The sequence below is a fragment of the Paenibacillus sp. Paensp38 genome (genome assembly GCF_059491915.1).
On record NZ_CP168516.1, the window covers coordinates 3,826,553 to 3,910,000 of the forward strand.

At 48.5% G+C, this 83,448-nt stretch carries 60 protein-coding genes, 12 tRNA genes, 2 rRNA genes and 3 pseudogenes (2 of these 77 only partly in view); 12 read left to right on the forward strand and 65 right to left on the reverse strand.

Going from position 1 to position 83,448, the window contains the following annotated elements:
* From ACEN8J_RS16925 to ACEN8J_RS16935, 3 genes are all read right to left on the reverse strand, one after another.
* On the reverse strand, positions 1 to 469 hold the 5' portion of the coding sequence (locus ACEN8J_RS16925; RefSeq protein WP_165144455.1) for a nucleoside hydrolase. The gene continues 467 nt to the left of window position 1, outside the view; only the first 469 of its 936 coding nucleotides appear in the window; the start codon lies at positions 467 to 469; the stop codon falls past the left edge of the window.
* A 175-nt stretch (positions 470 to 644) separates the two neighbouring features.
* Positions 645 to 2,789, reverse strand: a complete 2,145-nt coding sequence (locus ACEN8J_RS16930) for a glycoside hydrolase family 6 protein (protein ID WP_165144453.1) — start codon at positions 2,787 to 2,789, stop codon at positions 645 to 647.
* A 549-nt stretch (positions 2,790 to 3,338) separates the two neighbouring features.
* Positions 3,339 to 4,838, reverse strand: coding sequence for an alpha-glucosidase/alpha-galactosidase (locus ACEN8J_RS16935; protein ID WP_495594554.1), 1,500 nt, complete (start codon positions 4,836 to 4,838; stop codon positions 3,339 to 3,341).
* Between the two features lie 264 nt (positions 4,839 to 5,102).
* On the opposite strand from ACEN8J_RS16935, the gene ACEN8J_RS16940 reads away from it, so the two are divergent.
* The 5 genes from ACEN8J_RS16940 to ACEN8J_RS16960 all read left to right on the forward strand — a co-directional run bounded on the left by ACEN8J_RS16940 (position 5,103) and on the right by ACEN8J_RS16960 (position 11,558).
* Positions 5,103 to 5,948, forward strand: coding sequence for a Cof-type HAD-IIB family hydrolase (locus ACEN8J_RS16940; protein WP_029516082.1), 846 nt, complete (start codon positions 5,103 to 5,105; stop codon positions 5,946 to 5,948).
* Between the two features lie 229 nt (positions 5,949 to 6,177).
* On the forward strand, positions 6,178 to 7,176 hold the full coding sequence (locus tag ACEN8J_RS16945; RefSeq protein WP_318627037.1) for a substrate-binding domain-containing protein: 999 nt from the start codon (positions 6,178 to 6,180) through the stop codon (positions 7,174 to 7,176).
* A complete protein-coding gene (locus ACEN8J_RS16950) occupies positions 7,173 to 8,588 on the forward strand; it encodes a sensor histidine kinase (protein ID WP_495593758.1) in 1,416 nt (471 codons plus the stop codon). The genes ACEN8J_RS16945 and ACEN8J_RS16950 overlap by 4 nt, the downstream gene beginning before the upstream one ends.
* A 4-nt stretch (positions 8,589 to 8,592) precedes the next feature.
* Positions 8,593 to 9,930 (forward strand): response regulator transcription factor, encoded by a 1,338-nt coding sequence (locus ACEN8J_RS16955; protein ID WP_495593760.1) that lies wholly within the window; start codon positions 8,593 to 8,595, stop codon positions 9,928 to 9,930.
* A gap of 227 nt (positions 9,931 to 10,157) precedes the next feature.
* A complete protein-coding gene (locus ACEN8J_RS16960; RefSeq protein ID WP_029516079.1) occupies positions 10,158 to 11,558 on the forward strand; it encodes a sugar porter family MFS transporter in 1,401 nt (466 codons plus the stop codon).
* 138 nt (positions 11,559 to 11,696) lie between these two features.
* Here the strand turns inward: ACEN8J_RS16960 and ACEN8J_RS16965 are convergent, their stop codons facing one another.
* The 3 genes from ACEN8J_RS16965 to ACEN8J_RS16975 form a co-directional block, all read right to left on the reverse strand.
* The gene (locus tag ACEN8J_RS16965; RefSeq protein ID WP_495593761.1) at positions 11,697 to 11,951 is read right to left on the reverse strand and encodes a hypothetical protein; all 255 of its coding nucleotides are present in this window, start codon (positions 11,949 to 11,951) and stop codon (positions 11,697 to 11,699) included.
* A gap of 512 nt (positions 11,952 to 12,463) precedes the next feature.
* Entirely contained in the window at positions 12,464 to 12,691 is a 228-nt protein-coding gene (locus ACEN8J_RS16970) for a hypothetical protein (protein WP_318627042.1), read from the reverse strand.
* A 16-nt stretch (positions 12,692 to 12,707) separates the two neighbouring features.
* On the reverse strand, positions 12,708 to 13,085 hold the full coding sequence (locus ACEN8J_RS16975) for a hypothetical protein (protein ID WP_342425742.1): 378 nt from the start codon (positions 13,083 to 13,085) through the stop codon (positions 12,708 to 12,710).
* A 524-nt stretch (positions 13,086 to 13,609) separates the two neighbouring features.
* Here ACEN8J_RS16975 and ACEN8J_RS16980 point away from each other — a divergent pair.
* Positions 13,610 to 13,945 carry an HAD hydrolase family protein gene (locus ACEN8J_RS16980; protein WP_342425741.1) on the forward strand — a complete coding sequence of 112 codons (336 nt, stop codon included), beginning with the start codon at positions 13,610 to 13,612 and terminating at the stop codon, positions 13,943 to 13,945.
* A gap of 368 nt (positions 13,946 to 14,313) precedes the next feature.
* Here ACEN8J_RS16980 and ACEN8J_RS16985 read toward each other — a convergent pair.
* The 41 genes and pseudogenes from ACEN8J_RS16985 to ACEN8J_RS17185 all read right to left on the reverse strand — a co-directional run.
* Positions 14,314 to 14,445, reverse strand: a pseudogene (locus tag ACEN8J_RS16985) (transposase); the annotation flags it as partial.
* A 266-nt stretch (positions 14,446 to 14,711) separates the two neighbouring features.
* A complete protein-coding gene (locus ACEN8J_RS16990; protein WP_264454097.1) occupies positions 14,712 to 15,110 on the reverse strand; it encodes a hypothetical protein in 399 nt (132 codons plus the stop codon).
* A gap of 15 nt (positions 15,111 to 15,125) precedes the next feature.
* Positions 15,126 to 18,593, reverse strand: a complete 3,468-nt coding sequence (locus tag ACEN8J_RS16995; RefSeq protein WP_495593763.1) for a phage baseplate assembly protein V — start codon at positions 18,591 to 18,593, stop codon at positions 15,126 to 15,128.
* A 20-nt stretch (positions 18,594 to 18,613) separates the two neighbouring features.
* Entirely contained in the window at positions 18,614 to 19,042 is a 429-nt protein-coding gene (locus tag ACEN8J_RS17000; protein WP_029516076.1) for a DUF4280 domain-containing protein, read from the reverse strand.
* Between the two features lie 15 nt (positions 19,043 to 19,057).
* Positions 19,058 to 20,482, reverse strand: a complete 1,425-nt coding sequence (locus ACEN8J_RS17005; protein WP_039269399.1) for a hypothetical protein — start codon at positions 20,480 to 20,482, stop codon at positions 19,058 to 19,060.
* Positions 20,470 to 21,129, reverse strand: coding sequence for a hypothetical protein (locus ACEN8J_RS17010; protein WP_029516074.1), 660 nt, complete (start codon positions 21,127 to 21,129; stop codon positions 20,470 to 20,472). Before ACEN8J_RS17010 ends, ACEN8J_RS17005 begins: the two co-directional genes overlap by 13 nt.
* A 459-nt stretch (positions 21,130 to 21,588) precedes the next feature.
* Positions 21,589 to 22,500 carry a helix-turn-helix domain-containing protein gene (locus ACEN8J_RS17015; RefSeq protein ID WP_495593764.1) on the reverse strand — a complete coding sequence of 304 codons (912 nt, stop codon included), beginning with the start codon at positions 22,498 to 22,500 and terminating at the stop codon, positions 21,589 to 21,591.
* A gap of 148 nt (positions 22,501 to 22,648) precedes the next feature.
* Positions 22,649 to 23,308, reverse strand: coding sequence for a TetR/AcrR family transcriptional regulator (locus ACEN8J_RS17020; protein WP_069010342.1), 660 nt, complete (start codon positions 23,306 to 23,308; stop codon positions 22,649 to 22,651).
* Positions 23,301 to 24,500, reverse strand: a complete 1,200-nt coding sequence (locus ACEN8J_RS17025; RefSeq protein WP_495593765.1) for an MFS transporter — start codon at positions 24,498 to 24,500, stop codon at positions 23,301 to 23,303. The genes ACEN8J_RS17020 and ACEN8J_RS17025 overlap by 8 nt, the downstream gene beginning before the upstream one ends.
* Before the next feature lie 143 nt (positions 24,501 to 24,643).
* Positions 24,644 to 25,300, reverse strand: coding sequence for a DJ-1/PfpI family protein (locus ACEN8J_RS17030; protein WP_039269397.1), 657 nt, complete (start codon positions 25,298 to 25,300; stop codon positions 24,644 to 24,646).
* Between the two features lie 331 nt (positions 25,301 to 25,631).
* On the reverse strand, positions 25,632 to 27,458 hold the full coding sequence (locus ACEN8J_RS17035; RefSeq protein ID WP_495593767.1) for an ABC transporter ATP-binding protein: 1,827 nt from the start codon (positions 27,456 to 27,458) through the stop codon (positions 25,632 to 25,634).
* The gene (locus ACEN8J_RS17040) at positions 27,439 to 29,175 is read right to left on the reverse strand and encodes an ABC transporter ATP-binding protein (RefSeq protein WP_495594555.1); all 1,737 of its coding nucleotides are present in this window, start codon (positions 29,173 to 29,175) and stop codon (positions 27,439 to 27,441) included. Before ACEN8J_RS17040 ends, ACEN8J_RS17035 begins: the two co-directional genes overlap by 20 nt.
* Positions 29,176 to 29,421: 246 nt before the next feature.
* Positions 29,422 to 30,558 carry a hydroxymethylglutaryl-CoA lyase-like TIM-barrel protein gene (locus ACEN8J_RS17045; protein WP_495593768.1) on the reverse strand — a complete coding sequence of 379 codons (1,137 nt, stop codon included), beginning with the start codon at positions 30,556 to 30,558 and terminating at the stop codon, positions 29,422 to 29,424.
* Positions 30,536 to 31,300 (reverse strand): HesA/MoeB/ThiF family protein, encoded by a 765-nt coding sequence (locus ACEN8J_RS17050; protein ID WP_340884545.1) that lies wholly within the window; start codon positions 31,298 to 31,300, stop codon positions 30,536 to 30,538. The genes ACEN8J_RS17045 and ACEN8J_RS17050 overlap by 23 nt, the downstream gene beginning before the upstream one ends.
* Positions 31,301 to 31,394: 94 nt before the next feature.
* Positions 31,395 to 31,784, reverse strand: a complete 390-nt coding sequence (locus ACEN8J_RS17055) for a NifB/NifX family molybdenum-iron cluster-binding protein (RefSeq protein ID WP_069010336.1) — start codon at positions 31,782 to 31,784, stop codon at positions 31,395 to 31,397.
* The gene (gene nifN, locus ACEN8J_RS17060; RefSeq protein ID WP_495593769.1) at positions 31,781 to 33,088 is read right to left on the reverse strand and encodes a nitrogenase iron-molybdenum cofactor biosynthesis protein NifN; all 1,308 of its coding nucleotides are present in this window, start codon (positions 33,086 to 33,088) and stop codon (positions 31,781 to 31,783) included. The genes ACEN8J_RS17055 and nifN overlap by 4 nt, the downstream gene beginning before the upstream one ends.
* Positions 33,078 to 34,439: a nitrogenase iron-molybdenum cofactor biosynthesis protein NifE gene (gene nifE, locus ACEN8J_RS17065; protein WP_495593770.1), complete on the reverse strand. Its 1,362-nt coding sequence runs from the start codon at positions 34,437 to 34,439 to the stop codon at positions 33,078 to 33,080. The genes nifN and nifE overlap by 11 nt, the downstream gene beginning before the upstream one ends.
* Before the next feature lie 79 nt (positions 34,440 to 34,518).
* A complete protein-coding gene (gene nifK / locus ACEN8J_RS17070; protein ID WP_069010333.1) occupies positions 34,519 to 36,048 on the reverse strand; it encodes a nitrogenase molybdenum-iron protein subunit beta in 1,530 nt (509 codons plus the stop codon).
* Positions 36,045 to 37,493 carry a nitrogenase molybdenum-iron protein alpha chain gene (gene nifD / locus ACEN8J_RS17075; RefSeq protein ID WP_495593771.1) on the reverse strand — a complete coding sequence of 483 codons (1,449 nt, stop codon included), beginning with the start codon at positions 37,491 to 37,493 and terminating at the stop codon, positions 36,045 to 36,047. The genes nifK and nifD overlap by 4 nt, the downstream gene beginning before the upstream one ends.
* 88 nt (positions 37,494 to 37,581) lie before the next feature.
* A complete protein-coding gene (gene nifH, locus ACEN8J_RS17080; RefSeq protein ID WP_069010331.1) occupies positions 37,582 to 38,448 on the reverse strand; it encodes a nitrogenase iron protein in 867 nt (288 codons plus the stop codon).
* 6 nt (positions 38,449 to 38,454) lie between these two features.
* Positions 38,455 to 39,954, reverse strand: a complete 1,500-nt coding sequence (gene nifB / locus ACEN8J_RS17085) for a nitrogenase cofactor biosynthesis protein NifB (protein ID WP_495593772.1) — start codon at positions 39,952 to 39,954, stop codon at positions 38,455 to 38,457.
* Between the two features lie 312 nt (positions 39,955 to 40,266).
* Complete coding sequence (locus ACEN8J_RS17090; RefSeq protein ID WP_495593773.1) at positions 40,267 to 42,714, reverse strand: rhamnogalacturonan lyase; 2,448 nt, start codon at positions 42,712 to 42,714, stop codon at positions 40,267 to 40,269.
* Positions 42,715 to 43,088: 374 nt separating this feature from the next.
* Positions 43,089 to 46,382, reverse strand: coding sequence for a DUF5704 domain-containing protein (locus ACEN8J_RS17095; protein ID WP_495593774.1), 3,294 nt, complete (start codon positions 46,380 to 46,382; stop codon positions 43,089 to 43,091).
* A gap of 4 nt (positions 46,383 to 46,386) precedes the next feature.
* Positions 46,387 to 47,337, reverse strand: a complete 951-nt coding sequence (locus ACEN8J_RS17100; RefSeq protein WP_342434903.1) for a stalk domain-containing protein — start codon at positions 47,335 to 47,337, stop codon at positions 46,387 to 46,389.
* A gap of 434 nt (positions 47,338 to 47,771) precedes the next feature.
* Positions 47,772 to 50,072: a glycoside hydrolase family 127 protein gene (locus ACEN8J_RS17105; protein WP_495594556.1), complete on the reverse strand. Its 2,301-nt coding sequence runs from the start codon at positions 50,070 to 50,072 to the stop codon at positions 47,772 to 47,774.
* A gap of 86 nt (positions 50,073 to 50,158) precedes the next feature.
* Entirely contained in the window at positions 50,159 to 51,382 is a 1,224-nt protein-coding gene (locus tag ACEN8J_RS17110; RefSeq protein WP_495593775.1) for an NAD(P)/FAD-dependent oxidoreductase, read from the reverse strand.
* Entirely contained in the window at positions 51,379 to 51,714 is a 336-nt protein-coding gene (locus ACEN8J_RS17115; RefSeq protein ID WP_029516055.1) for a (2Fe-2S)-binding protein, read from the reverse strand. The genes ACEN8J_RS17110 and ACEN8J_RS17115 overlap by 4 nt, the downstream gene beginning before the upstream one ends.
* A complete protein-coding gene (locus ACEN8J_RS17120) occupies positions 51,711 to 52,013 on the reverse strand; it encodes a (2Fe-2S)-binding protein (RefSeq protein WP_069010326.1) in 303 nt (100 codons plus the stop codon). Before ACEN8J_RS17120 ends, ACEN8J_RS17115 begins: the two co-directional genes overlap by 4 nt.
* Positions 52,014 to 52,017: 4 nt before the next feature.
* Positions 52,018 to 53,454: an aldehyde dehydrogenase family protein gene (locus ACEN8J_RS17125; protein ID WP_069010325.1), complete on the reverse strand. Its 1,437-nt coding sequence runs from the start codon at positions 53,452 to 53,454 to the stop codon at positions 52,018 to 52,020.
* Positions 53,455 to 53,469: 15 nt separating this feature from the next.
* Entirely contained in the window at positions 53,470 to 54,357 is an 888-nt protein-coding gene (locus ACEN8J_RS17130) for a dihydrodipicolinate synthase family protein (RefSeq protein ID WP_495593776.1), read from the reverse strand.
* Positions 54,358 to 54,420: 63 nt separating this feature from the next.
* Positions 54,421 to 55,422, reverse strand: a complete 1,002-nt coding sequence (locus ACEN8J_RS17135) for a proline racemase family protein (protein WP_341071723.1) — start codon at positions 55,420 to 55,422, stop codon at positions 54,421 to 54,423.
* On the reverse strand, positions 55,419 to 56,627 hold the full coding sequence (locus tag ACEN8J_RS17140) for an NAD(P)/FAD-dependent oxidoreductase (RefSeq protein WP_495593777.1): 1,209 nt from the start codon (positions 56,625 to 56,627) through the stop codon (positions 55,419 to 55,421). The genes ACEN8J_RS17135 and ACEN8J_RS17140 overlap by 4 nt, the downstream gene beginning before the upstream one ends.
* 46 nt (positions 56,628 to 56,673) lie before the next feature.
* A complete protein-coding gene (locus ACEN8J_RS17145) occupies positions 56,674 to 58,197 on the reverse strand; it encodes an Ig domain-containing protein (RefSeq protein WP_209950064.1) in 1,524 nt (507 codons plus the stop codon).
* Positions 58,198 to 58,265: 68 nt separating this feature from the next.
* The gene (locus tag ACEN8J_RS17150; protein WP_049816916.1) at positions 58,266 to 59,369 is read right to left on the reverse strand and encodes a M24 family metallopeptidase; all 1,104 of its coding nucleotides are present in this window, start codon (positions 59,367 to 59,369) and stop codon (positions 58,266 to 58,268) included.
* Between the two features lie 79 nt (positions 59,370 to 59,448).
* Positions 59,449 to 60,375, reverse strand: a complete 927-nt coding sequence (locus ACEN8J_RS17155; protein WP_209950065.1) for a carbohydrate ABC transporter permease — start codon at positions 60,373 to 60,375, stop codon at positions 59,449 to 59,451.
* On the reverse strand, positions 60,372 to 61,277 hold the full coding sequence (locus ACEN8J_RS17160) for a carbohydrate ABC transporter permease (protein WP_318627067.1): 906 nt from the start codon (positions 61,275 to 61,277) through the stop codon (positions 60,372 to 60,374). Before ACEN8J_RS17160 ends, ACEN8J_RS17155 begins: the two co-directional genes overlap by 4 nt.
* A gap of 33 nt (positions 61,278 to 61,310) precedes the next feature.
* Positions 61,311 to 62,666: an ABC transporter substrate-binding protein gene (locus tag ACEN8J_RS17165; RefSeq protein WP_230584935.1), complete on the reverse strand. Its 1,356-nt coding sequence runs from the start codon at positions 62,664 to 62,666 to the stop codon at positions 61,311 to 61,313.
* A 123-nt stretch (positions 62,667 to 62,789) separates the two neighbouring features.
* Positions 62,790 to 64,379, reverse strand: a complete 1,590-nt coding sequence (locus tag ACEN8J_RS17170; RefSeq protein WP_340931471.1) for a response regulator — start codon at positions 64,377 to 64,379, stop codon at positions 62,790 to 62,792.
* A 16-nt stretch (positions 64,380 to 64,395) separates the two neighbouring features.
* Entirely contained in the window at positions 64,396 to 66,222 is a 1,827-nt protein-coding gene (locus ACEN8J_RS17175; RefSeq protein ID WP_029514792.1) for a sensor histidine kinase, read from the reverse strand.
* A gap of 13 nt (positions 66,223 to 66,235) precedes the next feature.
* Positions 66,236 to 67,534 (reverse strand): alpha-glucosidase/alpha-galactosidase, encoded by a 1,299-nt coding sequence (locus ACEN8J_RS17180; RefSeq protein ID WP_029514790.1) that lies wholly within the window; start codon positions 67,532 to 67,534, stop codon positions 66,236 to 66,238.
* A 134-nt stretch (positions 67,535 to 67,668) separates the two neighbouring features.
* The gene (locus tag ACEN8J_RS17185; protein ID WP_495593778.1) at positions 67,669 to 71,694 is read right to left on the reverse strand and encodes a DUF5695 domain-containing protein; all 4,026 of its coding nucleotides are present in this window, start codon (positions 71,692 to 71,694) and stop codon (positions 67,669 to 67,671) included.
* A gap of 525 nt (positions 71,695 to 72,219) precedes the next feature.
* Between ACEN8J_RS17185 and ACEN8J_RS17190 the strand changes: the two genes are divergently transcribed.
* Together ACEN8J_RS17190 and ACEN8J_RS17195 are read left to right on the forward strand one after the other, a co-directional pair.
* On the forward strand, positions 72,220 to 72,621 hold the full coding sequence (locus ACEN8J_RS17190; protein WP_029514787.1) for a VOC family protein: 402 nt from the start codon (positions 72,220 to 72,222) through the stop codon (positions 72,619 to 72,621).
* Between the two features lie 483 nt (positions 72,622 to 73,104).
* Positions 73,105 to 74,175 (forward strand): SDR family oxidoreductase, encoded by a 1,071-nt coding sequence (locus tag ACEN8J_RS17195; RefSeq protein WP_495593779.1) that lies wholly within the window; start codon positions 73,105 to 73,107, stop codon positions 74,173 to 74,175.
* 46 nt (positions 74,176 to 74,221) lie between these two features.
* Here the strand turns inward: ACEN8J_RS17195 and ACEN8J_RS17200 are convergent, their stop codons facing one another.
* The gene (locus ACEN8J_RS17200) at positions 74,222 to 74,602 is read right to left on the reverse strand and encodes a winged helix-turn-helix transcriptional regulator (RefSeq protein WP_025685981.1); all 381 of its coding nucleotides are present in this window, start codon (positions 74,600 to 74,602) and stop codon (positions 74,222 to 74,224) included.
* Between the two features lie 195 nt (positions 74,603 to 74,797).
* On the opposite strand from ACEN8J_RS17200, the gene ACEN8J_RS17205 reads away from it, so the two are divergent.
* Positions 74,798 to 75,649 carry an aldo/keto reductase gene (locus ACEN8J_RS17205; RefSeq protein ID WP_449292663.1) on the forward strand — a complete coding sequence of 284 codons (852 nt, stop codon included), beginning with the start codon at positions 74,798 to 74,800 and terminating at the stop codon, positions 75,647 to 75,649.
* A gap of 117 nt (positions 75,650 to 75,766) precedes the next feature.
* Here the strand turns inward: ACEN8J_RS17205 and ACEN8J_RS17210 are convergent, their stop codons facing one another.
* Positions 75,767 to 76,453, reverse strand: a complete 687-nt coding sequence (locus ACEN8J_RS17210; protein ID WP_069010312.1) for a TetR/AcrR family transcriptional regulator — start codon at positions 76,451 to 76,453, stop codon at positions 75,767 to 75,769.
* 137 nt (positions 76,454 to 76,590) lie between these two features.
* Here ACEN8J_RS17210 and ACEN8J_RS17215 point away from each other — a divergent pair, with 137 nt between their 5' ends.
* Complete coding sequence (locus ACEN8J_RS17215; RefSeq protein WP_029514780.1) at positions 76,591 to 77,943, forward strand: MATE family efflux transporter; 1,353 nt, start codon at positions 76,591 to 76,593, stop codon at positions 77,941 to 77,943.
* A gap of 90 nt (positions 77,944 to 78,033) precedes the next feature.
* Here ACEN8J_RS17215 and ACEN8J_RS17220 read toward each other — a convergent pair whose 3' ends face one another.
* Together ACEN8J_RS17220 and ACEN8J_RS17225 are read right to left on the reverse strand one after the other, a co-directional pair.
* A complete protein-coding gene (locus tag ACEN8J_RS17220; protein WP_495593780.1) occupies positions 78,034 to 78,156 on the reverse strand; it encodes a hypothetical protein in 123 nt (40 codons plus the stop codon).
* A gap of 703 nt (positions 78,157 to 78,859) precedes the next feature.
* On the reverse strand, positions 78,860 to 79,324 hold the full coding sequence (locus ACEN8J_RS17225; protein ID WP_029514777.1) for a DUF8821 family protein: 465 nt from the start codon (positions 79,322 to 79,324) through the stop codon (positions 78,860 to 78,862).
* Between the two features lie 927 nt (positions 79,325 to 80,251).
* Here ACEN8J_RS17225 and ACEN8J_RS17230 point away from each other — a divergent pair.
* Together ACEN8J_RS17230 and ACEN8J_RS17235 are read left to right on the forward strand one after the other, a co-directional pair.
* A pseudogene (locus ACEN8J_RS17230) lies at positions 80,252 to 80,417 on the forward strand (IS110 family transposase); the annotation flags it as partial.
* A gap of 14 nt (positions 80,418 to 80,431) precedes the next feature.
* Positions 80,432 to 80,656 (forward strand): annotated as a pseudogene (locus tag ACEN8J_RS17235) (oxidoreductase); the annotation flags it as partial.
* Positions 80,657 to 81,050: 394 nt separating this feature from the next.
* Here ACEN8J_RS17235 and ACEN8J_RS17240 read toward each other — a convergent pair.
* The 14 genes from ACEN8J_RS17240 to ACEN8J_RS17305 all read right to left on the reverse strand — a co-directional run.
* Positions 81,051 to 81,130, reverse strand: a tRNA-Leu gene (locus tag ACEN8J_RS17240).
* 12 nt (positions 81,131 to 81,142) lie between these two features.
* Positions 81,143 to 81,219: transfer RNA gene (locus ACEN8J_RS17245), tRNA-Arg, on the reverse strand.
* A 7-nt stretch (positions 81,220 to 81,226) separates the two neighbouring features.
* Positions 81,227 to 81,301, reverse strand: a tRNA-Gly gene (locus ACEN8J_RS17250).
* Between the two features lie 10 nt (positions 81,302 to 81,311).
* Positions 81,312 to 81,392: transfer RNA gene (locus ACEN8J_RS17255), tRNA-Leu, on the reverse strand.
* Positions 81,393 to 81,404: 12 nt separating this feature from the next.
* Positions 81,405 to 81,480 (reverse strand) — tRNA-Lys (locus ACEN8J_RS17260).
* 7 nt (positions 81,481 to 81,487) lie between these two features.
* Positions 81,488 to 81,573 (reverse strand) — tRNA-Tyr (locus tag ACEN8J_RS17265).
* Between the two features lie 4 nt (positions 81,574 to 81,577).
* A tRNA-Thr gene (locus ACEN8J_RS17270) sits at positions 81,578 to 81,653 on the reverse strand.
* A 13-nt stretch (positions 81,654 to 81,666) separates the two neighbouring features.
* A tRNA-Asp gene (locus ACEN8J_RS17275) sits at positions 81,667 to 81,743 on the reverse strand.
* Positions 81,744 to 81,769: 26 nt separating this feature from the next.
* A tRNA-Met gene (locus ACEN8J_RS17280) sits at positions 81,770 to 81,843 on the reverse strand.
* Positions 81,844 to 81,869: 26 nt separating this feature from the next.
* Positions 81,870 to 81,945, reverse strand: a tRNA-Val gene (locus ACEN8J_RS17285).
* 10 nt (positions 81,946 to 81,955) lie between these two features.
* Positions 81,956 to 82,027: transfer RNA gene (locus tag ACEN8J_RS17290), tRNA-Glu, on the reverse strand.
* 20 nt (positions 82,028 to 82,047) lie between these two features.
* Positions 82,048 to 82,139 (reverse strand) — tRNA-Ser (locus ACEN8J_RS17295).
* A gap of 149 nt (positions 82,140 to 82,288) precedes the next feature.
* Positions 82,289 to 82,405: ribosomal RNA gene (gene rrf / locus ACEN8J_RS17300) — 5S ribosomal RNA — on the reverse strand.
* Between the two features lie 150 nt (positions 82,406 to 82,555).
* Positions 82,556 to 83,448, reverse strand: a 23S ribosomal RNA gene (locus ACEN8J_RS17305); it runs 2,036 nt beyond the window's last position.

Sequence of the window (83,448 nt, forward strand, 5' to 3'; positions counted from 1 at the left end):
CTGTGACCGCGCCGCCCATGATGATCAGGCGCTCAAGCAATTGGGGCAATTCGGGACAGCGATCCAATGCAATCGCAAGATTGGTCAGCGGTCCCACAGCTACCAGGGTAAGTTTGCCCTCATAGCGACGAGCCTGTCCGATTATAAAATCAGCGGCATCCCCAGACGCAGCCTGACGGGAGGGCGCTCCTTTCAACTGATTGCCAATACCGTCTTCACCGTGAATATGCCGAGAATAAGGTTTGAACAGCTCCCGAGCATACGGCTTGTGAGCCCCAGACACGACCGGAGCCTCTACCCCTAGTTTTTCCAGCAGAATCAGTGAGTTACGTGTTGCCTCCTCCACCGAGATATTGCCAAAGGTGGTTGTAATACCGAGTAGCTCCAATTCCGGCGAATGGACCGCGTACGCAATAGCAAGCGCGTCGTCAATGCCCGTATCTACATCTAAGATTAACTTTTTGCTCATGATGACCCTCCACAGTAGAAACAGCATTCTTTTTTTCATTATACACAATTTCAATGCTTATTCCCTTGGTCATCAAATTCTTTATTCGAAGACGTAAAAGAAGGCTACGACAGTTATGCCGTAGCCTTCTTTTACTACTTTTCAATCACTCAAGGGCACATGTTCTGGCCAAATCCTAAGGTTCGATTCCCCACACCAGCTTATCATTGTGGAACAACGTTACTTTGTTCCATTCTGCATAAGAGGTTTTAGTTGGATCAAAGGAATAATCATTGGATTCGTTCAGGTTAGACCAGTCGCTATTGTTCATGCGGATCTGAATATCACCTGTTTGCGCTCCAGCAGCAAGCGTGCCGGCAGCAGCACTGAAACCAATTTCAATATAGTTGTCTGTAATGGTACGCAGCACGTTATCATTGCCTACTTGCGCATAGTCTACTACGGATTGCAGCTCTTGGCTGCCATCCTTTGTAAAATAGTAACGGATTTTCAGCTCACTCAACTTCACGGGTGTTGTGCCTTTATTTTTCAGGTTAAGGAAAGGCTTAACTGCGTTATTCGCTGGGTCGGTGTCCCCGGCCCGGTACATTACAACCAGATCACCCGCTGGTTCTGTTGGATCAGTCGGTGTACCTTTAGGTTCAGCACTTACCGTTGCAGAATCTTTACTTGTTCCTTTCGCATTCGTAGCACTTACAACATAGAAGTAAGTTGTTCCGTTCGTCAGTCCCTTATCTGTGTACTCTCTTTCCGTTACAAGAGGGGCAACGGCTGTAAAAGGACCTGCTTCGCTAGTGGCACGTTTTACCGTGTAGCTATCGGCACCAGTAGACGCACTCCAAGTCAGCGTCACTTGAGCATTACCAGCTACGGCCTTTAAGCCAGACGGTACAGCTGGAGCTGTAGGCGCTGGGTCCACACCACCAGTGGAAGGCACGATTGCAGGGTACGCATTTTGTACCAGCATCACAAACTGATCATGGAACCATGCTCCTGAAATAGGTGCATTCGGCAAAGCATCTGTTAATGTGCCATCCTTGGTTGTATAGGTAGGATCACACATACGGTCAAAGCCTTTGCCCTCATCGTTCGGAATGAGTGAACTGGAACCATCGGAATCCCCTGGAGGTTTCGCCCAGACATAGGCATCGATATGGCCAGCTGGAGCCGTTTGTGGCGGTGTTCCCATCCCTGCTCCGCTGCTATTACACCAGTTACCACGGTGCGAACGTTTGTCCACACGACCTGAGTTTACATAGGAGTTAATATCATTGCCGACTGCGGAAGTCGGACGGTTAGGTCCTCCCCATCCATTACGGCCGGTATCAATTAACATGCCGAGCGAGCTTGGCCAGCCTGCATTGACAAAATCTCTATGCAAGGACTCAGCGAAATCCGATTCATCGAAATTAGGATTCCATTCGTAGAATTTGGATGATTTGATCGGCTGCCCGCCAATATTCAGGTTGGGATCAGGCAGATTCGGTTCTGTCAACGGTGAAGTATTGGCTGTATTCGTGATAAAGCCATCCACACTGGACAAACCTTTGCTAGTATCTTTGAAGATAGTTGTAAACAGAGATACCGTTGCTGTACGGTTGTTATCCCAACCTAACCAACCAGAGTGACCGATATCCACGTATTTGTACACATTCGGAATCTCGTTCAGCTTATTCATTGTGTATTTAACGCCAGCCTCATAAATTCCTGTAGATTTGGCTTGTCCACATTGGGGAGTATCCAGATTGGTTACCAGATTTGGCAAACTGTCCGGTTCAATGATCGCTACGATGCGAATATCCTTATATTTGGGATTCGCAAAAATAGAAGCGATTTTGTCAATATAATCCTTTTTGTACGTTTCCAGACCTGCCTGAGTCAACGGCAATTCACCATTGGAAGCCAAGGCATGACAATCTCGTCCGGGCAGATCATACACAATGAATTCCGCCGTAATCGGCATGTTGCCTTTCTTTTGCGCCAATACTTGGTCCAAATGCGCTTCCAGGCCAAGCTTGCCTCCACCGCCGTTAATAGCAGCGATACGATCAAGCCATACGGCTGTCGGAAACGTTTTGACCGTTTGCATTTTTGCCTTCAGGTTCGCATCTGTAATCTTGGCAATCGATGTGTCGACACTAGCCGCATAATCAGGGTTAACATATTTTGTCGCTCCTTGGTAAGGATTATCGACATGGGATTCTGCATGTATTTTATCCGTAAATCCTGCACCTGGTAGAAAGCTGCTTGCGACGAGTGATAGCGCAAAAGCATACTTCATTCCTTTACGAAGCACTTGCTTTGTTTTCAATTGCTTCACCTATCTTTCCGTGGATTTTGTTGAATCTTCCTATGTCGGCACCTGATTGTTACATGATTAATTGTGAGTTACGCCTACTCTACTCTCTCCAAAAAAAGTGGCGTTCATAGTTGCGAAAGGTAAGCGCTTTCTATTTGTGCATGCGCTCACATTTTCCCCTTTTTGTCACCTCCTATGTTAGATTATAGTGAGCTGGAAATCTGCTGTAAATTGAATAAATTAAGGACTACATTATTAATTAGGCATATGAATTGCCACCCTAGTGGTTCATCACGGCCCCTCTTTTTCTGAAGTCGGTTTCTTCATTTGTTGAACATCCCTGCTATAACAAGCTTTCGGGAGATTTAGGATCGACGGCAAAAGAGCAAATTCATAAAAAGCAAGACCGTATTCTTTAATTTCCGTCAGCCTAAATCGACAATGATAAACTCCAGCACGCCAACTATGCCAAATCGTTATATCTATCGACAGCAAAAGGGTGTTTTCAGGCCCTCATGACCGTGAAAACACCCTTTTATTGTTGTGAAGTCAATCTCTGCCCTTGTTGTTCTACACTTTTTCGCGATCCTTGCCCTTGTCGGATTGTCCTGCATTTTTATTGGCGGCATCCCGATCCAGTTGCATTTCTTCAACCGTCTTCACCTTAAGTCGTGCTGCTCCCTCATAAGGCCGGGTTGGAATCAGATCGCCTGCAGCCAAACGTTGGCGCGCCTCGGCAATCGCTGCTCCGTATTGCGGCAGCCATGCTTCCTGTGCCACTAGCATCTCATCGACCATCTGCCAAATTTCTTTGGGATTACACACCGCGCCCACTAACGGGTCCATCATAAACGCTTGCCGAAGTAGCATGTCGTCACCATGTACAGCTGCTTCGACAGCCAAACGCTGGACGGAAATACTTACATTGCAGACGGCAGCAGGACCGAGCGGAAGGTCTCCTACATGTGGCATGGAGATACCATTCCGATCCACATATCCAGGCGCTTCAATAATCGCATCGTCCGGCAAATTGGAAATCACACCGTTATTAACGACATTAAAATGCCCCCGGTATACACGTCCGGTTTCCAGACCTTCGATAATGTATGAACCATGCTCTTCACCGCGATTTTCCGCCTTGTACTCCAATGGCTCTTCTTTCATCCAGTTAGGGAAATCTGTTTCAAACCAATTACGTCCTTCTGTACATACACGCAGATAGCCGCCTGTTTCTCCGTTGATCCAGCTGCCTAGATCAATCCAGTCCATAATTTCATTCGGACGCTTCCGGTACCAAGGTACATATTCACTTAGATGACCATTCGACTCTGTGCTGTAATAGCCAAAACGGCGAAGCATGTCGATGCGCACCTTTTCGGTACGGCTATATTCGGGATGTTTTTCAAAAGCCTCCAGCAGCCCGGCTGTCAGATCCTTGCCTTCATGTGACGCGTGAATGTACCACGTCTGGTGATTGATTCCGGCGCACACAATGTCCACATCCTGCTTCTCCAGACCATACACCTCGGCAATTTGGTGATGCCCATGCTGTACGCCGTGACATAGACCGATTGTACGCACACCGCTGTATTTATTACAGGCCCACGTCATCATTGCCATGGGGTTCGAGTAGTTCAGCAGCAATACATCCGGTGCACTTAGCTCGCGGATATCCTTGCAGATGGCCAGCATTTCAGCAATACCACGCTGACCGTACATAATCCCTCCTGCACACAGTGTATCGCCCACGCATTGATCCACGCCATATTTCAGTGGAATATCCACATCGGTTGCAAAGCCCTCCAGCCCGCCAACCCGGATCGTACAAATGACGTATTTGGCATCCTTTAAAGCTATCTTACGGTCCGTAGAGGACTGTATTTGTATGGACAAACCATTCTCGCGAATATCCCGCTGGCACAGCTCAGTAACCATATCCAGATTGTGCTGACTGATATCCGTAAAAGCCACTTCAATATCATTAAATTCCGGCACCGATAACAGATCTCGCAAAATTCCACGGGTAAAACCGATGCTTCCTGCTCCAATAAAAGCTACTTTAAATGACACGGCATTCAACCTCCGGTAATTAGAATGGGTATATACCGTCATTGTAGCAATAGGCCTGTGGAAAGCGTTATCAAAATCATGACCAGTTTCGTATTTAGGTGTCAAAAATCCTAACTTTCGCGTGATCAGAGGGTTTCCCATTTCCATTTTGATCCATCCCACTTCTCTCTTTCTATCTAGTGTTTTTTCAGTTCAATATGTACTTTAAGTGCGGTAAATGTAGTAACATAAAAGAAAACATTGGAGAGCAAGGAGCAGCCTAAGATGAACAAAAAGATTATCTTTTTAGATATAGATGGAACGCTAGTGAATGATGATGGTATGATTCCCGAATCTGCAAAAACAGCATGTATCGAAGCGAGAAAGAACGGACATCTGATTTATTTATGCACTGGCCGATCCAAAGCGGAGATTTATGATTTTATCATGGAGGTCGGTTTTGACGGGATCATCGGAGCTGGCGGGGGCTTTGTAGAAATCGAAGGCGAGATGTTATATCACCACAAAGTATCGGATGAAGATGTTAGACATATGGTCGATTACTTTGATGAACATGATTTGGACTTTTATTTGGAATCGAACGGGGGACTGTTTGCGAGTAAAAACTTTCTGCCCCATGTGGAACGGCTTATCTATGGAGATGTGGACAATGATCCCGTAGCCAGAGAAAAAAAAGAACAACGCCCGCATCCTTTTATCACCGGCCTAACTATAGGAGAGGACAACCTGTACCGTAGTGACGTGAACAAAGCATGTTTTTTGGAAAATAAAAATGTTCCTTTTGAACAAATCAAAAAGGAATTCGCAGGGAAATTTGAGGTTATTCAATGTACTGTATCTGCTTTCGGGCAAGACAGTGGTGAGCTAATGGTTCCCGGTATTCATAAAGCCGTAGCTATTGAAAAGCTTATTGAGCATTTGGGAAGATCCCAAGAAGACACCATTGCTATCGGAGACGGGATGAACGATGCTGAAATGATTGAATATTGTGCACTAGGAATTGCCATGGGAAATGCCAAACCGGACCTCAAAGCCATTGCAGATGACATTACGGATGCTGTGGATGAAGATGGACTGTTTCACAGCTTTAAAAAGCATGGTCTGATTTAGTGAGGTTATTTTTATATACTTAAGCCCCTGAAGCAGTTTCTGGACTTAAAAATGTCCTAATCCTACTGGTAGGGGCCTATCTCCAATGCTATCTTTCCACGGAATTCATTTAGTGCCTGCTCGACTTCCATCTCCTCAATAATCGCGCTTATGCTGGCGATAGCTGCCTACGCTTCTTTGGTTACTGTATAATGAGTTAAGTCTCTAAATATTTACAAAGGAGCAAGACATGTCAAACCGTAAATGGACATTTATCCTTATCCCAGTCTTCCTGCTATTTGCCTGGCTGCTCTTTCAGTTCACTCTGTCTTCCTTTCAAATCCACCAATTTGCAGAACAATTGAAGACGGTTTCACCAAACGACGGGGGTTCCGATACAAAAGTGGTATTGATATCGCAAGAGCTAGACAATTATTACTGGCGGTCCATTGAACAAGGAGCCCGAAAAGAAGCGGAACAGTACGGTATGCGGCTCGATTATATCGGTCCAGACCGCATTAATCCGTCCGAGCAGATCAAACTGCTGGATAAAGCGATCGCTGCCAAGGCGGATGCAATTCTGGTTCAAGGGATAAATGATCCGGAGTATCGACGATTAATCGACAAAGCAGCCGGACTTGGCATACCTGTCATCGCGATCGATACGGACGAACCGGACTCCCGAAGGCTGGCTTACGTCGGAACGGATAACGAAGGAGCAGGAAAACAGATGGGCGCGCTGTTAGCGAAAGCCTCTGGAGAGCGTGGCGACATTGGAGTTATGATCAGTAGCGAGCACGTCGAGAATCAGCGACTTAGGCTTGCCGGATTTCGCTCCGTGATCAGCCGCTATCCCAATCTCCACATTGTGGAGATTCGCTCCTCAAATATTTCACGGCTTCAGGCAGCCCAGCAAGCCCAAAACATGCTCACCCGGTATCCGCAGATCCGCTACATGGTCGGATTCAGTGCGCTGGACGGCCTTGGCATTCTGGAAGCCTCGGAGCGGCGCGGCGCGCGGAATTTGCAGATTTTTGCTTTTGACGATATGGCTGAGACGTTGAAAGCAATCAAAGATCGCAAAATCGAACTGACCCTTGTTCAACAGCCAGAGGAAATGGGGGCTAAGGCCATAAAATTGCTGAATGATTATCTAAAGGGGAATGATCCCCAGCAACTAACATACACCAGGATATATGAAGTGCATGCGGACACTCCCGACAACATGTCCGGAGATGACAGACGATGACGATCAGAACGAAGCTGCTTCTGTTCATCCCTCTTCTAGTTGTGTTCGCCAATATCATCGCTTATTTTGTATTCCAAAGCGGAAAGGTCGTACAACAGAGCTACGATGAAATGCTTGGCCGCATTCTCCTCATCGAGCAAACCTCCGAATCGGCGGAGAGCAACTTAAAGCTCCTATATGCCTATCTGCTTAATCCAAGGGACGATAAGGCTATGCAGGGTCCGACAGAATACCAATTAATGCAGTTGAAAGGCAAAATCCAAGAAGTCTCCGACTCGACCGACCCTTCCTTCGCCGAGGAGGACTACGTGAATTTGTTGACCAGATTTCTTGAACAGAAACAAGCCGCAGTTCTGGATGCAAATACACAAGATCCTCAATCGGCTTTTGAACATTATATTGAAGCGGAGAAAACCGTCAGCTATATTCATGAGGAGGGACAGCGACTGATCGATGCTGAACTGGCCTATTACCGGCCGATCATCGAGAACATTCGGAACAAAAATGAGCGAATGAACGTTTTAGGAGTGGCATTGTTCGGCATGAACGCGCTGATGGGGGTTTTGCTTGCAATCTGGATCTCGCGCAGCATTACTGGCCCTGTCGGCAGACTTGTCGGACTGGCGAAGCGAATCGCTACAGGTGATCTGAATATCAAGCCCCCACCGCGACGGGATGACGAGCTAGGCGTACTGTCGGACGCCATTTCGCAAATGTCCGCCGATTTGAGTATCCTCATTGAGAAGGATAAACAGAGTCTGGAAATGCGGCGGCTTGTGAAGGAACTGGAGCTTCTGGCTCTGCAAAATCAAATTAATCCGCACTTTTTATTCAATACCTTAAATGTGCTCTCCAAGCTGGCGATCCTGGAAGGGGCGGAGAAAACCAGCGACCTGATCGTTTCGCTGTCCAATCTACTACGGTACAGTCTGCAAAAGCTGGACAAACCCGTAACTCTCCAGGAGGAACTGGATCATATTCGCGAATACGTGACCATTCAGCAGGCGCGCTTCCGGGACAGAATTCTCTTTAATCTGCACTTTGACGCTTCCGTTCTTCAGCAGCAAATTCCGGCCTTGACGATCCAGCCATTTATTGAAAACGCTTTTCTTCATGGTGTGGCAGATATGGAGGATGGAGCCATTATCACGTTGACGTTGTCGCGAGCGAACGAGGATGTACAAATTGAAATCTCGGACAACGGAAAGGGTATGACGGAGGAAACCCGACTGTCCGTGCTCCGTCTTGAAGGCGAAGTCGAAAGTGGCAGTTCAACAGGACTTGGAATGCAAAATGTGTTTAGGCGGCTGCAGTTGTTCTACGGAAAAGAAGGAATGGTTGAAATCAGTAGCAGTACCGGACGAGGTACTACCATAACCATACGAATTTCAGTCAAGAAGGAGAGTGAGTAGACTGATGTATCGGTTGTTAATCGCGGATGACGAGGCTTTAGAGAGAGAAGGACTGGAATTGACAGTGGAACGGGCGATGCCGGGGATATTCCGGTTTATTCATGCTGGCAACGGTCGCATGGCGATTGAATGTGCGGAAGAGCACCGTCCCCATATTGCGATTCTGGATATCAATATGCCCGGAATCGACGGGCTTGCAGCGCTTCGTGAATTAAAGGAGCGGCTTCCCGATACCCGATTCGTGCTCGTCACTGCCTACGATTATTTTGCCTATGCCCAGAAGGCGCTCTCTTTGGGCGTAAAAGAATATATTCTGAAGCCGGCGAAGCGAGAACTGATCATCGGCACACTGAAACGACTGATTGAAGAAATTGAGTGCGAGAAGCGAGCACGTACGGAAGAATTGGAGCTTAGGCACAAAATCTCACAGCTGATGCCGCTCGCAGAAAATGAGCTGGCTTTAATGCTTATGGTCGACCAGACAGTGGATTCGAGCGCTTCCCAGCTATCAGAATGGCTGGACTTTCCTCTTGATCAGGGAAGCGCCATCATTGCCGCCTTTGACGGATATACGGACGAGCAGGATAAAAAGAAAATTTACGAGCATTTCCGAAGCTATGTAAAAACACATGGCCCGAATGCCATTGTAAGCTCCCTGATCGACCATCATGTAGCCACTTTTTTATGCAAGCCGCCTGCCACCAGCGAAAACGACTGGCGCCAGTTGGTTAAACACCTCGTTCAGCAGCTCTCCGAGCTTGCCCACCAGCAACTTGGCATTAAGACGGCCATTGGAATCGGATCGCTGCATAGCGGCGAGGAAGGACTTCGCAAGTCCTATTTCGAAGCCGTTTTTGCCTCCACCCTACGCAAGCGGGATGGAGGTTACTGCCACTTTGACGAACTGAAGTCGTCAGAGGCTGGAAACGCTTCTGTGCTTGCCGTCAAAGCGGAGAATGGAATGCTTCAGCAGACGTACGTCATGTCAGCACTGCAACGGATACGCGAACAGCGGGAGGTTCAAACACTGACTATGCTGGGCAGAGCGAAAATGTATATCGAGGAACGATTCAACGATGAGCTTTCGCTGGAAGAAGTGGCTGATTTTGTCCATTTGAATCCCCACTACTTCAGTAAAATTTTCAAACAGGAATACGGAGAGACGTTCATCGACTTCGTAACCCGGCTACGGATTGATAAAGCTATTTCTCTGATCAAGGAGGGTAACCTTGCTCTGAAGGAAATCAGCTTTGAAGTGGGTTATAAGGACCCAAACTATTTTAGCCGTGTCTTTAAGAAGATAACGGGCGTTCCTCCCACTGAGTTCAAAAGCCAAAAATAGTAGAAATTCATCCATGCCGGCCATCGGCATGGATTTTTTTAAGCTCGAATGACAAGGTAATGCTAGATTTAGCTCCTCCGTCTCCAATTCGAGAACCGAAGCCAAAATCGTGCGTGAAAAGGTCCGTTTATTGAAGACGATAACCGGCCTTTCTTTTATAAGCGCATGTTATACTTCTCCTCGAAGAACGGAATGAGGTTTTAGGAATCTGGAGGGGAGATGATTATATGGGAGTAATCATTCATAATGAAAGCGCTCAACAGAAAGCGCTTCAATCGGAAAAACCCAATATGCTTTTCGTGACACTAGTATCCATCGTAGCTGCGCTTGGAGGGATACTGTTCGGTTTTGATATCGCGGTCGTTTCGGGAGCAGTTGAATTCCTACAGCAGCGTTTTTCGCTGAGCGAATTTCAGGTTGGTTGGGCGGTGTCGAGTCTGATTGTAGGGAGTATCACGGGAGCGGCTCTCTCTGGCTACATGAGTGAAAGGATCGGTAGAAAAAAGGTATTACTGGCCGCCGGATTTTTATTCGTCGTCGGCTCGATCTGCTCTGCGCTTCAAGACTCGTTCACCGGGTATGTTATCTTTCGCATGATCGGCGGCATTGGCATAGGCATCACTTCCACCGTTTGTCCGGTGTACAATGCGGAGATCGCTCCTGCCAAATACCGCGGCCGTTTGGTTGCTTTAAATCAGCTGGCGATCGTAACGGGCATTTTCCTGGTTTATTTTCAGAATTCGTGGATCGTCAGCCTGGGGGATGAAGCCTGGGGTGTCTCAACAGCCTGGCGCTGGATGTTCGGAGTGGGAGCTGTTCCAGGACTGATCTTTATGCTCTTGATGCTCTTCATACCCGAAAGCCCGAGATGGCTTATTAAACAGAATCGGCCTTATGAAGCGTTGCCGATATTGCTGAAAATTCACGGTGAAGAAGCCGCTAAGCAGGAAGTGCTTGATATCAAGGAATCATTCAAAAATGAGAACAACTCATTGAAACAATTGTTTGCTCCCGGTATTCGGGTCGCTCTCTTTATCGGTGTCATGCTCGCCATTATGCAGCATATTACCGGCATCAATGCCATTTTGTACTACGCGCCGGTTATCTTTAAAGGAATGGGACTCGGTACAGACGCTTCTTTGACCCAGACCATCTGGATCGGGTTGATCAATGTGTTGTTTACCATCGTGTCTGTATGGCTGATCGACAAAGCGGGACGAAAAATCCTGCTGATAATCGGCACCTCGTTGATGACCTGCTGTTTGGTCATTATTGGAGCCGCATTCAAAATGGGTTTGACCACCGGACCGCTCGTACTCATCATGATATTGATCTACGTGGCCTCCTACGCTATATCGCTTGGGCCAATCGTATGGGTCATGATCTCTGAGATCTTTCCGAACCGCATTCGCGGCAAAGCTGTAGCCATCGCTTCGATGGCACTATGGGCCGGTGATTATCTGGTATCGCAGGCATTCCCTCCTCTGCTGAGTTCAGCCGGTCCGTCCAATACCTTCTGGTTATTCGGAGCCATCTCGTTATTCGTCGTAGTCTTTATATGGCGCAAGGTTCCCGAAACCAAGGGGAGATCACTTGAACAGATGGAAAATATGTGGCTTGGGAAATGACCCAACTTTAGCTCTCAAAAAGCCCAGCACTGTTATAATGCATGAAATCACACGGCCTCTGAATTCATACCGACCTAAATCGGTAATGGTTCAGAGGCTTCTTGTTGCTTATGTGTAATTTATCCTCCTGCTTCTCCTTTAATCACTCGAAATTATGATGGGCAGTTTTTGATTAATGGATAGCGACGACGTAGCGTTGACTAACGCCGCCTGATAAGCCTGAATTGACATCAGCGGCGGCTCCGGAACGGGCTCCAGATCTACTACGAAAACAGGGCGTTTCGTAAGTTCATCCAGCTTAACTCGGGATGCACGAATATCCGTCTCGCCATCCATCACCATACTACTGCTGCCTCTTTGCAAATAGATGACCTTGCCTGCCGTAATGTCCAATGTGTTCTCATAGCATTATTTAGAGGATAAAATCCAAGCTTCAGATGTTTGACGCTCTAAATCATCAATCCATTAAAGTCCTTGCTGACCGCATCAGGCCGTCTTTCTGATCTGCTACATCCCTCAAATGTTCCGCCTAATTCAGTAACTGTTTAATTTCAGCTCTTATTTGAAAGTCTATACGTCCTGAGCGCTGCAACTCTGCCGCCTGTTCGGGCAATTCCTTGGCTTGCTGGCAGTAACCGCCAATTTCATTCATAAGCTGTTCATATGTTTTATGTGCCTATGTAAGCAGCCTCATCTGTTGAATGAATTGTTCACGTTTTGTCATATAGTTCAGTACCTCAGCTCATTTTCTGCATGCAAAAAAGCTCATTCCTACTCATGGTTCAAGTTGGAAAGAGCTTTTGAAAGTTTATTAAGTTGTTTGTTGATTGTATTGTACGTTCTTGTTGTTGACAATATTACAATACAATTATAATAAAATATATCTATAACCAAACAATGTGATCCTATTTATTACCCTTGTTCCGTTTTGTTAAACCCAACCTGTCTAATATATCGCTTTTATTAACATTTAATCGCACATGGTAGTCTCCAGATGGACATATAATACTTGGATGCATACCACTTTCTGCTTTTTGATAAAGAAGTATTTTCCCACAATTTGGACAGGGAACTTTTTCACCATTCAAGACCTTTCTATCAATATCATTCTTATCTTTATTATTGTTATCCATATTTTCCTCCTTAAAGTCAACGATACGGTAAATTCGAATAAAGAAGTTTCACTTCTTTGAGGATAGCACGAATTTCACTATATGAAAGATCTTCTTTTATATGCTTTGCTTCTCTTAAAAACGCAATAACCTCTTCGCGTTGAGTATAAGTAGGATTTTTTAATGAATTATGTGTAACTTCATGGATAATTGTTTGAGTAGTCCTAGTAACAGACTCTGTTCCTTTTATATATATTCTTATAGTGTTTGTATTGACATTTGCAAATCCCAAGATTTGATTTCCAAAGTCATCTAAAGGAATTTCACCATAATCCAGTTTGATTTTTATATTATTCCGTTTTATTAAGTCTACTGTTTCTTTTCCTACATTTGACTTATTCAGTTCTCGATACAAATTTTTAGGTGCGATCCTCTGCCCATTTGGGGCAAAGGTATCTTCTTTGAATAGGTCAGTTGGTTTAGCATAACAAGTTCCCTAAGTCCCAATTTTCCCAGACTGTTGTTTCACTGAGACACTATTGGAAGATATTTTCACGGAGATTTGTTGTTTTCCCACCTGTGAGAAATATTGTTTGAATTCTGCTATGCTAGGGCCACCACCTCCGCCCCGTCCATCGAACACACAAGGACCTTCAGTCAGGTTAGTTAATGACATCCACCTTTGCTCTACTTAGATATGCCTTCTTTATTCGATAAAATCAAAAAATCCCCCGGATAGCTATTTTTCTAGTCACATTGACAGGAGCTACTTATCCATCTTCTAATTCCCGATTCCCTCTTTTCCTTGTTATATTTTTCAAATTCAATATATACCTAATATAAACATATTAGTAACATAAGAGAAAACATTCGAGAGCATAGAACACCTGAGATGAACAAAAAGATCATCTTTTTAGATATAGAATAGATGGAACACTGGTGGATGACGACAGCATGATTCCCGAATCTGCGAAAACAGCATGTATCCAGTCCATAAAGAACGAGCAGCTCATTTATTTATACACAGGCCGATCCAAAGCGGAGATTTATGATTTTAACATGGAGGTTGGTTTCGACGGGATCATTGGCGCTGGCGGGGACTTTTTAGAAACGGAAGGCAAAATGCTATATCATCACAAAGTATCGGATGAAGATGTAAAGCATATGATCGACTACTTTGATCTGCATGGAATGGACTTTTATTTGGAATCGAACGGGGGACTCGTTGCGAGTAAAAACTTTTTCCCCCATGTGGAGCGGCTTATCTATGGGTGATGTGGACAATGTTCCCGCAGCCAGATAGAAAGGAAGAGCGTTCGCATCCTTTTATCACTGGCCTAATTGTAGGAGAAGACAATCTGTATCGTAGAGATTTGAACAAGGAGTGTTTTTGGAAATCCTTTTGAACAAAAAAAAGAATTTCAGGGGAATTTTGCAGTTATTCAATATACCATATCTGCTCTCGGCAAGGACAGCGGGTCATGGTTCCCGGTATTCACAAAGCCGTCGCCAGTGAGAAGCTTATTCAGCATCTGGGAATGTCCAGGGAAGATACGATGCGACTATTGTTCTTGTCTATCAGCATGGAACCAGGGCAAAAGGGGGGAGTATTTCCTATGGATGGACCCGAGGCGAACTGCCCCCTAAAATTCGTTGCCCATTGAAATATGCTCTAAAACCCGTTCCCAGATGCCAGCGATTTTCCAGCGGCGGAACCAGGTGTATAACGAGGACCAGGAAGGATAATAGTCTAGCATATTGTGCCATGGCATTCCTGTGCGGGTGACTCACGATATCGCTTTGAGCATCACCCGATTGTCTGTTTCAGGTCGCTCTGTGTTTTTTCATTCCGGTGGTAACGCGTCTTTAATCTTTTCTCACTGATCATCTTAGATTTCGATCGTCTTTTCATATTACTAATTATTCATAAATCAACATTTTTTTCAGTTTGAATATATTTATTCTCATTAGGGGCTTTTGGACACTTTAAACACCTATATAAACCCTATTATTTTATTCGAATTCAAGGAATTCAACTTGTCTAAAATACTGCTTTGAACGGAGGATGACCTGTCTCTTGATTTTGTAATATGCTAGGTTTGCGGAATCTTAAGCTTGTTTGAATTTTAAAAATTGCTACATCATCTTTTATCTCTTCAAAAGAAATATTCAACCAAATCGGTACTAAAGGAATTAAACCAGTAAGTAGTTTTATAACTTCTTCTAATTCTAGATACCTCCCATTAGTATTCTCTTTACTCAGAAGTGTTAATTTGATCCATTCATCTGTTGAATTTAAGTTTTTGCTACGCTCCTCCACAGGTTCAACAATAAACCTAATCTCCTGATTTATTAATTCTTTTTGTATTCTGATTTCATCAACAGTCTTTAATAAGTTTTCTCTAAAAAGTTGCTTATTCATTTGTGTTATATTTTCCAATTTAACATACTCCTATTATTTTATTTTTTTGCTTACCACTTTTTCAGCTTCTGTAAGATAACCCGATTTATTTATCTCAAATTTATATAATTCAATCCATCCTCCTTTTACTTTTACTCCAGCCTTTTCAAAGAGTTCTGGATACTTTGATGCTTCAGCTACTGTCGGCCGATAATGACCTGACTTATTGTCAATTCGTCTTACTTCTCCTTGTCCATTTATTTTCAATTGCCCTGCCGCAAGAACCTCATCTCGATTGCCTAGGGTATGATGCCTTTTCCCAATTACTAATTTCCCATTTTTATCTATAACAAAATCCACTTGCGTCCTGCCGTTAATTCCTTTAATCCTTCCATTCTCTAAAGTATATGTTAGTATTTTCCCGTCTTTGGGTAACCCTTCATCAGGAAATTTATTCTTGATTGTTGAACCAATATCAGTTTCCTCTAGTATCTTAGAATTCCCCTTAATAGCCCCTGTTCCTTTTGACATGCCGCGAGAAACAATACCAAGAGTCGGGCGGGTGCTCTGTCTTGATTGGAAAATAGATGCGGTGGAAATTATGAGTTCGAACTGTGCTTGAGAAATTGCGCTCTCTAATGCTATCTTCCCACGGAATTCACTTAGTGCCTGCTCGGCTTCCATCTTATCACTACTTGTAAGATGGGCAAACCATTCTTCAAAAGTCTGTTGTTGCTTACCCTTGTATAAATTTTGATACCATCGCCTTAGATCAGCTTCAGCTTGTTCTTTTTCCGCTTTTTTGGCTCCTGCATTCATCACAGTTTCTAAACGAACATCTGGCTCTGTTTTTCCTTTTAGCTCGGGATTTACTGGCCTAGGGTACGGATCCTTTTTATTTAAAATCAGCTCTACGAAGGCCCACTGGGCTTTTGTCTCCGAGTTACTTTCTACTTTACTCGTTTGTGTTAGCCTTGCAAACCAAGTTTCAAAATCCCTATTTGGATTAAACTTATAATATCTTTCATACTCATTCCTTAATCTTTCTTTTTCTTCTAAAAAACCTGTTTCTCCTTCACGCATCACCATTACATTCTTAACATATTCCTCAAATTCAAGATTTCTATTTTGGTCATTTTGATTAATGGAACCAAATTTCTCATCAAGAATTTTCTTCGCTCCGGTGGCATCTAAGGGTTGTAACTGTTCAACTTCCTTATTCCGCCAACCTTTTCTCACTTCAAGCGGAATTTTGTGATACTCCGTGTTCAGCTTGTCCATATTATGGGCTAGATTTTTCGCTAGCTCCCCTAATGATCTGGAACTAGCGATGTTGCGGGCTGCCGTCCATACTTTGCCTCTGTAAGCGGCGGCGTAGCGTTGTCCGACACCGCTCTTTTTATAAGCAGCTACCCGGCGGTTAAAGGCTACGGCTTCCCGCGCCAGATTCCTTCCGGCCAGCACAGCCCAGCCTCCTGATGGCACGCCTGCCAGCATGGATAAACCAGCGGCCGCATACTTCAAGGCACGGGTTGATCCTCCCTTGGCAACGTCGCGGCGAATAGAGGCGAGCTTGCTGCTCACTATCCGGGCAGGCGTTCCCAATACGGGAACCGTACCGATGATACTCAGCGCCTTCTGAGCTACGTTCAGCATACCGCCCAGCAGGTTTGCCTTGGGCGATGCAGACGCAGCGGGGGAAACACCTACCTTCCCAGGCTTGCTGCTCCCCGAACCCTGTTCACTCGGAGAACCTCCTCCTGCCCCGCCAGTACTCTTCGGCGCGTGGGCGGCCTGATACGCCTTGATCGACATCAACGGCGGTTCTGGCACGGGCTCCAGATCAGCGACGAAAACCGGACGCTTGATTATCCCATCCAGCTTCACTCGCGACGAACGAATATCCGTCTCTCCGTCTATCACCATACTACTGCTACCTGCTTGCAAATAAATGGCCTCGTTTGCCGTAATGTCCAGTGTGTCCTCCGCGTGGATCGTTAGCCCCCGTTTGGCCGCAATTGAAAGCATATGGTCACTGTGTACCTGTATTCCCTTTGCATCAAGTGAAATATATACGCTATTCGTTTTAGCCGATACCAGCAGCTCTTGCGCGCTTAGCTTAACCAGCTTGTCATGAGGAGTGCCCCAGTATTTAATGTCCGGATTGCCTAACTCGGGTATAGGCTTGCCACTGCGCCTCACAGACCTGGCTGCAAAACTATCCGACTCCTGCAAAGTCGGGAACTGTACCTGCACCATGTCTCCTTTTTCGGGCATCACATACCAGCCGCTATGGCCCTCTGCACTATAGCCTGTTGCATAGGGGAGCCAGCATGCCTTTTCCCGTTCCTGTACAGCATCTATGGTGAGATGTACACGTACCTGATCCCGCTCAACTTCCAGTACCTGGCCCTCTAGGGAGGCCCCTCTCACTGAATGGTTCCAGATCGGCTTTTGCCGAATTTCATCTTCAGAAACCAGTGTATAGGTATGTAAAAACAACCCCCGGTCCATCCGGGACACGATATCCGCAACGAGCAGTTCCTTGCCTTGAAAAGAGAGTACATCTCCCGGGCGGAAATATCGTGCACTCTCCACAGTATAGAACGTACCATAGGGGGTGTTGGCTTCGTTATGGCGCATACCGATTTGAATCCCCGGCTGTCTTTGCCAAAGGTCTGCTCCTCCAGGCAATGCTCTACCCATGAAGCCATCCACGCTGACAGCAGATAGTCGCTCACTGCTGCTTGAATCACTCCAAAAATATTTTATTCCGTCGTCCACATGACCCGATCCTGGAAGAGGGCCGCCAAGGATTGCTGCGGCTTCGTACACCGACGATGCTCCACATGACAAACCGTCCCCGTCAGAAAAAGCCCCATCTGCGCCGACAAAGCTTTTTCTTGAACGATACGGGACCTCATCCAGTGTTGCGGGTCGCCCCTCGGGAATACCGAACCAGAACTTGGGGGCATCTGCGGCAGCCTCAGGCACAAGCACAGCTCCAAATCTGGAAGCCATCCTTTTCAAAAATGCCCAGTCTGTTTCTCTGTACTGCAATGTCAAAGCGCCCAGTTGAGCACCCCCGCTGACCGTATCAATCACATCTGCGCCTGTATAACCAGTAAGTACCTGCTTCAGCAGCTGCCCATACGTCATGGTATGATTTTGAAAAGACCGGGTCACAGGCCTCACATCGAGCCGAATCGTATGTGATATGGCCTCTAACTGTACGTAATGAATACCGTGTACCTGCTTCAGCGTGATACGCGTCATTTGTCCATGAAACAACGTACGCAGCCGCTGGCCATCCTTGTCCTTTTCGATGACTTCAACCGGTTCGGCTTCACTCTCTAACTCCATAAACCGTTCCTGATTTTCCTCCGGCACGATACCACTTACTACCAAACGCACATGGTCGCCCAATCTACGCTCAATACGAATGTCTGTCATGGTTTGCAGCGGAACTTTACTCAGTAATTCCACATGACGGTAACCGGATGTTTCCTGCACCTTGTCCATTTGATGAGAAACCCCCACTATCATTCCAGATTCTGCCCGTCATTTTCAATCGTTATTGCTCCGCAATACAGGCAGGCATTGGTACAATGCTCCAGCAAGGCAGGCTGTCCCTCGACGAGCACATCCTGCTTGCCCCCAATCCAGGGTCGAAGAATGACCGGAATACAAGGCGCCTTCTTCACACCGAAAATGTCCACCATCTCGCTATTTTGAACCGCCGGATTGGCCGAGCTAAAACAGTTACCAAACCCAGATATATGAACTCCCGGTTCGTGATCCCCCACATTCATCTGGGCCTTGTCCTTGATGTAAACACCGTGGCTAAACGGACGCTTGAGCCGGGTGGGTTGTGTACCACGGTTGCATTTCAAAATAGCCCCTGCAACCACATATCCTTTTTTTGCACCTGATCCGGCCTGAATGGTCATGGATGCTTTTTCTTTTGCCATGGTCTGCTTCCTCCGTCAATTCGTTTTGACTTCGCTGCCAACGACCGATGTGTCACCACCGAGTGTAATATGGCTGCTGCGGCTGGACAGGTTGATTTCCTGACCGGCGGAAATAGTCACCTTTTGCCCCGCCTCCATGTGGATGTTACCGCCTGCCGAAAAATGAATATCTTTGTTGCTCACCATATGAATACCGTCGCCCTGATTCAGCTTGATGAAAACAGCGTCATCCTTGCCGGTAATCACCACCTCGTCCGGTGTCAAGCGGATTTCCTTACCATGTGGCGTTCGGAAAATTTTTACGTCGGGATGCTTCAAATGATTGTGGCCGCCATCCCCCCGATCCTGCCGGACCGAGCTACTCGCGATGCCCTCGTCATCATGCTGGTTCGGGAAATAAATACGCACTTTATCCCCCAGCTCAGGCATCACATACCAGCCACTATGCCCCTCTGCACTATACCCTGTTGCATATGGAAACCAGTGGGCTGTATTTTTGTCCTGCTCCGGGTCGATATCCAGATGCACTTTAACCCGATCACGTTCGACAGCGATCACTTTTCCCTCCAGAGACAGACCCGTCAACTGCTCGTTATAATACGCTTTCTGTCGCAACCCCTTATGTGTCGTCAAGGTATATGTGTGCAGCAGTACTCCCTGCGTCATACGAGTTTGTGCCTCGTATACATATAGCGTTTTGCCACGGAATTGGATTTCATTGCCCAGTTCCAGCACCTGCTCTGTTTCAACGGTATAATCGAGAAAATCCTGCTCGTCCACCGAAGCTGTATCATTGCCTGCAAAGTAGCGATATGCCGAGATTCTTTTGCTTACCGTGTAATGATAATTGTCCAGTTGAACGGCTGTTCCACTTTCCTCAATGCCAAAATAGAACTTTGGGGTATCAAATATGGCCGCGGGCATAAGGGAGGTATGGTAATAGGAAGCCAGCCGCTTGAGAAAAGCCCAATCAGTCTCGCGGTACTGCACCCACATCCGCCCGATCGACGCTCCTCCGGTGGCCGAATCCATGATGTCCAAGCTAGGATAAAGAAGCGAAATACGACGCAGCAGTTCATCCACCTTCATATTTTTGTCCTGAAAAGAACGACTTTGGGGGCGTACATCCAGCCTGTAGGTATGCGACACAGCCTCTACCTCCAGGTAGTACACATCTCGTACCGCCTTCACTTCAATCGCCAGCACTGTTCCGCTAAACAAGGGAACCTCCGTGCCATCCTCAGCCAGCTGCGAGATTCCGACAGGTGAGTCAAATTTGGTCATATCCACATAAGTATCTTTTAGTTCCTCAGGCACGACAGCGGTAAAACGCAACCGAGTGTGGTCGTTCAGCTGCTTGACCAGGTAGAGCTCCTGTACATTGATAAGCTGATAAGGCGTGATTTTCAGATTAGAATAGGTGGTGCTTATCTGCTCCATGTTCCTTCTCCTTCAGCCTCACTAGGCAGGATTTTTAGTGTGGTCATCATACGTTGAGCGACCGGACGCCATGTATCCATACGTTCCTCCGTACAGTTAAATGAGCATATAAGCGCATGCCCTTCCAGAGCTGCAAAAAAGGTCAGATTATACAGACGCGTATTCAAAGCCGGAGTCATAAATTCACAGTATCCGACCCGTCGTCCGTACACCTTGCACACACCGTCTGCATACCATTCCGTCAACTTTTGCGTGTGGTGCAAAATGTAGATCATCTCGCTGGTGAACGCCTCTAGCTCCTCATCCGTCAGTTCGCTTGGTGTCAGGTTAAAAGAAAAATTGATCTCCCCTGTTGGATCGGTCAAAATGAGCGGTGGGCGATAACTCGAAGGATATTTAAGTTCAATCTCCCGCTCACCCATCTCGGTGAAAGTCCGGGGCAACCATATCGAAATTTTGTCGTTCAGCAAAGGACGTTCTGCAAAAGCGATTCGTTCTCCGTCCAGCATCTTAAGTGGATAAAGTTCCAAGCCGCTCTCAGATTCTATGTAATTGTGTAAATCCGATTTCGGGAGACCAGATGCACCCTGTTGTTCCTTCCGTGCAGTATTAATCATGTCTGCAATTTGTTCATCCATATGTCCCATCGACGGTAAAACTCCTTTATATGTTCAATCTCAATATTCATTTCATGGAACTTTATAACATAATTGAATCCAAAGAACCATTTGAATTCCAATTTATACCTTACATTATAGGTATCATACGAAGTGTTTTTGTTATTGTCAATTTATAACTCTTATAAAACAATCAAGATATAAGACCTATTATCATGCATAAAAATGAAAGATTTACTATCATTCAGATTCTTTTTACCCAAAGCAAGCATCCATACTTGTGAAAATACGTCTTCATTTTCAAAGAAATAAAGTTAATTCGCCTCTGAACATCTTCGATTTAAAATAATTATATGAATTTCAACTCCCAAAAAATGATTCTTTTGAACCTGAATCCAATTGCCTATTTTCAAAATCAAAAAAAAGCCTACCTTATTTATCAGGTAAGCTCCACGCGAATATGAATAAATCATAAAACTTCCTATATATTCAGTCCCCTTCCTCCTCCGCATAGTTCCTCACATTGCGCTCTACAGCAGAGCGGTATTCTACAGGGGTTTGGCCTGTGTGCTTTTTGAACAGCATATGAAAATACTGCCTGCTGGCTACGCCTACATAATCGGCAATTTCTTGAATGGGAATGTCCGTTTGCTGAAGAAGCATACGGGCCTTGTCCATTCGCAGCATTGTTAAATACGCGGTGAGTGTTAGCCCCGTATGTTTTTTGAAAATACGGTGCAAATAACCTGGGTGCAGATTCACGGCCGCCGCCATGTCCTTGACCACAATCTCTCGATCATAGTTCAGATGGAGAAATTCAATGCATCGTTTGATGTACATATCCGTTTGCTGCGTGTTGCTGCGCTCTGCCTCTTCCCGTAGACGTGCAATTCGTACTAGCAATTGCATAAAAAGCATCTCTGCCATTGCACCCGGCTGTTCTTTTCGTTGGTCCAGCTCCAGCACGAGACTTTTCAGCGCATAATATACCTCTTCCGGGTCCGATAGTACCAGATACGGGAACGGACGTGACATGAGAGTCGTGACCTCCTCCTCCTCCGCTGCTATTTGTTGGATAGACGGTCCTACCCTCACCCCTTCTGTAAAACCAAACTCTACATTTAGCATCCGGCACGGTTGTTCTCCTTCCACCACCAGTCGATGCGGTACACCTGCGTCCAGCATAATAAACTCGCCTTTACGCAGCGTGATGCTTTCTTCCGTGTTCTCTCCCGTTTGTACATCTACCCTGCAAAAGCCGGAAATCATGTACATAATTTCAGTGGAATGATGATCGTGGTAAGACATGGTATAGTCATGCCATTGCTTGTAATAGTAAGCAAAAAAACGGGGAATATAATCCCCGTCACGTAGCCGTGGCTCAAACAGACTTCCGTTCATCCCCGCACCTCCACTAAATAGATAAGGCTAACACGACAACGTATCTGAAATCGCTCTATTTTCACAGTTTAACAGACTGAGCCGTGTACTTCTATTTCACACCATTGGACGATCTATAATCCTTTGGAATGTAGCAGGCGACTTCTACCTAAAAGGTAGGGGATTCATCACTTTCTGGACTTAAATACTGAATCAACATCCCCACAAATCGGTTAGCAATTTCTATATCCTCAAGTTCGTTATTCCGTTCGTCCTTGGACGTCAGACTCATTTTCTGGAGTATACCCATCATAGACGTGAAGATAAAATGAGCGGTCTTCAAGGGCTCCGTGTCGGACTTTAATGATCCATCTTGGAATCCAGCTTCCAGAGCATCCATCAGGAAATGTCGTTCCTTTTCCCGGCTAACAAAATTGTTGTACTGTTCTTTGAGTTCTTGATTTGAATCATAAGCTTCGTAATGCAGATCGAATAAAAGAATAAACTTGATGTATTCCGGATGTTGCCAAGCGTAATTAATCCATGCATCAAGCATCGAAGTAAGCATCTTCTTCCCGCTCATTTCAGCTGAAGGTGCCCTTCTAACAAATTCGGTCATGCTCTCAAGGATTTCCATCTGGACCTCAAAGATCAGTTCGTTCATGGACTGAAAGTGCTTATAGAATGTGACCCGACTTACACCAGCCACGTTGCATACATCCTTAATATTAACTTTGAGAAAGCTTTGCTTCATAAAAAGTTCCTTCGCAGCCGCAATGAGTTCTTCCCGATTTTTGTTTTTTAAATTCTGGTGCCAGTTCTCAGTCATTCACAACCATCCGTTTCTTATTTTTCGATTTTTGTAAGGTTAAGAAAAGGGCAGATGCAAGGATAAGTGCACCAAAAATATAAGGAATATGAATGTGTTTGTCAAACAACAAGCCCGCTAAAATGGGTCCCAATATATTGCCTAGGCTGGTATACGTCGTATTCAATCCAGCGGCATACCCTTGGCGATCACCAGCTGAGTTCGCGATCATTGTACTTACCGTTGGTCTTAGGAAGGCATTAAAAGCAAAAAACAGAGCAGATACCGCCAGCAAATAACCTAGATTAATCTTAATGATCATTAACAGTAAAGCGATGGCTGTCATGATCAAAGAAAGACGTATAAGCTTCATCTCACCAAGTCTCTTGATGAGATAATCAAGTAGCCATATCTGCACAACGATGCCTATAATTGCACCAACCGTAATGATCATTGAGATTTTAGTGGCATCAAAACCATATTTTCGTTCCACAAAAAGAGCATACACTGTTTCGTAATTCATCAAACCTAATGTCATGATCAGAATGAGGAGAAGATAACGAAAATAGGATGTCCGAAATGAATTTAGGATTTGGTTGCGAATGGGTTCCCGGCGGACCCAATGGCTAGCGGGTTTTCGTTTTTCCTTGGGTAATGTCTCTGGCATATACAAGCTAAGCAGCGTAGCAACAAGTCCAAGTCCACCAGCAAAAAAATAGGGCACCCTTATGCCAAACTCAGCGATCATACCGCCTAACCCCGGACCAAGCACCATCCCCAAATTCATGGAAGCACCCAAGTACCCCATTCCTTTAGCGCGAGTTTCAGGAGTGGTAATATCAGCAACGTAGGCCATATTGGAAGGAACCATTAATCCAATACCCATCCCCCCAATAAATCGGGCAATATATAAAAGGGGCATTGTCGTAGATACAGCAAACATGAGATCCGAAATGACCGTTAAAAACAGACCGGTGATGATCATGGATTTTCGACCCCATCTATCCGAAAGCTGCCCACCTAGGGGCGAAAAAATAAACTGTGCTGCTCCAAATGCGGCAATAAGATACCCCGCAGCAGCTCCTGCCGCATTAAATTGTTTCAGATATTCAGGCAGAATGGGAATCACCATGCCTTGACCCAATAAAGCAATAAACAAATTCAGCATCAGAATGAAAAGCGGAAATGTAGCAGACTTAGGTAAGCTGCTCATGTTTGTAACCCCCTCCAACCCTTTACACTATGTAATCCTTTACTATGTGTAAACTATATTAGTTGAAATAGGGGGCATTGTAAATAAAAATACAAACCTATTGAGCCTAGCTAATACCGAAAAGAGATCTTGTTATTCTTGATTTACACATGAGGCTCCCTTTTTGCAAACTCTTGTAACATACCTCTTATTTGTTCTACCAATATAGCAGGTGCTTTCTTGGGTGAACCCGTGTCAAACGGAGGCTGAGGATCGTATTCCAAAATCAGCTGGACTCCTTTACTCATGTCTTCTCCCAATTCCCATGCTATTAGCTGGAGTGCCATATCAATACCAGAGGAGACACCGGCTGCTGTAATGATTTTGCCCTGACGAACCACTCTCTCATCTGTTGGAATGGCTCCAAGAGATTGAAGCAGGTCTAAGGAGCCCCAATGACTGGTGGCTACGGTTCCATTTAACAAGCCTGCGGCGCTCAAAATCAGAGAGCCATTACAAACCGACGTGGTCCATTTCGTAGTTTCATGTATTTGGCGAATCCAGTTTAACGTTTCTTCGTCATTCATTGGAGTTTTATAATTTGGCGGACTGCAGCCTGGAACAACAAGAATATCAGCTGAAGGTACTTCAGAAAAACTGTAATCGGCATGCAAATAACCCATATTTGAGTCCAGTTTGACTAACCCCTTTTTCTTAGCGACAAACTTCACTTCACATTTCAGTGTAGCAGCAAATACATCATATGGACCTATGGCATCTAATGCTGTGATTCCATCGAAAAGCATGATTGCGATTTTCATGATGACTCTCCTTTGAAGTGGGATTTTATTCTTGCACACCCATACTAACATACATATACGGGGTATGGGTATATTTAATTTTGTGAAAACACTGCTCGGCTTTCTTCATAGACGATATTGCCCACAACCAGAACAGTGACCTTTTGAAGTAATAATACGCTTACCAGCGTAAAAGCCTCTGCCCTCAAGGGGGTATGTTAATTTCAAACATCTCTTGTCACCAAAAGGCATACTTAAAAAGGGCTACCCCCAGGGTAGTCCTTTTTAGCATCATAAAGCTTCTACATCTTGCCTACAAATCTGTGAATCGAGAGCCGGCTTAAGAGCTTTGCTAACTCAATTGACCATAATATAAATCACTGTAAAAGCCTTTGTGAGCCAGCAGCTCATCATGAGAACCCTGCTCCTCCAGACGGCCATCCTTCAAGACCAGAATCCGGTCAGCCAGACGAATGGTATTCAGCCGATGTGCGATGACGAAACTTGTTCGACCCTGCATAAGCCGCTCCAGTCCTTCTTGTATCTTCATCTCAGTAATGGTGTCGATGCTGCTGGTTGCCTCGTCGAGTACAAGAATGGAAGGGTTGGCCAAAATAGCACGGGCAATAGCCAGCAGTTGTTTTTGCCCTTGACTGATGCCGCTGCCGTTCGCTTCCAGCACCTTGTCGTATCCGTCCTTCATCCGCATGATAAAGGAATGGGCGTTGGCCAGTTTCGATGCTTGTTCAACCTCCTCATCGGTGGCGTCCAGTCTGCCGAAGCGGATATTTTCACGAATCGTCCCCTGAAACAGGAAGGAGTCCTGTAGCACAAATGCCATGCGGGAGCGCAAGCTTTCACGCTGTATGGTGGTAATATCGCGTCCGTCCAGCGTAATCGTGCCCTTGTCGGGGCTATAGAATCTAGAAAGGAGCTGGATCAGTGTCGTTTTTCCTGCCCCGGTCGGACCGACCAGCGCGATCATTTCACCGGGTTTGGCTTCAAAAGAGATACCTTCCAGCGTAGCGCTTCCCTCATCATAACCGAAGGAAACATCCGTAAACCGCACCGCCCCCTCTACATGCCCTACTTCCACTGCACCGCGTTCATCCTTGGACTCTTCATCTTCATCCAATATTTCAAATACACGCTCAGCTCCGGCAATGGCGGACAGCAGGGTGTTCCACTGGTTAGCCAAATCGTTCAGCGGTCTGGTGAACTGGCGGGCATATTCTACGAATACAATAATTGTACCTATAGTGATGGAGCCGCGAATGGCCAAAATACCACCGATCCCCGCTACAATAGCAAAGCTGAGATTATTCAGTCCATTCATCAGCTTCGGTATAAAGCCTGAAATCGTTTGTGCCCAGAAGCCCGACAGCCGAATACGGTCATTGCGCTCGCCAAAACCATGGATGACTCTCTTTTCCTGCGAAAATGCTTTAATAATCTGCTGCCCGGACAGCGTTTCTTCGATGTATCCGTTCAGTTCGCCCAAATTTTTCTGTCGTTCCTTATATAAGGGCCCGGTACGACGTGTAATCCAGCGCATCCCGGCAGCCATTAACGGCACCACGATAAAGGTCAGCAGGGTCAGCAACGGGCTTAACCACAGCATCACCGTGAGTGTACCGATTAACGTCAATATGCTCGAAAAAATCTGAATGGCGGAGCTGTTCAGCGTAGAACTGACATTTTCGATATCATTGGTCAGACGGCTCATGATCTCTCCCTGCTGACGTTTGCCATAGAAAGGAATCGGTAGTCGATGCAAATGTGAAAACAGATCGAAACGCATACGGTACACCGTCTCTTGGGCAATCTCAATCATCCAGATATTTTGCAGCCAGGAGGTCAGCGAGTTCAGTAGATATACAGCCCCTAATCCGATGAGAAAATAAATCCACGTGCGTCCACCCGGACCTTCGAGAAAATCATCCACCGCTACACCAACCAGATATGGACCCAGCAGAGCCAGCCCGGAGCTGAGCAGCACCATGAACAGTACCAGCATCAGTTTGGCCTTACGACGAGCCAGATAAGCCCATATCCGTCCTAAGGTGTCAGACCAGTTTTTCGCTTTGGCCTTGCGGCGTCCTTCAGCTCCCGCCGGATTTCGCAGCACACCGGACGGCGGTGTAGGCTGACAGAACGGTTCAATGAGTTCCTTGAACATGCGACTCCTCCTTTCCATATTGTGATCCATAGATACGTCGATACAGATCCGAGCTATCCATGAGATGCTTATGACTTCCGCTTGCCATCAGACGACCCTCATCCAGCAGTAAAATCTGATCTGCCGATGCGGTCGAGCTGATTTTCTGCGTAATGAGAAATGTCGTACAGGACAGGCCATCGAGTGCATTCAGTAGTGCTGCCTCCGTCCCTACATCCAGCGCACTTGTGCTGTCGTCCAAAATCAGCACTGCCGGCTGGCGTACCAGCGCGCGGGCAATCGAAAGTCGCTGTTTCTGTCCGCCAGACAGATTGACGCCACGCTGCCCGAGCATCGTATCATAGCCTTGCGGCAAGCGTTCAATCATACTATGGATTTGCGCCATGCGTGCGGCTTCCTTAATTTCCTCCAGGCTGGCATTCTCCAGCCCCCAAGCAATATTATCCCGAATCGAGCCGGTGAATAGCAGTACCTCCTGAGGGACATAGCCAATAGCCTCTCGTAATATGGACGCATCCAGTTCACGAGCGTCCTTTCCGTCAAAGCGCACATGACCTTCATCTTCTTCATACAGACGCGTAATCAACTGCACAAGTGAGGATTTTCCCGAGCCTGTGGCCCCCATAATAGCTATCCGCTCGCCCGGTTGCGCCCTAAAAGATATATCCTTTAGGACAGCCAGATCACTGCCCGGATAACGAAAGCTCACCCGGTCCATTTCCACCTGTCCCTTAATCCGTGTATGATGTGTTGAAGCAGACTCCGGCTCTGACCCATCTTCATTAGATGTGTCCAATACCTCACGAATCCGACCCGTAGATGCAGTTGCCCGGGAAAACACAACAACGATACCTGATAAGGCAGATAAGGCTCCAATCGTCCGCAGTGAATAATTGACGACTGCGACCACCTGTCCTACACTGGCATCCCCAGTGGAAATTTGGCCGCGTCCGAACCAAAGTACTGCAATAATCCCTGCATTCATCGTAAACAAAATGAACGGCATCGTCGTTTCTGTCCAGCGTAGAGCGGACACCGTCCCTTTCATCAATTCGCCTCCGTAATGGGCAAAACGTTCGATTTCATGCCGCATCCGCACAAAAACCCGGATGAGACGGATACCTGTCAGATTCTCCTGAATCACTCCGTTAACGTCATCTAGGCGACGCTGGACCCCCTTAAACAAAGTGACCGTTCGCCGCATCATCACCAACACAAACACGAACAGCACCGGGGCCATAACCGCCAATAATAGTCCAAGCCTGAAATGTACAACCAGTGCCATCACAATACTGCCGATGACTACAAGCGGAACCCTTGTCATAAACCGCAGGCTCATAAACACCGTATCTTGTACTTGCGTGACATCTCCGGTCAGGCGCGTAATCAGCGACGAAGTGGCAAAACGTTTAAACACAGGATACGAAAAGGATTGCACTTTACGGTACAGCTTTTCCCGCAAATCATAGCCGAAGCCCTGACTTGCATGTGAAGCAAAAAAAGAGCTGGATATACCCGCCATAAAGGCGATAACGGCACTCCCCACCAGTACACTGCCCCATAACCAGACGACAGACAAATCCTGCTGCCGGATGCCCTCATCAATGATTTTGGAGATCAGATATGGCTGCGATAGCTCTACCGTCAATTCCAGCAACATCATCACGAGTGCCGCGATGGCTGGAACCCGATATTTTTTTAGAAAAGAGAACATCATCCCCACAAGCATTCCTCCAATTGCCCATAGCCGTTCTTCCAGATCAGCGTGTAATGGTTATAAGATTCGAACCTTCCTGCTGTAAAACCATATATACGCACTTTATACAGCACTATATTTTATTATACCCTTCTGAACGGCTTCGTTTAACCAGCAAATTGGAGACTCCGGTTGCAGGAATTAACAAATATACAAAAAAAGCATTCCAGTCACAGTAACACTTACCGGACGGGAACGCCTTTTCGGTTATTTCGGCAGCTCTGCCGGATAATACTGCAGCCAGCGCCTTAAATCCGCGCTATGGATGACAAGCTTGGGATCTTTACCGACTAGGCGAAGCCGCTCCAGCAGGAACTTGATTTCACCGGAGCCTGCCTCGATTCCTTCCTGCTCCAGCATATATTGAACTGCACTTCTGCCCGAATGCTTGCCGAGTACGAACGAATGGTCAGTGCCCAGCTCGGTCGGATCAAGCGCCTGGTAGGCGGCGCGCTCCTTTAGCAGACCGTTGATATGTATGCCGGATTCATGGGCGAATACCATGTCTCCCACAATGGGCTTGCCTTCGGGAATGATTCGGTTGGAGGCTTGGGACACCAGTGCAGCCAGCGGGTTCAGCAGTTCGGGACGGACGCTGCAGGTTCCTTGATATAGGTCCCTCCACGACATCACCACCTCTTCCAGCGCCGTATTACCTGCCCTTTCCCCAAGTCCCGACACCGTGGTACTGGCCCAGACAGCTCCCGCCTGCAAAGCTGCCAAAGTATTGGCAAGCGCCAGGCCATAATCATTATGACAGTGAATCTCAAGCTCCACATCCTGCGGCACGCGCGATACAAACCTGTCTATACGGGCAGCTATGGCAGCAGGATGGTGAACCGACAGCGTGTCGGCATATCTGAAGCGCCGGATACCATCTCTGTAGAGCTGATTCGCCAACTGCTCGAGGAACAGGTCATCTGCCCTTGAAGCATCCTCAAAGCCTACGGAAATAGTCATTCCTTTACACTGACCGTAATCGACAGACTTGCGGATCAGTTCCGTCACCTGCTCAGGATTCATACCCAGCTTGGCCTTCATCTGCACCATCGACACGGGAACCGAAATATGGGCCCAGCCGACACCTGTCGATTCAGCTGCATCAATATCTGAGAACACCGCGCGATTCCAGGTCATTAGCTTCATCTGAAGTCCAAGAGCAGCAATTCTGGCAATAGACCTGCACTCCGCCTTTCCCATTGCCGGAATTCCGATCTCAGCCTGCTCCACCCCCGCCGAGTCCAGCATGATGGCAATTTCAGTCTTCTCCTCGGCCGAAAAGGCAACGCCCGGAGCCTGTTCTCCGTCACGCAGTGTCGTATCACAAATATGCAACTGACTCATCTGTATCCCCTCCCGTTCCGCAACACAGACAGCGTGGGTTGCGCTTGACCGCTATGGTACAGCTGCTCATATCCAGCACATTCATACGGTACATGCGGTCAGTGAACAGATTACCCGCATCTGTAATCCATTTGACCGCTTCCAGTGCAGCCATGCAGCCAATCAAGCCGGAGGTCGCTCCCAGGACCGGGAATCCCAGAGGTTCCCAAGGCTGTCCGCCTTCCGGGTAAAGACATTCCAGGCATGCCGTCTTACCGGGCTCAATGGTCATCAATGATACTTCATAGGCGTACATGGCCGCTTCTATCATCGGTCTGCCATGTCGAACACATAGTCTGTTCAGCGCATATCTTTCCGGAAAGTCATAACGTGCATCAATCACAATATCGGCCGCTTCTACCCATGATCCAGAGGATTCTTCCGTGATTCTGTGGGCGTGGCCCTCAAGCTCCGTCTCCGGATTGATACGATGCAAATGCTGTAATGCCGTCTCCATCCGTTCCTCCCCGATTCGTCCGCTGTCCATCAGCACCTGCCGGTTCATATCGGGCAGATGGATTATGCCCTCATGGGCCAATATCAGCTTTCCTACTCCGGCAGCGGCCAGGTACATGGCCGCTGTCCCTCCCAATCCTCCGATGCCTGCAACCATAACAGTAGCCTGCTTTAGCCTGTTCTGACCTTCTACTCCCAACAGCTTCAACTGGCGTCCGTATCTACTGTCTTCCAGCAGCTGTACCATTCGTCCACCCCCTCCATGTGCGGCTCCCGCCTTTAAGATATTCGGTCCGCAGGATCTTGATAACTTATAGGGTTGCTCTTCCTTACAGGAGAGCTCATGATTCGGCTTTGCCGCTGCCCTCCTCAGCATGCAGGATTTTGGCAAGCCACATGGGCGGATTGCGAGCCAGCATATTCTGGAGACGCTGGACCTGCTCCTCAATGGTGCTACCGAAGGCCACCTTCACAGGCATAATGGTCCGTTTGGTAACCTGTGCGGCGGCCGAAGCGCCAATCTGTACCAGGAAGATCAAGGTACAATCCTCGATCAAGCCAATTCGGCTGGCAATCTTGCCCGCCTCGTTCTCATCGCTCCCCAGGGCTATCCGCCGATGCTCCAGGAACTGGACGCCTGAGTGCCGGATTTCAAATACAGTGAACATAGGACTCTGCCCAAAATGAGCATTCACTAGCACGCCGTCTTCCGTCGCAAATGCAACCTTCATCCTCCCCTCCCCCTCTCGGCAAGCAATACATTGCCCACCTTATTCACCCACTCCATGGTTCCACGGTATCCGACGCTTACGGATGTGTGGGCGCCTAGCTCGTCATACACCGGCAAGCCTGCCGGTACGAATGAGGCCCCAGCCCGTGCCGCTCCCTTTCTTCCATGTGAATTGCTGATCCACAAATCAACACCCTGCGCGCTCTCCTCTGCATCATCCAGGTCACCGATCCAGACTTCCCGTTCTGTCTTTTGCAGTTCGGGCGTGCTGCAGGGTGTAATTAGCCGCTTCAGTTCCACTCCCATCTCCTCCAGCCAGGCTGCGGTCGACAGCATATGATCCGGTTCTAGCGCCACTACAGCCGAAGCGCCGGAATAATAGAAATGGGCATCCAGCATGCTGTCCAACAGATTTTCACGCTGCCAGCGAAAGCGAACGGGGGCTGGCTCGCGGCTGATCTTCTGCAGAAAATGTATGAACGCATCGCTCGCGGCCAAGCCAGACAGACCAGCGAACAAGTGGTAGGGAATGCCTGCGGCATGAGTCAGCCTGCGCGCCGGCCGCTCCATGCTCGCGCCAATGGCAATGGTACAGGAAGACTCCAGCATCTGGCAGGCTGAATCCAGCGGAGTCCCCCCTCTTGTCAAAGGGGAGAAGCCTGTCAGCAGGTGACCGGACAAGGAAGTGGAGATATCGGGGAGCGTAATAACCTCCAGGCCGAAGGAAGCGATAATATCCTTGATTTCCATGACATCTCCGGCAGTCAGATAAGAAGCCGGCAGCAGATTGACCTGCATCCGGCGCTGTTTTCTGGGGGACTTGCCTCCGGCCAATCCGAGTACAGCATCCATTAGGGACTCTACTGTACTACTGTAGCCCGTCTCCAGAGAGCCGTGAAAATCAGGCAGCGATACAGAAAACAGCAGACTGTCTTTCAAGGCCCGTTCTCGCTTGAACGCCTTTACCCTGGACTGAAAATCAACGCCTGCCACCTCGGTGAGGGCTGTGCTGATGACGCCGATGACATCTGGATGGTGTTTGGACCAGATATGATCCAGTGCCTCCTCCAGATTCCGGTCTGCATCAAATATAACGTCCATCTCTTGCAGCGCAGAGGTCTGAACGGCTATCGGCTCTCGAAAATGGCGAGTCAGCAGCGCCTTGGAGAAGGCCGAGCAGCCCTGAGCGCCGTGCAGCAGAGGCATTGAGCGATACATCCCCTGCAGAGCCAGCACGCCCCCCAAAGGCTGTCCTACCTTGAGCGGGTTGACACTGACAGGCTTCGTGGCGGATTTAATCAGCAAATTCCTTCTCCTCCTCCCATGGAGCCAATTTGGCGGTCAGCTCCCATACCGGATGCTGTAGCGTATGCACAAGCTGTTTCGCCAGGGACAACAGCCCGTCATAGCCCGCATAGGCTTTGTGCCGCTCCTGATTGATGTCCACAAAAGGAATCTGTTCCTTAAGCGCCATATACATATTCCGGCCCCCGGCAATGACCATGTCCGCCTTGCGGCTCCGTACGGTTTTGAGAATCTGCCGGGCACCGCCTTCCGGGATGTATTCCGCATCATCCCCGATACGGTCAGCAATCCGGGATACATCCTCGGCAGTGCTCTTGTTCGTGCCTACACCTACCACCTTTATGCCCAGCTCCTGCAAAGCCGTAATGACAGACCAGCTCTTTACACCCCCGGTATAGAGCACTGCCCGCTTTCCTTTCAACTGCTTGCGATAGGGCTCCAGCTCCAGCGATAGCCTCATTTCCTCCCGTGCGGCCAGCTTATCCACCCGTCGCTCTACATCACGATCTCCGGTCAGATAAGCCATCTGCCGCAAGGAATAACTCGTCTCCTTTGCTCCATAAAATGAACCTTCAAAATAAGGAATGCCGTATTTACGCTCCATTTGGACTGCTAGGTCCAGCAAAGCTCGGCTGCATACGACCATGTTGGCCTTGGCACGATGCGCCCATCCCACCTCACGGAACCGACCGTCCCCGGTAATTCGGGACAGGATAGTCATTCCCGTCTGCTGCATCAGCCGCTCGATATGCCACATCTCGCCCGCAATATTGTATTCCCCGATGAGATTGATATCATGGGAGGTTGTCTGTTCCGGCTCGGTACTGCCGATAATATGCTGGAACAATACATCTCCGGCCAGCCGAGTCCCGAGATTCTTACTGCCCACAAATCCCGGACTGTTCACCGGAATGATCGGCGTCCCCAGCCGCTCCGATTCAGCCTTGCAGACCCCCTCGATATCTTCACCGGTGAGGGCTGTGACGCATGTGGTATAGACGAATACAGCGGGAGGAGCAAAACGGCTGACAATGTAGCGGATCGATTCATGCAGCTTCTGTTCACTACCAAAAATGATATCCTGTTCTCCAAGATCAGTAGTGAAGCCATACGCCGACAGCCCCGGGCCGCTGGACAGGCTGCCTCTGCTCTCCCAGCTATTGCCGAGACACGCAATCGGCCCGTGCACCAGATGAGCCGCATCTGCAATGGGGATCAGTGTAATCTGGGCCCCGTCAAAGGAGCAGCCACCCGAAGCCTCCCCCGGCACAGGCCGGGGACAGGGCGTGCTTTTGGGAATTTTGTTGCCGCAGGATACCTCCAGCCTTCCGTTAGACACAGCCGGCTCCATCCGCACACCCCCTTATTTCAGATAGAATCCATTGAAATCACAAGCCAAGCTGCCAACTTCCATCTACGCGATACAGCAATTAGCGCACCAAATCAAAGCTATGATCCGGAGCCTGCTCTTCCATGACATCCAGTACGGTATTCACGAATTGGGTAAGCAGATTCAGCGTACCCTGGTAGCCGATAATCGGATAACGATGTAGATGATGCCTGTCGAAGATCGGAAAGCCCACACGGAGCAAAGGAATTTTCGCCTCTTTCGCCGCAAACTTCAGATGGGAACTGCCAATAGCCAGGTCCACCTGGTCCTGGAACAGCAGCGAACGCATATGCCACAAATCCTGACCAGAATGAACCGTGGCTTCTGCACCGTAAGGGCTGGACTTCAGCAGAAGCTCTGCTTCCTTCTCAAATTTCCGGTCTCCATTGGAGCAAACAATATGCACCGGCTCCATGCCCAGCTCTAGACAAAAGCCAATCAAGCCGATGAGCATGTCCGGGTCTCCTGCCATAGCCACTCGTTTGCCGTGCAGATAAGCATGCGAATCCATCATGGCATCCACAACTCGAGCACGCTCCTGCTTCAATGCCTCGGGTATTTCTCTTCCGGACAGGCGGCTAATCTCCTCAAGCAAGCGATCTGTAGCCCGGATACCCAGCGGTGTGGAGATGGAGAACATCTGCTGCCCCCAGGTTTGCTTCATATAACCTAATGTTTTACGAAGAGAGTACTGCTGGATCGCCAACGTGCCGGCAGCATCTGCGGCCTTGGGCACATCCTCAAGCGGCGTTCCCCCGTAATAGTAGCTGTACTCTCCAGTAGCTCCTGAATCAAAATTACTGCTGTGGTCACCCAAAATGGTATACGTAGCGCCGAACATCCCCAGTATGCGCCGCATTTCCGCAAAATTTCCCGTATACCCGTCAAACCCGAGCAGTACATTCAGCTTCAATTCATGACCAGGCTGCGGCGTCCGGCCTGACTTGTTATACAGCGTCTCCAGCACAGAGCGCAGCATGGCATCATAGCCTGTAATATGTGAACCGGAGAAGCTGGGGGTATTGGCAAAAGGAACTGGCATATCCTCGGGAAGGGCTCCCTCCTGACGGGCATTAGCCAGGAAGGCAGACAGGTCATCTCCGATCACCTCTGCCATACAGGTCGTGCATACCGCAATCATCTCCGGCTGATACAAGGCAATACAGTTCTCTATACCGTCAATGAGGTTGCGCATGCCGCCGAATACGGCGGCATCCTCGGTCATCGAGGTGGAGACGGCAGGAACAGGCTCCTTGAAGTGGCGGGCAAGATGGCTGCGGAAATAAGCCGTACAGCCCTGTGAGCCATGAATGAACGGGAGCGTTTTTTCAAAGCCCAGTGCAGCCATAACCGCTCCCAGCGGCTGACAAGCCTTGGCCGGGTTCACGACTACGGCTGTGCGGGCAAAATTCTTGTCCTTGTATTCCTTGGTCTTGGTGTACTCCAGGGTGTCGGTAACCTCCTCTGGCGAACAAGGGGCCTCGAAGGCTCGTTTCTCCTCACGCTGGCGCACATATTTATCCTGCCGAAACAGCTGATTGTGATCGACAATATTCAGACGCTCGCTCATACCGACACCTCCGCAGTCTGCCGGGACGGCAGCAGGCTCCAAACTGGACTGTTTATGGTCATATCCATATCACGTGCAAAAATCTGGAAGCCGTCAAAACCATGATAAGGCCCGCTGTAATCCCATGAGTGCATTTGACGGAAGGGAATGCCCATTTTGTGATACACGTATTTCTCCTTGACTCCGGCGCCCATTAAGTCAATATTCAGCCGCTGGGCCAGTTCCTCCAGCTCATAGGCAGTTGGATCATCGTACAGAATAGTGCCTTCCTTTACATCGGGAAATGTCTTCTCGTAATCATCCTTATGGGCAAATTCGTAGCCTGTAGCCACAATTTCCATCCCCAGATCCTCATAGGCACCGATGGTATGCCTTGCCCGCAACCCGCCAATCAGAAGCATCACCTTTTTACCTTCCAGACGTGGGCGGTATTTACGGATGACTGCCTCCATCTGCGGCATATATTGGGCGATGACCTGCTCACATTTTTCCTGAATCGTTTCGTCAAAACGAGCTGCAATCGCCCTTAAGCTCTCCACTGTCTTGGTCGGGCCAAAGAAGTTATATTCCATCCAAGGAATTCCGTATTCCTGCTCCATCGTTGTGCACATATAATTCATGGAACGATGACAATGGATCAGGTTGAGCTTGGATTTGTGCGCAATCCCCAGCTCATTGACCGTACCGTCCCCCGACCACTGCGCTATGACCCGCAGTCCCATTTCCTCCAGCAAAATGCGCGACGCCCAGGCATCACCGCCGATATTGTAGTCTCCGATAATGGAGACATCATAAGGCCCGCACTCCTTTAGCTCCCGGCGCCCCATCAGAAAATCGCGGATAGCATCATTGGCAATGTGATGGCCCAGAGACTGACTCACCCCGCGAAAGCCCTCACAGCGTACGGGAATGACCGGAATGCCCAGCTCCTCTGTCATCTTCTTGGCCACAGCCCCGATATCATCACCAATCAGTCCGACCGGACATTCAGATTGCACGGAGATGCCCTTAGCCAGCGGGAACATCTCCTTAATTTCCCTACAGATCACCTCTAGCTTCTTATCTCCGCCGAACACGATATCCTTTTCCTGAAAATTGCTTGTAATCTGCATGGCGGTAAAATTATCGATTCCCAATATCCCATTCGCATAATTACGTCGAGTACCCCAACTGTATTGCCCGCAGCCGATGGGACCATGGCTAATGTGCACCATGTCTTTAATCGGGCCCCATACCACACCCTTGGACCCTGCATAAGCACAGCCCCTTGCTGTCATGACGCCGGGTCGTGATTTCATGTTGGACTTGATGGAACAGGTCCCGCAGTTCACAAGCTCCTCATCCGCGATCTCAAAATGCTTGGTCCGGTCCTTCTTGGCCTTCTTGGGATATACCTCCAGTATCTCCTCTACGATCTGCTTACCCTTATCCACAATACTGCTCATTTGACCTATTCCTCCCTCCTGCGAGCTGCGCGTTCAGCTCCTCCCATCATCACACGATGATTCCGTCATTAAGCCTTCTGGCTACAGCCTACTGCCCGGACGCCTCAGCTTTGTTAATTGCGGTTTCTTCATCCTCAATAATGCCGAATTCCATCAATAGATCCTCCAGCTCTTCCATGGAAATAGGGGTGGGAACCGTTAGCATGTCATTATTCAAAATTTTACCTGCCAGCTCTTCATACTCCGCAGCCTGCTTATGGTCCGGGTTGTATTGAGTTACAGTCATACGGCGCAGCTCAGCGTGCTGGACAACATTATCACGCGGCAAAAAGTGGATCATCTGCGTGTTCAGTCTTCTTGCAAGCTCTGTAATCAATTCCGCTTCCAGGTCCGTATTCCGGCTGTTGCAGATTAAGCCGCCCAAACGCACCCCACCGCTGTTGGCATACTTCAAGATCCCGCGTGCAATATTGTTGGCAGCGTACATAGCCATCATCTCGCCTGAGCATACGATGTAGATTTCCTGCGCCTTCTTCTCCCGGATCGGCATGGCGAAGCCCCCGCACACGACGTCCCCCAGTACATCGTAGGATACGAAATCCAGCCCTTCGTAGGCCCCCTCTTCCTCCAGAAAATTAATGGCCGTGATAATGCCGCGCCCTGCACAGCCGACACCAGGCTCCGGCCCACCGCATTCCACGTTCAGAATGTCACCGAAGCCCTTCTGGACAACGTCCTCCAATTCCAGGTCCTCCACCGTACCCCTTTCAGCCGCCAGATGCAGCACAGTCTGTTGGGCCTTCGTATTCAAAATAAGACGGGTGGAGTCTGCCTTGGGATCACAGCCTACGATCATAATTTTTTGTTTGAATTTGGTCGCGAGTTGAGCCAGTGTATTCTGCGAGGTTGTCGATTTGCCGATACCGCCTTTACCGTAAAACGCAATTTGTCTCATATTTTCTCAGCCTCCAAAATGTTCAATGGGTAAATCCGAATGACTGCCCTTAACTCCCTTATTACGCTGACTTCCCTTATTACTCTGCACAGGATACATATAACGTAGAAATTTTACATATTCCAGAACGGATTCCTCAATATCCCCGCCGCATACAATAGGCAGCACGCCAGCTTCCTGCAATGCCTCTTTGGGGGCCTCGCCTATGCCGGCCGACAGCAGCAATGCACAGTCATGCACCATGGAAAGGATCTCCTTCATCGTCTCGGCCTTGTCTCCATTGCAATCGGCTTTCCCGTGGCAGTAGGATTGCACCTTACGAATGCCTATGAAATTTACGATAATCCCGTCGCTTTCATAGATCATAAATTCCTTGGCACGGCCGAAATGCTGATTCACCTTCCCTCCGCCACGACTGGCCACAGCGATTAGGACTGGCTTTGAGGTAAAGCTCACTTCAGGCTTATCCCCAGATAACGGGCAGCTACATCCAGCCCCGGTTGACGGTTGTTTGGGGTGCGATTGTCCCTCCTTGCGTTCCATTCTCACTCTCACCTTCTCATCCAGTTCTTTCTGAAATTGTGCCCTTGCCTCTTCATCCATGGGAGGAGCAGCCGCAATGTTCTCCCATGTAAAATCCTGATTGCGATCCTCGCCCAGCAGTCCAATCGCATCCGCCCTGCACTGACGGCAATGGCGCATAATGACAGCTCCCGCTTCAGCACATTTCTCCTGCAGCTGCCGGACCAGGCGGGGACGGGGGGCACGCATCCCTTCCTGCTCATATCGGCTACCAGGTGCGATGATGAGCGGCATAATGTTGTGCAGCACTGCGCCGTGCTCCTTGACCACCCTGGCTACCTCCGGCAGATGGGCATCATTGACTTCGGGAATCAGCACCGAGTTCACCTTGCACAATACGCCTCTCGAAGCCAGCATCTTCAAGCCTGCCAGCTGGCGGTCAATCAACAGCCGTGCGGCCTCCTCTCCTGCATAGCGTTTTCCTTCATCGTAGACCCATCCATAAATACGGCTCCCCACCACTGGATCTACAGCATTGATCGTGATCGTGACATGCGAAATGCCCAGATCTACAATCCTGTCGACATGCCTGATCAAAGTAAGGCCATTCGTGCTGAGACAGAATATGACGTCCTTAACTGTCTCACGGACCCGGCGGAAGGTATCGAAGGTTGCCTCCGCATTGGCCAGCGGATCTCCAGGTCCCGCAATGCCGACAACGGACAGCTGCATCAGCTGTGCCGCTACGCCATAGGTCTTGATCGCCGCCTGCTCCGGCGTAAGCAGTTCACTAACAACGCCGGGACGGCTTTCATTGACGCAATCGAATTTGCGGTTGCAATAATGGCACTGAATATTGCATGCCGGGGCTACTGGAAGATGAATGCGCGCAAAATAGCGATGTGCCTCTTCGTTATAACAGGGATGTCGTCTGAGAGTTTCTAATGCTAAGGGGGTTTCCGAGAGATCAGCTAAAGAGTCCATTCATTCCCTCCTCTCTACGTTATATTCCCTTACATAATTCTCTATTTTGTCTGGAATATAATTACATCTTAGAGACAGGGACAAATACAGTCAATTCACTTCTCCATGAAATCTCTGTTATTTATCCTCATTTCACATATGTGTCAAATTTCACGTTAGGTAAGATATCACAACATTTACATGTGTGCGGTTACATTTTATATTCTCAATAACATCAAGACGTAAAAAAAGAGAGTCCGTAAATACGGCTCTCCTTTTGAGATAAGAAACTTTAATTTTTTATTATATATTTTGGGAAATAGTCTCCGCTTATCATTCCTTCACATCTATTTTCGTCCCATCGACTATCGTTCCATCGACTTCTTTTTCATCTACCTCTGCTGCCTCTACTTCATCCGCTTCGTCACTGCTCTCTTCCTCTATTAAGGCTTTTGGCGTGTAGAGCTTGGGAATCGGCACATTCGCCCAATCCATATCGGATGCAAAATAAAAGCTCGTGTAGGACGGCTGGTTATACCCGGTATTTTGACGCGCCACATCCGTGCGATACTGCGGATCATGCATCAACGTGTACAATTTATGCGTCGTAGGTTCTGTGCTCAGATAGATACGGATGGCTGAGCTATCCGCTGTACGGACGAGCATTTCCTCCCGCCAATCTCCGAAAATGTCGGCTACCAGCGATGGCGTTCCTTTCGTATAGTTGTTCGTTTTGGTTCCAGTGGCGGTCAACAATGTACCTCGTTTCCAATCTTCAATGGTTGGGGTTACATCAATTGCGCCGTTTACGATTTGTGTGGTCATATCGGCTGCCCATTTGATACTCATATTGGTACCCGGTATCTTCGTATCCAGTTGTTTGCCCGCTGCGGTCCACAGGCCTATGGCCCAGGTCTCCAGACCTCGCTGATCCGGGTCTATGTCACCGACCATTCCCCGACCTGTATCCTTGCCGGAATATGCGCCGTAAATGATTTCACCTGTTTTGGCATCCCGCAAAGAATAGCCATATGGAGCGTAAGTGCCACCTTCATGTACCATAAAGATTTCTTTGCCGGGGCGATCCGGGTCAATATCGGTTACATGCAGTGCATCGCCGTGCCCCAATCTGGCGGTTTGACCCGGAGTTGCACTTTCAGGAGGCATGACATCAAATGAGCTGTACAACAGGCTGCCATCATGGTCAATCGTGGCGGAACCGTATACGATTTCGTCCTTGCCGTCACCGTCCACATCCACCACGCTCAAAGAATGCGCTCCCTGTGTGGTCAAGGTGCCAAATTTCGGGTCCGTTCCATCACGCCCGTGCGGACCATCGTTAAATGGATTGGTCATTGGTGTCCAGCCACTGTCCACCATCCAATGTTTTTGGAGATGGCGACCATCCCATGTGTAGGTGGCCAAAGTGGAACGCGTATAATAGCCGCGTGCAAATACGGCATACGGCTTGCGGCCGTCCAGATAGGCCACACCTGCCAGGAAGCGGTCTACACGGTTGGCGGGTTCAATTCGGGCCATGGCGTAGTCGCCCCACATGAGGCCATCGTCATGACGCTCCGGCTCATAGCGGACGGTATCCAGCTCAGCTCCCGTTTTCCCCTTGAAAATTGTCAAATACTCTGGTCCATCGACAATAAAGCCCTCGAACTCTCTCAGCTTGTTTTTGTCGCTCCGTGATGGTGCATATACATCCATAAAGTAGTCTGTCAGGCTTTCCGCATCCTTTCGGGATAACGGATAACTGTACTTCGGAGCGATGCCAAAGCATTCCTCCAGCGTAGCAGGCCATTGTCCCTTGACCACTTCTTCATGCTTCGTCCAGTTCATGAACATGTTCACCACATGCTCATAATAATCCGAACGACTCAAACGGTAATCGTCCTCATGTGTAATCCCTGCTTTGCGATCCTCACGTGGCAGAGTAATATACTTTTCTTTTTTCGCCTTGCCCTTCTTATCAAAAGAAATCGTTTTGGTCCCTGGAGCCGTTTTGAACATCAGCTCGGCTTTACCATCGCCGTCAAAATCGTACACCATCATCTGTGTATAATGCGCACCTGATCGAATATTCACGCCCAGGTCGATCCGATACAGCAGCTTGCCTTCGGCCGTATACGCATCAACATACGTATTTCCGGTATACCCCTTCTGAGATACATCTTTGGAGTTCGACGGGTCCCATTTTACAAAAAATTCATATTGTCCGTCTCCATCCACATCCCCCACACTCATATCGTTGGCCGAATACGTATAGGATTCACCTGCGGGTGTTACGCCATCGGCAGGCTTTTGGAGAGGAAGTTCATAGTAACCCTGCTGCCATGGCTTCACTTTAGCGCTACGATCCTTTTCCCGCCCATTAACGACTGAAGCTACTCTGTATACTGATTTACCATTCCCTTCCTTATCCACATAGTTGGTACTGTCGGTCACTGTCGCAATCTTCTTACCGTCACGGTATACGTTGAAGTCCGCTCCTGTCAGCCCCGTTGAACCGTAACCGTTCACTTCTTGAGCCAATAACCGCCAGCTTAAAAATACCCCTTCCTGCGTCACCGCAGCTACCAGTCCGCGATCCAACTTTTCCAGCTGAATGCTACTGCTACGGTTCTGTTCAACTGCAATGGCTGATTCCGCCTGTAGTGTCGGTTCGGACAAATCTTCCGCAGCCACTCCTCCAGTCGTGCCCGTCATCGCCAGCATCGCTGCCAACGCAGCGGTCAAGCTTCCCTTTCGCCATGCGCCTTTCCTTTGAGCCATTCGGGTCGTCCTCCTCAATAGTATTGTGATGACAAGCAAGTACGCCAAAATGATTGCGCTTACATAAATTAAATTCCCTATTATTATAGTTTTGCCGTTCCCTCAAACGCGTTTAAATATCCGAGGATTTCTCTACACAAAACCGTGTTGTTTACTCATTCCAAATAAAACAGCCCCCACCAAGGCTGTATGAAAACGGCATGCTAAGGGCTGAACACCGCCAAACTCCCCATGAAGGCAGAGGAAGTAGGCAAAATCATATTCGCATAAACTCAAAAGGAAATATAAAAAAACGGACAGTGGATTGTTCCCATTGTCCGTTTTCGTATTTTTCGCGCTAGTTATGGATTAGGATTCGTCTTGATTACTGCAAGTTAGTGAGGAACAAATGAACTAAAATCGTCCCGGCTGGACTGATCCGCATGATAAAATACTACATCCCCGTCCTGTAAATGAAAGGTATGCCCGTACGGGTCCTTTATCTCTCTGCGGTAACCCTCCAGTTGCCACTGGTTCAATAGCGGGCCATTTATATACTGTAAATGCGGATGCTCGGCGTCACCCTGACGCAGTGACTCCAAATTAAAGCGAACGACGATAAAGCCTGTTTTCTTGAATATATCCGTATGCTCGTTAAGCTCCTGACGGCGACTGACCTCGCGCAAATCTGTGCCTTTGGTGACTGCGTACACATTAGCAGGCAGGCTATATTCACCATACCAGCGCTGAATCGACGCATTAGCACGATCCACATTGACCCCATCCGGCAGGTCTGTCTTCGGACCCATCAAGGTACGCACAGCCGCAGGCAGCACCAGCCAGTCGTAACGTCCAATCCAGGTCTTGCTGCGTGCAATACGGTGGGCATACAGAGAAACATAGCGTTCCAGCGTTGACTGGCTTTGCTGTGCTTCACTCAGCTCATGCTTGTATTGGTAGGCTGCCGTGTCCTGCATTTCCTCCATCGGCACATTGCGTAGCCGTTCATTCAAAATAACATATCGCTTTTCCCGGTCCTCCGCCGATCCCAAACGGATAAATTTCCGGTTGCCGGAATGTGTATACAGATCCACCTCTTCCCGCTGTCGCCCATCTTTGCTCACCCAATAGAACGATGGCGTGATGCGAATACCGTCCTTGGCGCTAAACATATTGCCTTTGGTTTTGAGGTCAAACTTGAAATGGTAGCCTGTCTTGACTGCCACATTTGCATAACCTTCATGTGGGTGACTGCCGGGACGAATGGGCAAGGTGAATGGCTCCTGGTTCCCTCTCGGTAACCCGTCAATATTGCCAAGCCCCGTCCAATAGGACAGGCCGCTATGCGTCGGGCTCCCTTTTCGTTGCCGAAACACCCGCTCCCAATGGTAATCGGCAATATCCGTGATATGAAAACCGTACATCCGTCCGATGACCTCTGTATTTACCACATCATTGGCAACATGGTGGGCGATATCCGTGTTGGCATGGCGCTGTTCGGTGAACCCGTCCGGTGCATTTTCGGCAATGGTACGGAACTCAACTGTATAGTTGCCTTCATCCACCCATACGGGAAGATAAAAGTCTGTGTTAAGCTGCAGCACTGGAATGTCGATCCAGGTACCCCGCGGATAAAAATGCGTCTTTCCTTTGTCGTACACATCGAACGGAAAGCGAACCTGCTTGGTTCGTACATATTTGGCATATTCTCGATCACCATAGCCAGGAATATTTAAATGTGGGCCTGCTGTCGAGATCGTCACCCGGAAAGGGCGCTCCAAAATAAGTGCGGATCGTCCCTTCGTAGGTTGGGTTTTCTGATTATGAGCAGCATCGTCCGACACTTTAGACAGATTCACTACGGGAGTGTGGACAGTCACAGTGTTGATCCCTTGGATCGGCAAAGTCTTATCTGCACCGCCATTGATATTTCCTTTTAAAATCGCATAGGTAATGTCACCGCTACTTGACGTATTGGGTTTATTGATCTTGTGCTTTTCAATCATATGGCCCGGGCTGTACAGGATATCCGACCCGCTTTTTACGGGTTCAGGGATTTTGCCAGGAGTCGGCCCCTTTTCCTTGACACGCTGGTGGTCCATGATCGTTTGACCGTTGAATTTCACAGTATCGTTTTCCACTTCCACGTCTGGTGTAGCCTTCTGGGCCACAGGCTCCAGTGATCTTTGTTCATTGGGCACCTTCGGCATACTCTTGCCGCCATAAATATAAAGTGAACCCCCATCGACGATGCCCGGAGAAGGAGCCGGATAGTATTTTCCGTTGGTCGCTGATTCTACAGACGGCGGCGTGTAATTCCTTGGTGGAATCGTAATACTACCTCCCGGCAGTGCATAGTTGCGTAGCTGCGCGTTCTTGATACCGTACACCTCAAGGTTGTCGATCACCCAGTAGGAGTACGGTTTCACAATTTCGTATTTGTAATACTCCACGACCTTCATGTGCCGGGTATCGTTGATATCTTCCCATTCCAGATCATACGTGCGCTTCAGCTTGACGTTGTAGGTGCACTCGCCTTTGAGCTGTTGGTAGGTGTTTTGAAAAAGGTAATTCCGGGCCAGCACGTTTCCGTACAGGCTTTCAGAAGTTGGAATACCCTTGGCTACATCAAAACGTGACGCGCCTCGCTGATCGGCTTTAATAACGGCAGATACTGTCGGGTCCAATTCGGCAGCTTCCAAGCGCAGACTTGGAACGGGGCGGGAGCAGACAACACCTTTCGTTGGCTGTTCATGATCTTGGCAATCTGAGGGAGCTCCCTCTTGGCTTTCTCCAGGCTTAGGACAGCCCTGAGCTTCTTTGTAATACAAATAAGCGGTAAACTGCTCAAAAGAACCGTCATAGGTAAATCCGGGTACAATTCCCGGCAAAATATCTCCACTTGGCGGTTTACCTGTCGTGCTTTTCTTATAACCCACATACTCATATTTCGGGTTGGTTGGCGGGGTAAAATCATACGGTTGATCAGCTTTTAGCTCATCCTCTATTGGTGTAAATACGTTGTTAAGTGATTTCCCGTCAGTGGTAAAATGCTTGACGATTAGGTTGCTCTCCAATTCGATCTTGAATAGGATGGGCTGGTAAATGCGGTACGCTTTGACCTCTTTGGCACAGTTCGGACAACTCTCTTCCTTAATGTTTTTAGGTCGAGTTATCGCATCCAGTTTTATATTAACTGTGATTGGAATAGTGGTTGTATCCGTTCCAACCCCCTTTATTTGGTAGGGGAGAATGTCATCTTCCTTCGTGCCATCACTTACATAATCTACATACTCAATGTAATCATCAAACCGAGATTTTGAAAAATACTTTTTATAATCAGGATTACTTTTGTTGACTTCCGCTGCTGGATTATACAGCTTTGCTTCAACGCCCTTAATCTTACGACCGGGGAAATTAAATTTGTACGTGAACTTCGCCTCACCGTGCATACCTTTTCCTGGCTCTTTGCCACCGTTGGTTACCCATTTACCAGCGGTGTTCATCCACATGTCGAAGTACATCATGCCAACAAAGTAGCGAGTATTTTTGTCTGGATAGTAGGATAGCGGTGTGATTTCTTCTGAATCGGCAGCCACCTTATCGGTGGGAAAAGAAAAAGGTGAGAGTTGCAACAAAAGCAGTACCCCCACCAGCAATACGGCCAGAATTCGTTTCGTGTTCTTCATGTGCTTAATTATTCTTCCACGGGTTGACCATCATTGGAATATAACCATCGCCTTGCAAGCGAAATCCAATGTACTGAATGTCTGTTAGCTTGAAAGACTTATAATTTTTAATTCCCTGAAAAAGCTCATCAGCAGACGAATAGATCGGATAATAAATCATTTTTGTACCATCACCATTATCCTGTGTCAGCTCATCCAATGGAGGACGGAGGCGTGCATCCTTGTTCTTGGTCAGGTAGAAAATACTGGCCGCTGTACTCGAACTTGTTTTTACTCTCATCCGTAGGTAAGGAACGCCTTTAGGTGTCGTGTAAGGTTCAACAGAATAAATTTCTCGTAGTAGCTTAGTAGGCAGATCAGATTGTTTGAAAATAACCACTTTCTCGTATGTCGTACCATCAACAACGTTCTTCATGAGGTTGGGAATTGTACTAATCGCCTTCTTATACGGCTCGATACTTACCGTCTTATGCCCCGTATCCTCCAGAGCAGCAATTTCCTTCTTTCCAATCCAGACCCAGCGACTAACTTTATCCCACTCCACCGTTTGTCCCAGACCCTCACTTACCAACCGCAGCGGCACAAAAGTACGGTTTTGCTTTAAAATAATCTTCGTTTCATACGTTTTGGTCTGCCCATCCACGGTAGCTGTGTTTTGACCCACTGTCATGTTAACAGCATGGGCATCATTTTTAATCGACACTGCCAATTGGCCGCCTGTTTTCTCCCAGCCTACCTTAGCCCCTAGCGCTTCGGATACAAAACGAATCGGAACCATCACATAATCGTTACTATCCTGAAAAGGTTTAGCATCTGGAAACTGTATTTTTTTGGCGTTTAACAAGACTTCAATGGGTTTGGTGCTGCTTGCCGCCTCCGTCGTTGGAATCGTACTTGTCGCGCCCCATAGTAACGTGACTGCGGTCAAACTCAACATCCATTTTTTCATACTCATCTCTCTATCCCCTTTGTCGGCTTAAACTTTAAACTATGTATATCATCTCTAATTTCATAAACTTATCGCATCCCCACTTTCGGAAAATACTGGATACAACTTATATATTATAGGGTTTCCCTCTTACAAAATCTATAAGAAAAACTTCTAATACAAAGCATTCCAAACAAATAGACTCTATTGAGCAATCCTCCCCCTTAAATCATAGAACTGACTCTTAAAAAAGTTATATTTCTGAAAATCCCAACAAAAAAGGGCTGCCTCTCCCCTATGAAGGAAGAAACAGCCCGTGTGCTTCACGCGCAACAAAACTATGAATATATCAGCTTATACCATCATATGGATTATTCCAGCATCATCCAATATTTCTTACATCATAAATCATACCGGACGAAAAATCAAACGTTACTTTTTCTCACGAAACATTTCAAAGATCATTCATGTATACCTGAATTTCCAGCTTGATAGAGTTGCTCATACACGTTCTTGTTGACCATCCTCAGCCCAAAACATCTGCGGATACGCTGTCCCGGCTTGGCCTTGAAGGTCACTGTCGCCTGATCCTTACCCTCCAGATATGCAGCCGGAATAGCGGCATTCACGTTGTAAAATTTATCGGCTTCATCAAAACCTTCACTAAAATGCTCAAGCGGATGACCGTTAATCAAAATATCAAAACCACAGTTTGGCATTTCCAGCGTAGCTGTGTAGGTAATGACCAACAGCATCGGAGCAGATGGATCTGTATTTAAATCGAAAGAAAACCAACCGTCAATTCCCGCATTCCGATAAGGTCGGTTATTCACATATCCGGTGCGAGTCGAGGCATCTCCCTGGAAGTTATGATCCCGCTCCGGCTGCATTTCACCAGGTTGGGCAAAATCAATCGTACACTGCTCCAGAATCGCCAGTTTTTCGCGTGCCGCTGTGTATTCCTGTTCCGCCTCCTGCCACGCTTCCTTCGTAAAAATATCCCAATATACGGAATACGTACGATCATGCATTTTATACAGAGGAGACAATTCCACATCCCGAGGATGCCCTGCATTCAAGGTACGGAACGTATTCGTCTTATCCTCTACAGACTGTATCCAGGCATCCAGCTTTTCCGTTTGAGGGATAAATACCGGTGTATAGAGGAAATCCTTGGCTTTAGGATCTTCTAAGGGTCCAAGGTCGCCTGCCAGCACCAACGGTCCATACATAACAGCCGCCCGATCCGGATTATCCGGCATCTGCTCCAGCCTCAGCGACATCGGAATCGTCACCTCTACAACATCCCCGTCAATCCACGTTCTGGCGATAGAGATGAAGCTGCCCGGTTCCGATACAACCGACTGTTCTTTGCCATTTACACGAATGGTAATTCCTTTTTCAGCCCAATATGGATAGCGGATGAGTAGCGTAAATGAGGCAGGTTGATCGCATTGAATCTCCAGCGTCGTATGATCTGTATCTGGATAGGAAGTGTTTTGTTTTAGCGTAACGCCTCTGTCCTTCCATTCCAGCGTGGAAGCAATGAACTGATTGACATACAGCTTATCGTGATCGTGAAAATAAATACCGCTGCCGTAGCTCGCATGGTTTTCCATCCCTGTACCAACACAGCATGTGAAATCGTCAAATTTGCTTTCAAAATGCTTGTGCCCGCCCATGGCCAGCGACAGAAAATACGTTACGCCCCCGTGAACCGGGTCCTGCGAGGCCAAAATATGATTGAATAGACCTCGCTCATAAAAGTCGGCTTCCTTGGCGGAAACATTCCATTGAAACAGATGATTTGTCAGCTTGAGCATGTTATAGGTGTTGCACGTCTCCGTCGTATGAGGCCCGATGCGATCATTCAAGCCATCCGGCGCTCCAAAATATTCTCCAAAGCTATTCCCGCCAATGACATATGAATGATGATCCACCACCCGCTCCCAAAAAAACTCCACCGTCTCCCGGCGCTTCGTATCATTCGTGAGCTCATATTCCTTGGCAAGCCCGATCAGCTTCGGAATCTGTGTATTGGCATGAATACCCTGTAAGCAATCCTCCTGTGAGCTAAGCGGGTCCAGCACTAGCTTGTGCCAGAAGCATTCAGCCAGCCGCAAGTAGCGCTCTTCCCCGGTATCCGCATACAAATCCGCCAATACCTCATTCATGCCTCCATATTCGCAAAACATCATCTGCTGCATCTGCTCATCGCTCATCGGCTGCAAAATTCCTTCGAGCCAGTCCGCCAGTTTGCGCTCTACACCTAATGCCTTGTCACAGCCTGTCAAATGATACGCATCACGCAGACCAGCGAACAACTTGTGTAGTGTATACAAAGGAGCCCAGGCACCGTTCAGGTCAAAGCCCTTCGAACGAATATTTCCAGCAGACACCTCTTCAAAAAGTTCCTTTCCCCTTGGAATACCGGATACATATCCGTCACCATGCGCCGCCTGGCAAACATCCAGTTCATCCGTAATGTAATGTGCAATTTCTTTGAAACGCTCATCGCCCGTTGAAGCATACATCATGGAGCAAGCGGACAAATAATGTCCCAGTGTATGACCGGAAATAGTCATCGCTTCCCAGCCCTCATATTGAGGCGCTTTGGGCGTAAGTCCGGCATATTCTCGAAAACGCGCCAGCAGACGGTCTGGTTGAAGCTCCAACAGATAAGATCGGTTCAGCTCCATCGCCTGTTTGAAGGGACCTTCAGCCAATACCACCTCGTTCAGTGCGAACGGTCTTGCTTTCATATGGGCTTTTGCTTTAAGAGTCACTTTCCGTTCCTCCTTTAAGACGAATTTGGGACAAAAAAACGCATATCAAACACAACGAGCCGTTACGCGCCGCTGCCAAAGGTTTGCCCCCACTGCTGGTACAGCTGCGTTCTCGCCTCTGTAATGCCGGGATGAAACTGAATCAGCGCATGCTTACGTGCAAAATGGACCTCACGGATCGCCTCCTGCACCCGCTGTTCCCCGCCTGCTCCGCCGAATCCAGCGGCATCGAGCATAGAAGCGGCGGCTAATCGGCCTTGGGCCATCGCGACCAGCCCGCTTTCGATGCCAGTAATATTGCCGGCAACGTACAGCCCTTTGAGCGAGGTTTCCATTCGCTCACCATGCAGTGGGACATGCCCGCCTAGCTCAGGGCTGTACACGAATTTGCACCCGGCTACCGCCGCCAGCTCGGCGAGCGGATACAAGCCGCCGCTCAGCGCCACGAAGTCGGCGGGTTCGACGCGCTCGCTGCCGGGAATAGGCGAGCCGTCCGGTTTAACGTGGACCAGGGTCACGGATTCGACCCGGTCCTGGCCGTTGACGGACAGCACCGCTGTCCGCAAACGGATCGGGATATCCCACAGACGGAAGCCTCTGTGGGGATAGCAGCACGCGATGAGTTTCTCCATCCGCATCGCCGCTGCCAGCCTGCCGCCTGCACGCATCCAGGCGGCAGGAGCTAGCCCCGACAGCTGAAGCAGCAGCTTCGCGGAGGCTGTCGGATCTGCCGCCGCACCAGCCAGCGGATTAGCGCACGGCAGTGTAATTGCCGCCACCTTCACCCCGGCGACAGACAGCTCGCGGGCAATCGCCATCGACAATACGTTCATGCCTACGATGATGCCGCGTTCCCCCGGCTTAACGTAATGAACATTAGTCATTACTTGTGCGGCCCCGATAGACATGACGCCCGGTAACGTCCAGCCATCCAGCGGAACGGGAATTTCGGCAGCTCCAGTCGCTAGCAATACGTAATCCGCAGTGAACAATCCACAGGAAGTGGAAATTTCCCACGTTGTTGTATATTCCATACCATGCACGGAAACGCCGCAGCGAATGTCCACCCCAAGCTCCCCGCAACGGGTAATCAGCTCATCCGAAACGTGTTTTCCAACCCACCAGCCTTGACTGCCTTCCTCATGATATTGCCCGGGCATACGTCCACCCGGCTCTGTAAACTCATCCAGTACTGTGACTGGCAATCCTTGCTCAGCAGCCGATACCGCTGCGGACAATCCGGCGGGACCCGCCCCAATGACGATAAGATGCGCCATTTCATTCATGTCACAATTCTCCCTGTGATTTCATTCGAAAGCTGCCGCCCGGTTTCCACCACCATACCTTCTTCCAGCTTGGTCAGGCAGGAACGGACGGTACCGAACGGATGAACCGTCAGGCGGCATTCGTTACAATGCCCAATGGCGCAGTATACGCCTCTGGCCGTACCGGATTCCTCATGCCTTCTCAGCAAACGGACACCGCTGGCCAGCAGCGCTGCTGCCAATGGTTCTCCAGCCAATCCCTGCATGGGACGACCGTCAAAAAAGAAAGATACCTGCCGCCGCTCCGGCTTTGGTCCCAAAATAGGATGATTTACAATACGCGTGCGGCTCATAAAGAACCTCCTTCTGCCAGCTGCCCGAACGTTACGGGACGCACGGGAGGCCTTTGCGATAACAGCTCCGCCTCCCGGCGGGCAGCAGGAACCTGATTGTAAAACCATGACTCCACCAATTGTCGGCATACCCTACCCTGACATGCCCCCATCGTCACCCGCGTAGCCATTTTAAGCTGGCGCACGGTGTCCATACCCATGCGGCAAGCCTGCTCCATCTGTGCGATACTCACTTCTTCACAGCGACATATGAGCAAATGACCTGATGCGCACCCGATCGTCTCACTTCGTCCCGTCATCCGCTTACTCATAACTGATCGCACAGGTTTTAATCGCTGAATAAAAATCCAGCGCCGCCTGGCCCTGTTCCCGGGTATGTGAACTGGATTGCTTCAGACCGCCGAACGGAGCCTGGTATTCAACACCAGCCGTCTCCTGATTAACCCGAACCATACCGGCGTTCGCCTCATCCAGAAACCGATGAGCCAACCGCAAATCGCGGGTGAATAGAGAGGCGCTTAATCCATAAATAGAATCATTGCACAGTCGAATTGCATCCTCGAAGTCGTCCGCCTGCACGACCCCCATCACAGGTCCAAAAATCTCCTCCTGAATCAACGGGTGGGACGAATTGAGTCCAGTCGCCACCAGTGGACGCACATAATACCCGTTCTCTGTCCCGGCAGCGGCTCCACCTTCGGCCAAAATCTCGGCTTCCCGGCGGGCCAGCGATATATAGGACATGACCTTCTCGTATTGACCTGCGGATGCCACAGGTCCAAGATACGCACCGGCGTCAAGCGCCGGAGCGATCTGTATTTTTTCCACCGCTTGGCGTAAGGCTTCCGTGAACGTCTCATAGACAGACTGTTCCACAATCACCCGACTAGTGGCCGTGCATTTTTGCCCGGCTGAACGGAAAGCCCCGCTGACAATCATCGCCACCGCCTGTGCTACATCCGCGTCTTTCAGCACAATGGCGGCATTTTTACCGCCCATCTCGGTCTGGTACTTCATGTTACGGCGCGCGCATCGCTCGGCAATGCCCAAACCTGTAGCGGTAGAACCCGTGAAACTGACTGCATCCAGTACCGGATGCTCCAGTAAGGCATCGCCAATACGGTTACCTTGCCCAATGACTAAGTTCAGTACGCCGGGCGGAAACTGCACCGCCTCGAATAGCTCGGCGACCCGTACTGCAGTTAATGAAGCATGTTCGGCAGGCTTCCAGATGACCGTGTTTCCGCACAAAAGTGCAGGGGCGATTTTCCATAGCGGAATAGCTACCGGAAAATTCCACGGCGTAATGACAGCCGTTACACCTAGCGGAATGCGCTTCGTGTATTGGAGCACTCCCGGCTCATTCGAAGGAATGACTGTACCGATGGAACGTACGCCCTCTGCTGCATAGTACCGAAGCAGATGGACACCTCGCATGACCTCTCCGCGCATCTCGGTAATCGGCTTGCCCATCTCACGACTGGCCAGCTCAGCCAATTCAGGTAATGCTGCCTCTAGTAAACCGGCTGCTTTGAACAGATAAACTCCCCGCGCTGCGGGACTTAAAGCGGCCCAGCCCGCCTGAGCCAGCCGTGCCGCATCCCCGGCCTGTGTAATATCGCTCGTTTCTGAAAAATGGACGACTCCCACCTCCTCCTTCAAGTCCGAAGGATTGTGAACCACCATTTCCTCGCCGGAAGGGCTCAGCCACTCACCACCGATCCAATTTCGGCTCTCCATCGTCTTCACCTCCATTCAGGATGATACTTCGCTTGGACGAACCGCCACCTCAAATGCTTCGCGAATGCGGTCATAATCCGCCTGCGGCAGCGCAAGTCTGGGCGGACGTGTCGGACCGACCGGAAATCCAGCCAGCTCCATCATATATTTGATGGACTGTACCAATTGCGGGCTGGCATCATAGTGGAACAGCGGCAGCAGCTTGCGATACAACGCGGACGCTAATGCCATATTTCCCGCCTGTGCAAGTCGGAACAGCTCTACCCCTTCCTTGGGCAACGCATTAGGCACCCCCGAAATCCAGCCTGTCGCGCCGAACAATGCCCCCTCCATCGCTAGATTATCTACTCCAACCATGACCTCCAGCTCTGTCTGATCCAAAATAGCGTGAATACGCCGTACATCACCGGAAAATTCCTTGACTGCTACGATATTTTCAATTCGCGACAAGTCCGCAAGAATATCTGGAGTCAAGTCAACCTTGTAATCATGGGGGTTGTTATACGCAATGATCGGCAAGCCCACCTTTGACAATGCTTCATAATGGGCCGTTACCTCATGAGGCAGTGGATTGTAATTAATGGGTGGCAGTGCCATGACACCCGCAGCCCCAGCATCCTTCGCATGCTGAATCCAATGCACCGCCTGTTTGGTGGACGGAGCCGCCGAGCCGACAACAACCGGGACACGCCCTGCCGCAGCGTCAATTACGGTATGCACAACCTGCGACCGTTCCTCCGGGGACAAAGCCGCATATTCTCCCAGCGATCCTGTAGGAACCAGTCCGCTAATGCCACTTGCAATCAGATGCTCGCACAGCTCGGTCAGACGCTTATGGTCTACCTCCAGCTCTGCCGTGAACGGTGTAACCAAGGCCACATACACACCTTCAAAACGTGCCATATGCTTACCAACCCTTTCCCATCTTTATTTTCATATTCAGCATTCGGGAATGATGCAAAATGCTCACATCAGCAAAAATCCTTCTCTAAGCGGGTCCTCGGGGTCCAACACAAATTGATGATGTCCCGTCACCCAAGCCGAACCTGTAATTTGTGGAATGACTGCTGGATAAGGACCTATCTGCGTCTCGCCCACAATTTCAGCCCGAAACATGGAACCTGTGATGCTTTCATGTACAAACGGCTCATTTAAGCCCAGTTTTCCCTTGGCGTGCAACACCGCTACCTTGGCCGAGGTTCCTGTGCCACAAGGAGAACGATCGATACCTCCCGGTGGGATGACAACGACATTGCGGCAATCGGCCTGTGGAGCCACAGGCTCCCCGTAAAATTCAATATGTGTCAATCCTTGAATAACCGGATTTTCAGGATGTACGACCTCAACAACCGCATTCACTGCCTCCCGAATCTGCACCGCTGTTCGTACAATTTTTGCCCCATGGCTCTGCTCCAGTGCAAGACCGATGGAAGCCGCCTCTACAATGCCGTAAAAGTTGCCTCCATACGCAATATCCAGCGTGACTTGCCCGATGCCCTCTACCTGAATCTCCACTTCACGGCGGTACACAAAAGAAGGGATGTTTGTGAACGTTACTTGTCGCACCTTGCCCGCATCCACCTCCAGTTGCACTTGAACCGGGCCTGCCGGAGTGTCCAGCAATATTGCTTTTTTATCCGCAGCAATCAGTCCGCCCTCCATCAGCGCCGTACATACTCCAATCGTATCGTGACCGCACATCGGTAAATAGCCACCGGTCTCTATAAAGACCACACCAATATCTGCATCAGGATGACAAGGTTCTGTTAAAATGCAGCCTGACATCACCTCATGACCACGCGGCTCGAACATCAGCAAACGGCGAAAATCATCATGATGTGCTGCCATATAAGTCATTTTTTCCAGCATCGTACGACCTACCAGTTTAGGCGCGCCGTGGATGACTGTCCGCGTCGGATTGCCTCCCGTATGGGTATCAATCGTAGTAATTCTGCCCGCTACGCTCATCCGGTTACCTCCCCGTGAACCTCGTGGTTGGTAAAAACCTCTCCAAATCGGTCATATCGCAGCGGCTCCACCGGAATGCAAGTGGGTTCGCCGCGTACCATTTCGGTCACCAGCTTACCCGTAACCGCCGCAAGACTAATGCCATCCCCCTCATGGCCAGAAGCGATAAACAGCCCCGGTACTTCGTCCACCGCTGATACAATTGGCAAATGATCAGGTGTCCATGGACGTAAGCCAGTATACGCCCGCATCAGCGGTACATTGGCTAAAGCAGGAAAAAAACGAATGGCTCTGCGGGCGATTAAGCGAATCACCTGCTGATCGACACGTGTGTCCATACCGACAAACTGACGGCTGCTGCCGATCAGAATGTTTTGAGATGCGGTTGGCTCGAATACCAACGCGACACCGTATTTTTCATAAAGCTCATCCACACACCGCTGACCGCCAAACTTGCTCATCAGATAGCCGAACTCCATTACCTTGCGGTTCCCAATGGAAGGCATTCGGGCAGACACCAGTATATGTCCTTTGCGCGGCATGATCGGAAGGTCCAAACCGAGTGAATGACCGATGCTGCGTGTCCACACACCTGCCGCCAATACCACTGCACCTGCATGGATAACGCCATTAGGCGTCTCCACCCCGCGGACGTTCCCCCTTTCGTCCTGAAGGATGGACTGTATCGGCATGCGCGGTAATAACTTGGCTCCCATTCGACGCGCGGCCTCGGCCAGTGCATACGTCATCAACACCGGATTCACAGTGGAATCTGTCGCGCACTCCAGTCCGCCCGGCAAATCTTTCGCTAAATGCGGCCATTCCTGTCGCAAATCCTGCTGATCCAGCATGCGAAACGGAAGTCCTTCCTGCTGCTGACGGGTTACCCACTGCTCAGCCGCTTGCATCTCCTGATCGTTTTCACAGACCAGAATACTGCCAGGCGCACGATACTCAAACTCATCCTCCAGTTCCCTAGCCAGCTCTGCCACCAGCTCCTGCGATACCAACGACATTCGACTGTCAAATCCGGGCTCTTTATCGATTGCCAATATATTGCCATCACAACGGGACGAAGTGCCTCCAGCAATCTCCCCTCGCTCAGCCAGCAAGACCTTCATACCGGACTTAGCTGCATAATAAGCGATGGCTGTACCGATGATTCCGCCGCCTACAATGACCAGATCCGCGGCATCATGTTTCATTCGCTTCCCTCCCTTCGACCGTTTTAATCTGCTTGTGAGGTATGCTTTACAGCTTGAGCGTAAAGCTTTGTGTCACAGGCTTGCTCAGCTCATCATAATCCCGCAGCTGTACGGTGAAGTTATACGTCTTGTTCCCTGCTCCGCTGTCTGCTGTTCCGCTAATCGTTCCTGTAAAACGGTCCAGTGTGAACCCTGCGGGCAGTTGACCGCCTGTCACCATCCAATCGTAAAACGGAACCCCTCCCTTGGCCTCCAGCTTAGCCATGTACGCTTTGCCTTTGACGGGTGCTGGCAATACCTTCGTCATGATTTCTGGCGCGAGGAAAGGAGTCAGGTCCTTACGCAGCGGCCAGCCCGCTTTTTCTGCTACCAGTAGCGAAAGCTTCGTGTTCATCCAGCGCCGGGTCGGGAACAGATGGCGCCAGCCTCCATTTTGTCCACTCAATCTGTCGACTTCTGCGAGCTCTCCAGATAGATGATAGCTGTCATCCAATGCAGCCGGTCTGTGCTGATAAGCCATAATATCAGGGTCATTGCCCGCCGCTTCCTTCAGCGCTTTGACACCCGGGAATGTGTCGCTGAACACAATCGCATGACCGAATTCATGCATGATCAGCCCATGCACATCCGTCACCTTGGACAGATCGGATTGATACCATTCTTCATCGTCTACGGATGTGAATGGAATCGCATCATCATAGAAATCCAAAATCAAACTATAGGAACGGTTCAGGTTCCCCGGGACGGTCACACCGTTACGTGTATGATAATTGCCGTTCGTGGCTGGAAAGCCCGTAGAATACGGCCCGTTCAGCCCTCTCATAAACACCCACATGCCTTTGTAGGGCTTATCATTTGTCACCTGTATTTCATTTTGCCAGTCGTCTCCTGGCAGATGGTTTACCTCCGCTTTGGCAGGAACCTCATCGAAAGGAGCCAGATCAAAGAAATAGAACCAGTCCTTTACCGCCAGCTCTGCGGCTTTTTTGGTAGCTGCATCATTGAAATAAGGCTTGATCGTATCGAATCTGTAGTCAAAATGGAGAGGAACTGTGGGCTCTTTATTATCGTCCTGATCCAACACGCGAATCGGAATGGACTGAGCGGTCGTGTGACCATCATTTCCAGCAACAGACATAGACAGCGTGTAATTCTCTATTTCACCGTTTCCTCCAATCCGGTCAGGATGGATGGCTAGCCGAAAATCTTTTTCCTCCTGTGCATTGGCAAAAGTCAACGTTTTGCTTGCTCCTTGTGCCGACAACGTACTTGGCAGATCCATCATCAGCCGGGACGTGCCCCGCGCATTCAGCGTAACCGTCACCGGAAAAGCAGCATCCACTGGCGGCTTCACTTTTAGCTTTACATACGGGTTCGCCAGATATCCTTGCCAATCAACCAGATCTATACCATAATCGTTCACCGTCCGGCTAAAAATGTCGACGACTTTTACACCCGATTTTGCCTCGGCATAAGCCTGTTGACCCGGAATAGCTGGTGTCAAAGCTACAATGAGAGAAGCCGTCAGCGCAGTCAGCCATATTTTGGTGTGTCTTTTATGCGTGTTCATTTGATCCCCTCCATCTCATTTTTGAATGACTTGCAAACGATGATAGTTACCTATAGCGCCACTGCGTTTTATAATAAAAGCAGCTCCTTAGGGGAAGAGGTCAGTACCTTGACACCGACATCTGTGATCAGCACATCGTCCTCAATCCGAACTCCGCCAAAGCCTGGAATATAAATGCCTGGTTCCACAGTAAGGACATGACCCGGCACGAGCACCGACTTACTTTCGCGGGAAAGCCGTACCTGCTCATGAATCTCCAAGCCAAAGCCGTGGCCCAGCCCGTGACCAAACTGCTCCCCATAGCCATAGGAGGCAATCACATCCCGCCCCAGACTGTCTCCCTCCCGACCGCTCATGCCAGGGCGAAGTCCAGCAATCGTCGTCATATTCGCTTCCAGCACAATAGCATACAGTTCCTCGTGCCGCTCCGACGGATTGCCGACGAATACGGTACGCGTGATATCGGATAGATAGCCACGCACATTTGCGCCAAAATCCATTGTGACAAACTCGTTCTGACCAATTTCCTTGTCACTGGCCAGTCCGTGCGGCAATGCCGAGCGCTCACCCGAAGCGACAATGAACGCAAAACCGCCTGATTCCGCGCCTGCGAGCCGAAGCTGATATTCCAGTTCCGCCGCAATCCGCCGCTCTGTGACCCCAGGCTGAATATAATTCAGCACCTCCGTAAAGGCAGCATCGGTAATACGCGTTGCCTCACTTATGGTCCGAATCTCTTCTTCGTCTTTCACATCGCGCAGCCGTTCAATTACATCCTCCGTTTGCACGTACTCCAACGAGCCCAGCGCGGCTTGAAGCTGTCCCGACTGTTGAAGTGAGACATGCCTGCTCTCCAAACCCAGTCTACGAACCCCCAACTTACTTGTGAGATCAGCGATGGTCTGGAAGATTTGCGACTCATGCCGAATCACTGAATATTCCACTGCCTGATCTGTTGCCTGCATCATATAGCGGAAATCCGTCACTAAAAAAGCCTCTTCTTGCGTAACAAGCACAATTCCCGCAGAGCCTGTAAATCCGGTCATATATCTTCGATTGGGCCCATGTGTAATAAGCAGTGCATCTATCCCTAGAGCCGTGAATTTCGAGCGTAACCGGGCCAGTCTGCCAGGAACACCCTGTAACGGTTTTGTCTTCTGACTGTCTTCCACTTTCACTCGTACGCCTCCTTATTTCCCATCTCTTTTCAAGGCATATGCCTTAGAACACACCAGCGCGTCCTAACTTCCTTTAGCCTTTAATCCCTGTCAATGTGATGCCTTCAATAAAATAACGCTGCCCTATAAAAAATATCACGACGATCGGAGCCAAAATCGTGCTGGAAGCCGCCATCAGGTAAGGCCAGTTGGTATTGTTCAATCCCCGGAAAGTCGCCAGCCCCAGCGCGAGCGTAAAATGCTTTTCGTCACTTAAGTAAATAATCGGGCCCAAAAAATCGTTCCACACATCAATAAATGTAAATATTCCGATCACGATCAATGCAGGCGAAGATAAAGGAATAATGACGCGCCATAGTACAGTCAGAGGCGTACCTCCGTCCATATAAGCCGCTTCGTCCAGATCGCGTGGAATCGTCAGCATGAATTGTCGCATCAAGAAGATGTTAAATGCCCCTCCACCGAACCATGCAGGAACAATGAGTGGCAAAAATGTATTCAGCCCGCCCAGCTCACGCCACATGACGAAAGTGGGAATCAACGTCACCGCGTAAGGCAACATCATCGACCCGATTAGCAGGGAAAAAATCAGATTACGTCCAGGCCAGCGCAGGCGGGCAAAGGTAAACGCCGACACAATCGAGGTCAACATCACTCCTGCCAGCACACACACCTCAATCATGAACGTATTCATAAAATACCTGCCGAACGGTACTGAAGTCAGCGCTTCCGGGTAATTGCTCCATTGAAAAGGAGAGGGTATCCACTCTGGCGGGAACACGAAAATTTGCGATGTCCCCATCAGAGAGCTACGAATGAGCCATACAAATGGCAACAGCATTAACGCACTGCCTATCATTAAAACGATATACAGTACAACACGGCTGATTGAGAATGGTTTGGAACGGGTGGGGGTAGCAGGACTACGGGAGCGTTCAGGCTGTGGAAGCGGATGATGTGGTGTTTCTGAAGAATTGACAGAAGAAGTGACCTGATTCATGAACGTTCCCCTCCTTCATAGTGAACCCACTTTTTGGACGTGGAGAAAATCAGGACGGTAAGCACCATGATGACGAAAAATAAGATCCAAGCCAGAGCTGAGGCGTAGCCGATTTTAGTCTCCGTAAAGGCCGTACGCCACAAGTAGAACACATAGAACAACGTTGAATTGTTAGGTCCCCCGTTGGTCATAACATACGCCTGATTGAAGGCCTGAAAGGTGCTGATTAAAGACATGACCAGATTGAAGAAAATGGTTGGTGTCATCGAAGGAATGGTAATGTGAAAAAATTTATGCCACCTATTGCCGCCGTCTACCTCAGCTGCTTCATACAGATGAGTGGGAACCGACTGAAGTCCCGCCAAAAAGATAATGACCGTGTTCCCGATCCCCCAGGTGCTCATCATGATCAGCGAGGGTATTGCAGTGCTCTCATCATAAATCCATTTGCTCCCCGGCAGTCCAACGCCCTCCAGCAGCGAATTTAACAGTCCAAAATCCGGGTTGAACATCCACAGCCACAACATCGTGTTAGCAATACTCGGTACAATAGTAGGTAGATAATAAATCGTACGAAACACCGACAACCCCCTCACCTTTTGATTTAATAACAGCGCAATGATAAAAGCCGCCGCCAAGCCTAGAGGTACGCTGCCCAGTGCATAATATGTGGTCACGAACATGGATTGGGAAAAGGTATTATCTTCAGTCAAAATGGTTCGGTAATTATCCAATCCAATAAAGGTCATCTGTCCGCCAATCGTCCAATCGGTTAAGCTGAATACGAACGAGGCCGCGATCGGTCCAATTGTAAAAATCATTAATCCGAGGATGGCAGGAAGCGCGAATAGCAGACCCCAGTTTCGCTCCATGCGCATCATTCCTGATTTTGGTCGCTTCATGGGCTGTTCTCCTTTCGCAGCTGTCCCGCCGCATTATTCATCCGGGTATACGCCTTGAAGCAATGGCTGAATGATAGGTTCCAGTTCATCCAGCGCCTGCTGCGGCGTCTTCTTGTTCGTCCAGATCAGATCCAGCCCCGGGGTCAGCTTGGAACCGATATCAGGCCAGTTGCGAAGGGTCGAAGTTGACGGCTTGATCGCATAATCTCTGGCATACTCAATGCCAGCCTTTTGAAATTCCGGTGGATGTGCGGCATTGTTCGTCCATGACTGGATAGCCTGCTCATCGGTATAATATTTTTCCTCGATAGGCATCCAAAGACCGGACTTGAACAGATCCACCTTTTCGGGATTGTTATGGTATAAATAAAATTCGAGCGCTTCTTTTGGGTGCTTGGTGCTCTGGAAAATGACCGTGGCTCCCGCAACAATCATCGTTTTGGGCTCTTTTAGCTTCGGCAGAACGCCGATACTCCATTGCAGCTGCTTGTTGTTCGAAAAATCAAGCAGGGACCAGGTTCCGTCCACCACCATCGCGACCTTCCTCGTCTGAAGACGAATCGTATTAGACGGCATGTCCTGCTGCTGGATCAAATCAGGAGAAACATGCTCCTTGAACACCAGATCCTGCAGCTTCTGAAAAACCTCCACCGACTCAGGACTGTTCAGGGTGTACTTCTTGCCCGTTTTGTCAGTCAAACCTCCGCCGTTGCTTGCTAAAAGCGGTCCCCAGGAGCTGCGGTCATTGCCGAAGGCAAAGCCGTACTGCACAATATTTTTCGGATCAAATCCACTGTCTCCCGGATGCTTGCCGTTCTGATCCTTGGTCAGCTTTTTGGCAATTTCCAGGAATTCATCCCATGTCCACGCTTTTTCAGGATCAGCCGGAGGGACGGGTACCCCTGCTTCTGTAAACAACTCCTTGTTGTAAAATAACTGCATCACTTCCAATGCGGTGTAATTGCCGATAGACTTGCCGGGTTCGCTGTAGAGATAGGAGGATTTGAGCTTGTTTTTTAATTCGGGATATTCGTCATAATAAGAGGATAAATCCAGGAGTCTGCCTTCACTTGCCCATTTCATTGTGAGGGAATCACCCAGGTAGGCGATATCAGGAAGCTGATTGGCAGCCATTAACGTGTTAATTTTCGTCGTGTAGTCACCAGGGACATGCTCGCCCTTCACCCGGATGTTCGGGTGGAATGCATTAAAGCTTTGAATCATTTTTTCCATCGCCTGCTTCTCATCATTGCTTCCCCAGTACATGAACTTGAGTTCGACCGCATTGGGATTAGCCGGTTCGCCAGCGTTACCACTGCAAGCCGTCAGCCCTGTCAACATCACCGTCATCACGAGAGCCATCCATGTCCGTAACCTTCGTTTCAGCAAATCAACCGGCCCCTTCCTGAACTGGTTTCTCCTTACAAGCCTATTATGCGCTGAGAGCCCAGAGCCGACCACCCAACGACTCCAGACTCTCTTTGTTTTGGTATGATTTTTTTAACAGCGCGTTTACAAAAATGTTTTACGGAACTCCGTCGGGGTCAGTCCGGTATGCTTTTTAAAGGCAATGCTAAAATAGTTCGTATCTGTGAATCCAACAACCTCCGCTACCTCTGCTACCTTGCGATTCGGGTCCAGCAACAGTTCTCGGGCTCGCTCAAAGCGAACACGCGTCTGGTAGTCTGCGAAGCTTTCACCTGTAACCTGCTTGAAACGAGCGCTCAAATACTTGGGGCTCATATTCATGTACTCTGCAAGACGGTTCAGCCCGCCATCCTCCTGAAGGTGCTCGCGAATCCATTCCTTGGCGCGTTGGAATTTGCGTGGAATGCCCTTCTCACGTGATTCTCGGACATGACGACCCACCCGGACAAAATAGCGCGATACATAATCAATCATCTCGGGCCCATGCCGTAATCGGGACAGCTCCAACAACGGGTCCTGCTCCTGCATGGACGTTTGTCCTACGAATGCATCACTCTGAACGATCCGCATGACGAACAGCACGAGCTGAGTGACAATCATTTTCACCTGCTTGACAGGCAACCCTGCCAACTGTCCTGACCATTCCTGTAAAATCGCATGTACGGCAGCATCATTACCGGCTCGAATTTCCGTAATCATCAGCAGTTCCTTCTCCAGTAATTGACTGCTGTTTGGCTCGGCCGCCTGAATGCTCTCGTAGGGGATGATCTGGCTATAGCCCACCCACCCCCGATGCTCCGCCGCTTGCACGGCTTCCTCATACGCCTCGGGAAGTTGCTCCATCCGTTGTACAGGACGGCTAATCCCGATGGACACGCCCTGACTCAATCGTTCCTGCACGGCCTGCCGAATCTGCTGTGCCGCCCGCTCCGCCGCCCTGCAAGATGCCGTCGCCAGCAGCACAACACGCCGATCGCGGGAAACCGCTGCACTGTGCGCCTTCGCTCCGGTCGCTGCCGCAGCCTCCCCAGCCAGTCCAGCGAATACATGGCTGTTTTTATGCATGGAACCGTGTGACTTGCTAGCGGCTGCTTCCTGCTGCGACGCCTCCTCCAGCTCGCAACACAGCACGGTATAAGGCGGCCCACTCGTCTCGCCGAAAAATCTCAGCCCGTCCATCTCCCGAATGACCTCGGCTGCAGGACGCCGCTGCTGGAGCAGATCCAGCAGTAGATGCTCCCTGTACAATGGCTCCAATGAACGATGGCGGTGAATCGCTTCCTCCTCGCTTCTTCGCCATTGCGCAATGCGATCCTCAGCCCGGCTCAATGCTGCCTCAAAATCCTCGCTGTTCACCGGCTTAAGCAAATAATCGACCGCTTGGAGCGAGACTGCCTGACGAATATATGTCATAGATTCGTACCCTGTTAGAAATAATAACGGGGTCTGCTGATCCTTTTCCCGAATAGTTTTGGCTACGTCCAGTCCACTCATTTCCGGTAAATTAATATCCAGTAAAACCATGTCCGGTCGCTGCTCCGTATACAAACGTAATGCCGTTGCGCCGTCCCCCGCCACATCACTGACTTCCACTGACAGGCCACTTTCCGCCACCATCAGCTTCAGTCCTTCCCGAATATGATATTCGTCGTCCACAATCAGCAGCCGGTACATGCCCTTCTCCCCTTTCTTATTCAGTTCGAATGGGTGCCAGTAAGGTAACCGAGGTGTACTGACCCGGCTCGCTTGTCACGGACAGTCCATATTGCGGACCATAATGCCCAAGACGTTCATGTACATTGCGCAGTCCAAAGCCAATAGCACTTCCCCGCTCGGCATCTAGCGACTTCCGAATATCGTCCAGACGCTCGGCTCCAATACCGCCCCCATCATCACTGACCGTCAAACGCAACATATCCCCTTCCCTTGTGCCGGATAACATGATATAGCCATGGTCGGTGCGCCCTTTTAAACCGTGGTAAATAGCATTTTCGACGAGCGGCTGGAGGATTAGTTTGGGTACATAAAATCCGCAAATATCCTCCTCTACCTCGCAAATCCACTCGAACGAATTCCTAAACCTGAACTGCTGCACCTTCACATAGGCGCTTACATGCTCAACTTCCTGTCCCAAACTGATTTGCTCTCGGCCATAACTTAGTGAAATGCGAAAACATTTACCGAAGGCACCGATTACCTCTGCCATATCCCGTTGCCCATTCGCCAATGCCATTCCCTTCAGTGACTCCAGCGTGTTGTACAAAAAATGCGGATTAATCTGCGCCTGAAGCGCGCGGAACTCAGCCTGCTTACGCGACAGCAACGCTTCGTAGACCTGATCGTACAGTTCATGATTTTTTTGCATCATATGAAGAAAACGCTCCCCGATCTGCCCTACCTCATCCTTAGGATTAAAAACAACGGAAGTAGGAGCTTCGAAAGCTTGGGCTGAGCCTGTAGCATTCACACTCCCATCGACCGCCATTAATCGGCTCAATTGAAGCAGGGGGCGACGAATCGTGTCACTCAGCCGATAAGACAGCATCCAGCCCAGCATCAGTGCAACCAGAAAAGTCCAGATGGTCCAGGCACCAATTTTCCGCGCATCCTCGAACAGCACAGACTGATCGACTTTTTGCAGCAGCGTCCATTGTCCTTCATTTAACGGGCCGTAAGAGATCATCGTTTGGCGACCGTTCCATGTTCTCCAGTCCTTGGTAAGCACTGGCCTATCCACAGCCGATTTAGCAATCTGCCGCAATAGCGCTTGATCCGCAACGCTTTGCTCCGGCAATCGGTATACAGGCTCGCCCTCCTGATCCAGCACCCACATCTGGGTATTGCCGTCTGTCTCATGAAAAGCAAGCCCCCGAAACAGACTAGCCTTGTCGATTTCCAGCAGCAAAAATCCGAGGGGTGCGTAATCTCCAGTCGTTTTTCGAAGTAGCTTCCCCACATAGATGCGATCCCTCGCCATCCCGCGTCCTGATTCAAACGGCGAATGAGCCATCCACATCATGGGCCGCTCGGCGAGCAGGCGGCGATAGTACACACGTGCTTCCTCTAATGTAGGAAGGCCGCCAAAACGGACCGAAACATTCCCCTGATAGAGAGAATGCTTGAGCCCGCCATTGGCGGCATATATGAGAGAGGACGTGATATACGGCTTGGTCTGGGTTTGCGTACGGACAACCATACTGAGTGTTTCATCGTTCCGTAAATATTCATAATCATCTTCCGGCTTGGTCTCCAGCATGGACTGCACATCAGGATTGCTGAGAATGGCATTGGTCAGGTCATTCAAATCGGAAAGCGTCGCATTGACGTAATTTTCACTCATTTGCCGAGACTGCATAGCTAATGCTTCTGATTTCTCACCGATGGAATGGGCCGCGATCCGGTAAAAGGTAAAGGTCAATACCACCATCGGAATGACGGTGAGTACCAGCGTCAGTACAATAAATTTCCCACGGATTGTAGGAATCCCGGCGAACTTTTGACGACCCCGGCCTCCCATTCATCTGTCTCCCTTACACATAGGGTGGGAGCCATTCCCCGTGCGCTGCGATCAGGTCATCACACAGAGAAACGATATCATCTATGGACAGCTCTGCGGACGTGTGCGGGTCCAACATAGCAGCATGATAAATGTGCTCCTTTTTCCCGGTGATTGCAGCTTCAATCGTTAACAGCTGGGTATTAATATTCGTCCGGTTCAGTGCAGCACATTGGGGTGGCAAATCCCCGACAAAGGTTGGCGTAACCCCGTTACGATTCACCAGACAAGGTACCTCTACACAGGCTTCCTTCGGCAGATTGGTAATTAAGCCTGTGTTCATCACATTGCCACCAATGGCAAAAGGCTGATTCGTTTCGATCGCCTCAAATATATAAGAGGCATACTCGTTTGACCGTTCATGACGCAAATCCTGATCGCCCAAAAGCTCCTCACGCATCGTTTCCCATCGTGCAATCTGGTTCACACAGCGGCGCGGGTATTCATCCAAAGGAATATTGAAGCGCTCGATCAGCTCAGGGTATGCCCGTTTGATAAAATACGGATGATATTCCGCATTATGCTCGGACGATTCTGTAATGTAATAGCCGAATTTTAGCATCATTTCAAAGCGTACCATATCATGATGCTTTTCCTGCTGTTTAGCGGCGGCTCGTTTTTTAATCTCAGGATATAAATCTACACCATCCTTACTCACTTCGAGCAGCCACGCCATATGATTGATGCCTGCGATTTTTGCCTTTACACCTTCCTGCTCCAGCCCAAGGCTTTTGAACAGCTCCGGTATACACGCCTGCACGCTATGACACAGCCCTACCGTACGGACACCGCCATAAACGTTCATTACATTCGTCAGCACTGCCATCGGATTGGTGTAGTTGAGAAACCAAGCATCCGGGCACACCTCACGCACGTCTGCCGCAAAATCGAGCATTACCGGAATCGTGCGTAAATTGCGGAAAATGCCACCAATGCCGACCGTATCGGCAATCGTTTGGCGCAGACCGTATTTTTTTGGAATTTCAAAATCCGTAATTGTACACGGATCATAGCCGCCCACCTGGATGGCATTTACCACATAAGTCGCTCCACGCAGTGCTTCCTTGCGGTCAGTGTAGGAGCGGATCACACAGGTGCTCCCTGTTGTTTTTTTCAAATTGGATAAAATATTTTCTGAATCTTTCAGCCTTACGGGGTCAATATCGAACAACGCTAGTTCAAAGCCCTGCAAAGCAGGCGTCAACATACAATCGCCAAGCACATTTTTAGCAAATACCGTACTGCCTGCACCCAGAAATGTAATCTTGCTCATACTTTATCCCCCATTCACATTTTGTTCGCAGCTTTGCACTCCAAATGCAAGGATACCCACCGCCACTCTCCCCTTTATAGGAGGAAAGTGACGATGGGAAAAATTAGTCATGACTATGCGTTGTTGCCGCCCATTCAGAATACCCCCGCTGATTTAGCGGAGCTGACAGGTCGAGGCGGTAAGGCAGATGTTACCGGGGATGTCGTAGTTGGCGGGGTTACTGAATTCTCCGGGCCAACCGGTGTTACCGATGGAACCGCAGCCCCTACCTCAATCACGGTTACCTTCGCCATTGCCTTTAACTCTGTCCCTTCTACTTTGCCCTTCAACTCAAACGAACCTGGAGCAGCATATTGTGCAGGGTCTATATCCTCCCATTCCACAGCCACCCATTTAGTGGAGCCTTCGCCATACGTAGCTTCCACTACGCTTGGCAGTTCGGGTTTTTCACCCGTACGAGTCGTCACGTTTACTTCTTTTAAAGCCGTAATTTTCTCGACTCCCGTTAGGCTTTGTGCTGTACCGGAGACCAAACCTGCTACCTCAGAAGCATTCAAAGCACGGCTGTAGATCCGGAATTCATCCACCAGACCATTGAAATAAGGATCAGGGTATTGAGATTTGCCGATAAAATTATTTTTGGTCTGTCCCAGACTGGTAGGATTCAGGGTCAAGTTGGTATTGCGTCCCACTTCTTTTCCATCCACGTATAAAATACCTGTGGAACCTGAAAGCGTGACCGCAACATGCTTCCATACGCCTGTCGGCAGTACAGGGCCTTCAATCGTCTGCTCCTGTCCCTGCCCGTTGCCTTGATTGGTAATGGCAAACAGCATGGTATTTCCTGCTTTAGGCGTCAGGAACATATATTCATTCGTCCCGGAGCCGAAGTCAAAAATCCGTACATAATCGCTCAGGCTGTTCGCTTTGACCCAGCCGGATACGGTCAATTGCTGTGCACGACTGACAATACCCGCCGGAAGCTGCACGTAGCTGTCCTTGCCGTTCAGGCTGACAGCATTGCCTGTTTTACCCGCAGCCCATGCAGCCGTTCCCTTCACGGCAGCATCATTGCCACTGTCCGAAGAATCCGCAACTACAGAACCGCTGGTTTCATCAAACTTGTAAACGGCAAGCTGTTCAAGTAACGGAGCGACCGGTTCAGCTACCACCGTTACTTTAGCCTCCGCTGACAACTGAGAATCGCTGGCTGTCAGCTTGAACACATACGTTCCTGGCTCGGAAACGTCCACCTTCGTGCGAAGCGATGTTTTGCTGCTGAATGTGACCTTCGCGTCCTGTGGTCCTTCGACCAGACTCCACTCGCTCGTCACCTTTCCTTGCGGAAGTCCATCATCCGTAGCTGTGCCTTTCAAAATAATTTGATCCGGCAGCTTCACCTTCGAATCTTTGCCAGCGTCTACAACAGGTGCCTTGTTCGGATCAGGTGTGGTTGGTGTCAGCTCTACCGTGTAGGAGGATGCTGTACCAATCTCCAATTTAAGCTTGTTGGAAGGCGCATATGCATTAAACTTCCCTTGTGATTGACCGCCTACTTTAACCAAATACGTTCCTTTCTTCAAACCGTCAAATGTAATGTACGTGGAATGAGCTTGGCCTGGCGTTTGATTTTTCAACTGAAGCCATACATAATCCTTGGAAGTTGCCAGCTTGGCTTCTGTATACTGATCCTTTTCCAGCTCGATATACATCTTTTCCGTAATCAGATTGATTCGCTTGAACAAACCGTCCAGCGGCTTGATCGTATACACGTTGCCACTTTTGCTCACCTCTGCACCGTAGCCCGTCAATCCAAAAATCGGATCCATCGCGATATCAGCGCTTAAGGTTTTGAGCGCACCGAACAATCCGAGATCAGCCTCACCACTCATGCCGCGCCAGCCGTTAAAGAGCGGAACATTTTTACCGCCGCCAGTGCCGTTCGTGCCGTTATTGCCTTTTTCCGCTTGATACGTCCATGCGACCGCCCCGATGTTTTCAGGGTCCGAGCTGATTTGCCCGGAGTTAATCGCTCCGACATTGGCAATTTTAGCTGCATAGGACAACCGTTGTTGTTCCTCACGGTGATTGTCCTCATGATGGCGAATCCAGTCATCCATCGCATATCCAGCAAGCGAAGTCGTGTACTGGAAGTTAAACCAGTTCTCCCCGGTAATCGTCACCGGATCGGTGTAGTAGTACCATACGGGCATATGACCGCGTGCCGCACGGGTTTTGGCATTGATTTTACCCATCATTTCCAGGGCTTTACTTTGCTCGCCCTCTGTATCTATATTCTGCTTGGCTAACGTATATACAGCTTCTTCCCCTGTATTGTCATAGCTATATTCAGAACCATAAGGATACTTTGTATTTTTAAAATTGTTATATTTACGATCCATTTTTTCCTTAAGATCATTCGCTTCATCATCATAGCCTTCATCATGAAGTGCCTGAATAATATCCGGTGTGGTCAGTTCGCCCATCAAACCTGTTTCCCAGTTGTACGCGACTGGCCCTTCATACAATGCTTTGAAAATGTTATACGCCCGCAGCAAATACGTTTCCTTTGGATGCTTGTAAGTAACAAGATCCGGGTATTCCTTGGCAATCTTGTACATGCTGAAATACGTGTTGTATACATGCGGATAAGCATACCCTCGATAGGTCGGTGTATCGTTAGGCTCTGGCATCAAGAAATCATGAATTAAATAATCCTCATGATGTCCGTTCATCAGATTCGTCCAGATCGCCGTTTCCAAATAATCGTCTACGGCCCGCACCTCTTTAGCGACCGGAGACAGTGTGTTTTTCTCAGCCAGAAACTGTCCGTGCGTCAGACCCCAATCGTCTCCCCAGCCCCAGTAGCCGTTGAAAATGTTCCGTTTGGATTTGGTATGCATCATCCAATCGTCAAATACCTTGTCGCGCAGATCACCCGGTACATTCCATTGGGTTTTGTCGACCATAAATGTAGCGTGCCGTTGCAGCGCTTGATCAATCGGCTCGATGGCATAAAATTGTAGAACCGTTTTGCTGCCATTGCCGTATTCTACCGTTATGAAATTCGGACCCAATTTAGTAAATTTCAATTCATAAATGTGGTGTCCTCCAGCCTTGCTATCCGTCTCTGGAATAACGGTTCCGTCGGGATAGGTTACTTTGCTGATCGCCTGCTTGGAGCGCAGGTCCACCTTCGCCTTTTGATTCGTAGGCACGATCATGCCGGGTACGACTGTTGTATCCACCAAGTTTTCTTGGTACAACGTATCTTTTACATCATGCTCGTCCTTCACAGCCAGAAACTTGAAGCCATAGTTTTTGCTTTGACCGGGATTCAGGATCAGGCTTGTATTGGGCAAATAGCCCCGGTTAGTGGACTTGATGACATTGGAATGAATATAAAATACATTCAGCCCTTCCAGCCATTTACCTTCGTTGGCCGGATTCCAGGCCCATTTGCTGCCCGGATGCTCCTCATCCCGCCAGTGATCCTGATATTCAAAACCCGCACCTGTTGTCGAATCAGGAATCAGCAAAAGGGAAGAGCCAATGCCGCTGGGACGCCCAGCTGTAATATAGGAGCTGTTATTGCCGACAAAGGAATGCGTCACCACTCTAGTTTCGTAGATCGCATCACCATTAGTCCATTGCTCATTGAAAGGCAGAGGCAAACCGAAATCGCCAATCTCCAATTTTTTCCCACTTGTATTCTGTACCTGTATATTCCACAACACCGAACCATTCGACTCTGCCGAATACGTTTCGATGACTTTAAAATTGCGTATGCCTTCTGCATTAGTAGAATTCTCGTACGTGACAGTGACACGGTTACCACTAGTTGTGATCTTGCGTGCGTCAGCCGACTTGTTCGTCCATGCTTTTGTCCAGCTACCTCCATCCAATCGGTACGTGAACATCAGCTCCCCTAGCCACTGATGATCTGCGGTGTTCTGCTCAGGTGTAACCGTTGCATTCATCACATATTCAGTCGGGAAAGCATCTCCTTTGATACGTATGGATGAGATTTCTCCATGCTCGCCTGTCTGAATCGTCAGCTTGTCATTGGATAGTTCATGGGCCTCTGCCGTATGCACTCCAAACAACACAGACGCTGTGGTTAAAAATAAAAACGCCGCCAATATTCCCTTAAATTTCATCAACACGGCCTCCTTTTGGATTTCGGGGTCCTGATTTGCTTGCCAATCACCTGAAGTCTCTTCATTTCGCCGCAACCTCCTTGGAAATGTAAGCGTTACAACTCTATTGTACAAATCCTTGTCCATTGGTAAAATCAACATTTTCAACCGATTTATATAGGATTTCAACCTTTCGAGACCACCACTTTATCATTGAACTATCGTTTCTCGTTAGTTCAATGTTTTAATTCTACTTTAGTCCCAAAAATTTAATTTCAGTAATTATATGTTTCGCGCTGAGGGTGCTTATCTATAGACTGGATTACAAAACGCATTTCTACTTTGATGCGAAATCCATTTCTTGGCTAGATCGATACCTTGACGGAGACGATGCTGGAACAGAGAAGTAAATAAGTTTACTAAGGAAACCGCAGAATGCATGACAGGAATGTCATACCTTGCAGTTTCTTTTATAAGATTCGCTTCTGCTGCCAGAAGTAGAGTATAGTAGGAGTAGTTGAAAAAATATTCCAGGAGGCTACAGCCATGTCACAGGATATCTGGATTAACCTGCCGGTCAAAGATGTTGAGAGGTCAACTGCCTTTTTCAATGAGATTGGATTCCATGCGGTGAGCGTTGGTAACGAGAGATCCAAGCTTGCCATAGGCCAAACAACGATTCTGCTGTTCCCGGATGCGGCGTTTGAGCAATTCACAGGTTCAAAAACCGCAGATACTTCCAATACCGCAGAAGTAATATTTTCCATTGGCGCTGAAAGCAGAGAAGAAGTAGATGCCTTTATTCAAAAAGTAGAGTTTGCCGGAGGAAACATCTTTGGCAAGCCGAGTGAAATTGACGGCTGGATGTACGGCGCAGGATTTGCCGACCTGGATGGTCACCGCTGGAACCTGCTGTACATGGATGAGAGCAAAATGCCGAAACGCTAATATGAAAACGCCGGTCACCTGCTTAAGGTGACCGGCGTTTTTTACACCCTTATAATCTCATATCAGTAATTCAAATCAAAATGGTTGCTTAGAAGGAAAAATTCGTGGGTTAAACTTATACAAATCACCTGGGTTAGCCCGTATTAATTTATTGGTCTTACATAAATAATCAATATTAACGCATATTTGAACTAACCTGCCCGTTAGCTAAATAGACTGGCGAATCATGCCAGCAGTCTATATTATTTGAACTATCGTCTTCCGTTAACTAAAACTACCTTTGAAAGCTAGCGCCGAGTATACCCATCTACCATAATGATTAAGAAAGCAAAGAGAGAGTTGACTGACTTCTTTTCGTCTGGATATACCTCGATTACTTTAAAGTTCTTATGTTACTTTAATGTGCGTACTTCCTATGTATGGTTAGTTGATGCAAAATAATGTTGTACAAAGAAAGAATAGTACAGAAGGAGCTGAAACACTATGAATAATGAATCTACAACAACACGCAAAGTCGCCTTGGTCGTAGGTGCGAATGGTGTTATCGGTCGCAACCTCATTGATCACCTCATCTCTCTTCCTGATTGGGACGTGATCGGCGTATCGCGTCGCGGTGGAGAATCTAGCAACCATGTTCGATATGTGGCTACGGATCTACTCAATATAGACGATCTTCACGAGAAGTTAAGCGATTTAACTGGGGTAACACACATTTTTTATGCTGCTTACCAAGACCGTCAAACTTGGGCTGAACTTGTTCCACCGAACCTCGCCATGTTAGTGAACATCGTAGAAGTGATCGAACCAATCGCGCCGGGCTTGAAACATGTCAGTCTGATGCAGGGATATAAGGTATACGGCGCACATCTCGGCCCGTTCAAAACTCCTGCTCGTGAGACAGACGCTAACCACATGCCTCCTGAGTTCAATATTGATCAGCAAGATTTTTTAGAACAACGGCAAAAAGGTAAGGCTTGGACTTGGTCTGCACTCCGTCCTTCTGTAGTCTGCGGCTTCTCGCTTGGAAATCCGATGAACCTCGCAATGGTCATAGCGATTTACGCTTCAATTTCGAAGGAACTTGGAATACCTTTGCGGTTTCCAGGTAAGTCAGGAGCTTACAACAGCCTCTTGGAGATGACAGACGCTGGGCTTCTCGCAAAGGCAACAGTATGGGCGGCGACCGACGAGCGCTGTGCGAATCAGGCATTCAACATTACGAACGGCGATCTGTTCCGTTGGAATGAGTTATGGCCGAAGATCGCTCAATACTTTGGTATGGAAACAGCCCCTCCGTTGCAAATGTCTCTGGACATTGTCATGGAGGACAAGGAGCAGATTTGGAACAAAATGGTTGAGAGGCATGGGCTTGCTCGGAATTCCTATAAAGAGGTTTCCTCTTGGCTATTCGGCGATTTCGTGTTTGCATGGGATTACGATTTTTTTGCCGACGGAACTAAGGCTCGTCGTTTAGGCTTTCACGAATTCGTCGATACCGAAGCAATGTTTATGAACATCTTCAACGACTTCCGCAAGCGTAAAGTCATCCCGTAAACTACCGTATAAAATAAGAAAGCCGACCTTGTATTGGGTCGGTTTCTTAACTGTTATTCACGTCTGTAAGCATTGGATTAGCCAGAACAGTAGCCTTTCCCTCGTACTTTCTCTCTATATGCGAATCCCCCCAACGGCACATCAGATGTAGGAGTTCCTTTAGACTCCAGCCGTAGTCTGTCAACTCATACTCAACTCTAGGTGGTACCTGATTATAAGAAATACGTAAGATGACGCCCTCTTCTTCAAGCTCCCGAAGGTGCTGCGTTAACATCTTTTGAGTAATTGCGGGAATCAAGCTCTTAAATTCATTATTACGTTTCTTACCGAATGTCAAATGAAAGAGAATAACAGGTTTCCATTTCCCACCAATTACCTCTAAAGTTGCCTCAACTGCGGTGTTGTAAATTTTTTCAGTCTTTTTCACACAACTTGCCCCTTTTCGAATATTTCGAAACAGGTCATTGGTAACTCCTGATGAATTGGAGATATTAAATGTCCCTATTAAACATTATAACGACAACCAAATTATTAGGCTATCCTGCCCGTTAGTTGAACCCCGAATTAAATTAAGTTTTGCTTGCATTCCGTAAAAGTATTTCCCTAATACTAAGGATTTTATATGCAAAAAGTAACTTTGAACAATGGGATTGAGATGCCTATACTCGGTTTTGGTGTTTATCAGATCCAAGATGCAAATGAATGTGAACAAAGCGTTTATGACGCTATTATGGCAGGCTATCGGCTGATTGATACCGCTGCCTCTTATCTAAATGAAGAAGCAGTTGGCAGAGCGATCAAACGTAGTGGCGTGGCAAGAGAGGAGTTATTTATCACTACGAAACTTTGGGTTCAGGATACTGGTTATGAGCGTACAAAAAAGGCATTTGAAAAATCACTGGAAAGATTGCAGTTGGATTATTTGGATTTGTATTTAATTCACCAGCCATATGGAGATGTGTTTGGTTCTTGGCGCGCTATGGAGGAATTGTATCGTGATGGAAAGGTCCGTGCAATCGGCGTTAGTAACTTCCATGAGGATCGCCTGATCGATTTGATTATTCATAATGAAGTAGTTCCTGCCGTAAATCAGGTTGAAACTCACCCATTCAACCAGCAAATTGAAAATGCAAAATTTATGAAAGAGAATAATGTTCAGATCGAATCCTGGGCGCCTTTTGCTGAAGGGAAAAACAACTTGTTCCAGCATGAAATATTGGTATCCATAGCTGAAAAATATAATAAATCCGTTGCTCAGGTGGTTTTACGCTGGTTGGCACAAAGAGAAGTTGTTGTGATTCCAAAGTCTGTTCGTAAAGAGAGAATTATCAAAAACTTCGATACCTTTGACTTCGAGTTAAGCCAGGAGGATATGGAGTCGATTACTACGTTAGATACGAAACAGAGCCTGTTCTTTTCACATCGCGATCCTGACATGGTGAAATGGATCAGTACCCGTAAACTCGATATCTAACCCTCTTTCAAAAGATCCCCGTAGGTTTTGATTACGCCAAAAGAACCAACAATTTAGGGTAAACGTAAACCTAATTGAAACCGCCCATCCAATAACCGGATGGGCGGTTTTTACATACTACTTCTCCTTCTCCTGCTCCTTTATCACCTGCTCAATCCCCAACAGAATCAGCTTCAAGCCGAACTCAAACGCCCCGTCGGTTCCCATCAGATTGAACAGCCCGTTCGTGAACATCCTCCGAAACAGTCCCACATCCGTCTCGCTCATGGAGTCCAGAAGGCGAATCATCTCCTCACCCGGATGCGCTTTCTGGTCCTTAAAGATAGCGGAGACATTGCGCTCATGCTGATAATCGTCTAGAACGAAATAGAAGACATAGTTCACAAGCGTAGTAACCACTTGCATTTTCTGCTCTTGCTCAAGCGGCGTCGATTCCACGCAGAGCAGCATACGGTTGGTGAACCGGATGATGTCCGGTTCGTGGGGCAGCGTCATCATCATGAGCTGCGTGGAGCAGGGATATCGGCTGAGCACGTTCCGTACCGTTACCGCAAGCCCCGTCAGCTGCTCCTTCCATTCCCCCTCGGAGTGGAACTCTTCCAGAATCATTTTCGATACCTGGTTGGCTAGACGCTGGTAGAGATGCTGTTTGCTCTTGAAGTACCAGTACAGAGAGGGAGCCTGAATCCCTAACCTATCGGCCAATCGTCTCATGCTTAATTTCTCGATGCCCTCCTCTCCAAGAAGCTCCCACGAGGTTTCCAAAATCTTATCCTCCGAAATCTGAGGTTGCTGCTTTTTCATGTCATCCGCCCTTTTATCTAACAGTGTAAGTTTATGCTTTACAGGTTCATTGGTTCATGATACCATCTAACACTGTAAGTCACAACCTAACAGTGTTAGACTGAAAGGCAAAATAAATAGAGAAAGTAGTGATCCGCATGGATGCAGAAAACCTCCATTACTTTGAAAAAGCACCGGTCGCAAAAGCCGTAGCTCACTTCGCTATACCCATGATGCTAGGCACGTCAATGAGTGTCATTTATTCCATCTTGAATGCCTATTTCCTTGGTACACTTCACAATACTGCCATGTTAACCGCACTCGCACTGACCCTGCCGTTATTCGCAATCATTATGGCGCTAGGCAATTTGATTGGCATGGGTAGCGGTACATTCATCTCCCGTTTGCTAGGAGAGAAAAAATATGATGAGGTAAAGCATGTGTCTTCATTTGCCTTTTACAGCAGTTTAGTTCTCGGTCTTATCGTGATGGCCGTGGGTCTCCCGTTGATCAATCCAATCGTTCATGGCCTGGGAGCAACGTCTGACTCCTTCGGATTCACGAAGGACTATGTCACGATTATGCTTATTGGCTCACCATTCGTCGTATTATTCTTCACACTGGAGAATATCGTGCGTTCGGAGGGCGCAGCAATCACGTCGATGATCGGTATGATTCTCAGTGTTGTTATAAATATTATTCTCGACGCGTTAGTCATCTTCGTGCTTCATTGGGATGTGATCGGCGTTGCGTCTGCTACGGTCATTTCTAACTTGGTTGCGAGTGCATTCTACGCCTTCCATATGGGATATAAGAGCCAATTCTTAACCGTCTCCGTAAAATGGTTCAAGGCTACCAAGGACATTCTGAGCAATGTATTCAAAATCGGAGTTCCTGTCTTTATTATGAGTATCTTTTTGGGTGCAATGTCGCTCATCTTTAACCATTTTCTTGTCGAATACGGGGATCAGGCAGTAGCGGCTTACGGAATTTCATCACGTTTATTGCAATTTCCTGAGTTTATTCTGATGGGCTTATGCGAGGGAGTCGTGCCGTTGATTGCCTTCTCATTCACAGCGAATAAATTACGCATGAAGAATACCATTGGATTTACGATCAAAGTGATTGTGGCGTTAGCAGTCGTATTTGGCATCATCGTCTATTTGATTTCCGACCACTTAATTGGTTTATTTACAAATGACTCGCAATTAATTGGAATGGGCAGCTACATTCTACATGTGACATTCCTATCCTTGTTCATTACAGGAATGACCACATTGTTTACCGGGATCTTCCAAGCATCAGCACAAGGAACTGCCGCGTTTATTATGTCAATTATTCAAGGAATTACTCTGATTCCTGTGTTGTTTATCGCCAATCAAATGAACGGCTTCCACGGGGTGGTCTGGTCGCTTGTCATTGCGGATGCGGTCGCATTCCTTGTTGGTGCCATCATGTTGTATGTTTTGCGGACCAAATTGCAGCCAGAATTGGATAAGTTAGTACAGTAGAAAACATATAACACCCAAGAAGGCAGGATAGGACACTCCCCGACCCTGCCTTTTTTAGGTATATGGACGGGGAATAGGGCAATTGTCATTTTAAAAAGGAAAATGCCCCCTACCTGCACGATCTTGCTTATTCAGCGCCCCCATCGCCACACTCATCGGAAAGTTCTTACCTCTGAAGATCGTCGTTCCCAGCGCAAACTTCGAGACGAGCAAATCCGTGCCTCCTAACCCCTTATATTTCACTTTTCAACGCTACTGTATTAACCTGTACTGCCCGTTACTTCCATGAAAGAGGGAGCATTTGCCACGGCAGTGTGCTCCCTGTTCTAAATTCAAATATCGTTTCCCGTTAGTTGAATCATTTCTGTGATTGATCCACCTTGTAGATTCTTCTGGGATGGCGGCCTGTGCAACCTGCACTGATCCACGACCTCGAACAGTCTCACTACTTCAACAACTGATTGGAGACGAGACCGAGAATCGATCATGGGCCGCTTAATAAAGCACTTGAGAAAAGCGAAGCTAGACATGGACTAACAACAACATGTATGAAATAGAAGTTTGGATATTAAAACAAGGTCAACACGAGTGCATACCACACTAAGTGTTGTTACCTTCATTCGCAGCAAACTATTCTGGCTAATCGTATTGTTAGGTCACTTCCCACAAGGAAATTTTTCATCTTCACTTATGGTATGGTTCACCGCGTTGGCTGAAAGGGCAAGTTCTCAAAAAAATAGTCTCCTTATCAGAGACTACCCGCGATCTTCCTGTTTGATAATCATACGATAAGCGGTAGCCTTTCATCATTCTTTCAAAAAAGGGCAATCCTTTTGCGGGATAGCCCTTTCTTTAATTTCACTTTTTTGCAAAGAGAATAAGGTGCTGGATTCCTCCATTTGTGCTTTTGCTTACTTTAATATTGTCCTTTAATTACAAAAAACGAACCCCGAATTGTTCCAGCTAGTTTAGACTTCTGCCTAGCAAACTTAAACTTCCCTTCTAGCTCCTTTGGTACCTCCATCCCCTCAGAAAGCTTAAAACCAACAGCCCGCTTTTTAGGGTCATCCACCGTATACATGACATTGATTGCAAGACCATCCTCATAAAAAACGTAGGTAAATCGGATATTTTCCACTTGAAAACGCGACGTTTCTAAAGGTTTAGCCGCAAACGCAATATCACGTTCTTCTCTCAAAATTCGGTTCACATAATCAAGGCTCTCCTGGCTTTCGCTAGCTGGTACAACCGTAAATTCATACTTGTACTTGTTCATAAAATAACGGGCTTCATTAGCACGTAAACCAGCAAGCGCTTCTGCTACAGGTGAAGACTCTAAACCAACCGTAGATACATCTTTAAAATCAACGAGATACGACATTTCCATTCCTCCTATTCTCTCTTTACGCCCTAACAGCTTCCGCATTTCACCAAAATCAAATTCATTTCTCAAGTTGTTGTAGAAACATCCTTATAGCCAGACTTCAAATTAATTCTCTTATCTACCACATAGTATACCAAAATTGATTCAAGAGAAGATTTTGAATGGCGAATTTGTTAGTTTGTTAAATAGTGTTCACATAGACTGGTATTCACAAACACCGCTTTAAATATTCGACCAGCGAGATAATACGATACTGCCTATAGTTCCTCGAGGTCGGGAAATTAAGGACTCAGAGTATGTCCTACCAAAAAACTCTCGGCCTGTGTCCTGTACTTCCATTAAGGAGGTTCAGATTCACAAGCCAAAGATATTTTCATTCATGATGGTGGCCGTTAGTCCATGTTTGTTTGGGAAAGACCCTCTGCACGGAAGGGGGCGTACCCGCATACATAAACCAAATGAGTACGATACCTATCTATCATGAATATATAGATGCATGGCTGAAGAATCATATCGTGCCTGTAATTGCGCTAAACTTTGTAACGGTTATACACGAGCGCCAAATGAAAAAAATCGCCGGGGACGACAAGTTGTTGCGGCAGATGATCGCGGCTATGGACGAAGGCTTTCGCATGTTAGAGGCCTTACGGTATCCGCTAACGCCGGCCGCGCAAGCATCACTAATCCGCAAACGATCGGCGTTGATGCGCCTTTTTACGAAAATTTATCATAGGATGCCGATCAGCCGACTGGTTGACGGATCCGTAGGGGAAATCGTAGCTTTGAGCCGTGTGTTTCACCTTTGGAAGGAACAGACACGGGTCCCTCCCCCCCCAACTGGGACGAGTTGGAAAAGCGTTTTGAAGCCAAGGTCAACCGTTCATAACTTTTACCCTAGGAGTAATCAACCGAGGATGATCCTAGTTCTACAAAGAAGACTTTGAGCATTATAAAACAAGGGGCGTTTAGTTGCTTGAATCTTTGAAACTTAACACGACAGCATAACACGTTTACCGGTCTATATATCCAAATTAAGCTGCAGTTCCAAACCGCATTGGATCAGATATCCCCTGAATACAAAGGTGTTTATCGGGGATCTTCATTGAAGGTACGAACACCCGTACAGCAACTATCTATCCAGCAGCAATAAATACAGAATTGTTGACTACCATCACAGATAAGAATACTTTAAAAGGTGCAACTGCATTGTATGAACAACATGGTATTTCACCTGATCGAGTTGCCAATGTTGTTGCGTTCGCGATTGATCAGCCAGAAGATACGAACGTTAATGAGTTTACAATTGGACCAACAAGTCAACCTTGGTAAGTTCATCTTCTAAAGCGCAAAAGTCTGTCGAGTTTCCCAACAGACTTTTGTGCTTTCTGTGTTGAGTTGGTGAAGTAAACTTAAAACTAACTTGTCCGTTAGTTTAATAAAAAGAGCAGACTTGAAGCGCCTGCTCAACATTGTGTGTTATTTAACTATCGTTCCTCGTTAGTTGTACGCCCTATCTTAATAACGCAAAAGAACGGAGGAGATTGCCTTGGGGTTTCTACTGCTTGTAATGTCGATAGAAATAGTTTAAAAGTAAAAAAGGAGAGATGGCATAAAAATAAGCCATCTCTCCTTTTTCATCTATATAAAGCGGGTAATGGGAATCGGACCCACGCTACCAGCTTGGAAGGCTGAGTTTTACCATTGAGCTACATCCCGAAATAGATGCCGGTGAGAGGACTCGAACCTCCACGGTTTCCCTCACGATTTTGAGTCGCGCGCGTCTGCCAATTCCGCCACACCGGCTTATGAAGTTAATGGCGTCCCCTGAGAGATTCGAACTCCCGACCTTTTGATTCGTAGTCAAACGCTCTATCCAGCTGAGCTAAGGGGACTAATAAATGGAGCGGACGACGGGAATCGAACCCGCGACCCTCGCCTTGGCAAGGCGATGCTCTACCGCTGAGCCACGTCCGCAAAAACAAGATGCGCGTGGAGGGACTTGAACCCCCACGTCAAAGACGCTAGATCCTAAGTCTAGTGCGTCTGCCAATTCCGCCACACGCGCATACAATGATAATGGTGAGCCATGAAGGACTCGAACCTTCGACACCCTGATTAAAAGTCAGGTGCTCTACCAACTGAGCTAATGGCTCGTAAAACTGGTGGAGGATGATGGATTCGAACCACCGAACCCGTAAGGGAGCAGATTTACAGTCTGATGCGTTTGGCCACTTCGCTAATCCTCCAATATGGTGCCGGCGAGAGGACTTGAACCCCCAACCTACTGATTACAAGTCAGTTGCTCTACCAGTTGAGCTACACCGGCGTATTAAGTTAAATGGCGGAACCGACGGGATTCGAACCCGCGATCTCCTGCGTGACAGGCAGGCATGTTAGGCCTCTACACCACGGTTCCAGAGGAAACTTCCTTAGTTGAAGTAATTGCGGGGGCAGGATTTGAACCTGCGACCTTCGGGTTATGAGCCCGACGAGCTACCGAACTGCTCCACCCCGCGACAGTAATAAATATTTATTTTTCAAATGGTGGAGGCTGAGGGGCTCGAACCCCCGACCCTCTGCTTGTAAGGCAGATGCTCTCCCAGCTGAGCTAAGCCTCCATACTGCTTATGACCCGTAGGGGATTCGAACCCCTGTTACCTCCGTGAAAGGGAGGTGTCTTAACCCCTTGACCAACGGGCCATATATCTATTATTAAGAGCTGGCGGAGAGAGAGGGATTCGAACCCTCGAGACGCTTTTGGCGCCTACACGATTTCCAATCGTGCTCCTTCGGCCAACTCGGACACCTCTCCACATGGCTCCCCGAACAGGACTCGAACCTGTGACAACTCGATTAACAGTCGAGTGCTCTACCAACTGAGCTATAGCCCCATCTAAAAAATCATTTTTGTATGTATAATCAATAGCCTGATAGGCGAAAAAAAATCCCCATTATGGGGTTGCTTGGCGACGTCCTACTCTCCCAGGACCCTGCGGTCCAAGTACCATCGGCGCTGGAGGGCTTAACGGTCGTGTTCGGGATGGGTACGTGTGGAACCCCTCCGCTATCGCCACCAAACATGAATTTGCTATGCAAATTCTATCGTACGGTTATTCACTTCACGACATATCGTGTGAACGAATAGCCATGCATTTGTTGTATGTCACTTGTACATACCTTCAAGGTTACACCCTGAAAACTGGATCCGAAACTTATTGCGTTTTATCTTAGGATAAGCCCTCGACCGATTAGTATTGGTCAGCTCCATGCATTACTGCACTTCCACCCCCAACCTATCTACCTCGTCGTCTTCAAGGGGTCTTACATACTGGGAAATCTCATCTTGAGGGGGGCTTCACGCTTAGATGCTTTCAGCGCTTATCCCTTCCGTACATAGCTACCCAGCGGTGCTCCTGGCGGAACAACTGGTACACCAGCGGTACGTCCATCCCGGTCCTCTCGTACTAAGGACAGCTCCTCTCAAATTTCCTACGCCCACGACAGATAGGGACCGAACTGTCTCACGACGTTCTGAACCCAGCTCGCGTACCGCTTTAATGGGCGAACAGCCCAACCCTTGGGACCTACTTCAGCCCCAGGATGCGATGAGCCGACATCGAGGTGCCAAACCTCCCCGTCGATGTGGACTCTTGGGGGAGATAAGCCTGTTATCCCCAGGGTAGCTTTTATCCGTTGAGCGATGGCCCTTCCATGCGGTACCACCGGATCACTAAGCCCGACTTTCGTCCCTGCTCGACTTGTAGGTCTCGCAGTCAAGCTCCCTTCTGCCTTTGCACTCTTCGAATGATTTCCAACCATTCTGAGGGAACCTTGGGGCGCCTCCGTTACTCTTTAGGAGGCGACCGCCCCAGTCAAACTGCCCACCTGACACTGTCCTCGCACCGGTTTACGGTACCAAGTTAGAACCTAGATACGATCAGGGTGGTATCCCAAGGATGCCTCCCTTCAAGCTGGCGCTCAAAGTTCGACGGCTCCCACCTATCCTGTACAGATCGTACCCAAATTCAATATCAAGCTGCAGTAAAGCTCCATGGGGTCTTTCCGTCTTGTCGCGGGTAACCTGCATCTTCACAGGTATTAAAATTTCACCGGATCTCTCG

Excerpts from the sequence above, each read along its gene's own strand:
- ACEN8J_RS16960 (WP_029516079.1), top strand. The coding sequence starts at position 10,158 with ATGGGAGTAATCATTCATAATGAAAGCGCTCAACAGAAAGCGCTTCAA.
- ACEN8J_RS17095 (WP_495593774.1), bottom strand. The coding sequence starts at position 46,382 with ATGAAGAACACGAAACGAATTCTGGCCGTATTGCTGGTGGGGGTACTG.
- ACEN8J_RS17000 (WP_029516076.1), bottom strand. The coding sequence starts at position 19,042 with ATGGCAAAAGAAAAAGCATCCATGACCATTCAGGCCGGATCAGGTGCA.
- ACEN8J_RS17180 (WP_029514790.1), bottom strand. The coding sequence starts at position 67,534 with ATGAGCAAGATTACATTTCTGGGTGCAGGCAGTACGGTATTTGCTAAA.
- ACEN8J_RS16955 (WP_495593760.1), top strand. The coding sequence starts at position 8,593 with ATGTATCGGTTGTTAATCGCGGATGACGAGGCTTTAGAGAGAGAAGGA.
- ACEN8J_RS17170 (WP_340931471.1), bottom strand. The coding sequence starts at position 64,379 with ATGTACCGGCTGCTGATTGTGGACGACGAATATCATATTCGGGAAGGA.
- ACEN8J_RS17040 (WP_495594555.1), bottom strand. The coding sequence starts at position 29,175 with ATGATGTTCTCTTTTCTAAAAAAATATCGGGTTCCAGCCATCGCGGCA.
- nifH (WP_069010331.1), bottom strand. The coding sequence starts at position 38,448 with ATGAGACAAATTGCGTTTTACGGTAAAGGCGGTATCGGCAAATCGACA.
- ACEN8J_RS17175 (WP_029514792.1), bottom strand. The coding sequence starts at position 66,222 with ATGGGAGGCCGGGGTCGTCAAAAGTTCGCCGGGATTCCTACAATCCGT.
- ACEN8J_RS17035 (WP_495593767.1), bottom strand. The coding sequence starts at position 27,458 with ATGTTCAAGGAACTCATTGAACCGTTCTGTCAGCCTACACCGCCGTCC.
- ACEN8J_RS16995 (WP_495593763.1), bottom strand. The coding sequence starts at position 18,593 with ATGGACAAGGTGCAGGAAACATCCGGTTACCGTCATGTGGAATTACTG.
- nifK (WP_069010333.1), bottom strand. The coding sequence starts at position 36,048 with ATGAGCGAGCGTCTGAATATTGTCGATCACAATCAGCTGTTTCGGCAG.
- ACEN8J_RS17185 (WP_495593778.1), bottom strand. The coding sequence starts at position 71,694 with ATGAAATTTAAGGGAATATTGGCGGCGTTTTTATTTTTAACCACAGCG.
- ACEN8J_RS17195 (WP_495593779.1), top strand. The coding sequence starts at position 73,105 with ATGAATAATGAATCTACAACAACACGCAAAGTCGCCTTGGTCGTAGGT.
- ACEN8J_RS17105 (WP_495594556.1), bottom strand. The coding sequence starts at position 50,072 with ATGAAAGCAAGACCGTTCGCACTGAACGAGGTGGTATTGGCTGAAGGT.
- nifD (WP_495593771.1), bottom strand. The coding sequence starts at position 37,493 with ATGAGCAGTATTGTGGATAAGGGTAAGCAGATCGTAGAGGAGATACTG.
- ACEN8J_RS17005 (WP_039269399.1), bottom strand. The coding sequence starts at position 20,482 with ATGGAGCAGATAAGCACCACCTATTCTAATCTGAAAATCACGCCTTAT.
- ACEN8J_RS17055 (WP_069010336.1), bottom strand. The coding sequence starts at position 31,784 with ATGAAGGTTGCATTTGCGACGGAAGACGGCGTGCTAGTGAATGCTCAT.
- ACEN8J_RS17100 (WP_342434903.1), bottom strand. The coding sequence starts at position 47,337 with ATGAGTATGAAAAAATGGATGTTGAGTTTGACCGCAGTCACGTTACTA.
- ACEN8J_RS16945 (WP_318627037.1), top strand. The coding sequence starts at position 6,178 with ATGTCAAACCGTAAATGGACATTTATCCTTATCCCAGTCTTCCTGCTA.
- ACEN8J_RS17020 (WP_069010342.1), bottom strand. The coding sequence starts at position 23,308 with ATGACTGAGAACTGGCACCAGAATTTAAAAAACAAAAATCGGGAAGAA.
- ACEN8J_RS16940 (WP_029516082.1), top strand. The coding sequence starts at position 5,103 with ATGAACAAAAAGATTATCTTTTTAGATATAGATGGAACGCTAGTGAAT.
- ACEN8J_RS17190 (WP_029514787.1), top strand. The coding sequence starts at position 72,220 with ATGTCACAGGATATCTGGATTAACCTGCCGGTCAAAGATGTTGAGAGG.
- ACEN8J_RS17110 (WP_495593775.1), bottom strand. The coding sequence starts at position 51,382 with ATGAATGAAATGGCGCATCTTATCGTCATTGGGGCGGGTCCCGCCGGA.
- ACEN8J_RS17155 (WP_209950065.1), bottom strand. The coding sequence starts at position 60,375 with ATGAATCAGGTCACTTCTTCTGTCAATTCTTCAGAAACACCACATCAT.
- ACEN8J_RS17010 (WP_029516074.1), bottom strand. The coding sequence starts at position 21,129 with ATGGGACATATGGATGAACAAATTGCAGACATGATTAATACTGCACGG.
- ACEN8J_RS17025 (WP_495593765.1), bottom strand. The coding sequence starts at position 24,500 with ATGAGCAGCTTACCTAAGTCTGCTACATTTCCGCTTTTCATTCTGATG.
- ACEN8J_RS17210 (WP_069010312.1), bottom strand. The coding sequence starts at position 76,453 with ATGAAAAAGCAGCAACCTCAGATTTCGGAGGATAAGATTTTGGAAACC.
- ACEN8J_RS17015 (WP_495593764.1), bottom strand. The coding sequence starts at position 22,500 with ATGAACGGAAGTCTGTTTGAGCCACGGCTACGTGACGGGGATTATATT.
- ACEN8J_RS17030 (WP_039269397.1), bottom strand. The coding sequence starts at position 25,300 with ATGAAAATCGCAATCATGCTTTTCGATGGAATCACAGCATTAGATGCC.
- ACEN8J_RS17225 (WP_029514777.1), bottom strand. The coding sequence starts at position 79,324 with ATGTCGTATCTCGTTGATTTTAAAGATGTATCTACGGTTGGTTTAGAG.
- ACEN8J_RS17140 (WP_495593777.1), bottom strand. The coding sequence starts at position 56,627 with ATGAAACATGATGCCGCGGATCTGGTCATTGTAGGCGGCGGAATCATC.
- ACEN8J_RS17205 (WP_449292663.1), top strand. The coding sequence starts at position 74,798 with ATGCAAAAAGTAACTTTGAACAATGGGATTGAGATGCCTATACTCGGT.
- ACEN8J_RS17090 (WP_495593773.1), bottom strand. The coding sequence starts at position 42,714 with ATGGCTCAAAGGAAAGGCGCATGGCGAAAGGGAAGCTTGACCGCTGCG.
- ACEN8J_RS17045 (WP_495593768.1), bottom strand. The coding sequence starts at position 30,558 with ATGAGTCAGTTGCATATTTGTGATACGACACTGCGTGACGGAGAACAG.
- ACEN8J_RS17145 (WP_209950064.1), bottom strand. The coding sequence starts at position 58,197 with ATGAACACGCATAAAAGACACACCAAAATATGGCTGACTGCGCTGACG.
- nifE (WP_495593770.1), bottom strand. The coding sequence starts at position 34,439 with ATGGAGCCGGCTGTGTCTAACGGAAGGCTGGAGGTATCCTGCGGCAAC.
- ACEN8J_RS17050 (WP_340884545.1), bottom strand. The coding sequence starts at position 31,300 with ATGGTACAGCTGCTGGAAGACAGTAGATACGGACGCCAGTTGAAGCTG.
- ACEN8J_RS17115 (WP_029516055.1), bottom strand. The coding sequence starts at position 51,714 with ATGAGCCGCACGCGTATTGTAAATCATCCTATTTTGGGACCAAAGCCG.
- ACEN8J_RS17160 (WP_318627067.1), bottom strand. The coding sequence starts at position 61,277 with ATGAAGCGACCAAAATCAGGAATGATGCGCATGGAGCGAAACTGGGGT.
- ACEN8J_RS17130 (WP_495593776.1), bottom strand. The coding sequence starts at position 54,357 with ATGGCACGTTTTGAAGGTGTGTATGTGGCCTTGGTTACACCGTTCACG.
- ACEN8J_RS17135 (WP_341071723.1), bottom strand. The coding sequence starts at position 55,422 with ATGAGCGTAGCGGGCAGAATTACTACGATTGATACCCATACGGGAGGC.
- ACEN8J_RS17215 (WP_029514780.1), top strand. The coding sequence starts at position 76,591 with ATGGATGCAGAAAACCTCCATTACTTTGAAAAAGCACCGGTCGCAAAA.
- ACEN8J_RS16950 (WP_495593758.1), top strand. The coding sequence starts at position 7,173 with ATGACGATCAGAACGAAGCTGCTTCTGTTCATCCCTCTTCTAGTTGTG.
- nifB (WP_495593772.1), bottom strand. The coding sequence starts at position 39,954 with ATGGACTCTTTAGCTGATCTCTCGGAAACCCCCTTAGCATTAGAAACT.
- ACEN8J_RS17125 (WP_069010325.1), bottom strand. The coding sequence starts at position 53,454 with ATGGAGAGCCGAAATTGGATCGGTGGTGAGTGGCTGAGCCCTTCCGGC.
- ACEN8J_RS16970 (WP_318627042.1), bottom strand. The coding sequence starts at position 12,691 with ATGGATAACAATAATAAAGATAAGAATGATATTGATAGAAAGGTCTTG.
- ACEN8J_RS17120 (WP_069010326.1), bottom strand. The coding sequence starts at position 52,013 with ATGACGGGACGAAGTGAGACGATCGGGTGCGCATCAGGTCATTTGCTC.